This is a genomic window from Magnetovibrio sp. (assembly GCF_036568125.1).
Lineage (GTDB): Bacteria > Pseudomonadota > Alphaproteobacteria > Rhodospirillales > Magnetovibrionaceae > Magnetovibrio.
This window is the reverse complement of the sequence record NZ_DATCTF010000010.1, coordinates 56532-171874: the sequence shown is the minus strand read 5'-3', so window position 1 is coordinate 171874 and position 115343 is coordinate 56532. Positions and strand designations below refer to the sequence as shown.

At 57.8% G+C, this 115343-nt stretch carries 101 protein-coding genes, 1 tRNA gene and 1 other RNA gene (2 of these 103 cut by a window edge); 34 read left to right on the top strand and 69 right to left on the bottom strand.

The features are described 5' to 3' along the window. Positions 1 to 221: the 3' portion of a DMT family transporter gene (locus VIN96_RS05525; protein WP_331894516.1), read on the top strand. Its footprint begins 676 nt before the window's first position; 221 of the gene's 897 nt are visible here — the last part of the coding sequence; its start codon lies off the left edge, out of view; its stop codon occupies positions 219 to 221. Here the strand turns inward: VIN96_RS05525 and VIN96_RS05520 are convergent. From VIN96_RS05520 to VIN96_RS05460, 13 genes are all read right to left on the bottom strand, one after another. After that, positions 218 to 2044, bottom strand: coding sequence for an ABC-F family ATP-binding cassette domain-containing protein (locus tag VIN96_RS05520; RefSeq protein WP_331894515.1), 1827 nt, complete (start codon positions 2042 to 2044; stop codon positions 218 to 220). The genes VIN96_RS05525 and VIN96_RS05520 overlap by 4 nt on opposite strands. Before the next feature lie 39 nt (positions 2045 to 2083). After that, positions 2084 to 2542: a hydrogenase maturation protease gene (locus VIN96_RS05515; protein WP_331894513.1), complete on the bottom strand. Its 459-nt coding sequence runs from the start codon at positions 2540 to 2542 to the stop codon at positions 2084 to 2086. Continuing rightward, a complete protein-coding gene (locus tag VIN96_RS05510; RefSeq protein ID WP_331894512.1) occupies positions 2535 to 3833 on the bottom strand; it encodes a Ni/Fe hydrogenase subunit alpha in 1299 nt (432 codons plus the stop codon). Before VIN96_RS05510 ends, VIN96_RS05515 begins: the two co-directional genes overlap by 8 nt. Beyond that, positions 3826 to 4599: an oxidoreductase gene (locus VIN96_RS05505; RefSeq protein ID WP_331894511.1), complete on the bottom strand. Its 774-nt coding sequence runs from the start codon at positions 4597 to 4599 to the stop codon at positions 3826 to 3828. Before VIN96_RS05505 ends, VIN96_RS05510 begins: the two co-directional genes overlap by 8 nt. Further along, a complete protein-coding gene (locus VIN96_RS05500) occupies positions 4599 to 5438 on the bottom strand; it encodes an FAD/NAD(P)-binding protein (RefSeq protein ID WP_331894510.1) in 840 nt (279 codons plus the stop codon). The genes VIN96_RS05505 and VIN96_RS05500 overlap by 1 nt, the downstream gene beginning before the upstream one ends. Before the next feature lie 10 nt (positions 5439 to 5448). Then, the gene (locus tag VIN96_RS05495; protein WP_331894509.1) at positions 5449 to 5916 is read right to left on the bottom strand and encodes a cyclic nucleotide-binding domain-containing protein; all 468 of its coding nucleotides are present in this window, start codon (positions 5914 to 5916) and stop codon (positions 5449 to 5451) included. A gap of 13 nt (positions 5917 to 5929) precedes the next feature. Continuing rightward, positions 5930 to 7054, bottom strand: coding sequence for a 4Fe-4S dicluster domain-containing protein (locus VIN96_RS05490; RefSeq protein ID WP_331894508.1), 1125 nt, complete (start codon positions 7052 to 7054; stop codon positions 5930 to 5932). A 103-nt stretch (positions 7055 to 7157) separates the two neighbouring features. Then, positions 7158 to 9398: a Tex family protein gene (locus VIN96_RS05485; protein ID WP_414675601.1), complete on the bottom strand. Its 2241-nt coding sequence runs from the start codon at positions 9396 to 9398 to the stop codon at positions 7158 to 7160. Positions 9399 to 9550: 152 nt separating this feature from the next. Then, positions 9551 to 10363: an ion transporter gene (locus tag VIN96_RS05480; RefSeq protein WP_331894505.1), complete on the bottom strand. Its 813-nt coding sequence runs from the start codon at positions 10361 to 10363 to the stop codon at positions 9551 to 9553. A 118-nt stretch (positions 10364 to 10481) separates the two neighbouring features. Continuing rightward, the gene (locus VIN96_RS05475; protein ID WP_331894503.1) at positions 10482 to 11222 is read right to left on the bottom strand and encodes a hypothetical protein; all 741 of its coding nucleotides are present in this window, start codon (positions 11220 to 11222) and stop codon (positions 10482 to 10484) included. 34 nt (positions 11223 to 11256) lie between these two features. Then, complete coding sequence (locus tag VIN96_RS05470) at positions 11257 to 13275, bottom strand: adenylate/guanylate cyclase domain-containing protein (protein ID WP_331894502.1); 2019 nt, start codon at positions 13273 to 13275, stop codon at positions 11257 to 11259. Positions 13276 to 13320: 45 nt separating this feature from the next. Continuing rightward, positions 13321 to 15714 (bottom strand): caspase family protein, encoded by a 2394-nt coding sequence (locus tag VIN96_RS05465; protein ID WP_331894501.1) that lies wholly within the window; start codon positions 15712 to 15714, stop codon positions 13321 to 13323. A gap of 107 nt (positions 15715 to 15821) precedes the next feature. Beyond that, entirely contained in the window at positions 15822 to 16016 is a 195-nt protein-coding gene (locus VIN96_RS05460; RefSeq protein ID WP_331894499.1) for a hypothetical protein, read from the bottom strand. Positions 16017 to 16273: 257 nt separating this feature from the next. Here VIN96_RS05460 and VIN96_RS05455 point away from each other — a divergent pair, with 257 nt between their 5' ends. After that, positions 16274 to 18895, top strand: a complete 2622-nt coding sequence (locus tag VIN96_RS05455; protein ID WP_331894497.1) for a PAS domain S-box protein — start codon at positions 16274 to 16276, stop codon at positions 18893 to 18895. Positions 18896 to 18948: 53 nt separating this feature from the next. On the opposite strand, the gene VIN96_RS05450 is transcribed toward VIN96_RS05455, so the two are convergent. Then, entirely contained in the window at positions 18949 to 19098 is a 150-nt protein-coding gene (locus VIN96_RS05450) for a hypothetical protein (RefSeq protein ID WP_331894495.1), read from the bottom strand. Positions 19099 to 19684: 586 nt separating this feature from the next. On the opposite strand from VIN96_RS05450, the gene VIN96_RS05445 reads away from it, so the two are divergent. The 7 genes from VIN96_RS05445 to VIN96_RS16690 all read left to right on the top strand — a co-directional run bounded on the left by VIN96_RS05445 (position 19685) and on the right by VIN96_RS16690 (position 27699). After that, positions 19685 to 21265 (top strand): MBOAT family protein, encoded by a 1581-nt coding sequence (locus tag VIN96_RS05445; protein WP_331894494.1) that lies wholly within the window; start codon positions 19685 to 19687, stop codon positions 21263 to 21265. Positions 21266 to 21267: 2 nt separating this feature from the next. Beyond that, positions 21268 to 22374 carry a hypothetical protein gene (locus tag VIN96_RS05440; protein ID WP_331894492.1) on the top strand — a complete coding sequence of 369 codons (1107 nt, stop codon included), beginning with the start codon at positions 21268 to 21270 and terminating at the stop codon, positions 22372 to 22374. After that, a complete protein-coding gene (locus VIN96_RS05435; protein WP_331894491.1) occupies positions 22371 to 23552 on the top strand; it encodes a hypothetical protein in 1182 nt (393 codons plus the stop codon). The genes VIN96_RS05440 and VIN96_RS05435 overlap by 4 nt, the downstream gene beginning before the upstream one ends. Before the next feature lie 470 nt (positions 23553 to 24022). Next, on the top strand, positions 24023 to 24505 hold the full coding sequence (locus VIN96_RS05430; RefSeq protein ID WP_331894490.1) for a hypothetical protein: 483 nt from the start codon (positions 24023 to 24025) through the stop codon (positions 24503 to 24505). Positions 24506 to 24531: 26 nt separating this feature from the next. Further along, entirely contained in the window at positions 24532 to 25680 is a 1149-nt protein-coding gene (locus tag VIN96_RS05425; protein WP_331894488.1) for a hypothetical protein, read from the top strand. 233 nt (positions 25681 to 25913) lie between these two features. Continuing rightward, positions 25914 to 26063 (top strand): hypothetical protein, encoded by a 150-nt coding sequence (locus VIN96_RS05420; protein WP_331894486.1) that lies wholly within the window; start codon positions 25914 to 25916, stop codon positions 26061 to 26063. Further along, positions 25996 to 27699 carry a recombinase family protein gene (locus VIN96_RS16690; protein WP_414675600.1) on the top strand — a complete coding sequence of 568 codons (1704 nt, stop codon included), beginning with the start codon at positions 25996 to 25998 and terminating at the stop codon, positions 27697 to 27699. Before VIN96_RS05420 ends, VIN96_RS16690 begins: the two co-directional genes overlap by 68 nt. Here the strand turns inward: VIN96_RS16690 and VIN96_RS05405 are convergent. The 8 genes from VIN96_RS05405 to VIN96_RS05370 all read right to left on the bottom strand — a co-directional run bounded on the left by VIN96_RS05405 (position 27658) and on the right by VIN96_RS05370 (position 36451). Then, positions 27658 to 27733: transfer RNA gene (locus VIN96_RS05405), tRNA-Lys, on the bottom strand. The genes VIN96_RS16690 and VIN96_RS05405 overlap by 42 nt on opposite strands. Positions 27734 to 28057: 324 nt before the next feature. Then, positions 28058 to 28795 carry a hypothetical protein gene (locus VIN96_RS05400; protein ID WP_331894481.1) on the bottom strand — a complete coding sequence of 246 codons (738 nt, stop codon included), beginning with the start codon at positions 28793 to 28795 and terminating at the stop codon, positions 28058 to 28060. Between the two features lie 262 nt (positions 28796 to 29057). Then, positions 29058 to 30215, bottom strand: a complete 1158-nt coding sequence (gene rodA / locus VIN96_RS05395; RefSeq protein ID WP_331894479.1) for a rod shape-determining protein RodA — start codon at positions 30213 to 30215, stop codon at positions 29058 to 29060. 2 nt (positions 30216 to 30217) lie between these two features. Next, the gene (mrdA, locus tag VIN96_RS05390) at positions 30218 to 32110 is read right to left on the bottom strand and encodes a penicillin-binding protein 2 (protein ID WP_331894478.1); all 1893 of its coding nucleotides are present in this window, start codon (positions 32108 to 32110) and stop codon (positions 30218 to 30220) included. A gap of 16 nt (positions 32111 to 32126) precedes the next feature. Beyond that, on the bottom strand, positions 32127 to 32642 hold the full coding sequence (gene mreD, locus VIN96_RS05385; protein ID WP_331894476.1) for a rod shape-determining protein MreD: 516 nt from the start codon (positions 32640 to 32642) through the stop codon (positions 32127 to 32129). Then, complete coding sequence (gene mreC / locus VIN96_RS05380) at positions 32639 to 33487, bottom strand: rod shape-determining protein MreC (protein WP_331894475.1); 849 nt, start codon at positions 33485 to 33487, stop codon at positions 32639 to 32641. Before mreC ends, mreD begins: the two co-directional genes overlap by 4 nt. 174 nt (positions 33488 to 33661) lie before the next feature. After that, positions 33662 to 34702: a rod shape-determining protein gene (locus VIN96_RS05375; RefSeq protein WP_331894473.1), complete on the bottom strand. Its 1041-nt coding sequence runs from the start codon at positions 34700 to 34702 to the stop codon at positions 33662 to 33664. Positions 34703 to 34885: 183 nt separating this feature from the next. Further along, positions 34886 to 36451: a 2-isopropylmalate synthase gene (locus VIN96_RS05370; RefSeq protein WP_331894471.1), complete on the bottom strand. Its 1566-nt coding sequence runs from the start codon at positions 36449 to 36451 to the stop codon at positions 34886 to 34888. 469 nt (positions 36452 to 36920) lie between these two features. On the opposite strand from VIN96_RS05370, the gene VIN96_RS05365 reads away from it, so the two are divergent. The 3 genes from VIN96_RS05365 to VIN96_RS05355 all read left to right on the top strand — a co-directional run bounded on the left by VIN96_RS05365 (position 36921) and on the right by VIN96_RS05355 (position 39397). Next, on the top strand, positions 36921 to 38576 hold the full coding sequence (locus VIN96_RS05365; protein WP_331894469.1) for an ATP-binding protein: 1656 nt from the start codon (positions 36921 to 36923) through the stop codon (positions 38574 to 38576). A 79-nt stretch (positions 38577 to 38655) separates the two neighbouring features. Continuing rightward, positions 38656 to 39156, top strand: a complete 501-nt coding sequence (locus VIN96_RS05360) for a hypothetical protein (protein ID WP_331894468.1) — start codon at positions 38656 to 38658, stop codon at positions 39154 to 39156. Positions 39157 to 39166: 10 nt separating this feature from the next. Beyond that, positions 39167 to 39397 carry a hypothetical protein gene (locus VIN96_RS05355; protein WP_331894467.1) on the top strand — a complete coding sequence of 77 codons (231 nt, stop codon included), beginning with the start codon at positions 39167 to 39169 and terminating at the stop codon, positions 39395 to 39397. Here VIN96_RS05355 and VIN96_RS05350 read toward each other — a convergent pair. From VIN96_RS05350 to miaA, 7 genes are all read right to left on the bottom strand, one after another. Beyond that, positions 39394 to 41367 (bottom strand): FAD-dependent oxidoreductase, encoded by a 1974-nt coding sequence (locus VIN96_RS05350; RefSeq protein ID WP_331894466.1) that lies wholly within the window; start codon positions 41365 to 41367, stop codon positions 39394 to 39396. The two genes, VIN96_RS05355 and VIN96_RS05350, sit on opposite strands and share 4 nt — an antisense overlap. Before the next feature lie 114 nt (positions 41368 to 41481). Continuing rightward, complete coding sequence (gene sigJ, locus VIN96_RS05345) at positions 41482 to 42369, bottom strand: RNA polymerase sigma factor SigJ (RefSeq protein WP_331894465.1); 888 nt, start codon at positions 42367 to 42369, stop codon at positions 41482 to 41484. Between the two features lie 12 nt (positions 42370 to 42381). After that, on the bottom strand, positions 42382 to 42825 hold the full coding sequence (locus VIN96_RS05340) for a carboxymuconolactone decarboxylase family protein (RefSeq protein WP_331894463.1): 444 nt from the start codon (positions 42823 to 42825) through the stop codon (positions 42382 to 42384). A 148-nt stretch (positions 42826 to 42973) separates the two neighbouring features. Next, positions 42974 to 43993, bottom strand: coding sequence for a ketol-acid reductoisomerase (ilvC, locus tag VIN96_RS05335; protein ID WP_331894462.1), 1020 nt, complete (start codon positions 43991 to 43993; stop codon positions 42974 to 42976). A gap of 73 nt (positions 43994 to 44066) precedes the next feature. Next, a complete protein-coding gene (ilvN, locus tag VIN96_RS05330; RefSeq protein ID WP_331894461.1) occupies positions 44067 to 44618 on the bottom strand; it encodes an acetolactate synthase small subunit in 552 nt (183 codons plus the stop codon). Positions 44619 to 44642: 24 nt separating this feature from the next. Further along, positions 44643 to 46406: an acetolactate synthase 3 large subunit gene (locus VIN96_RS05325; protein ID WP_331894460.1), complete on the bottom strand. Its 1764-nt coding sequence runs from the start codon at positions 46404 to 46406 to the stop codon at positions 44643 to 44645. A gap of 179 nt (positions 46407 to 46585) precedes the next feature. Further along, positions 46586 to 47560 (bottom strand): tRNA (adenosine(37)-N6)-dimethylallyltransferase MiaA, encoded by a 975-nt coding sequence (miaA, locus tag VIN96_RS05320; protein ID WP_331894458.1) that lies wholly within the window; start codon positions 47558 to 47560, stop codon positions 46586 to 46588. On the opposite strand from miaA, the gene serB reads away from it, so the two are divergent. Together serB and VIN96_RS05310 are read left to right on the top strand one after the other, a co-directional pair. After that, on the top strand, positions 47559 to 48455 hold the full coding sequence (serB, locus tag VIN96_RS05315; RefSeq protein ID WP_331894456.1) for a phosphoserine phosphatase SerB: 897 nt from the start codon (positions 47559 to 47561) through the stop codon (positions 48453 to 48455). The two genes, miaA and serB, sit on opposite strands and share 2 nt — an antisense overlap. Before the next feature lie 94 nt (positions 48456 to 48549). Next, positions 48550 to 49593 carry a hypothetical protein gene (locus VIN96_RS05310; RefSeq protein ID WP_331894455.1) on the top strand — a complete coding sequence of 348 codons (1044 nt, stop codon included), beginning with the start codon at positions 48550 to 48552 and terminating at the stop codon, positions 49591 to 49593. 45 nt (positions 49594 to 49638) lie between these two features. Here VIN96_RS05310 and VIN96_RS05305 read toward each other — a convergent pair whose 3' ends face one another. After that, positions 49639 to 50358 (bottom strand): isoprenylcysteine carboxylmethyltransferase family protein, encoded by a 720-nt coding sequence (locus VIN96_RS05305; RefSeq protein ID WP_331894454.1) that lies wholly within the window; start codon positions 50356 to 50358, stop codon positions 49639 to 49641. 256 nt (positions 50359 to 50614) lie between these two features. Between VIN96_RS05305 and VIN96_RS05300 the strand changes: the two genes are divergently transcribed. From VIN96_RS05300 to VIN96_RS05290, 3 genes are all read left to right on the top strand, one after another. Then, the gene (locus VIN96_RS05300; protein WP_331894452.1) at positions 50615 to 51187 is read left to right on the top strand and encodes a transglutaminase-like domain-containing protein; all 573 of its coding nucleotides are present in this window, start codon (positions 50615 to 50617) and stop codon (positions 51185 to 51187) included. A 440-nt stretch (positions 51188 to 51627) separates the two neighbouring features. Further along, on the top strand, positions 51628 to 51882 hold the full coding sequence (locus tag VIN96_RS05295) for a hypothetical protein (RefSeq protein ID WP_331894450.1): 255 nt from the start codon (positions 51628 to 51630) through the stop codon (positions 51880 to 51882). Positions 51883 to 51891: 9 nt separating this feature from the next. Next, complete coding sequence (locus VIN96_RS05290; RefSeq protein WP_331894449.1) at positions 51892 to 52455, top strand: hypothetical protein; 564 nt, start codon at positions 51892 to 51894, stop codon at positions 52453 to 52455. A gap of 74 nt (positions 52456 to 52529) precedes the next feature. Here VIN96_RS05290 and VIN96_RS05285 read toward each other — a convergent pair whose 3' ends face one another. Beyond that, entirely contained in the window at positions 52530 to 53897 is a 1368-nt protein-coding gene (locus VIN96_RS05285; protein WP_331894448.1) for a TrpB-like pyridoxal phosphate-dependent enzyme, read from the bottom strand. A gap of 237 nt (positions 53898 to 54134) precedes the next feature. Here VIN96_RS05285 and VIN96_RS05280 point away from each other — a divergent pair, with 237 nt between their 5' ends. Then, positions 54135 to 55562 carry a diguanylate cyclase domain-containing protein gene (locus tag VIN96_RS05280; protein ID WP_331894446.1) on the top strand — a complete coding sequence of 476 codons (1428 nt, stop codon included), beginning with the start codon at positions 54135 to 54137 and terminating at the stop codon, positions 55560 to 55562. A 68-nt stretch (positions 55563 to 55630) separates the two neighbouring features. Here VIN96_RS05280 and VIN96_RS05275 read toward each other — a convergent pair whose 3' ends face one another. The 4 genes from VIN96_RS05275 to hflK all read right to left on the bottom strand — a co-directional run bounded on the left by VIN96_RS05275 (position 55631) and on the right by hflK (position 59574). Continuing rightward, positions 55631 to 57151: a DegQ family serine endoprotease gene (locus VIN96_RS05275; protein WP_331894445.1), complete on the bottom strand. Its 1521-nt coding sequence runs from the start codon at positions 57149 to 57151 to the stop codon at positions 55631 to 55633. 153 nt (positions 57152 to 57304) lie between these two features. Next, the gene (locus VIN96_RS05270) at positions 57305 to 57490 is read right to left on the bottom strand and encodes a DUF2065 domain-containing protein (RefSeq protein ID WP_331894444.1); all 186 of its coding nucleotides are present in this window, start codon (positions 57488 to 57490) and stop codon (positions 57305 to 57307) included. Between the two features lie 78 nt (positions 57491 to 57568). Further along, entirely contained in the window at positions 57569 to 58441 is an 873-nt protein-coding gene (locus VIN96_RS05265; protein WP_331894443.1) for a protease modulator HflC, read from the bottom strand. Next, positions 58438 to 59574, bottom strand: a complete 1137-nt coding sequence (hflK, locus tag VIN96_RS05260; RefSeq protein WP_331894442.1) for an FtsH protease activity modulator HflK — start codon at positions 59572 to 59574, stop codon at positions 58438 to 58440. Before hflK ends, VIN96_RS05265 begins: the two co-directional genes overlap by 4 nt. Positions 59575 to 59792: 218 nt before the next feature. On the opposite strand from hflK, the gene apbC reads away from it, so the two are divergent. Together apbC and VIN96_RS05250 are read left to right on the top strand one after the other, a co-directional pair. Next, positions 59793 to 60896, top strand: a complete 1104-nt coding sequence (gene apbC, locus VIN96_RS05255) for an iron-sulfur cluster carrier protein ApbC (protein ID WP_331894440.1) — start codon at positions 59793 to 59795, stop codon at positions 60894 to 60896. Between the two features lie 169 nt (positions 60897 to 61065). Continuing rightward, complete coding sequence (locus VIN96_RS05250) at positions 61066 to 62127, top strand: OmpA family protein (RefSeq protein ID WP_331894439.1); 1062 nt, start codon at positions 61066 to 61068, stop codon at positions 62125 to 62127. A gap of 94 nt (positions 62128 to 62221) precedes the next feature. Here the strand turns inward: VIN96_RS05250 and VIN96_RS05245 are convergent, their stop codons facing one another. Next, positions 62222 to 62695: a hypothetical protein gene (locus VIN96_RS05245; RefSeq protein ID WP_331894437.1), complete on the bottom strand. Its 474-nt coding sequence runs from the start codon at positions 62693 to 62695 to the stop codon at positions 62222 to 62224. Positions 62696 to 62995: 300 nt separating this feature from the next. Between VIN96_RS05245 and VIN96_RS05240 the strand changes: the two genes are divergently transcribed. Next, positions 62996 to 64108 carry an OmpA family protein gene (locus tag VIN96_RS05240; RefSeq protein ID WP_331894435.1) on the top strand — a complete coding sequence of 371 codons (1113 nt, stop codon included), beginning with the start codon at positions 62996 to 62998 and terminating at the stop codon, positions 64106 to 64108. A 42-nt stretch (positions 64109 to 64150) separates the two neighbouring features. Here VIN96_RS05240 and VIN96_RS05235 read toward each other — a convergent pair whose 3' ends face one another. After that, positions 64151 to 64858: a protein phosphatase CheZ gene (locus tag VIN96_RS05235; RefSeq protein ID WP_331894433.1), complete on the bottom strand. Its 708-nt coding sequence runs from the start codon at positions 64856 to 64858 to the stop codon at positions 64151 to 64153. A 157-nt stretch (positions 64859 to 65015) separates the two neighbouring features. Further along, positions 65016 to 66335 (bottom strand): FAD-dependent thymidylate synthase, encoded by a 1320-nt coding sequence (locus tag VIN96_RS05230; protein ID WP_331894431.1) that lies wholly within the window; start codon positions 66333 to 66335, stop codon positions 65016 to 65018. Positions 66336 to 66537: 202 nt separating this feature from the next. On the opposite strand from VIN96_RS05230, the gene ssrA reads away from it, so the two are divergent. From ssrA to VIN96_RS05200, 6 genes are all read left to right on the top strand, one after another. Then, positions 66538 to 66876, top strand: a transfer-messenger RNA (tmRNA) gene (gene ssrA, locus VIN96_RS05225). Positions 66877 to 66938: 62 nt separating this feature from the next. After that, positions 66939 to 67478, top strand: coding sequence for an SspB family protein (locus VIN96_RS05220; RefSeq protein ID WP_331894430.1), 540 nt, complete (start codon positions 66939 to 66941; stop codon positions 67476 to 67478). 95 nt (positions 67479 to 67573) lie between these two features. Next, on the top strand, positions 67574 to 69223 hold the full coding sequence (locus VIN96_RS05215) for a fumarate hydratase (protein ID WP_331894429.1): 1650 nt from the start codon (positions 67574 to 67576) through the stop codon (positions 69221 to 69223). After that, positions 69223 to 69864 carry an alpha/beta fold hydrolase gene (locus tag VIN96_RS05210; RefSeq protein ID WP_331894428.1) on the top strand — a complete coding sequence of 214 codons (642 nt, stop codon included), beginning with the start codon at positions 69223 to 69225 and terminating at the stop codon, positions 69862 to 69864. Before VIN96_RS05215 ends, VIN96_RS05210 begins: the two co-directional genes overlap by 1 nt. Before the next feature lie 2 nt (positions 69865 to 69866). Then, entirely contained in the window at positions 69867 to 70505 is a 639-nt protein-coding gene (locus tag VIN96_RS05205; RefSeq protein WP_331894426.1) for a LysE family translocator, read from the top strand. 11 nt (positions 70506 to 70516) lie between these two features. After that, positions 70517 to 70747 carry a ribbon-helix-helix domain-containing protein gene (locus VIN96_RS05200; protein WP_331894425.1) on the top strand — a complete coding sequence of 77 codons (231 nt, stop codon included), beginning with the start codon at positions 70517 to 70519 and terminating at the stop codon, positions 70745 to 70747. Between the two features lie 5 nt (positions 70748 to 70752). On the opposite strand, the gene VIN96_RS05195 is transcribed toward VIN96_RS05200, so the two are convergent. After that, positions 70753 to 74352, bottom strand: a complete 3600-nt coding sequence (locus VIN96_RS05195) for an AsmA family protein (RefSeq protein WP_331895367.1) — start codon at positions 74350 to 74352, stop codon at positions 70753 to 70755. A 216-nt stretch (positions 74353 to 74568) separates the two neighbouring features. After that, positions 74569 to 75375: a hypothetical protein gene (locus VIN96_RS05190; protein WP_331894423.1), complete on the bottom strand. Its 807-nt coding sequence runs from the start codon at positions 75373 to 75375 to the stop codon at positions 74569 to 74571. Between the two features lie 276 nt (positions 75376 to 75651). Between VIN96_RS05190 and VIN96_RS05185 the strand changes: the two genes are divergently transcribed. From VIN96_RS05185 to VIN96_RS05175, 3 genes are all read left to right on the top strand, one after another. Beyond that, positions 75652 to 76206 carry an RNA polymerase sigma factor gene (locus tag VIN96_RS05185; RefSeq protein WP_331894421.1) on the top strand — a complete coding sequence of 185 codons (555 nt, stop codon included), beginning with the start codon at positions 75652 to 75654 and terminating at the stop codon, positions 76204 to 76206. Then, positions 76203 to 76904: an RT0821/Lpp0805 family surface protein gene (locus tag VIN96_RS05180; protein ID WP_331894419.1), complete on the top strand. Its 702-nt coding sequence runs from the start codon at positions 76203 to 76205 to the stop codon at positions 76902 to 76904. The genes VIN96_RS05185 and VIN96_RS05180 overlap by 4 nt, the downstream gene beginning before the upstream one ends. Before the next feature lie 184 nt (positions 76905 to 77088). After that, positions 77089 to 78033, top strand: a complete 945-nt coding sequence (locus VIN96_RS05175) for a hypothetical protein (RefSeq protein WP_331894418.1) — start codon at positions 77089 to 77091, stop codon at positions 78031 to 78033. A 133-nt stretch (positions 78034 to 78166) separates the two neighbouring features. Here the strand turns inward: VIN96_RS05175 and ykgO are convergent, their stop codons facing one another. From ykgO to VIN96_RS05150, 5 genes are all read right to left on the bottom strand, one after another. Then, positions 78167 to 78292, bottom strand: a complete 126-nt coding sequence (gene ykgO / locus VIN96_RS05170; RefSeq protein ID WP_331894417.1) for a type B 50S ribosomal protein L36 — start codon at positions 78290 to 78292, stop codon at positions 78167 to 78169. Positions 78293 to 78461: 169 nt separating this feature from the next. Further along, positions 78462 to 79823: a PAS domain S-box protein gene (locus tag VIN96_RS05165; protein WP_331894416.1), complete on the bottom strand. Its 1362-nt coding sequence runs from the start codon at positions 79821 to 79823 to the stop codon at positions 78462 to 78464. 250 nt (positions 79824 to 80073) lie between these two features. Beyond that, entirely contained in the window at positions 80074 to 80583 is a 510-nt protein-coding gene (locus VIN96_RS05160; RefSeq protein WP_331894414.1) for a winged helix DNA-binding protein, read from the bottom strand. Next, positions 80580 to 84182 (bottom strand): hydantoinase B/oxoprolinase family protein, encoded by a 3603-nt coding sequence (locus VIN96_RS05155; protein WP_331894413.1) that lies wholly within the window; start codon positions 84180 to 84182, stop codon positions 80580 to 80582. The genes VIN96_RS05160 and VIN96_RS05155 overlap by 4 nt, the downstream gene beginning before the upstream one ends. A 106-nt stretch (positions 84183 to 84288) precedes the next feature. Continuing rightward, complete coding sequence (locus VIN96_RS05150) at positions 84289 to 85317, bottom strand: amino acid ABC transporter substrate-binding protein (protein WP_331894411.1); 1029 nt, start codon at positions 85315 to 85317, stop codon at positions 84289 to 84291. A gap of 127 nt (positions 85318 to 85444) precedes the next feature. Between VIN96_RS05150 and VIN96_RS05145 the strand changes: the two genes are divergently transcribed. Continuing rightward, positions 85445 to 87805 (top strand): ATP-binding protein, encoded by a 2361-nt coding sequence (locus tag VIN96_RS05145; RefSeq protein ID WP_331894409.1) that lies wholly within the window; start codon positions 85445 to 85447, stop codon positions 87803 to 87805. A gap of 40 nt (positions 87806 to 87845) precedes the next feature. On the opposite strand, the gene VIN96_RS05140 is transcribed toward VIN96_RS05145, so the two are convergent. From VIN96_RS05140 to VIN96_RS05100, 9 genes are all read right to left on the bottom strand, one after another. Continuing rightward, positions 87846 to 88481, bottom strand: a complete 636-nt coding sequence (locus tag VIN96_RS05140; protein WP_331894408.1) for a response regulator transcription factor — start codon at positions 88479 to 88481, stop codon at positions 87846 to 87848. A gap of 319 nt (positions 88482 to 88800) precedes the next feature. Beyond that, positions 88801 to 89145, bottom strand: coding sequence for a hypothetical protein (locus tag VIN96_RS05135; protein WP_331894407.1), 345 nt, complete (start codon positions 89143 to 89145; stop codon positions 88801 to 88803). Positions 89146 to 89258: 113 nt separating this feature from the next. After that, positions 89259 to 90404 carry an iron-containing alcohol dehydrogenase gene (locus VIN96_RS05130; RefSeq protein ID WP_331894406.1) on the bottom strand — a complete coding sequence of 382 codons (1146 nt, stop codon included), beginning with the start codon at positions 90402 to 90404 and terminating at the stop codon, positions 89259 to 89261. A gap of 5 nt (positions 90405 to 90409) precedes the next feature. Further along, positions 90410 to 91792, bottom strand: coding sequence for an aldehyde dehydrogenase family protein (locus tag VIN96_RS05125; RefSeq protein ID WP_331894405.1), 1383 nt, complete (start codon positions 91790 to 91792; stop codon positions 90410 to 90412). A gap of 28 nt (positions 91793 to 91820) precedes the next feature. Continuing rightward, positions 91821 to 93188, bottom strand: a complete 1368-nt coding sequence (locus VIN96_RS05120) for a glutamine synthetase family protein (RefSeq protein ID WP_331894404.1) — start codon at positions 93186 to 93188, stop codon at positions 91821 to 91823. 188 nt (positions 93189 to 93376) lie between these two features. Next, positions 93377 to 94420, bottom strand: a complete 1044-nt coding sequence (locus VIN96_RS05115; RefSeq protein ID WP_331894403.1) for a TRAP transporter substrate-binding protein — start codon at positions 94418 to 94420, stop codon at positions 93377 to 93379. A 67-nt stretch (positions 94421 to 94487) separates the two neighbouring features. Next, positions 94488 to 95810, bottom strand: a complete 1323-nt coding sequence (locus VIN96_RS05110; protein ID WP_331894402.1) for a TRAP transporter large permease — start codon at positions 95808 to 95810, stop codon at positions 94488 to 94490. Continuing rightward, the gene (locus VIN96_RS05105) at positions 95810 to 96313 is read right to left on the bottom strand and encodes a TRAP transporter small permease subunit (RefSeq protein ID WP_331894400.1); all 504 of its coding nucleotides are present in this window, start codon (positions 96311 to 96313) and stop codon (positions 95810 to 95812) included. The genes VIN96_RS05110 and VIN96_RS05105 overlap by 1 nt, the downstream gene beginning before the upstream one ends. Next, positions 96313 to 97140, bottom strand: coding sequence for an N-formylglutamate amidohydrolase (locus VIN96_RS05100; RefSeq protein WP_331894399.1), 828 nt, complete (start codon positions 97138 to 97140; stop codon positions 96313 to 96315). Before VIN96_RS05100 ends, VIN96_RS05105 begins: the two co-directional genes overlap by 1 nt. A 178-nt stretch (positions 97141 to 97318) precedes the next feature. On the opposite strand from VIN96_RS05100, the gene VIN96_RS05095 reads away from it, so the two are divergent. Then, complete coding sequence (locus tag VIN96_RS05095; protein ID WP_331894397.1) at positions 97319 to 98194, top strand: MurR/RpiR family transcriptional regulator; 876 nt, start codon at positions 97319 to 97321, stop codon at positions 98192 to 98194. On the opposite strand, the gene VIN96_RS05090 is transcribed toward VIN96_RS05095, so the two are convergent. From VIN96_RS05090 to dctP, 4 genes are all read right to left on the bottom strand, one after another. Beyond that, complete coding sequence (locus tag VIN96_RS05090) at positions 98191 to 99501, bottom strand: malonyl-CoA decarboxylase (RefSeq protein WP_331894395.1); 1311 nt, start codon at positions 99499 to 99501, stop codon at positions 98191 to 98193. The two genes, VIN96_RS05095 and VIN96_RS05090, sit on opposite strands and share 4 nt — an antisense overlap. 28 nt (positions 99502 to 99529) lie before the next feature. Then, on the bottom strand, positions 99530 to 100849 hold the full coding sequence (locus VIN96_RS05085) for a TRAP transporter large permease (RefSeq protein ID WP_331894393.1): 1320 nt from the start codon (positions 100847 to 100849) through the stop codon (positions 99530 to 99532). A gap of 2 nt (positions 100850 to 100851) precedes the next feature. Then, positions 100852 to 101379, bottom strand: a complete 528-nt coding sequence (locus VIN96_RS05080; RefSeq protein WP_331894391.1) for a TRAP transporter small permease — start codon at positions 101377 to 101379, stop codon at positions 100852 to 100854. A gap of 80 nt (positions 101380 to 101459) precedes the next feature. Further along, complete coding sequence (gene dctP / locus VIN96_RS05075; RefSeq protein WP_331894390.1) at positions 101460 to 102452, bottom strand: TRAP transporter substrate-binding protein DctP; 993 nt, start codon at positions 102450 to 102452, stop codon at positions 101460 to 101462. 326 nt (positions 102453 to 102778) lie between these two features. Between dctP and VIN96_RS05070 the strand changes: the two genes are divergently transcribed. Continuing rightward, complete coding sequence (locus VIN96_RS05070) at positions 102779 to 103447, top strand: GntR family transcriptional regulator (RefSeq protein ID WP_331894389.1); 669 nt, start codon at positions 102779 to 102781, stop codon at positions 103445 to 103447. Positions 103448 to 103473: 26 nt separating this feature from the next. Then, the gene (locus VIN96_RS05065; protein WP_331894387.1) at positions 103474 to 104985 is read left to right on the top strand and encodes a malonyl-CoA synthase; all 1512 of its coding nucleotides are present in this window, start codon (positions 103474 to 103476) and stop codon (positions 104983 to 104985) included. 14 nt (positions 104986 to 104999) lie between these two features. Here the strand turns inward: VIN96_RS05065 and VIN96_RS05060 are convergent, their stop codons facing one another. From VIN96_RS05060 to VIN96_RS05010, 11 genes are all read right to left on the bottom strand, one after another. Next, on the bottom strand, positions 105000 to 106379 hold the full coding sequence (locus VIN96_RS05060) for a PAS domain-containing sensor histidine kinase (protein ID WP_331894386.1): 1380 nt from the start codon (positions 106377 to 106379) through the stop codon (positions 105000 to 105002). Positions 106380 to 106399: 20 nt separating this feature from the next. Next, a complete protein-coding gene (locus VIN96_RS05055; protein WP_331894384.1) occupies positions 106400 to 107863 on the bottom strand; it encodes a sigma-54 dependent transcriptional regulator in 1464 nt (487 codons plus the stop codon). A gap of 19 nt (positions 107864 to 107882) precedes the next feature. After that, positions 107883 to 108959 carry a hydrogenase expression/formation protein HypE gene (hypE, locus tag VIN96_RS05050; RefSeq protein ID WP_331894382.1) on the bottom strand — a complete coding sequence of 359 codons (1077 nt, stop codon included), beginning with the start codon at positions 108957 to 108959 and terminating at the stop codon, positions 107883 to 107885. Further along, positions 108956 to 110101 (bottom strand): hydrogenase formation protein HypD, encoded by a 1146-nt coding sequence (hypD, locus tag VIN96_RS05045; RefSeq protein ID WP_331894380.1) that lies wholly within the window; start codon positions 110099 to 110101, stop codon positions 108956 to 108958. The genes hypE and hypD overlap by 4 nt, the downstream gene beginning before the upstream one ends. After that, positions 110098 to 110340 (bottom strand): HypC/HybG/HupF family hydrogenase formation chaperone, encoded by a 243-nt coding sequence (locus tag VIN96_RS05040; RefSeq protein ID WP_331894378.1) that lies wholly within the window; start codon positions 110338 to 110340, stop codon positions 110098 to 110100. The genes hypD and VIN96_RS05040 overlap by 4 nt, the downstream gene beginning before the upstream one ends. 14 nt (positions 110341 to 110354) lie before the next feature. Then, positions 110355 to 111317: a hydrogenase nickel incorporation protein HypB gene (gene hypB, locus VIN96_RS05035; protein WP_331894376.1), complete on the bottom strand. Its 963-nt coding sequence runs from the start codon at positions 111315 to 111317 to the stop codon at positions 110355 to 110357. A gap of 201 nt (positions 111318 to 111518) precedes the next feature. Further along, positions 111519 to 112970 carry a nickel-dependent hydrogenase large subunit gene (locus VIN96_RS05030; RefSeq protein ID WP_331894374.1) on the bottom strand — a complete coding sequence of 484 codons (1452 nt, stop codon included), beginning with the start codon at positions 112968 to 112970 and terminating at the stop codon, positions 111519 to 111521. 9 nt (positions 112971 to 112979) lie between these two features. Then, positions 112980 to 113978 (bottom strand): HupU protein, encoded by a 999-nt coding sequence (locus VIN96_RS05025; RefSeq protein ID WP_331894372.1) that lies wholly within the window; start codon positions 113976 to 113978, stop codon positions 112980 to 112982. 154 nt (positions 113979 to 114132) lie between these two features. Beyond that, entirely contained in the window at positions 114133 to 114354 is a 222-nt protein-coding gene (locus VIN96_RS05020) for a hypothetical protein (protein WP_331894370.1), read from the bottom strand. 3 nt (positions 114355 to 114357) lie between these two features. After that, on the bottom strand, positions 114358 to 115113 hold the full coding sequence (locus VIN96_RS05015; protein ID WP_331894368.1) for a [NiFe]-hydrogenase assembly chaperone HybE: 756 nt from the start codon (positions 115111 to 115113) through the stop codon (positions 114358 to 114360). Continuing rightward, a protein-coding gene (locus tag VIN96_RS05010; protein ID WP_331894366.1) for a hydrogenase expression/formation protein crosses the window boundary here: on the bottom strand, positions 115113 to 115343 show its 3' end. 609 nt of this gene lie beyond the right edge of the window; the window shows 231 of its 840 coding nt (coding positions 610-840); its start codon lies beyond the right edge, outside the window — the gene reads right to left on this strand; the stop codon is at positions 115113 to 115115. Before VIN96_RS05010 ends, VIN96_RS05015 begins: the two co-directional genes overlap by 1 nt.

Here is a 115343-nt window from a genome sequence, read left to right as displayed (position 1 = left end):
TGTTCACCACCTTGATCACGTTTTTCGTGTTTCAGTGGAGCACCATGGTCATCGGCCCGACCAAGGTATCGTCTTACACCTACGTGCAGCCGGTCTTGGTTCTGATCATCGGCTTGGTGCTGGGCCACGATGCGCCGCCCGCGCTGACCTATCCCGGATTGGTGCTGGTGTTAGGCGCCACCGTGGTGTTGCAGACGGCATCCGCCCGAACCAAGATTTAAGCGCCTTCTATCTCTTCGCGGAGCATTTCCAAGGTCAGCCACTGTTCCTCGGCGGCTTGCAGTTCGTTGGATTTGGCCTCCAACTCGGCGGCGGTTGTGTTGAACTTGGCCGGATCGTTGCTGTAGAGCTTGGGATCGTCCATCAGCGTCTGCAACTGCGCGATTTCCGTGCTGAGCTGTTCCATACGCCCAGGCAAGGTTTCCAGCGCGTACTTTTCCTTGTACGACAGTTTCGGCTTGCCCGATGTCTGTACGGGGGCGCTGGGCTTTTTCTCTTTGGGTGCTTTTTCTTCCGTTTTGGCGGCAGCGCGCGCACCCACGCCGAAACCGCGCTGCGTCACCATATCGCTATAACCGCCGGGGTATTCGCGCCACGCGCCCGCACCGGCGGTTTCGGTTTCGTTGACGATCACCGACGTCACCACCCGGTCCAAGAAATCGCGATCGTGGCTGATCAAGATCACCGTACCGTCGAAATCGGCCAGCATTTCCTGCAACAGATCCAGCGTTTCCAGATCCAAGTCGTTGGTCGGTTCGTCGAGCACCAGCAGGTTGGCCGTCTGCGTCATGGCGCGCGCCAGCATCAACCGTCCGCGTTCCCCCCCGGACAAGGCGTGCACCGGGGTATTGGCCTGTTCAGGCGCGAACAAGAAATCCTGCATGTAGCCCATGACGTGCTTTTGCTGACCGCCGACGGTGACGCTGTCGCCGCTCTGCCCGGTCAACACGTCGACCAACGACCAATCGGGATTGAGCGCGTCGCGCATCTGATCCAGGCTTGCCATTTCGATCTTGGTGCCCAAGGTTACGGTGCCGCTGTCGGGTTCTAGCTTGCCGATCAGCATGTTGAGCAGCGTGGTTTTGCCCGCACCGTTGGCCCCGACGATGCCCAGCCGGTCGCCGCGCAGCACGCGGGTGGAAAATCCTTTGACCACCACATTGTCGCCGTAGGATTTGGATATGTTGTCCGCTTCCAAAACTCGCTTTCCCGACGCGCCGCCTTGCGACACGGTCAGTTTGACGGTGCCCGTGATGGCACGTTGGTCGCGGCGTTCCTGACGCAATTGGTCGAGCGCGCGCAAACGCCCCATATTGCGTTTGCGCCGCGCCGTGACGCCGCGTTGTAGCCAGTGCAGTTCGCGCACGATCTTGCGGTCCAGCTTGTGACGGTCCAGTTCGATCTGTTCGATGGTTTCATCCCGCCACGCTTCGAAATGCGCGAACGACTTAGGCAGCTTGTGGGTCACGCCCTGATAGATCCACACGCTGGCTTGGGAGACGTTTTCCAAGAAGCGCCGATCGTGGCTGATCACCACCAACGCGGCGTTCATTGCATTGAGTTCGTTTTCCAGCCACTCGATCACGGCGAGGTCGAGGTGGTTGGTCGGTTCGTCCAACAACAAGATGTCGGGTTTGGCGGCCAGCGTGCGCGCCAGCGCAGCGCGGCGCTTTTCCCCGCCCGACAGCGTCGCGGGGTTTTCCTGACCGCTCAAGCCCAAATCGGTCAGCAACACCTGGGCGCGATACAGATCGTCGTGGGGGCCGAGACCGGCCTCTACGTACTCCAACGCGGTGTCGAAACCGCTCAAATCGGGCTCTTGGGGCAGGTAATTGACGGAAATACCGCTTTGCAGGACGCGTTCGCCTTTGTCCGGTTCGATCAAACCCGCGGCGATTTTCAGCAACGTCGATTTACCGCAGCCGTTGCGACCGACCAGGCACATGCGTTCGCCTTGCGCCACGGTCAAGTCGGCGCCTTCCAGCAACGGCGTGCCGCCGAAGGTCAAATGTATATCGCGCAGGGTGAGGAGTGGTGCGGCCATGCGCCGTATGTAGCGCGACGGCGGTTCGGGGGCAAGGCGTTAAGATAAGACCTCGGCAATATCGACCTTGATCTGGGCGACGGCGTTGTAAACCCCCTGCTCGACCCCCGGCGACAGCGGCGCGCCCAGGTCGAACCGCGCCCCTTCGATGCCATAGACGATCAATTCCCCCGGCAAGCGCCCCAAGGTGCGGGCCATTTCCACGGCTTCCGCGACGCCGAACTGATGGGTGGAATGGCGAAAGAAGTTGCGTGGCAATTCCTCGAAATTGGCTTCAAACCGGTGCAGCGTGCCCGGCGGTGCGCCCGACAACGCCGCATCGATGACGATCACCCGCCCCTGGCCCTGCCACATTTCCATCAATTCCGCCCCATCGCCGTCGAAGACGTAGGCCGGAATGTCGTCGGTGCGCAAACGGGCAACCACCGCCGCCGCCGCGCCATCGTCGCCACGCAGGGCGTTGCCGACGCCGATGATCCAGGGGGTGCGTTCAGTCACGTTTGATATTCAACCTCAAAAAATGGGTGGCGCAGGAAATACACGGATCGTAGTTGCGGATGGTCTGTTCGCAACGCCACTTCAGCTTTTCATCGCCCAACTTCATATTGCGCTCGACCACGCCGCGCAAGTCCAGCTCGATCTGTTTTTGGTTCTGCGCCGTCGGCGGGGTGATGGTGGCCTGTTCGATCAGGCCATCCGCGTCGATGCGATAGCGATGATAACAAATGCCGCGCGGCGCTTCGGTGCAGCCATGGCCGGTTCCCGCGCGCACCGTGAGTTTGACGCACGAGGCGTCGGGTTCTTCGTAGGACTGCGCGATGCGCAACGCCTCTTCGCAGGCATAGAGCGTTTCGATCATTCGCACCACGATGCTTTGAAACGGGTTGGCGCAGGTTTTACCCAAGCCTGCCTCTTTGGCTGTGGCCTTGGCGAACTTGGACAGTTGATCGAAGTTGTTGTTGTAACGCGCCAACGGCCCGACCAGATAGGCCGCGCCGTCCTTGGTCATGCCGTGCAGCGCGTTGGAATGGGCGACGTGCTCTTCCAGAAAATGATCTGGGAATTCCTGCACCGCGATGTCGAGGCCACGATTGGAAACGATCCGTCCATCCTGGATAGCGTATTCGTCCGCGTGTTTGAGCGACACGCAGGTGTAGTCGTATTCAAAGTCGGGAAATTCGAACCCGCCGAACGCCAGCGCCAATTCGCGCGAGGTCTCGATGGCCCATTTCAGCGGTTCGATCAATTCGCGCACGCGGGCTTTGCTCGGCACTTTATAAAAGCCGCCGACCTTGAGGTTGACCGGATGCACCGCGCGCCCGCCGACGACCTCCAAAATATCGTTGCCCAGCTTCTTGAGTTTGAGCGCCTTTTTCACCAATTCAGGGTTGGCCTTGGCGATTTGCAAAGCATCATCCAGCCCCAGAAAGTCCGGCGCGTGCAGCATCGCCGCGTGCAGCACGTGGCTTTCGATCCATTCGCCGCAATAGATCAAACGGCGCAAATCGCGCAGCGGCCCCGTGACCGTCACGCCCAAGGCGTCTTCCATGGCTTGGCTGGCGCCGAGCAGATAGGCGATCGGGCAGATGCCGCAGATCCGCGACGTGATGTCGGGGGCTTCGGAAAAATCGCGCCCGCGCAACAGCGCCTCGAAAAAGCGCGGCGGTTCGAAAATGCGAAACTTCAGGTCTTTGATTTGACCGCCCTTAATGTGTAGATCCAGCGCACCTTCGCCTTCCACCCGCGACAGCGTGTCGACCTTGATGATGCGCGAAGAGGTCTTAGTCATGGTTCAAGCTCTCCTTCGCGAACGGGGCGGCGGCGGCGTTGAAGGTGCGAAACAGGTCGCGGCGCTGCTTGGTGTCCAAACCCAGTTCCGCCAATTTTTCGGCCAGCGCATGGGTGTTGGGCATCTCTTTCGGGCCGAAGCAGCCATAGCACCCCCGATCGCATGCCGGACAGACGTTGCCGCAGCCCGCTTGCGTCACCGGCCCCAGGCAGGCTTGGCCCTTGGCCACCATCACGCACACCGTGCCCGCCAGTTTGCATTCGATGCACTGACTGTGATCTGGCACGTTGGGCTTGCGCCCCGCCAAAGTCGCGCCGAGAACTTCCAACAACTGATGTTTGTTGATCGGGCAGCCGCGCAGTTCCAAGTCCACCGGCACGTGGTCGGCGATGGCGGTGGATTTTTTCAAGGTCTCGATATATTCGGGATGGGCATAGACGGCGCGGATGAAATCATCAACGTCGGCGAAGTTCTTCAACGCCTGAATCCCGCCCGCCGTGGCGCACGCACCGATGGTGATGAGCATCTTCGATTGTTTGCGCACCTTGTGGATGCGCTTTTCCTCATCCGCCGTGGTGATCGATCCTTCGACCAACGATATATCGTAAGGACCTTTGACCTGGGCGCGGGTGGCTTCGAGGAAATAGGCGATCTCGACACTGTCCGCCACCGCCAACAGCTCGTCTTCGCAATCGAGCAGGCTCAATTGGCACCCATCGCACGACGAGAACTTCCATACCGCCAATTTCGGCTTTTTCATCGCCATCACAGCCCCCTCACCTGCATCAGGTTTTCGATGCGCGCATAGGGAAATACCGGACCGTCCTTACAGATAAAGTGGCCACCGAACTGGCAATGACCGCAATGGCCGATCGCGCACTTCATGTTGCGTTCCATGGACACGTAAATGTCGTCCTTGGCCACGCCCAGGTCGCTGAGTTCCTTGATGGTGAAGCGCATCATCAGTTCGGGGCCACAGATGAACACCTTGGCATGGTGCACATCGAAATTGGCGCGCCCGATCAGGCGCGTCACCACACCGACGTTGCCCGCCCAATCGCGACCAGCGTGATCGACGGTGACGTCCACGTATGTGTCCAATCGTCCCCGCCACATCTGCAGTTGCTTCATGTACAAGACGTCGGCGGGTGAACGCGCGCCATACAAAACGACAAAGCGTCCATACTTGGAGCGATTGGCGAGCACATGTTCGATGGCCGGACGCAACGGCGCGAGACCGATGCCGCCGGCGACGATCACCACGTCGTTGCCTTCTGCCTCGACCACCGGCCAGGCGCTGCCGAACGGACCGCGCACGCCGAGCTGCTCGCCCTTTTTCAACTTCGACAAGGCATCCGTGACCGCGCCCACGTTGCGCACGGTGTGCACCAGTTTTGACGGATCGGAAGGATCACCGCTGATGGAAATCGGCACCTCGCCCACACCGAACGCATAGAGCATGTTGAATTGACCGGGCTGAAAAACGAAGCCGTCAGTTGATGTGGGAGCAAGTTCGATGGTGAAGGTGTCCGCCAGTTCCTGGACGCGCTTGGCGACGGCGAACGGCACCGGTGTCATCGGATCGAGTTTGATCTGGGTGCTCATCTCGCCCCCTTCAGGACTTGCCGTACATATCTGTCAGTTGCTGGCGGGCGCTGTAGAGGCGCTTGGCCATCACCGGCACGAAACGGCTGTACAGCTCGAACCCCAGCGCGTTGTCTTTTTTGAGCTTCTTGCGCAGACAGGTGGCTTCCAAGCTGATGACACGGGTCAGCGTGACGGCGCGAATGTCGTACGCCCATTCATAGGGCGGCACCATCCACGACCAACCGAACACGTCGCCGTCATGCAGGGTTTCGATCACCAGACCGTCTTGGCCTTGAACATGAAATTCCAGCGCCACGGTACCGGAGCGAACGAAATAAAAACGTTCCGCCGGCTTGCCTTCGTGGGCGATGTAATCCCCCTCGTTGAAGCGCTCGTTGCGCGCGCATCCCGCCAAGGTCTTGCGCGAGGTTTCATCCATGCCTTTAAAGAACGGATGTTCCGCCAGCAGTTTATCGAGACCTTCCACCTTCACCATCGTAAGCGCTCCTTCAAGTCTTGTCGGCCATGGCGCGGACTTCGGCGGTGATGTCGATGCCGACCGGGCACCAGGTGATGCACCGTCCGCACCCGACGCACCCCGACACGCCGAACTGATCGTGCCAAGAGCTCAATTTATGGGTCATCCACTGACGATAGCGTTGCGCCCCGTCGCGACGGATTGCGCCGCCGTGGATGTAGCTGAAATCCAGAGTGAAACACGAATCCCACTGCCGCCAGCGTTCGGTCGTTTGACCGTCCAAGCTGGTGGAGTCGGACGTGGTGTTGCAAAAACAGGTCGGGCACACCAACGTACAGTTGGCGCAATCGAGGCAACGCTTGGCGATCTCTTGCCAGCGCGGGCTTTCCAGATTGTCCGTCAAGGTTTTCGCCGCGTCGGTCGGCATCTCCCGGCCCATGGACTTGGCGGCTTTGTTGACAGCCTTGGCTGCGGCCTTGAAATCCGCACCGGTCGCTTCACGGCCATCAAGGCGGGCGAGGATTTTTTCGCCTTGTGCGCTGCCCGCCTCGACCAAGAACGCGTGGCTGTCTTTGTTGCTCAGTTCCGTCAGCGCCAGATCATAGCCGTCTTTGACCTTGGGCCCCGTATTCATGGAGGTGCAAAAACACGTCCCCCCCGCGCGGCGGCAATTGAGGGCGACGATCAAGGCCTTGTCGCGGCGCGCCTTGTATCCGGTGGCGACGTGATCGCCTTCGATGAACACCTTGTCTTGAATTTGCATGGCGCTGAGTTCACACGCGCGCACGCCGATGAAGGCGTATTTGGGCGCATCGACCTCGGTTTGGACCTCAAAGCCTTTGGCGGTCTTTTGCGCCGTCCACAGCTTCTCTTTGGCGGGAAACAGATAGCGCTTCCATGTTTGTGCACCGTGAGTGAAATCGAAGTAAGCGGGCTTCTTGGCTTTGCTCAAACGATACGCGCCGGGTTGCTGGTCGTCGACCAACCCCAGGGGCAATTCGTCGGTAGAGGCGATCTCTTCCAACACCACGGCGCCGTCGCGCGCCTTGGGGCCGATGGTCGCGTAACCGCTTTTGCGCAACGCCTTGATCAGGCCGTCCAGCCCGCCGGCGTCGATGACGATTGCATGATTTCGGGGATTGCCCACCTTGCCCATTCGTCCCTGCCCTGCACATAACGCGCTAAAATTCTCATAGAATTATAAAGCACTTATGACAGTGGGTCGAAGACAATCGAACGTTTGACGCGAATGCCCGAGACTATTTTTGACGCGCGCGGGCAAATGCCTCGGCCAGCGCGCCGCCCGATGTGTCTGGGGCCTTGGGCGCTTTGACTTTGGCAGGTTTGCCGTGCGGCTTGGACGGCGCGTTCGATCGTGCCGGGGCGTCGCCATCTTGCGTTTTGGTGCGCATGGTCAGTGAAATGCGCTTGCGCGCCGCATCGACCTCTTGCACGCGGACCTTGACCACGTCGCCGGGTTTGACCACTTCGCGCGGATCCTTGACGAAGCGATCGGCCAGTTGCGACACGTGCACCAAGCCGTCTTGGTGCACGCCGATGTCGACGAACGCACCGAAATTGGCGACGTTGGTGACCACGCCTTCGAGCTGCATGCCGGGCTTTAGATCGCTGATCTTTTCCACCCCGTCCTTGAATTCGGCGGTCTTGAATTCCGGGCGCGGATCGCGGCCGGGTTTTTCCAGTTCTGCCAAGATGTCCTTGACCGTTGCGGGGCCGAAGTTTTCGTTGGCGAAGTCTTGCGGGTTGAGTGTGCGCAGGATCTTGGCATTGCCCATCAAATCGCCGAGGTCGATCTTGGTGGTCGCCAAGATGCGTTCAACCAAGGGATAGCTTTCCGGGTGCACCGCCGATCCGTCCAGCGGGTTGTCGCCGTTTTTGATCCGCAAGAAACCCGCGCATTGTTCGAACGCCTTGTCGCCCAGACGCGGCACCTTCATCAAATCCTTGCGGCTTTTGAACGCACCGTTGGCGTCGCGATACGCCACCACGTTGGCCGCCAAGCTGTCGCCCAGACCCGAAACTTGGGCCAGCAACGGCTGCGACGCGGTGTTCAAATCGACGCCGACGGCGTTGACGCAATCTTCCACCACCGCTTCCAACGCGCGGCTGAGGCGATGTTCGGACAGGTCGTGCTGATATTGACCGACACCGATGGCCTTGGGCTCGATCTTCACCAGTTCCGCCAACGGGTCCTGCAAGCGCCGCCCGATGGACACCGCACCGCGCAGCGACACGTCGATGTCGGGAAATTCCTGGGATGCGTAGGCGGACGCCGAATACACCGATGCGCCCGCTTCCGACACCATGATCTTCTTTAAATTCAAATCGGGATGGCGGTCGATCACCTCGGCGGCCAGCTTGTCGGTTTCGCGTGACGCCGTACCGTTGCCGATGGCGATCAGTTCGGCGTTGTGTTTTTTTGCCAGCACCGCAACGGTGGCGACGCTTTCGTCCCAACGCTTTTGCGGTTCGTGCGGATAGATCGTCGCGGTTTCCACCAATTTGCCGGTAGCGTCCACCACCGCGACCTTCACGCCGGTACGAAACCCGGGGTCGAGCCCGATGGTGGCGCGCTGTCCCGCAGGCGCGGCCAGCAACAGGTCACGCAGGTTTTGCGCGAACACGCGGATGGCTTCCTCTTCGGCGTCGCTCCACAGGCGTTGCATCAAATCAAGCTCGATGTGCAGGGCCATTTTCACCCGCCATGCCCAGCGCGCGGCCTCGATCAACCAGACATCGGCGGGGCGGCCCTCGTCGCGCAAGCCGAAATGCGCCGCGACGTGACTTTCGTACGGATGGGGATAGGGCGGCTGGTCGGGATCGCCGACCACCAAACTGGCGCGCAAGATCTCTTCCTTGCGGCCGCGGAAAATCGCCAAGGCGCGATGCGACGGCACCGATTTCAAAGCTTCATGATAGGCGAAGTAATCCGAAAACTTGGCCCCGTCCGCTTCCTTGCCTTCAATCACGCGCGAGGTCAGGTGGGCTTCGTCCCACATGGTGTCGCGCAAGCGCCCGACCAGTTCGGCATCTTCGGCAAAGCGTTCGATGAGAATTTGTTTGGCACCTTCCAAGGCCGCATCCACATCGGCGACATCGTCGTTGACGTAAGCCGCGGCCTCAACGCGCGGATCGAGCGTGGGGTTTTCCAACAAGCCCAGGGCCAACGGCTCCAATCCGGCCTCGCGGGCGATCTGCGCCTTGGTTCGACGTTTGGGCTTGAACGGCAGGTAGAGGTCTTCCAGGCGCGACTTGGTGTCGGCGGCGGCGATCTTGGCGCGTAGCGCGTCGTCCAGTTTACCTTGTTCGTCGATGCTTTTGAGGATCGCTTCGCGGCGTTCGTTCAATTCGCGCAGGTAGCGCAGGCGTTCTTCCAGGGTGCGCAGTTGCGCGTCGTCCAAGCCACCGGTCGCTTCCTTACGGTAGCGGGCGATGAACGGCACCGTGGCGCCGCCGTCCAACAGTTCGATGGTGTCCATGACCTGAGCGTCGCGGACGCCCAGTTCTTCGGCAATTTGATGCGCGATGGTGGTCACGAATGTCTCCTGGAAAAATCTCAAGTCGCCTTGCTGTTTAGGGCCTCACCCCAAGCGACGCAAGGCGCATCTGCAAGGCCGTGGCGAACCGGCGCTTATCCTTGCTTACGCAAGGCTCGGACCTCTTCGCGCAGGGCCCTGATCTCGGCCAGAATCGCATCCTCGCCCGCCAGTAGCTCCTTGTTTTCGGCATGCAGGACCTCTTGCTCGACGGTGTGCTGGGATTGCATGGCGTCGACGATGATGCCGATGAACAGGTTCACGATGGCGAACGTGGTGATCATGATGAACGGCACGAAGAACAGCCAGGCATAGGGATGGACCTCCATCACCGGGCGCACGATGCCCATCGACCAGCTTTCCAGGGTCATCACCTGGAACAGAGTGTAGAGCGACGCGCCTATGGTGCCGAACCAATCGGGGAAGGTTTCCCCAAAGAAATTGGTGGTCAGCACGGCGGCGACGTAAAAGACCAAAAAGATGATGGAAAACACGCTACCCATGCCCGGCAGCGCCGAAATCAGCGCCCCCACCACGCGTTTCATCGCCGGCACCACGGTCAGCAAGCGCAGCGCGCGCAAGATGCGCATGGCGCGCAGCACCGCCAACGGCCCGGATGCGGGCACCAGCGCGATCGCCACCACCAGAAAATCGAAGACGTTCCAGCCGTCCTTGAAGAACCGCAGTCCCCGGTGTGCCAGTTTGGCGGCGATTTCGACGCAAAACACACTCAACGCGAACACATCGAAGGCGAGCAGATAGGCGCCATACTTGGCGGTCAGAACACCCGACGTTTCCATGCCCAAGCTGATCGCGTTGAGCACGATAATCGCCATGATGAAATACTGAACGCGGGGATGATCGACGACGGCGCCGATGCGCGCACGCAGGGAAAGGGGGGCAGACATGCTTCAATCACTCATTCGACCGAGGAAAAAACGGACTTTCCCTCGCATATAGCACCGCCATCGCGAAACGCAATCCCGCCCGTGTCGATCCCGCCAATATTTGGAGCATTTGCGGTGCTTAGCGATTTTCGCGGCGAATGACCGACAACAGCATGCGCGCCTGTTCCATGCACTCCAACTCGCCGAGCGACACCAGCACGTTGAAGTCGCTGTCCAGGGGTGGGGTGAGTTGGCGCAAGGTCAGCAAGGTCTTGGAGTCCTTGCCTTCTTGAATAACCAAAAAACGCGCCCCTTCCGATACATCGAGAGCCGTGGGCCACGGTACCGACTGACCGGCGGCAGGCGCATCGATCACCTGTTCCTTACCTGTATCCAGGTTGATCAGGGTAATTTTGGCTCCGGTCTCGGTGCGATAGCGTTCCAAGGTGATGCCGGCCTTGTCGGCAAAACAGTAATTGCCCGTTTCCGACAGATTGAAGGCCATCGCCTGGGTCGCCGATTTGAGCGACGCGGCGCGGATCGCCCCGACGCTGCTGGTGTCTTCGTCGGCACTGCGGATCAAGCTGGCCAGCGCCTTCATCGAGCGCCCCGCCTGCCCGCCGGCTGCCGCGTTGGCTTGGTCTTGCGGCTTGCCTTGAAAGAAGCCCTTGAACTTCAAGGTTTGGCCAAACGCATTGATAAGCACCAGTTGCTTTTTGTCCGGGACGGTCAGATCCTGATCGCCCTGGATCTCGTCACCGGTTTTATAATCGGTCACGGAAGACATCAACACGACGTAACTGCTGTCACCCTTGGCAAAAGCCTGTCCACTGATGAGGACAGCCGTGGCGAGCAAACACATCATCACAAAATTGCGCATTGTCCCAGTCTCCCTATTCCCTTTACTCATGGCATTATTTGCTTTGGGCCACATACACCCCATCCCAATCGGCGGCGGGTGGATTGGCAGTCAGTTCGTCAATTCTCTTGCGATATAGAGCGTACAATTTATCCAGTTCGAAAGATGCGCCCAGTGTCTCGAGGTTTTGCAGGTGGTCCGCGGCGTCAGCAAAGCGCTGCCCGCGATATGCATCGATCATGGCGGCGTGCGCCGCAGCCAAGGCTTGAAACTCGTTCGTGTCCGCCACGCTGACATCGCCCAGCAAGGCAAAGATGCGCACACCCTTATTCTTGCCCACGACGCGAATGATGTCGATGTCCAACACCGCCAAGCTCGGCGATTTGGCGGCCGTATCCTCGCCGATCACGATGTCGACGCCATAGGTTTTCGACTGCCCCTCCAAGCGCGACGCGGTGTTGACCGTATCGCCCAGGGCCGAATAATCGAAACGCTGTTTGGAACCGATGTTGCCTGCGATGCAATCGCCTGTGTTGACCCCGACACCCATTCTCACCTTGATGAATTCGCGCCCTGCCTGCTGCGCTTCGCGTTCCAGTTCGTCGTTGAGTTGGTTCAACAGGCGCTTCAATTCCAGCGACGCAAGGCACGCGTTTAGGGCATGGTCGGGGTCGTTCAACGGTGCGTTCCAAAACGCCATGATGGCGTCACCCATGTATTTGTCCACGGTGCCTTTGTGATCGAGAATGGCGCCCGTCAAAGGGGTCAGAATGCGATTGAGCAACGACACCAATTCTTCCGGCGTCAGGCGTTCGGACAAGGTCGTGAAGCCGCGAATGTCACTGAACAGCAGGGTCATTTCCTTTTTTTCACCGCCCAGACGCAACGCGTCGGGATGTTCGACAAGTTCGCGCACCATGTCCGGCGAAAGGTAATGACTGAACGCATCGTGGATATAATCGGTCTGCTGCTTTTGCAGCCGCACCGCATAGCTGATCGCCATGGTCAGCGCGATGCCAAACGACAACGTCGGAGAAATGATCGGCAGCATCGCGGCGAAATGCATGAACGCCAACACCGCACCCACCCACGACACTGCAACGATACCGAGGCTGATGGCGATGCGGATGACCATTGGCGCCGAACTCAGCCCGATCACCACCGCCACCAACCCCAACACGGCGGCGATCGCAATTTCAAACGGCAAGGTCTCGATTTCGCGCCACTCGCCATCCAACAACTGGGCGAGAATGTGTGCTTGAATGATGACGCCCGGGGTGGTCCCCAGTGCCACGCCTTCGGTGGCGGCGAACGGGGTTCTATGGCGGTCGCCGAACGGCAAGTCGCCACCAATCATCACCACCTTGTCCTTGAACCAGGCGGGTGGCAAAAACGCCAAGGCGTGGATCGGGTACTGGGCGAACACCGGGGTGTTTTCGTCCGGCGGGCTGAGGTAGCGAATGCGAAAGCCTTCACGTGGCACGTCGTGACCAAGTCGCTGGGCGATCAGCGTGGCGAAGCTTTCGCGGTAATACCCGCCCTCTTCACGCCCGACGAAAGCGTTGCGCACCGTGCCGTCGACCGGGTCTTTGAACAGATTGGAATAGCCTGCGCTGACGTTTTCCAGATAGGACGATTGAAACGCGAATTGCGCCTCGCTCAATCCAGTTTTTTGATCCGTCCAGCCGGTGACCACGGGTACGGGATATTCTTCCAAAACGCGCTTGAGATGCGCGTCCTTGTCCGCTTCGGTCGGTTGATCGAACAAGATATCGAGCCCTACCGCCTTGACGCCGTAGTCTTTCAGACGTTCCAAAACCCCCGCCAGCATTTCCCGGTCAACCGGCGAACGGTATGGCAATTGCGAAAGCGTGTCTTCGGTGATGGCGAGGATGACAACCTCGTCATGGGGCTCGGCAATTGGGTTGAACAGTGCGAAGCGTACGTCCGACGCCCAGTTTTCAGCCACTGCAACGATATTCACGTAACGCGGCATGAGCAGGGCGAGCACCGTTGACAAGACGATGATCGCCCCTTGCATGGCGCGCACGGAAGAAGTCGGTTTTTGCCCCACGCCTTGGCTCCTAACGCATCGTGACGACCGTGTATGTCGGCGTCATCATACCTTGACCGCCAAGGGGAAGTCTGTGCCGCGCGAGCTGATCACCGGGAACTGCGGCGGATTGCCGTTCTGTTCGCTCAGTTCCGGCAGTTGGTCTTCGATGTAGCGGTTGATTTCGCGAATGCTGACGATGCCGTCGCTGCGCTTGCCTTCGTCGGCGGCGCCTTTCATGGCATCCAGCAACGTATAGGTAAATGCGCCATGACCCAATTGTTCGAATTCCACTGCAAACTGGTCCTTGGCGGCGGCGGCGATGATGTGCATGCCCGATGCCCGCGACAGCCGGCTCAGCGCCTTGCGTTCCTCGAACCCGCGGGTACGCGTCAACGCCGCGCCGGATTTGCAGGCGTCCATCAGCATGACGACCTTTTGCGCCGGAACTTCACTGATCCATTCTTCCAGCTCAAGCGATGTGATGCCCTTTTCGCGCACATGATCTTCACGTTCCGGATAGACCACGTCGTAAGGCATGAAGTACCACGTTTCGCCGATGGAATCACCGTGACCGGCAAGATACACCACCAACACATCATCGGGCGAAATGCCCTTCAAGCCCTCAAGCGTAGCCCGGATTCCCGGTTTGGTGGCCTGCTTGTCGAGCACCTTGTAGGTTTTGATGTCTTTGAACAACGAGCGCGGCTGGCTGGCGAAGAACTGCTCGATCCCCATCGCATCCGGCACGCCGTAATTCAAGGCCAATGCCGGGTTGCGATAGGCGTTGATGCCTATGGTTACGACATGCAGGGTGCTTTTACGCTCCGCGCCGCTATAGGCGACCTGAACCTTGGCCGGTTTGCTTTCGATCATGTCGCGGCTCAGCGCCACGGTGCGGAACTTATTGTCGCCCGGGGTGAGCTTGACCTCGAAGGTATGGCTGAAGGTTTCTTGATCCTCATCGTCGAGGACTTCTTTTGCGACCATGCGGTCATTGTGGAACAGGCGGACTTCTTTGATGCCGCCGCCCAAGTTACCGGCCTCTACAACCACCTCGTAACTTTCGCTGTCGGTCGTTGCGTTTTCTTCCGGATCGGCGATCGTCACGATCGGCGGGGTGCTGAACGCGACCGACAGTTTCGGCGCCTCAGTTTTCGCCGCGTTCACCGGTTCGACGCTTTGTCCTTCAAAGGCCATTGCCAAAACGGCAGGCTCATAATGACTTTCGCCGAATTGATCGAGTTCGAACGACAAATCCTGCGCGCCCCACTGCACTGCCGCCAGGGCATCGCCGTCACCGACGAACGCACCGCTGTCGCCGTCCACGGCGGCCCAGCCGTCGGTGGTCGTGACGACGCGGGTGGGTTGTTTCTTCTGCGCGACGTCAACGACGTTCATGATGCCGTCTTCAGCTACCGTGTGAACCACATTGTCGGCGCCGCCAAACGCCACTGCGCCGACATGCGCTTCGGCGCCTTTGGCGGTACTGGTGACTGCACTTTGTTTGAGATCGACCACGGTGATGCCGCCCTTGTCGTCACCGACCGCCAAGCGATCGCTCTTGGGATCAAGCGATGCGGACGTGACCGGCGCGTTGAGCTTAAGCTCTTTGGCCGCTGTTTTCTCGCCGGCTTTCCACGACTTCACCATGCCGTCGGCGCCTGCGGTCACGAACCCGTCGCCTGACGGGCTCTCTTCAATGAACGTCACGGCTTTGCCGTGGGCCGTGGCGATTTGTTGTTGCGCCTTGCCGGTCTTGGCGTCGGAGGCAACGATTTGTCCCTTCGCGTCACCGACCAAAACCTTGGTTTCATCCTTGGACAACGCCACCGCACCGATCGCAGCATTCGACGGCTTGGATTGCGAGATGACATTGCCGTTGGCTGCGTCCCATACGCGCACGCTGCCGTCGTCGTGTCCGGTGACCACGGTTTTGCCGGATGCGGAAACCGCAACGGCGGTCGCAGCCGTGGCATCGGCGCTCGACAACGACGTCATAACCTTACCGGTCGAACTGCTGACCACCTGGGCCTTGCCGTCGCGTCCCGCCGACACCGCCACACCGCCGTTTTCGGACATGCTGACGGCGTTCACGGGACCGTTGTGTAAATTCTCAAGCCGCTTGATCTGCCGACCTTCACGCAGATCCCAAAGCGTCAACGAACCGTCATCGTGACTGGTCACCATGCGCGAAGCCTCGCCCCCGCCTGCGGCGGCGGTGGCGGCATTGCCGACGGCGACCCCCGTCATCACGGCAACTTTTTCCGGCGCAACGGACATCGTCGCGCCGAGCACTTCGCGCACGTTGGCGCTGATGGCTTCGCTGATGGCGGATGACACGACACCGGTGATGATTTCGGAAACGCTGCCAAACACTTGCGCAAACGCCGTTTGCGACGCAACGGCTCCCACGGAAGCCAAAGCGGTGGTGGTCATAAATTGACGACGGCTTAACATGACGGGCCCCTTTTCATGAAATAGCTTAAATCAAAACGTACAGAGGGACGGCGCCTTCCCCGTGCGCCCCCTCGTGGATCCTCGCCGTTGACGGCCAAGAGCTTAAATTATTTTTCTTGGGTATCGACTTGTGCCGGTTCCGCGTTCGCCTGTACGGCATCTTGCACGGCGCCCGACGTAGCGTCGGAAACCACCGCGGCCGCGACACTCGACGTCTGCGAGGCGACGATCGCGCCGACGTTCTGCGCCATGGCCGGCGTCGCCAACACCACGGCAAACAAAGCTACGAGAAGTTTCTTCATTCAATTCACCTCCTGACAAAGTTTTCGTATTGGTCGTCCTATAATCTTACACCCTGCGCAAAATCTTTAAAAGTTTTCCCCTATCAGGCTGACAAACAATAAAGTTACCGACCGCAGCCATTTTCAATGCCTGAGAACTGATAAGACCAATTTGGTCAATTTTCGCATTATGCAAATTGCTGTGGTTTCACAAAATTTATTTTCATATCATATTGTTATCAATCCGCGTTATGCCGTGGATTTTGTGGATTTAAATTATGAACTTTGCTTCCCGAGCGGTACGCATCGTGAAATCGTTTCTCATCGCTCTATGGGTGATGAGCGCGACGGTTTACGCCTTGTCTGCAAATAACGTTGATGCCGATGATACGCAAAGCGCGAACATCTTAATGTTGAGTTCGTGGCACCCGGACATGCCGTGGCAAAAAGCGTTTGAGAACGGGATGGATGTTGGGTTCGCAGGGGCAACCAAGCAGTACAATATATTTTACGAGTACTTAGACGCTGGTAGATTTGGCGAAGGTGCACGCCTGCAAAGTTTTCATGATTACCTAATTGAAAAATATAAAGGTTCCGGAATAGATCTGGTCATATCCGAAAGCCGACCTGCGGCAAACTTCCTACTCTCTCGTCCAAACTTCATGCCAACGGCCAAGCGGCTTTTGGTCGATCCAGGCCTGGAGGTTCAAGGCAATCATATCATTTCCGTCAACGAAGACTTTGGAGGCGCAATCCGGGAAATGATATCCGTTTCAGCGCCTCGAAATGTTTATGTTGTGACGGACACATTGACCCCCAGCAACGAAAAACGGCTGGCGGGTTTCAAGACTGCCTTTACAAAGTTCGGAAGTGGCGCAGAGCCCCACTATTTGACCAACCTGCCAATGGCGGAATTACTCGATACGGTATCGAGCTTGCCGAAGAACAGTACGATTTTTTTCTTGTTGTTGTTTCAAGACGGTAGCGGTCGCCCGTACATCCCGTATGAAGCGGCACGCCTAATATCCGAACGTGCCAACGCGCCGGTCTTTACGCACTGGGGCACCCTAGTCGGCAGTGGCGTTTTAGGGGGCTACATATTATCCGGACAAAATGTCGGGATCATCGCATCCACTACCGCCCAGTCCCTTGCCCAAGGTGAAGAGCCTCGCGTCGATCCCAACACAGCCTTTCGCCGTGTCTACGATTGGCGCCAGATGGATCGATGGGGTATTGGCAAAAGTGCCGTTGATGGGGCCGATATCGTGTTTGCTCAGCCCTCCATAATCGAACAGTACAAATGGGAAATATTTACGACCCTCTTGGTGACGGTCGTGATGTTTATCCTCTCAGTGTCGTTGATTGTCATTAACCGCAAACGCCAACAGGCCCTTTTGGACTTAAAACGCGAGCGGCAAAGCCTGGAAGCCCGGGTAGCGGAAAGAACTGCGGAACTGCAAGAAAGCGAACGGCGCATCCGCAATTTCATGGATACGACACTTGATGCCGTGATCGTGATCGACGATCAGGGATTGATCCAGGAGTTCAACGCAGCAGCCGAACAAATTTTTGCTTACGGACGTGACGAAGTCATCGGCAAAACCATCAACACATTGATGCCCCAAGCGGATGCATATGTGCATGACGGATATCTCAAAAAATCGTACGCGACATCGCCCCGCCGAATGGCCGGTGGTCGCCGTGTTTTCGGCAAACGAAAAAACGGCTCCGAAATTCCCATCGAGGTGACCGTAGGGGCAACCATATTCAATGGCAGGCGGCATTTCGTCGGCGTCGTTCGGGACGTGACCGAGCGCAATCGAGGCGAAGAGATGCTGAAACAACAGACGGAACGATTGGTCAGCTCGCAGGAAATCGCCCGCGTCGGCTCCTGGGATTGGGACATTCTGACCGGTGACCTGCAATGGACCAATGAAACTTACAATATTTTCGGCCGCTCCAGCATGGACTTCGCTGCGACATATGAAAATTTCCTGGAATGCGTTCACCCCGAAGACCGCGAAACCGTGACCCACGCCATTCAAGATAGTGTGGACAATGATGCGCCGTATGACATCGATCACCGCATCGCCCTCCCCGACGGGGCCACCCTTTATGTGCAGCAACGTGGCAAGGTTTTCCGTGATGATAATGGGCGCGCCGTGCGCATGCTGGGCGTGGTCCACGACATCACCGAACGAAAAAGCCTGGAGATCGCAAAGTCCGAATTCGTTTCGACCGTGAGTCACGAGTTGCGCACGCCGCTCACTTCGATCAAAGGGGCTCTCGGGTTGGTCGTGTCCGGCGCCTTAGGCGACATTCCGCATAAAGCCCTAAGAATGGTTTCCATCGCCAACAACAATGCCGAGCGGTTGATCGCCTTAGTCAACGATATCTTGGACTTGGAAAAACTTCAATCCAACAAAATGGATATGCATTTTGAAGATCTGGACATTTCTGCACTGGTGATTGAAGGCGTTCAGGCCAACGAAGGCTTTTCGCTGGAAAACAAGGTTCTTTTCGAAATCATTGAGCCGCTGCCGAACGTAAAGGTGCATTGCGATAGAAATCGGATTTTGCAGGTGCTGACGAACCTGTTGTCGAACGCCGCTAAGTTTTCCCCGGAAGAGAGCGTGGTGCATATTTCGGTCGAAAACACTGACGGCTTCGCGTGTGTGAAGGTTGCGGACAAAGGGCCGGGCATTCCCGAAACGCATCGCGAGATCATTTTTGACCGGTTCACGCAAATTGATGCAACGGACTTCCGCAACAAAGGCGGATCGGGCCTGGGGCTGAGTATTTGCAAATCCATCATTGATTTGCACAATGGCGAAATCAGTTTCGATACGGCACCCGGTTCAGGCACAACGTTTTATTTTACGTTGCCGCACACCAAATAACCGCCCGCCTCCGCTTCTAATCGTCGCCCCCGAAGGGCAGCTCTAGCCCTGCCTCACCAGTACCGAAGGAGGCCTTGTGCAAGCTTGCCAAAGGCATCTTCCTCGATCATGCGTTCCATCGCTTCACGGACACGTTGAACGTTTTCAAGCAACGACGAAAGATCTTGCCGGCTATTCGCAAACGTAACCTTTTCTTGGCGCATGGTTCTCATCCTTACTGTGTTGCCACAACCATATCGTTTCGATTACGGGATGATTTGCAAGCGCTGTGCCATGCTCACAGAAGACCTTAATGCATTGATTTATAACAACCTGCTCCCCGCCTCTTCTTCTCGAAAGAGGCGGAGCGGTGCATATTGCACGCACTGAATTTGCAAAATCGGAAAATGGACAGGTTATGCCACCGTGATGGCGCGCAAGGCTAAAGGCCGACCTTAAGCATTTTCCAGATGTGGAATGCAGGGAGCAAGAAAGGCAAAACCCCCAGGGTTACCTGGGGGTTTTGATGGTGGGCCAACGAGGATAAAGATGGGCACTGGGTTTTGTTGCTTCATCTTGAGTGATTTCTGCATCAAACATCAGGCCTTCCCGGGGCACATACTCCGCTAAAGGGGGAACATCCCCAAACCACCGCTAGGTGTAGCGATTAAGACAATTTTATAAATGTTGCTTCAATTTTTATTGCCTCTATATCAAGCGTTCCACCAAAAAAAGAAGCGAAACCATTGGCCGTTATCATGAGATTGTGGCACTACTTTTAATAGTCCATCAATTTAGAAATGTTACAATATGCTTTTTAATTCTTATGTTTTCCTCTTTGCCTTTTTACCCCTGACCTACCTGGGGTGGCTGGCGATCAGTCGTATCAGCGGTAAAGCTGCGATCGCTTGGCTGGCTTTGGCTTCACTGGTTTATTACGGCTGGTCGAGTACAACCTTTTTGGCCATCTTTCTTTTTTCCTTCGCCGTCAATGCGGCATGCGTGGGCAGTCTTGATCGATTGAAGGACGGTCGATGGCGATGGATGATTTCTTTTGCCGGGATCACGTTCAACCTCACCATGATTGGCTATTTCAAATACAAAGATTTCTTCCTGACCGCATTCACGGGCGGCATGGAGCAAGATTTCAGTCTTTATAAAATCGCCCTGCCAATCGGCATTTCGTTCTACACATTCCAGCAAATCGCCTACATCGTCGATGCCTATCGCCGGGTCGTTACCGGGTATTCAGTGATCAATCACCTTTTGTTTATTTCCTTTTTTCCCCAATTGATCGCCGGGCCGATTGTCCATCATAAGGAAATGATGCCCCAGTTCGCGCGCCCGGAAATGCGCCGTAAAATGCTCAATTTAGGGATTGGCCTCAGCATATTCGCCGTTGGCCTGTTCAAGAAAACCGTCATTGCCGATGGTATCGCGCACTGGGCGGACCCGGCCTTCGCACAGGTTGCAGACGGTCACGTTCTGACCTTCGCCGAGGCCTGGATTGGCGCGTTGGCGTATTCGTTCCAACTCTATTTCGATTTCTCTGCCTATTCGGACATGGCGCTGGGACTCGCGCGCATGTTCGGGATTACTCTACCCTTGAACTTCAATTCCCCGTACAAAGCGAAAAACATCGTCGATTTCTGGCGGCGCTGGCATATGACACTGTCACGGTTTTTGCGCGACTACCTGTACTTTCCCTTAGGCGGAAACCGCAAAGGGGTGTCGCGTCGTTATGCCAACCTCATTACGGTAATGGTGATCGGCGGCCTATGGCATGGCGCGGGGTGGACCTTTGTGTTCTGGGGATTTCTGCACGGAATTTACCTAATGATTAACAACCTATGGCGCACGGCTATGACGGCACTTGGGTTATCATCAGTTTGCGATAAGCATCTTTACCGCTTGGCGGCATGGGCTATTACCTTTGTCGCTGTGGTCTCGGCCTGGGTTCCGTTTCGTGCCAGCAGCATTTCTTCCGCGTCGAACATGTTAAAATCCATGTATGGGCTTCAGGGTGGACCTGTCGGGGAGTCCGTCTGGTTACAGGTGGTGCAACTTAGAAACGGTATTGCAGGAATCTACGACATTATTTGGGTGGCGCTGTCGGGACAGTATTCACACGTTGATCGCTTTAACGCGGACCTCTCATACGATATGGGATTGGCGGCCCTACTCTATTGCGCCGCCATCGCGTTTTTCATGCCCAACACCTACGACCTCTTTTTCCGCTACTGCCCTGCCATCACCGAAAAGCGCCGACATGCCGCAGGGCGCGGCACAGCGCGGCTTACCCCCGCATGGGCCTTTGGCTTTGCAGCCATAATGCTGATTGCGGTGCTACAATTCCCTCGCGTTTCTCCATTTTTGTATTTCCAGTTTTAGGCATGGGTATGGAAAAACGATATCTTATAGCATTTCTGGGAGCATTTACCGTGTTGTCGGGGCTGGTATTGGCCGTGACCTTGGTTATCGACCCTTACGGCATATCCCCCTTTAAGGTCAATATCGAGGGTGTCAACGCTGCGCGCGTTGAACGTATGCGGCTGGACCGCATGATCAAGCCTCTCGATGTTTTAAACCGCAAACCCAAAACACTCTTTATCGGTACATCTCGCGTAAAGGAGGGCATTGATCCGGACAGTTTCACGGGAACGCGATTTGCTCCCGTCTATAATCTTGGAATTGATTTCTCCAGCCTTACGGAATCGGTTTCACTTTTGGAAACACTGCTGCCGCACAATCCTCAGGTTAAGTATGTTTTTCTAGAACTGAATTTTATCCATTTTTACGGCCCAGGGCCAGTGCGCGTTGCGACCAATACACGCGAATTAGTTTTGGATACTGCAACTGCCGCCTTTTCAACCGATGCCCTGATTGCCAGCATCAGCACGGCCCTCAAAAACAGTTTCTATTTCGGTCACGGTTATTGGCTAGAAGACAATGGCCTGGTTAACCTGCCGCCGATGACGATGATGGGCGACCTGGAGAACTTTTTTAATAGCGTGGTGTCTAAGGTCGGAAATTTAGAAATATCAACCGTTCAAATTGACTTTTCCGAACGTATATCCTCTATCTGCACCCGCCATAAGGTTCAGTGCGCCTACGTTATTTTACCCTATCAGCCGGTTGATCTCGCCCACCTCAAGCTTGGTGGCGGGTGGGAGGCGATTGAGCAGGTAAAACGGTTTTCCATGACCTATCTACCAACCTGGGATTTCACCCTCTACAACTCTATAACTAACGAACCACTGAAAGAGGGTATGTCTTACTGGATAGACGTCAACCATTTCACGCCAAAGGTTGGTGGGTATATTGCCAAAAGACTATTGGGGCAACGCGCGCCCGAAATCCCGGAAAACTTCGGGGTTCTGTTAAGCCCTGAAAATATCGAGACCACTCTATCCGATTGGCGAAAAGGCCGGGACCTCTGGCTCGCTGCAAACCCGGACTTGGTGAAACGCATCGAAGCGGGAATACGAAACAAGCAATGACCCGGATCACCCCCCCTCTTATTCTCGTCACGCTTCTGATCGGTGTTGCAGGCTACGCCCTCAATGCCATTCCCTTGCAGCCTCCGCATGCCGGGCCTGCCGAGTTTTATCACGATTGCCGCCTGGAACTGCAGGGGATGACCGGGCAAACACAGGGCCCTCAAGCCTGGTCTGTCTTTATGAACGGCCCCAGTAACAAGCAGCCGTTCATTGTTATTGACGAAGACAAGGACGTTAACATACCGGGCCAAAGCGTGTCGTGTAAGCTGGACATTCGTAAGGTGCCACAGCGCCCCTACGACGGAATCGACTGGCGTATGGGGCGAATATTTGGAGACTTCAAACCCTTCCAAGGTCGCCCTGTACGAATCACTGTCCCCCTAAAAGCGGACAAACCGATCACCTTCGACGCGGCGTCATTTTATCTATATGACGGGAAGCAGGCCAAAGAGGTTGCGATCAAAAAACTGGACACGGATTGGCAAGAATTCGTTGTTGAAGGATGGATTTCCCCGGATGCCACGTCATTCGAAGTCTGGTTGAGAACCTCCATTCATGGCGGCATCAGCACCACCGGAACGGTTCACTTAGGTACCGTGCGCGTCGAAGTGCTTTCCGACAATGAGGCCCCTCCGCGCCAACAGGCCAAGCCCAACCCGGTCCCGCCCGCGCCACAGCCCAAGTTGGCGTGCCCGGTCATATTGAACCGCTCACTACTCGACGCCACGTGGAGCACCAACATCAGCGACCCCAACGGCAATGCCCCAAAAATCGAAGCGCGGGCTCAAGACGGTACACCTCTCGGTCATCCCGGGGCGCTGTGTGTTTTCAAGATCGTGCAGTTGCAAGGTCACAATCCAACGGGCACGGATTGGCGTGTAGGCGTCAACATTCCAAAAGCGGCACTATCAGACAAGGAAGCCGCAAAAATTGCCATGATGCTGCGCGCCGACGATGACATTACGTTCGATACGGGTTCGGTTTATGTCTACGACGGCACTACCGTTGTAGCCACCCCCATGACTCACCTTGGCACTGAATGGAAACAGTTCAAGGTTAACCATACCTTTGGGGCCGATGCCGACCGCCTTGAAGTCTGGCTACGGCTGACGTTGCACGGCCATATCAGCCGGAAAACCAACATCTATCTTGGTGAAACGAGTGTCGATCTACAGTAACGGTAGAGCAATTTCATGCCTTAATCTGCGATTGTGCATACCGCAGCATTCGGCATGAGACACACACTGTATCCATTAAGAGCCCCCCGTGATTAGTAACACGGGGGGTTCAAAATACATGGTCCGCGATTCTCGCGATAATGTCGAGTGATCTCCGCCACCTCCTCCTCCTTTAGTTTATTAAGAGTTGGCTCCGAGAGGAGCCCAATGATTCATGAAGCGCATGCCGATCCCTCGGCATGGGCGTGGGCTGGGGTCAAGGCTGGCGCAGCCACCGCGAAGCGGCTTGGCCTTGATGCCAGAAGCCGCCCATGCCCCCCTTTTGCCGCGCTTCTTTAGCTAAGGGAATTTGGGGGCTGTATTTTATAAGACACACCTAAAAAACATCATTTGTCCTTTAGGCTTGCTATAAATTAACAAATGTCTTATAGATAATTGATTGGTTTATATTGACGCCTATAGGACATTCGATGACTGAACACCTTTTCAACGTTAAACGAGTCGCCCGCATCATCTGCCGCATCGATGATGACAAGGCCCTTGAACAGACGGTTCGCAAAATTCGGCATTGGACAAACTCGGATATTTTGTCGACCGTCGGCGAAAAAAATACCGGCACGGGTGTAAGCCGCATGTACGATGAAAACGCCGTTTATATCGCAGCACTGATGCTTGAGATAACTCGATACGGCATCACCGTCGATATGCTTGAAACTTTCGAAGAATGGATCAGCGAGTGTTGGGAAGAAACCGACGATTGGGAGGAAGCAAAATCCGGACAGCGCGAAGTCATCTTTCAATTGGGCTGGCAAGATAACGGCAGTGGTTTTTTTTGTCCTGTCCGTGATGACAAAGAGCTTTTCTGGAAACCCAATGGAGGTGCCGAAAGAGAGGCCTATACGAGTTCTATCGTCGTTAATGTAACGAACGTTTTTAAGCGCCTTAATTGGTAATTTTTTTGGCTGCAACAGGACAAAAGATGGCCTATCTGGAAGCCCAAAAGCAACAAGTCCAGGTGAACCGTCTTCCTCGTGCTTGGGGGCAAAACGGTCCTAATCAGACGCTGCCAAAACTTCTCTTGAGCGGATTGGATAGCTTGTATGTGTCCTTTTATCTCGACACAACAACGTGCACTATCGATTGGGATGAGTTGGCATACCAAAAAGAAAAGGCTGGGCGTGAACGCAACAAGGGTTTTGAAAAACTTGAACTCGGCACCGAACACCTTGCCCTTCAACCTTACGGTAAAAAACCGTATCGCTACGTTCTTTCAAATAAATTGTTCGAGGTTCGTTTAAGTGAAGGTCTTTCACCGTCTTGCCATGTGCAGTTTTTCAGCGAAGCCTTGTGGATCCATGGCTTTGAAGCCCTCACCACCCGCTTCAAGGCGTGGGCAGAATCCCTAAAACTCCATACCTTACAATCCGAAACCGTATCTCGCGCCGATTGGGCCTTTGATTACCATCTCCCCAACGCGGATTTTGCCCCAGATCACCTTGTCAGTCGCGCCACGAAGAAGGCGACGTGGGAAGAACACAATATCGTTCAAACCATCCAGTGCGGGACGGGCGAAACCGTCGTTCGCATCTATGACAAGGTTGCTGAAATTGAACAGCAAAGCGACAAGGCTTGGTTTCATGAACTGTGGGGGCAAAAGGACGACGTTTGGCGGGTTGAGTTTCAGGTGCGTGGCGAACGCCTCAAGCAAGGTGGAATTCGCACCCTGGAAGACCTAACCCATTTGCAAACGGATCTACTACGTGAACTGGCGACATCCCACACGACCCTGCGCCGCCCCAATGGCGACAGCAACCGTTCGCGCTGGCCTCTGCACCCTCTATGGGCTCAACTCACCAAAGACATCTTACAAGGCCCGCAAATGGGCCTCATGCGATCCTACGATGAAATGGTCGGAGTTGAATGGCGGTTAGATCGCAATGGTAAATCTGTTCATGGCTATCTCAAGAACATGGCGGCTCTGCTGCAAATCTTCCGCAAATGCAAAGAAACTTTGACGCTGGAAGAAACCATCACGGCAATGTCTGCAATCATCGAACGACACCACTCTGAGGAACTGTGGCGCTCGGATGTCGAACGCCGTGTGAAAGCGATTGAACTGGGACAATGACTGATCCACGCGAAATCATGAACGCTGTGAATCCACGGATCAACCGCATCCTAACGGCTGCGGAGATCGGTCTTGCCCCACATCAATTCCAGGCCTTTCGGAAATTGGTTCTGGAAGAATTTGGGCGCAATGGTCTCGCCCAAGACATCGATGACCTCTGTTACGGGGCATCCGGAAAGGTACGGCAAGGAAAGGGCCGGTAGCATCCTGGCATGAAAGGAGGTTTACGATGAGTGCCCAATTCTACCGCAACGGAAAGTAAGGTTTCTGATACATCGGTTTCCACGAATTGGCCGGATGAGTTACCGGTTGTGGATGCTGAGATGGACCTGTTCGAAGAGCATTTACTCGACATCCTCACCGCCATGTTTCAGCATGGTTGAGGTCTTAGGCTTGGAGGCATTGGTTATGGGTAAAAAAGCAGCTTTCTATTTGCGCGTTTCGACAACGCGCCAAGCGGAGAAGGATCTTTCCATCCCCGACCAACGCCGCCAAGCCGAAGAATACTGCCAACGCAAAGGCTGGGATATCACTGCGAAATTCGTTGAGCCCGGAGCGTCAGCTACGGATGACAAACGCCCCGCCTTCCAGCGCATGATTGATGAGGCATCGCTTCACCCTTCACCGTTTGATGTTGTGATCGTTCACAGCTTTTCCCGATTCTTTCGGGACGCCTACCAATTTGAGTTTTACCGCCGCAAACTGGCAAAGCATGGCGTGGAGGTTGTCTCGATCACGCAAGAACTTGGCGATGACCCCATGGACAATATGGTCCGCCAAATCCTCAACCTGTTTGATGAGTACCAGAGCAAAGAGACCGCCAAACACGTTTTGCGCTCAATGAAGGAAAATGCCCGTCAGGGGTATTGGAACGGTTCCCATCCCCCTTATGGATACAAGGCTGTTCCCGTCGAAGTTCGCGGTGGGATCACAAAAAAGAAACTTCAAATCGAAGAGAACGAAGCGGCGATTGTTCGCGACGTCTTCGCCCTGTGTCTCAAAGGCAAAGGCATTCGCGCCATAGCCCATACGCTGAATGGAAAAGGTCTTCGATATCGTAAGGGACGTAATTTTGGCGTCAGTTTGATCCACAAAATATTGACCCACACCACCTATATGGGTGTCCACCACTTCAACAAAACGGATAGCAAGACGCGCAAGGCCAAAGACCCTAGCGAGTGGGTAGCGTTCGACACGCCCGTCATCATCGCCAACGACACCTTTGAGCGCGTGCAAGACCTGCTTGCGAAACGCCGTCCCAGCAATACCCCGCCACGCATTGTGAATGGCCCGACGCTCCTTACTGGAATTGCCAAGTGCGGCACCTGTGGGGGCGGCATGACGCTCCGCACAGGCAAAGGAGGACGCTATCGCTACTACACCTGCAACACACGGGCAACGGAAGGTAAGACCGCCTGTGAGGGACGGAACATGCGTATGGAAAAACTGGATGAATTGGTCCTTGACCAACTCGAAAAGCACCTGTTCACCGAAGAACGCCTCGAGCTCATTATTGCGGAACTTCTTAAACGTACAGCAAATCAAACAGAGGACCTGCACCGGGAAGAAACACAGTTGCGCAAGAGTCTTCGAGAAACAGAAGCCAAGATAGACCGCATGTTGGACGCGATCGCCGAAGGGCTCGTTGGCAATACGGATGGCTTTAAACGCAAACTATCAGCCCTGGAGCAACAGCGAGATGAGTTGCTTCGTCAGGCGAGCTCAAAAAACCGTCGCCGAGATCTGCCAATTCAAAAGCTAACACCGGAAAATATTGAACAATTCGCAGAAGCAGCCCGCCAAAAGCTCCGTGATCCGGATAGCTCATTCCGGAAAGGCTATGTCGGTCTATTTGTAGAACGCATTGATGTTATGGACCAAGAAATCCGGATTTCCGGGCCAAATGCCGCAATTGCCGCCGAAGCCCTAAAGGCGACAAAGCCGGGCACCGATGGGGTGCCCAGCTTTGTTCCGAAATGGTGGGCGCACAAGGACTCGAACCTTGGACCCGCTGATTAAGAGTCAGCTGCTCTACCAACTGAGCTATGCGCCCATCGCATTGATTTAAAGTGCTTTTGACACTTACGGATAATCGCGGCTTACCCGTCGACCTGAAGTTTTCTGACGGTATACGCAGACAGGCTGAACGGTGCCGATGCCGATTTCCGGTTGGTGGGGATGATATAAAGTGGCCTCAGGATTGGCGCAACTTATTTTTCAACTTTATTGCGCCCTGCGGCCCCGTCCATCAGGCTTTTGAGGGGCTGACACCACAAGGCGGCAATGGCGGCTTCGGGCAGCGGACTGGTCGGCCTGGACGACCGACCAGTCAGACACCTGCTCACCGCTTCAAAAGCCGGTCTCATATGCGCGGAGGTTACGCATAGATCTTGGCCGCACCGATGGCGGCGGTGGGATCACCACCGGTTTGGTCGGCGAAACGATCCCGCAGCGAGCCACAAGACCCCTTCAAAATCCGCCCGACATTGGGCACCAAGTTCAATTTTTTCTCCAGGCTCGACAATGCGGTCTGGCCGAGACGGCTCGCATCGAGACACGTGGCGACTTCCGGGTTGAGCAGCTTCACGACATCGTAAGCGCCTGACATAAACGGCGACATGGGCATGCTCGTGTTCGCAATGCGCGCCAATTCCCTGCGGGTTTGCTCAACCGTCACGGCGTTGGAGCCGTAGGTCGGGATGTCGGTGTGCTCGATGTGCTTGATGATCAAGTTGTAGAAGGTGACCACGTTATCGATGGTTTGTTCTGTGGAGGTTTCCTGCTTCTTGTGCGGAAACAGAACATGTTCGCTCCAATAATCGAGAAAGCTCAGGTGGCTTTCGGAATGTTTGATCATTTCGTCACGCGTGACCAGACCTTCTTCCATCTGAAAAGCCATGCCCTCCTCTTCATTGAGAAAGTGAATGTAAAGATAAAGCGTTGCGACATCGAACATCTTGTCGACGCAACCCATTTTCTTTTCACAGAGGCTCTCGAGCCCACGTCGAAAAAGGATCACCAACATGGCGTGCTGCATGTCGTTGAAGCAGTTTTCAGACCGTAAAAACTCCGGCAATTCGCGAATGCCGAGCAAATCATCGACGGAATAATACATTTTCGTTTCCTCTTCAGAGATGCGTTTAAGGCCTTTCTGGCCCCCCTTTGTTTCGTATCCGGAACACATAAAAGCAAAGGGCATGCCAGACCGGCATGCCCTTTAATCAATTGATATGATTTGCTTTATTTTCTGAAGAGAGAGAAACAGACAGATCTAGCAATGCAAAATCGGCAGATCGACGCCGTGCAAAAACGAAATGCATCGCATTTTGCAAGCACTGAGCGGACGCGCAAACGGATGGACGTGCGACGAAGTGGCCTTAAAACTCGTCGCCGCTGTCGCGCCGTCCGATGGTCAGGTCTTGGTGGATGTGCACACACAGCAACAGCCCGAACCCGAACAGGATCGTCAGCATCGCCGTACCGCCGTACGACACCAACGGCAGCGGCACGCCGACCACCGGGATCAGGCCCATGACCATGGCGATGTTGATGAAAATGTAGAGGAAAAACGTCACCGTCACGCCGATCCCCACCAAGCGGCCGAAGTGGTTGCGCGACGACATCGCAATGACGAAGCCGTAGGCCAACAGCAAGACGTACAGCGCGATCAGCGTCAAACCGCCGACCAGGCCGAATTCCTCGGCCAGCATGGTGAAGATGAAGTCGGTTTGCTTTTCCGGCAGAAAGTTTAGGTGGCTTTGCGTGCCTTGCATGAACCCCTTGCCGAACATTCCGCCGGAGCCCAGCGCGATTTTCGACTGGATGATGTGATATCCAGACCCCAAGGTGTCCGATTCAGGGTTGAGAAAGGTCAAAATGCGCTGTTTTTGATAATCACGCAAAATCGTGAACCACGCCACCGGCGCACTGATCAGCCCCAACACGCCCGCGAGGATGAATTTCCACATACGCACGCCCGCGGCGAAGAAAATCGCCACGCTGGCCAGCAGCAACATCAAGGTGGTGCCCAAATCGGGCTGGCGAATGATCAGCACCGCCGGCACCGCGACCATGATCGCGGGCGGCAGCAGAAACATCGGACGGCCCACGTCTTCGATGCTGCCGCCGTGAAAATAGCGCGCCAACGCCAACACCATGGCGATCTTCATCAGTTCGGACGGTTGAATGTTAAAAAAGCCGAGGCTGATCCAGCGCTGCGCCCCCATGCCGACGAAGCCGGCCAGTTCAACCCCCAACAACAACACCAAAACCAGGACATAGAACGCATAGGCATAGCGCAGCCAAAAGCGGATGTCGGTCACGGCGATCACCACCATGCCCAACATGCCGACCCCGAAGCGCACCATTTGGCGCGACGCCCATGGGTCGAAATCGCCCCCCGCGGCGCTGTACAGCATGGCGAAGCCGATGGAAGCGGTTAGCGTCAACAAGATCACGAACAGCCAATGCAGATGCAGGAGCTTTTGCCCGATGCTCACCTTGGGCTGGGACAGCAGACCGTCGTGATACAGCATGATCAGACCTTGCCTCCCTTATCGGATGTGTTGGATTTGCGCGCTTCCTGACGCCCCGGCGTGGGGCGCAGCGCGGCCAGACGCTGGGTCTCGTGCAACACGTCTCGAGCGATCGGCGCGGCCGTCGACGAGCCGCCGCCACCGTGTTCGACCACCACCGACACCGCGAAACGCGGACTGTCCACCGGCGCGTAGCCGACGAACAGCGCATGGTCGCGCTCTTTCCACGGCAAATCTTCGTTTTTCAAAACCCCGGTTTCGCGTTCGGCCTTGGAGATGCGCCGCACCTGAACCGTGCCGGTCTTGCCCGCCATGCGCCACTGGGGTTCGGTAATGCGCGAACGGCGCGCGGTTCCGGTGGGCGAATTGACCACGTCATCCATGCCCTTGAGAACCACCGAAAGATGCTCCGGCGTGACCCCCAGCGAGACGGCCTCTTCGTCCGGATACGGTTCCAGTCCGGTTTCCGTAACCTTATCCATAGTCAAACGCGGCGTCACCGCGCGGCCGCCGTTGGCCAAGCGCGCGGTCATCACCGCCAATTGCAACGGCGTGGTGAGGATATAGCCCTGGCCGATCCCCGCGATCAACGTTTCACCGAGCTGCCAAGGCGATCCGATGGCACCGAGCTTCCATTTGTTGCTGGGCACCAGGCCGGGTTTTTCACCCGGCAGATCAAGCCCCAAACGATCGCCCAGGCCGAACCGGCGCGCCATCGCGGCGATGCGCTCGATCCCGGTGCGCCGTGCAACGTCGTAGAAGTAGACGTCGCACGAATGTTCGATCGCACCTTGCAGGTCCAACACCCCATGGCCGCCCTTCTTCCAACAATGGAATTCGGCGTTGCCGAGCTTGGTGGAACCGGCGCAGTTGATTTTCGTGTCCGCCGTGATCACACCCTTTTCCAACCCCGCCAATGCCACCACCGGCTTGAAGGTCGAGCCCGGCGCGTACTGTCCGACGATGGCTTTGTTGGTCAGCGGCGCCTTGGGGTTGCTGATCAGCGATTCCCATTCCGCCTGACTGAGACCGGTGTTGAACGAATTGGGGTCGAACGACGGCGAAGAGACCAGCGACAGGATCTCGCCGGTATGCACATCCACCACCACCACGGTGGCGCTTTCGTTGCCCAGACGCTCGGTAATGAAATGCTGCAATTCGGCATCGATGGTCAGGCGCACTTCGTTGCCCGGCTGACCCTCTTGGCGATTGAGTTCGCGGATCACGCGGCCCAAGGCGTTGACCTCGACCTGGGAACTGCCGCCAGAGCCACGCAAGGACAGATCGTAAATCTTTTCGACCCCGGCCTTGCCGATGCGAAAGCCGGGCAATTCCAGCAGTGGATCGCCGGTGAGGTCTTTTTCCGACACCGCCGCCACATAGCCCAGCACATGGGCTGTTTCCGCCCCCATGGCGTAATTGCGGCTTTGGCCAACGTCGATCAGCACGCCGGGCAGGTCGGGGGTGTTGACTTCAATGCGCGCCACCTCGGACCAGTCGAGGTTCTCGCGCACCGTGATGGGCACAAACGCGCGCTTGCGCTTGACCTCGCGAGCGATGCGGCGACGCTCGCCGCCGCTCAACGGCACGATCAGCGACAACAGGTCGAGCGTGCGCTCGACGTCGCCTGCTTGCTCGGGGATGATCACCACCCGGTAATTTTGTTGATTGTCCGCCATCGGTTTGCCGTGACGGTCGACGATGCGCCCCCGTGGCGGCGGCAACAGGCGGAAGTTGATGCGGTTTTCGTCCGCCAAGGTGACGTAACGTTCCGATTCCACCACCTGCAGGTAATACATCCGCCCGGCCAACACCGACAACAGCGCGGCTTGACCGCCCCCCAACATCAAGGCGCGGCGGGAAAAGAGTTTATGGCGCTCCGAATCCCTATGCATCGCGTATCGCGCTCCCTTACACCTGCGCCAAGACGGACTGCTGCCAGCGCACTTGCAGCCATGCCAATGCAGGGAACACGCCGACGGTTACCACGTACTGCACGAACGCGGCTTCCGGCGTGGAGAAGGCGGAAAAAAACAGTGCCGTCAAAAGCCACGTCAACACCGTCGCACCCGCCGCGACCATCGCAAAACCAAGCCACACGACCATGAAAGACCGGCCCATGAAAAACACCTGCTGGCTCATCACCGCCATGTGCACCAACACAAACACCACGGTGTTGACGCCGAACGGCATACCGCTCAGCGCGTCTTGCAACAACCCAGCGACGAACACCGCAATTGCTGGCAGAAGATCCGGTCGATATATGGCCCAGTGATAGACCGCCATCAAAGGCAACAGCGGCGCGACTTCGGCAAACCCGGGAATGTGCAGCGGCACTTGGCCTAAGATCACCAAAACCAAGGTCAGGAAGAACGGCGTAACGCCGCGCATAACCAGATCCAGACGTTGCCAGAACGTCAGATTCATTGCGAAACCCCCGCGCCTTCGGCGGCGGAGGATGAATCGAGAATGCCCTGTAAGCCGTAATCGACCACGCGCACGTATTCCAAACGATCGCGATGCACGTATGGCTTCACCGTCACGCTGCCCTCACCGGCATGCGAGACCACACCAACGGGAATGCCCGGCGGGAAAGCACCGCCATGACCAGATGTCACGATGCGGTCGCCAATGCTGACCTCCACACCTGGTGGCAAATGGATCAAACGCGGCCGGTCGGAGTTGTCGCCAGCCAGGATCGCCCGCGTGCGGGTGGCTTCGACCACAACCGGAATGCGTGAGTTCAAGTCGGTGATCAACAGCACGCGACTTGAACGCGCACCGACACCGTGAACCCGGCCCACCAGACCGTCGCCGGTGATCACCGCTTGGCCCTTGGCAACGTTGTCGCGCGCGCCGGCGCTGAGCAGTACGGAATGAACGAACGCCCCTCCGGAATCCGCGATCACGCGTCCCGAAATAAAACCGGGTTCAGCACCCGGTGCGAAATTGAGCAAGCCCTTGAGCTGTTGGTTTTCCGCCGACAGCTTGCGCGCCGCGGCTTGCCATTCGAGCAAGCGCTGGTTTTCCTCACGCAGCCGGGCATTTTCGGCCCGCACGGCGGAAAGCGCGGTCAGCTCGTCAATGGCGCGGTCCACCGACGCCACCGGGCGCGACAGCACGTCCAAAACCGGTGCGACGGCATCGGACACAGACGCGCGCACCCGTTCCATCACCAAAATATCGGCTTTGCCCAATAGCATCAACGCAAACGCCGCCAGGACCAGCCCCAGATAACCGACGCGGCCAGCCATCCCTTTTTCGGGATGCATCAGATGATGTCCAAGGTGTTGGCGGTTTTTCACCGCATGTCTTCCCTATTCATTGCCCCACGCCCACAACCCAGTATGGGCAAGACATAGTTAATATAGTTTATACGGCCTAAAAACAACAACACCCGTGCAAGAACTGCACGGGTGCCGGTAAAAGCGGAATGCGCATAACGCTTAGTACATAGTGGTCAAAACGTTGCGCAGTTTTTTCATTTCTTCCAGCGCGCGTCCGGTGCCCATAACCACGCATGACAACGGATCGTCAGCGATGGAAACCGGCAAGCCGGTGGCGTGGCGCAAAACGTGATCGATGTTGCCCAGCAAGCCGCCGCCACCGGTGAGCACGATGCCCTTGTCGACGATGTCCGCGGCCAGTTCCGGGGCGGTGTGTTCCAACGCCACCTTGACGGCCTCTATGATCGCGCCGACGGGCTCGGCCAGGCTTTCCGCAATTTGACGTTCGGAAATGACGATTTCCTTAGGCACGCCGTTCATCAGATCGCGGCCCTTGATGTCCATGGTGCGGCCTTCGCCGTCTTCGGGCGGGCAGGCACTGCCGATGGTTTCCTTGATGCGCGCCGCGGAAGCTTCACCCACCAGAAGGTTATGATTTCGGCGGATGTAAGCGATGATGGCTTCGTCCATCTTGTCGCCGCCAACGCGTACGGAACGCGCATAAACGATACCGCCCAACGACAGCACCGCAACTTCGGTCGTGCCGCCGCCGATGTCGACCACCATCGAACCGGTTGGTTCGGTCACCGGCAATCCGGCGCCAATTGCTGCGGCCATCGGTTCTTCGATCAAATAGACTTTACGCGCACCGGCGCTTTCGGCGCTTTCTTGGATGGCGCGGCGCTCAACGGCGGTGGATCCGGACGGCACGCAAACCACCACCATAGGGGCTGCGAAAGTACGACGGTTGTGCACTTTGCGGATGAAGTATTTGATCATCTGCTCGGCGACCTCGAAGTCAGCGATGACGCCGTCGCGCAGCGGGCGGATGGCGTGAATGTCGCCGGGCGTACGGCCCAACATCTGCTTGGCTTCGTTGCCGACGGCGAGAACTTGCTTCTTGCCCTTGAATTCAGTGATGGCCACCACGGAGGGCTCGTTGAGCACGATGCCCTTGCCCTTGACGTAAACAAGCGTGTTGGCGGTTCCAAGATCGATGGCCATGTCGGCCGACAGGAAGCCAAAAAGTTTCGAAAGCATTGGTTGTCAAACCCCGCGTATGTGCCGGTTCCCGCTTAGTCCCCCGAATAATCGCCTGAAACGCTGCCTGATGCGCGGCCGAAAAGCGGGTCGTTTTCGGAAACGTGATAGAAAGAGTGCCGGAGGAACGATAAGCGAATCGGCCCCGGCACTCTATTTATACTCAACCCCCGCCTAGGAAAGCTAGGCCGAAAGCGCAGAAGGGGCGGTTTTTTCACGCTTCAACAGCAACTTGTTCAAAGCGTTGATGTACGCTTTGGCGCTGGCCACCATGGTATCGGTGTCCGCCGCTTGGCCGTTGACCGTGCGCCCGTCTTCTTCCAGCCGTACCGTAACCTCGGCCTGGGCGTCTGTGCCCTGGGTCACAGCATGCACTTGATAGAGCTGCAACCGCGCCTCGTGGGGGAACAACGTCTTGATGGCGTTGAACGCCGCATCCACCGGGCCGTCACCCGTCGATTTGCAGGTTTTGACCTCACCGTCGATGGACATTTCCAACTCGGACTTGGGCGGCTGATGCTTGGTGCCGCACAAGATTTCCATGCTCACCAACTGGATACGGTCGTTGGCGCGCAGGACCTGATCGTCGATCAAGGCCATGATGTCTTCGTCGAACACATCCTTTTTCTTGTCGGCCAAGTCCTTGAAGCCCTTAAAGGCAACTTCGATGGCATTGTCGCCGATGTCGTAGCCCAAGTCCTTCAATTTTTCCTTGAAGGCATGGCGACCGGAATGCTTGCCCAAGACCAACTTCGATTCCGTCAGGCCCACTGATTCAGGGGTCATGATTTCGTAGGTTTCGGCGTTTTTCAGCATGCCGTCTTGGTGGATACCGCTTTCGTGCGCGAACGCATTTTTGCCGACGATGGCTTTGTTCGGCTGAACGGTGAAGCCGGTGACGGCGGAAACCAAACGCGACGCCTTCATAATGTCTTCGGTTACCACCCCGGTGTCGAACGGCATCAAGTCGTGGCGGGTTTTCAACGCCATGACGATTTCTTCCAACGCGGCGTTGCCGGCACGTTCGCCCAGGCCGTTGATGGTGCATTCGACCTGACGCGCACCCGCGCCCACGGCGGACAAAGAGTTCGCCACCGCCAACCCCAGGTCGTTGTGGCAATGAACCGAGAAAATCGCCTTGTCGGCGTTGGGCACGCGGTCGAACAACATATGAAACAACGCCGCGTATTCGTGCGGCATGGTGTAACCGACGGTGTCGGGGATGTTGATTGTGGTGGCCCCGGCATCGATGGCGGCTTCGACGCAACGACACAGAAAATCGTGCTCGGTACGGGTGCCGTCTTCGGCCGACCATTCGACGTCGTCGGTGAAGTTGCGGGCAAACGCCACGCTTTCCTTGACCTTTTCGAACACCTTGTCGGGCTCCATCTGCAACTTGTACTTCATATGCAGCGGGCTGGTGGAAATGAAGGTGTGAATGCGGTTGCGCGGCGCGGCCTTGATGGCCTCGGCACAGCGCTCGATGTCCATCTTGGTGGCGCGCGCCAAGCCGCACACGGTCGAATTCTTGACAATCTTGGCGATCTCGCTGACCGCCTCGAAATCGCCTTCGGATGCAATCGGGAAGCCGGCCTCGATCACATCGACGCCCATTTCTTCCAAAACGGTGGCGATGCGGATTTTTTCGTCCAGGTTCATCGATGCGCCGGGCGATTGTTCGCCATCACGCAAGGTGGTGTCGAAGATGACGACGCGGTTGCTGTCGCGATGGGTTTGCGGAGTACTCATGAATTTTGTCCTTCGGGTCAATTCTTAGGGTTTGCGCCGTTAATTTCGGTTAGGCGCATGATTATGATTTCCCCTAAACACCATCGGCATGAAACGAAGCCGCAGGCGTCAGGGGCACCTAAGAAGCAGGTTCCCGTTGAGGATCGACACGGAAAGGATCAGCGTGGACGACCGCAGATCAAACGCGCGCGAACGCGACCGCAAAGCGGTTACGTTCGACATTTCAAAGCTGGCGGCAGATGCCGTCATCAACTTACGCCCTTTTTCTGCATCCCGACACCATGCCGGAATTGGGATTTAACCCGGCCAACGGTCCGCCGTCAACAGGTTTCAGCACGCTAAATATAAGCTCCCACGGACTAAATCCCAACGAAAAACGCTGACATAGAACTGCAACACGATACTTCTAAAATTTTCCTTACTTTTTACAGCCCGCCGTGTGGAGCATCAACCATGGACCGGCAATGTCATGACTGAATTCAGTGACGTTCAGAATTTGCGGCGGCGCTACATCATCGCGTTCAGCACCATTGCCGTCCTGGTCACCGGGGCGTGGCTGGGCATGCGCATCATCGTCGACAAGCAGCACAATTTTTCCAAGCTGATCAGCATCGCCGGACAGCAAAGCGGTCTTTCTGAACGCATCGCGCATTTCGCGACGCAAATGGTCGCGGCCCGCGACAGCGAAGATTTCAATATCGCCAAGGCGCAACTGGGACGCGCCATCGCCAACATGGAAGCCGCCCACCGCACGTTGCTCAACGGCGACCCCGACGGTGAAATCCCCTATGTCACGACGCCGGTTTTGCAGACCATCTATTTCGACCCCAGCGTCGGACTGAACGGCGCCATCACCCGGTATCTCAGCCACGCGCGGGCCATCTACAGCACGCCCAGGGACAGCCTTGGCTGGAATTCGGCTTCATATGTCTTTGTCCTTCAGTACGGACCTTACGTGCTCGAAGCCATGTTTACTGCCGCCACCGACGAGTACGACATGGCCAGTCGCGAAGCCATCGAGTGGATCAAGCAACTGGAAACCGCATTGTGGCTCGGCGCCTTGGTGGTTCTCAGCATGGAAGTTTTGTTCATTTTCCACCCCCTGGAAAACCGTTTGCGTAAATCCCTGACGCGCCTGACGGACAGCAACGCCAAGCTGAAGATGAACCTCAATGCGGTCAAGACTGCCCGCCGCGAGGCGGAAACGGCGCGTGACAAGCTCGACCGCCTCAACCAGCACCTGGAAGAGCGAGTCGAAATGCGCACCCGTGAACTCAGCCGCGAGTTGGAACGTCACGAACGCACCGAGGCCCGGCTGCGGGCCTCTAAACGGGAACAGGAATGCGCCAATCGCGCCAAAAGCGACTTTCTCGCCAACATGAGCCACGAACTGCGCACGCCGCTGAACGCCATCATCGGGTTTTCCAACATTCTGCGCACAGACATGTTCGGCCCCTTGGCGAACGCCAAGCAAAAGGAATACATCGAAGACATCCACCATTCCGGCGAACACCTGTTGGAACTGATCAACGACATTCTCGACGTCTCGGCGCTGGAAGCGGGCAAGCTTAAACTGAACGAAGAGCCCTTGAACCTTTGTGCCGTGATCGATCTGACATGGCGCTTGGTCGGCACCCGCGCGGAAGATAAAGGCGTAGAACTGCGCCAAAACGTGCCTGATACGTTGGCCTGGCTGCACGCCGACGAGCGTCGCATCAAACAGATTTTGCTCAACCTGTTGACCAACGCCATCAAATTCACCCCCAGAGGCGGCACGGTAACACTCAATGCCAAGTGCAACGGCACCCGCACCATTTCATTGTCGGTCAGCGACACCGGCATCGGCATGGACGAACACGATGTGGCAAAGGCCATGTCTCAATTCGGCCAGGTGGACAACGTCTTTTCCCGGACCGAGGAAGGCACCGGTCTAGGCTTGCCGTTGACCAAGGGGCTGGTCGAATTGCATGACGGGCGCATGGAAATCGAAAGCGAAAAAGGCTGCGGCACCCGGATCACCGTGCACTTTCCCAAAGAACGCACCATCGATCCGATCGACGGCATGTCCTCAGAGTCTGCACTCGCCACCGCACCCAGTCCGGCCTTAAGCAAGGTCAGCGCCTGACCAAATCCACAAACAACCGTTGTGATTTCGTCCAGTTGCGCTACAAAAGACCCTGAACGTCGCAGGAAGGACCCCTGTCATGGATGAGCTTCTGACCAAAGCCTTTGAGGCTTTAAAGACCCTACCGGCCGAAGACCGCGAGCGCATTGCGTTCGAGATCCTCGAACGCGTCGAGGATAAAACCGAATGGGATCGCTTGATCGCATCGCCCGAAGCGCAGGCGTGGATGGAACGCTCGGCCAAAAAGGCGCTCAAGATTTATGACAAAATCGCAAAAAAAATGTCGATGAAGTTCGTCTCCCTCGGCCTCGACAATCTGCTGCGCGAAGGCACGTACTGGGAAACCTTCGACGATCTGCCCGAAGACGTGCGCAAACTCGCGGAAAAGAATTACCAGCTGTGGAAAGACAATCCGAAGAACGTCGGCTTGCGCTTCAAGCAAATCCATCCCAGCTTGCCGGTCTATTCGTTTCGCGTCGGCCTGAAACACCGCACCGTGGGCATAGAGACGCCGGATGGCAAAGTGGCATGGTTCTGGGTTGGCTCTTTCAACACCTTCAAATCCATGATCGAAGCATAGGGCGATAGGCGTGCGCAAAAAACTGAGCACCCTCGCCTTTGTCGCCGCGTCCACCGCGCTCGCCATTTATCTTTACACGGGATATGGCACCTTGGAGCCGTGCGGCATGCTGCGCGCCGAGGTGAAAATCCGCCTGATGGATGGGCGCATCGAAACCCTTGGCGACATCCCGAAGCTGATCGTCAACAACGACGATCAGCTGTGGTGCGCCAAGGAATTCGTCATCGCGCATTTGTCTTAAGTTTCGGCAAGCTCCCTCACCGCGCGCAGTCCCTGCACCACCCCGACATCCAACCAAGAATTCGCCCCCGCATCCGAATTTGCGATGGCGATGCGGCCATGACGCTGGCGCGCCGTGATGTGCGGGCCGTCTTCGATGGTCGCGCCTTTGTCGAACATGGTGAAATAGGTGTAGCTGTAGCCATGGGACCAGCGGTTGATGGAGAGACTTTCGATATCGCGCTTCGCATCAAAGCCGTAGGCACCGTACATGCCGTTCAGTTGCTCATGCACGGCGGTCTCGAACGTTTCGAACTCGGTAACGAAGATCTCGCCACGCCCTTCGCGGAACTGATCGCGCGGCTCCATGCCGCGTTCTTCGGGCACCGGCACGCGGATCAGCGTGATCGGCATCGGCTCGCCGGCATCCTCTGTCGCTTCATATCCGCCCATATTGACCGGATATTCGCACTGCATCAAATGATAGTAACTGGTCGGGCAATAGGCTGCGCCAACACCGGATTTTTTGATCGCCTGCCAGTTCTTCACCATCACGTTGGCAAAGATGTAGGGAATCTTGACGTTCATCGCCAAGGCCTCTTTCTGCTTGTCCGGCAGTTCGCGGCAGATGTGCGGAATGATCATGTTCCAACACGCCAAGATGACATTTTTGCCCCGGGCGCGATGCGGCTTGCCGTCACGAATATAGGTTACGGCAACCTGCTCGGCGGCATCCGCTGGGCCTTCGTGTTTGACTTCGATGGCGGTGGCATTGAGGCGAATGCGGGTATTGTTCTCTGCGTCGTCCAAAGCGCCGTAATCGAACCTGGCTTGCACCAAGGCTTCGGCATCCACGTCTTCTTCCACATCCGGAGCAAGCCCCGGAATCATGGCGCGCACGATGGTGCGGCAAAAGCCGGCGTTGCCGTCCGGGAAGTGATGCGCGTAACCAGGATCGCCCGGCTCGACATCCTTGATCATGCCGTATTTTTTGCCAATGTTAACAACGCCCGGCATCCCCGCACCGATGGCTTCGGACAACGACAGGCTATCCGCACCGACACCGTTCTCATCGGTCGGCAATTTACGTAAGAACTGGAACGTCGCCGGATCTTTGATGTGCCAGTAGTCTTTGAGAAATGTCTCATAGCCATAGGTGTCGTAGTTCGGGTCTTTTTCGTCGATCTCGGCGATCACGCTTTGCACGTTGGACTCGTTGTACAACATGACCAACTCTTTTTTGGCCGCATCCGGAAGGGGCGCGGCGTCGAACAACGCCTTGAAGTCTTTCGAACCCTCGCCAAGGCCCGGCATCACCGGGGCCATGCCGCCAAGATCCGCCGCCATCATGTGATCGCGGCCCCAGGTCGCGGCGTCGAGATACACGCCGCCGTTCAAGCCGTGGCGCTTGTACCAACTGTGATCGTAATATTGCGTTTCGAATTTATCGAGGTCGATGCCCAACTCATCAAGCAGGTCCCACATCTCTTTCGGCCAGTTGGCAATGTTGTCGAAGCCTTGCGACCCACCATAGGTCATACGCATCTTGCCCGCGCTTTCGAACTCGTTGCGCTTCGCATGACCGCCGAAATCGTCGTGATTGTCGAGCACCAGAACCTTGGCGTTACCTTCGTGATTTTGTTGGAAGAAGTATGCCGCCGCCAAACCGCTGGCGCCGCCGCCAACCACGATCAGGTCGTACTCTTCGCCGGTTTCCGTCACACCGCCCCAATCTTCGCGGCCTTCGCGCGCCAGTTCGTGGGCGCGCTCGAACGCACCCGGGTGCGAACCTCGCATGCCCGTCCACCGGGGTGGATAATAAGGCCCTGTGGTGGTCATTGGCGCAGCCTCAGCCTCGGCAGCCTGAGCCTCCGAGGCACGCAGGAACGCGTTCAACGCCGCCCCGCCCGTCATCAAGCCCCCCGTGAGCGCCCCGGTGCCGATCAATGTGCCGTTCAAAAAGTCCCGCCGTGTGATGCCTTTTTTGGACATGAAGCCCCTCTCCCCACAATGAGCCCATCGCTCTGGCAAAGACTGTAGGTACTCACCGAAGGAACGTCCATACGTAATGCGGCTAGGAGCATGATTGTCTTACAACAATTCGTGTTATGGACTGTCGATATGACGCAACTTATCGGGATTGCGCACGATGTCGATCCTTGCGCATTTGCCGTCTCTGCCCAGCGTCAGCGACAAGATGGCGTAAACGTGCTCGCCATCACGCAAGATAGCACCGGGGTTTGCGTTCACCGTGACTGTCTCTATCGTGAAATTGCGCCACGCCTTTTGCCACACGCCTGCCAAGAACTTCGCGACCGATTGCGGGGTGCGGATGACATTCATCGTGGCAATGACCTTGCCGCCACCATCGCCACGCAACTCGACATCGTCGGCCAGCAGTTTCGCGAGGCGTTGGGTCTCACCCGACCGCAATGCATCCATAAATGCGTCCAGCAATCCTTCACGCCGCTGCGGGTTTTCTGGCGCGTTTACGTTCTGGTCTTCCAGGCGTTTTTTGGCGCGTGAGACGATTTGCCTGCAAGTCGCTTCACTACGGCCCACCGCGAACGCCACGTCTTTGTAGGCGTAACCAAACACTTCGCGCAGTAGATAGGCCGCACGTTCCACCGGATTTAATCGCTCCAACAACAGCAAAAATGCCATCGTCAGGGATGAGGCCAGTTCCGCCTGTTCGCCGACGTCAAACGGCGCATCGCCGACCACCGGCTCCGGCAGCCATGTACCGACATATTCGACCCGGGTTTTATGTGCCGCACGCAGCATGTCGATGCAGCGCCGCGTACATGTCGTCACCAACCACGCTTGGGGGTTTTCGATGTCTGAAAGTTCGGCTGTTCGCCATTTTAAATAGACATCCTGTACCGCATCCTCGGCATCGGCGACCGAGCCCAACATGCGGTACGCGACGCCGCGCAAACGCGACCGGCAATGCTCGAACAATTCGGTTTTGCGATCTTGTTTGTGCGACGTCATCGGGCCTGTCCCTCAAAAACGTGCGTTGTGCGACGCGACCTGTAAACGATTCCAGGTGTTGATCATAACGATAACCGTACACAACGTAGCAATGTCTTCATCGCTGAAATGTTGTCTCAATTGATCGTGAAGGTCATCCAGGCTGACGCCATTGCCCAGCACCGTCAACGCTTCGGCCCATGCCAGCGCGGCCTTTTCCGCATCGGTGAACAGATTGACCTCTCGCCACACCACCAAATGGTCCAGGCGACGATCCGTTTCCCCGTCTTCGCGCGCTTCGCGGGTGTGCATTTCGACGCAGTATGCACAGCCGTTGATCTGCGACACCCGCAATTTCACCAAATGGCGCAGCATCGCATCAAGCCCGCTTTCACCAATCAAACCTTCAACTTTTTCAAAAGTGCCCATGACAACCGGCGCATGGGTCCGCAAATCGATACGGTCTTTGCTCAACATCGTCGTTCCTTTCCATTGTATGACCGAACGCAAACAGCGCGTTCTTAGTAAAAAGACGATTCAGCACATGTCGTTTGTGACAGAACGAACAAAAAAAGGGCGGAGCCATGTGGCTCCGCCCTTCTCGTATTTGTTCGAAAAAAGAAGCTTAGTTCTTTTCTTTGTCCACCAGCTTGTTGGCGCCGATCCACGGCATCATGGCGCGCAGGCGTTGGCCGACTTCTTCGATTTCGTGTTCGGCGTTGCGACGGCGGGTGGCCTTGAAGCTCGGCTGGCCGGCTTTGCATTCCAGCATCCAGTCGCGGGTGAAGCGGCCGGACTGAATGTCGTCGAGCACGCGCTTCATTTCCGCTTTGGTGTCCGGCGTGATGATGCGCGGACCGGTGACGTAGTCGCCGTATTCGGCCGTGTTGGAGATCGAATAGCGCATGTTGGCCATGCCGCCTTCGTACATCAGGTCGACGATCAGCTTCACTTCGTGCAAGCATTCGAAGTAAGCCATTTCCGGGGCGTAGCCCGCTTCGACCAGGGTTTCGAAGCCGTTCTTGATCAGCTCCATCAAGCCGCCGCACAACACGACCTGTTCGCCGAACAAATCGGTTTCGCATTCTTCCTTGAAGGTCGTCTCGATGACGCCGGAACGGCCGCCGCCGATAGCGGATGCGTAAGACAGCGCGACTTCCAGCGCGTTGCCGGTGGCGTTCTGGTGCACCGCGACCAGGCACGGCACGCCGCCGCCCTTGAGGTATTCGCCGCGAACGGTGTGGCCGGGGCCCTTGGGCGCGACCATGAACACGTCGAGATCCTTGCGCGGCTCGATCAGGTTGAAGTGCACGTTGAGGCCGTGGGCGAACACCAGGGCTGCGCCTTCTTTCATGTTGTCGTGCATGTCGGCGTAATAAATTTCGGCCTGCAGTTCGTCGGGCGTCAACATCATCATGACGTCGGCCCAAGCGGACGCTTCGGCGACGGTCATGCAGGTGAGGCCTTCGCCTTCGGCTTTCTTGCGCGTGGCGGAACCTTCGCGCAGCGCCACGACGACGTCGGTGACGCCGCTGTCGCGCATGTTCAAGACATGGGCGTGGCCCTGGGAGCCATAACCAACAACAGCGACTTTTTTACCTTTGATCAGGTTCACGTCGGCGTCACGATCGTAATAGACACGCATTTTCTTTTTCCTTCAGATCAAATCTGGAATGCCAATTTAAGCCAAGTTAAGCCCCAAAAAGGGACGATAAAGGTTAGTCCTGCCCAGCCATGCCTTCCGGCCCACGGGCAATCGCCACCACGCCTGTGCGGGACAAGTCCACCAGGCCCAGCGGCTTCATCAATTCAATGAAAGCGTCGAGCTTTTCGGTGTCGCCGACGATTTCAAAGACAAACGATTCCGTCGTCGCGTCCACCGGACGGGCGCGAAAGATATCGGCGATGCGCAACGCTTCGACGCGTTTTTCGCCGGTGCCGTCGACCTTGACCAAGGCCAGTTCGCGTTCGACCGAGGGACCTTCGATGGTCAAATCCGAAACGCTGTGCACCGGAACCAATCGGCCGAGCTGGGCCTTGATCTGTTCGATGATCATGGCCGTGCCCGAGGTCACGATGGTGATGCGAGACAAGCCTTGGCGGTGGCGGGTTTCGGCCACCGTCAGGCTTTCGATGTTGTAGCCGCGCCCTGCGAACAGGCCGATGACGCGTGCGAGCACGCCCGGCTCGTTGTCCACCAGGACCGAGATGGTGTGCGTGTGCACGTCTTCTTTAACGGGATTGTCGCCGTAGATGCTGGTCGTCGCCATGTCTTAAGTCTCCTCAACCCTGCCTTAAACCAGCACCATGCCGTCTTCGGAAATGGCGTTTTCGGTATCCACGTCCACGCCGAAGATCATTTCGTTGTGCGCCGCGCCCGACGGGATCATCGGGAAGCAGTTTTCTTCCTGCGCCACGGCGACGTCGCAAATGACCGAGTTGTCGGTTTCGATCATTTCCTTGATCACATCGTCCAGCTCGCTGGGCTTGGTCGCGCGCAAGCCGACCGCACCGAAACTTTCGGCCAGTTTGACGAAGTCCGGCAACGCGTCCATGTAGCTTTCCGAATAGCGCGAACCGTGCAGCAATTCCTGCCACTGACGCACCATGCCCATATACTGGTTGTTCAAGATGAACACCTTGACCGGCAAGCGGTACTGACGGATCGCCGCCATTTCCTGGATGTTCATCAGGATCGATGCTTCACCCGCGATATCGACCACCAAGGCGTCAGGGTGCGCCATCTGCACGCCCATCGCGGCGGGCAGACCGTAACCCATGGTGCCCAGGCCGCCGGACGTCATCCAGTGGTTCGGCTTTTCGAACTTGAAGTGCTGAGCCGCCCACATCTGGTGTTGGCCAACCTCGGTGGTGATGTAGACGTCCTTGCGCGACTTGGTCAGTTCATAAAGACGCTGGATCGCCAATTGCGGTTTGATGATCTTCGGGTCTTTTTGATACGCCAAGCAATCCTTGGCGCGCCAATCGTCGATCTGCTTCCACCAGTTCTTCAGCGCCTTTTGGTCGACCTTGGCCTGGCTGGTGCGCCACACCTTGATCATATCTTCCAAAACGTGCCCGACATCGCCGATGATCGGCACGTCGACCCGCACGCTCTTATTGATGGAGCTGGGATCGATGTCGATATGGATTTTTTTCGAGTTCGGGCTGAATGCGTTGAGACGCCCGGTGATGCGGTCGTCGAAACGCGCCCCGACGCAGATCATGACGTCGCAATCGTGCATCGCCATGTTGGCTTCATATGTACCGTGCATGCCCAGCATGCCCAGATACTGCTTGTCCGACGCCGGATACGCCCCCAACGCCATCAACGTCAGGGTGATGGGATAGCCGGTCAATTGGGTGAATTGAGCCAACAATTGCGACGCGCCGGGGCCGGAATTCACCACGCCGCCACCAGCATAGATGATCGGCTTTTTGGCTTTGGCCAACAGCTTGACCGCTTCTTTGATCGCGCCGGTGTCGCCCTTTACCTGCGGGGTATAGCTCTTGTGCTTGACCTTGGTCGGCGGGGTGTACATGCCCATGTCCATCAACACGTCCTTGGGCAGGTCGATGACCACCGGACCGGGACGGCCGGAACGCGCGACATAGAAGGCCTCGTGCATGATGCGCGGCAGGTCTTCGATGGATTTGACCAAGTAGTTGTGCTTGGTGCACGGACGCGTGATGCCGGTGGTGTCAGCTTCTTGGAACGCGTCGTTGCCGATCAGGTGCGTCGGCACCTGGCCGCACAAGCACACCAGCGGAATGGAATCGAGCATCGCATCCAACAGGCCGGTCACCGCGTTGGTCGCGCCGGGGCCCGACGTCACCAGCACGCAGCCGACCTTGCCGGTGGAACGCGCATAGCCTTCGGCCGCATGCACGGCGCCGCCTTCTTGGCGCACCAGCACGTGGCGAAGCTTGTTTTGCTTGAAAATTTCGTCGTAAATCGGAAGGACAGCGCCGCCGGGATAACCGAATACGACATCAACGCCTTGATCTTGCAAGGCTTTGATCACAATTGCGGAACCGTTCATTTCGACGTTTGCCATGATGTCCTCGTTGCCCTAAGACGGCGTCTGTTCTTCACAAAATCCAAATACGCGGCCTCGCTCACACATGAGACCGCACCAACGATAAAAAGGTGAAAGCTCTGCCCGAACGCAGATGGGCCGCCCCTTGGGTTTTCCCCCAGGGCGGGCCCAGCCGCAAGAGAAGGGAAACTAGACGTTCACGCCCGCCCGGTCAACAGAAAGTCGTGAACAAATGAAAAGATTTTTTGCTGAAAACTTTTCGAATATTGCGCAGGCAGGATATAAGCGTCCGGCAGTTGCGATCGCACCCAGGTTAACTGGCGCTTCGCGTAGTTGCGGCTGACCTTTTGCGCCTGAGAAATGGCTTGTTCCTTGCTCATTTCGCCTTTGAGAAACGCCATCAATTCCGGTACGCCCAACGCCTTCATCAGCGGCAATGCGGGATCGAGGTCTAGGTCCATCAAAGCCCGAACTTCGTCCAGCGTGCCCTCTTCCACCATGCGAGAAAACCGCGCATCGATGCCCCCATACAATACGTCGCGCGGGGGAACCACGGCGATGTGGGCAAAATTGACGTCGGGCAACGGCGCGATGCGCGGCAAATCCTGCCATTCGGACAGCGGCCTGCCGGTCGCTGTGGTCACTTCCCAAACCCGCAACAAGCGTTGGGTGTCGCCCACCGGCAGGCGCGCCGCGCTGACGGGATCGAGTTTTTCGACCTCCCCCCAAAACATTTGCGCCCCCAGTTCGGCATGCAAAGCGGTCGCCTGTTCGCGAAAGCGGGGCTCGATATCGGGAATCGGCGACAACCCCTCGACCAGACTTTTGAGATACATGCCGGTGCCGCCGACCAGCACCGGCAAGCGACCGGCGGCGAAACAGGCCTCGATTTCCGCCACCGCCATGGCGCACCAACGCCCGGCGGAGCACATTTCGCGCCCGGACAGCACGCCGAACAGGCGATGGGGAACGCGCTGCTCATCCTCGATCGAGGGACGCGCGGTGATGATCCGCAATTCCCTGTAGACCTGCATGGAATCTGCGTTTATCACGGTACCCGAAAAGTGCTCGGCGACATCCATCGCCATTGCCGACTTGCCGCTGGCGGTCGGCCCTGCGATGATCAAAGCCGAGCGCAGCCCCTTTTTCGGTATGGCCTCTTCAGTCGGCATGGACAACGTTCTCACCTTGATTACAAATTCCGCTGATGGCGCGTTGAGCGCCGATCAGGTGGAAGTGGCGCGCCGCGCGCTGGATGCTATCGGCGGGCAAAGTGCCGCCGCGGACTGGCTTTCGCCCCATGAAGCCGTGGACATCGCCTTCGACGGCGTCCACCCCAAGGATGCGGAGGCTGCCGTGCGCCAAGCGCTCGGTGACCGGCCTCTTGATGTGATCGCGCAAAGCGCGCTCCGGCGCAAGAAAAAGCTGATCATCGCGGATATGGACAGCACCATCGTCGAAGGCGAAACTCTCGACGAGTTGGCCGAGTTCGCCGGCCTGAAAGACCAGATCGCGGCCCTGACCAAGCGCGCCATGAACGGCGAAATCGGATTTGCCGAAGCGTTGCGCACCCGCGTCGCGATGCTCGAAGGGTTGAGCGAGAGCTTTTTGGAAGAAACCATGAACGGTGTGCACCTCAACCCCGGCGCCCGCGAGCTGATCGCCACCATGCGCGAAAACGGCGCGTTCACGGCGCTGATTTCCGGCGGATTTTCGTTCTTCACCGACCGCATCCGCGAACGGGTCGGCTTTCACATGTCGCTCGGCAACAAGTTGGAAATCGTCGACGGTCACCTCACCGGCCAGGTGATCCCGCCGGTGGTCGACAAAGACACCAAGCTGGAAATGCTCGTCGACATGGCCGCCCAGCAAGAACTGGGCATGACCGACACGTTTTCCATCGGCGACGGCGCCAACGACGTGCCGATGCTCATGGCCGCGGGCATGGGCGTGGCCTACCACGGCCATCCGGTGGCGCGCGAACACGCCCGCGCGCGGCTCGATCACGCCGACCTCAGCGGCGCGCTGTTCATTCAAGGCTATCGCCGCGACGAATTCGTCACGTAAGATAGACTGGCCGGTTGATGGTGGGTATTGATCTTCACACCCGTTGAGATACTCTATCTGTTCTAGAACACGACCAAGGCAACGGCCAGATCAGATGCAAAACGAGCCGACCGACGACGCGCCAGCCGAAGCCGGTGAAGAGCAATCCGGCGAGAACAAACCGCTGCCGTCCCAGGTCGCCTTCGCGCATCCGTTTTTTCATTCCATCGAACAAACCTCGTTTCGCACCCGCGAGGACACCGGCGAAGCGGTGATGATCACCGTGCTCGACCATCACGACGTGTCGTTGAAATTTTCCGGCATCAAGACCGAACTGAACCTCGAAGACGACAGCCCCGACGCCAAGATGCTCGACATCGTCGCCGAGGGTTTGAAGTTCGTGCGCGAACTGCGCATCGGCGACAAGGTGCCGAGCGAAATGACCAGCGGCCGCGCCTCGTGGGCCGTCACCGACGAACACCGCGCCATTGCCCACAACCGCGTGACCATGCAGTTGGTGTCGTGGATGTCGGGCGAGGAAATGCTGATCACCGATCCCGATCAATTGGCGCAAGTGGTCGACGACCCAAAAACCAAGGAAAAGATCAGCCAAGCGTTTTCCGCTGCCGCCAAGGCCTTGAACATCGAAGAAGAACGCCGCGAAGACGTGCTGGCCCTCATCGCCAACCTGGCCAACGAACTATCTTATATCGAAGCGCTGCGCGACGAGTTTCATGAAATTCTGCGCATTCGTAAAACGGTCCAAGGGCTGGAGAAGACCTACAAACACGAACACAGCGTGCTCGACACCGTCACCCCGCTGAAACGATTGTTGAAGATCGCCATCGACGGGTTCAGCAATTCTTTCGAACAATTGGACGCGCAGACCGGCGAAATCCTCTCCGCGCTGACCAACATTGCCCAGGTCAGCCGCTTCATCCGCCAAAACCGCGACGACCTGCACCGCCGCCTGTGGGCCTGGGAAGGCCTTATCGAAGAGTGGCGCACGCTGTCGTCCAATCGTTCCACCAAGGCCGAACGGCTATTGGCCGAGCTCTACCACTTCCTCGCCCAACGCTATCTGCCCCGTGACGAATGGGAACTCTATTCCAAGGCCGTGGACAAAACCAAAAAGCGTTCGACGGAAGTGGTGTGGTGAGGACACCAACGTGGCGACGCCAACAAATTGCAAGGGCGAGGCCCTTCAGTATATCCCCGGAATTAACCGATAGCGCACGCGATGCGCATAGTCTCGATAGCCCGGCAACTCTGCCTGTAGCGTCTGATCTTCCAGTGCGGTTCTGATCACCGTGATGATCAACGCCACCGTGGCCGCAATCAGTGCCCACATCGAGCCCAAGGCCAGAACAATGCCCAGCAGCGGCGGAATATTTCCGGCATAGCCCGGGTGCCGCACAAACCGGTATGGACCGCTGTCACACACCACATGCCCGCGATCCGTCTGAATGCGCACCACGCTGGAAAAAAAGCGGTTCTCTGCCAAGGCCCACGTGGCGAAAGCGTATCCGAACGAGATCAAGATCAAGCCGAGTAAGGTGAGCCATAACGGAAATTCGGGGGACCATCCATAGCGGTGATCCAGCCCTGCCACAATGACCGGTAAGTACCCCAAGCTCAGCGCCATCAGTGGGGCAAGCACTTTGTCCCAAGCTTTCGCGGTTTGGACATTGTCGATATTTTGCCGTTCGGCCATCAAGCCCGGATGCCGCTGTTCCGCCCAAATGCGCCCGCCTATGCCGGCGACAAAAATCAGCAGGGAATAGATCCACGCCTGCCACCAACCGACATCCCCTCCGCATAGCAATAAAGCCAGCGGGATAGAGAGATACACCACAACGACACCGCCCCATTGGCGCGGGGAGCCTCGTCGAACGGCTTTATGACGAACAGTCTTCGATGGCATGCCATTCCCCAAACCTACGCACCCCAAGCTTACGCAACGGGCTTAGACATTATATGGCCAAGCCGGTTATGTGGTAGGGCGTATGCCTGCTTCTGGCTAAAAACGGACATTCATGAATGCTCCCACAAACGTCTCCTTATGACCCAATGCAGACATCTATCCTCTCGCTTTTACTGCAGTTCTAAACTGTAGAAAACGCATCTGATTTCCATTATCGTTTTAGTCACTTGTGTTATGAAATGGGGGGGGAAGACAAATGACTAAAAACGTATGGGCATATATGACCCGGGCTACCCTTGCATTGGTGCTTACAGTAGCTTGGTGTGTCGGTTTTGCCGTCGCTGGTGACTACGAAAATACCGTATCCGGTTGGACCGACCACAAGGACGTGGCAGCGTGGCTGGAAAACAATTTTGTTTTCGACAAGAAGCGCCAGGGGATTATTCAAAAACGCCTTAAATCCCAGGGGCCATCTGGCTTACTGATTCGCGATCCGGAGACCCTTTTTAACGACAGCAAGGGCTACTGTGGCGATTCGGCCAACTTTGCACTCGATGCCCTGTCCCGCGTAGATCCAGAGTATAATCCTCGCTGGATATTCATCGAGAATTCCAAGCCTGGGGCAAATCACTGGGTCACCGGGTATACCGTTGAGGGCAAGCTTTATGTAATGGACTTTGGTACCGGTAAAAAATGGCAGGCCATTCAGGGGGTGCATGGACCTTACGGGTCCCTCGACGAATACGTGGCCTATCTCAAGTCTGTAAATATGAAGGGTTTCGGTGTCGCAGATGTACGATGGCGCGATATGCCCGGCACTGTGGACTGATCGATCGCTTGGAAGAAGACCTTGATGTCTGCGTTTGGCTAAAAACGGACATGGTCGCATGGATGTTCTTACGTCTGCTTACGGGTCGAAAGCAACCTCCTCCGGCGTGCCTATAGAAGTGCCCGAAGTGAGGGCGACCTTGTCGATTTCGTAAACACGTTCACCAACGCATAAGGAGCCGACGCATCAAGCGCCGGCTCCCTCATATACGGTTCAAGGTTTGGATTGTGCGGAACCACTCTACCGCGTCGAATGGGAACTCTATTCCAAGGCCGTGGACAAAACCAAAAAGCGTTCGACGGAAGTGGTGTGGTGAGTAATTTTTAGCATATGATTGGCACATCTTTTAGTGTATTATGCACAGATAATCACACGCATATTGGGTGGCTTGATTATAATTCTCTTCTCATGACGCATTATGGAAAAGAACAATGCGCGCCGTGTCCAAAATCGCTTTTGTCGCTTTAGTCAGCTTATCTCCTGCAACGCTCTATGCCGAAAGCGGCGCTACCTTAAAAACCGCCACATCCCCTTGCGCGGGACTCACCGGTGCCGATGCCGTTGTATGCGCCATCAGAGAATTGGAAAAAAAGACCTCTCCGATCATAAAAAACAATCCAACCATAGCTCCGCCAGCTCCACTCAAAATTCCCCCCCCCATGCAACAGGCGATTCCCGGTTTTAAAAACATGTGAGGCACGTTTATGGAATTCCTTGAAGTCAGTTTCATGGACATGCTTCTGTCCAAAGCCATCTATACCCCTGTTCTCGTGGCCGTTGTGATCGCGGGGATCGTTTCTGTGGTTACTTATTTTTGCCAGACATCAAGCGGGGAACAATCGTCCAGTATCTCAACAAAAATGCCGTACACAGCTTATTTCGCCGTCCTAGTGACCTTTGCCCTGTTGGGGGCCATCAGCGGTCAGATGACGGGACAAAGCCGCGACCCAGCGATCGGTGACGTTCTTCCCGGTATTTTGACCCTGATTGGCGGATTGTTCATGTATTTGATTAGTAAAAATGATGCCTTATTACAGCTGATAACGGCGAGCAGCATCACAACGTTGGTACTCTGCCTACTCATCGGAACGCAGTGGGGGGCGCAGCTGCGCTTAGAATACGAAACTAACGCTCGGTTGATTGCCGAAAGCGGCAGTACCGCCCTGAAAAAGGAAGAAGTTCAACACGCCGTGAATCTGCAAAAACTGTTGAACAAACAACAGCTCCTGACGTTCAGCGAACAACTTGGCATCGATCCGCCAAAGTAATGCCTAAGGAACGGGTACAACAAAACAAGGACCGATCAAAGATCGGTCCTTGTTTTGTTGAGGATAAGCTCTGTTTACTCCGCCGCAACGTCGGGCAGGCCTTCGAGGGATTTCGCCAGCATCGCCTCGTCGTAGGGTTCGTCGGTGAGTTTGCCGTCGAAGAAGTCGGTGTAGGCTTGCATGTCGAAGTAGCCGTGGCCGGACAGGTTGAACAAGATGGTCTTGCTCTCGCCGCTTTCCTTGCATTTGAGCGCTTCGTCGATGGCGGCTTTGACCGCGTGGGTGCTTTCGGGCGCAGGTACGATGCCTTCTGCCTTGGCGAAGGTCACGCCGGCGATAAAGCATTCGGTCTGGGCGTAGGCGCGGGCCTCCATCAAACCGAGCTCATAGGCGTGGCTGATCAGCGGCGCCATGCCGTGATAGCGCAAGCCGCCCGCGTGGATCGGCGACGGCACGAAGCTGGAGCCCAGCGTGTACATCTTCACCAACGGCGTCAGGCTGGCGGTGTCGCCGAAGTCGTAGGCGAACTTGCCGCGCGTCAGCGTCGGGCACGACGCCGGTTCGGCGGCGATGATACGGGTCTTTTTGCCTTCGCGCAGGTTGCGTCCGATGTAGGGGAACGCCAATCCGGCCAAGTTCGAACCGCCGCCCGCGCAACCGATGACGATGTCGGGATCGTCGCCCGCCATGTCCATCTGTTCCATCGCTTCCAGGCCGATGATGGTCTGGTGCAGCAAGACGTGGTTGAGCACGCTGCCCAACGCATATTTGGTATCGTCGCGTCCGGCGGCCATTTCGACGGCTTCGGAAATGGCGATGCCCAGCGACCCGGTGCTGTCGGGATGTTCGGCCAGCACCGCGCGCCCGGAATTGGTTTCATCGGACGGGCTCGCCACGCAGCGCGCACCGAAGGTCTGCATCAAGGCGCGGCGGTAAGGTTTTTGTTGATAGCTGACCTTGACCATGTAGACGTCGACTTCCAGGCCGAAGTACTGCCCGGCGTAAGCGATCGACGAGCCCCATTGCCCTGCCCCGGTTTCGGTGGTCAGGCGCTTGGTGCCTTCTTGCTTGTTGTAGAACGCCTGCGGCACGGCGGTGTTGGGCTTGTGGCTGCCGGTCGGGCTGACGCCTTCGTACTTGTAGTAAATCTTCGCCGGGGTGCCCAAGGCCTGTTCCAGCTTGCGGGCGCGAAACAACGGCGACGGACGCCATTGGCGATAGACGTCGCGCACCGGCTCGGGAATTTCGACTTCGCGTTCCTGGGTGACTTCCTGACCGATCAGCGCCATGGGAAACAGCGGCGCCAGATCGTCCGGACCGACAGGCTGGCCGGTACCGGGATGCAGCACGGCGGGCGGCGCTTCCGGCAGATCGGCCATCAGGTTGTACCAGCGCTTAGGCATGCGATCTTCGGTGAGCAGATATTTAATGCTGTCGGACATGAATTCCCCCTTCTATCAACATCATGGACCCTCTGGAGGGGCATTATCGACTTGTCCGGCGCAATTTTCCACTGCGGAAATAAGCCTCCACACGTGCATCATGGTTATGCGCTTGTTTCTGACAAATAAAGAGTGTAAAAAGCCGCCTTCCTTACCGAAACGCCTGGGGGCGGGCATTTTGTTTAAGGGAAATAAATAAAAAATACATCTGTGCTCATAATGGGATACCGCTGAGGCATGAACAACGCCCCTGATTTAAAGCCCGTGCGCGACGATCGCGGTACGGCGCGAAACATTTCTCGACCGACGAATATCTTGCAAGAGATGTCGCCCTTTGCGATGTCCGGCGTGTTGGATGCGTTGTCGGACATGGTGTGCGTGTGCATCGACGGCACAATTCGCCACGTCAACACCTCGGGCCTTGCCATTTTGGGCGCGAACAACACCGAGGACCTGATCGGCCGGTCCTTTCAAAGCCTGATCTGCGACGATTTCGCCACCACCATCGACAACATCATCGCGGTGATGGCCGACGAACCCGACGCCATGCCCATGCGCATCAAAGGCGTGAACGGAAAGCTGGTCAGTCTGCGTCTGAAAGTGGTGAGCGTGCCCGACCTGGGGGAAACCGCGCACATCGTGATGGGCGAAAACGTCACCCGCCAGGCTGAATTGACCGACGCGATCCACGAAAGCCAAGCACGGTTTCGTAAGTTGGTCGACAACGCCTTGGACCTCATCTGCGTGATGAACGACGGCCTGATCACCTACATCAACACCGCCGGCATGAAGATGCTCAAGGCCGCCTATAAGGACGAAGTCATCGGCCAACCGCTCGAAACGTTCCTGCACGACGATTATAAAGGCATCTTTTCCGGCGACATCCGCGAACTGGTGGCCGAAGACATGTTGATCCCGGTGCGTTTCGTCGACATCAGCCAAAACCAGATCGACGCGGAGGTCGGTATCTCCATCCTCGACAGTGGCCGGGGCAGCAATTTCATGATCGAGGCACGCGACATCACCGCGCACAATCGCGCCGTCACCGCGCTGCGCCAATCCATCGAGACCTTGGAACAGCGCGTCGAGGCCCGCACCCGCGCCCTGCAAGACGAAGTCACCGTCCGCCGCCAAGCCGAGGAGAAGCTACGTCACGTCGCCACCCACGACGGTCTCACCGACCTGCCGAACCGCTCCTTGATGCTTGATCGCCTGGACAAGGCCATCGCGCGGGCCAAACGCAACCAGACCAAATGCGCGGTGATGTTTCTGGATCTGGACGGTTTCAAACCCATCAACGACACTCTGGGTCATGACCAAGGCGATTTGGTGCTTCGTGAAGCCGCGATGCGCCTGAACGCGTGTATCCGCGACGCCGACACCGCCGCGCGTTTCGGCGGGGACGAGTTCGTTTTGGTGCTCAGCGATTTGACCAAAACTGAAGATGGCGCCATGGTCGCCGCCAAGGTTTTGCAGGCGTTGTCCGAACCGATCGAGCTCAACGGTCACAGCGTGCAGGTCGGCACCAGCATCGGCATCGCCCTTTACCCGGACCACGGACACAATGCCGAAACGGTCTTGAAACATGCCGACAACGCCATGTACGCCGTCAAGGGCGGCGGCAAGAACAACTACGCCTTCGCCCCGGCGCCAAACGAAATTTAAGAACGATCGGACAAACAAAAAGCCCCGCCGACAACGACGGGGCTTTTTGTTTGAAATGGAAAACCGCGTTACTGCAGTTTCACCGCGACGAAGCGGAAACCGGCTTGACCTTCGATCAACAGCAGCACCGAACGCTTGCCGTCTTTCTTGGCCGCCTTGACCACGCGCTCGGCGTCGGCGGGGGTTTTGACCTTTTCTTGATTCACTTCGGTCAAAAGATCACCAGCGCGAATGCCTTCTTCGTAGGCTTGACTGTCGGCGTCCACGTCCGTGATCACCAAGCTGTCGACACCGTCGGCGAGATCGAAGCGCTGCAGCACCTCCGCCGTCGGCAGCGATACCGTCAGGCCCAACTCGTTCAAGGCATGCTCGGCCGTTTTGCCCTTGGGTTGTTCATCCGCACTGGCCACGACTTCCTTGTCGTCGTCCAAGCGGCCGATCATCACGCTCAGGGTTTTGATTTTACCATCGCGCCAAACTTTCACGCTGACGGCTTTTTCCACCGGCGTCGAGGCCACGATGCGCGGCAACTTGCGCATTTCATTGACGTGCTTGCCGTCGAATTCCAAGATCACGTCACGCGCCTTGATGCCGGCTTTGGCCGCGGGTCCGTCTTCGATCACGCTGGCGACCAACGCGCCTTCGGCCTTTTTCAGCCCCAAGGTTTCGGCGATGGAGTCCGTGACCACTTGGATGTGCACGCCCAACCAGCCACGGCTCACTTGGCCGTATTGGATCAATTGTTCGATCACCACCTGAGCGGCGTTGGACGGAATGGCGAAGCCGATGCCGACGCTGCCCCCCGACGGCGAGAAGATGGCCGTGTTGATGCCGATGACCTCGCCTTGCATGTTGAACATGGGGCCGCCTGAATTACCGCGGTTGATTGACGCGTCAGTTTGAATGAAATCGTCGTAGGGACCGGCGTTGATATCGCGGCCACGCGCCGAAATGATACCCGCCGTCACCGTGCCGCCCAGGCCGAAGGGGTTGCCGATCGCCACAACCCAATCGCCGACGCGCGACGCCGTACTGTCGCCGAAGCCGACCGAGGGCAGCTTGCGGTCGGTGTGTACCTTCAAAACCGCCAAATCCGATTTGGCGTCGCGACCGACGATTTCGGCTTTCAGGCGGGTGTCGTCTTGCAAGATGACCGAAACTTCATCCGCGCCTTCGACAACGTGGTTGTTGGTCACGACATAGGCGTCGCCGTTCTTGCGGTAATCGATGATGAACCCGGAACCCAGCGACGTCGCCTTGCGCTTTTGCGGGTGCTGACCGCCGCCGCCGTTTTTGTCGAAGAAATCCTTGAAGAAATCTTCGAACGGCGATCCCGGCGGGAACTGCGGCATATCGGGCATGGAAGACTTGCCTTCGATCACCTGGGTGGTCGATACGTTGACCACCGCAGGCAGCAACTTATCGGCCAGATCGGCGAAACTTTCCGGCGCACCCTTGGCGTTCGCCGCCAGGGGCTGAAGCAGCAGCATCGCAGTCGCCAACACGGCGAGCATCAACGTCAATGAACGGTTGACCCCAGCAGGAGCCAAGGCATGGGAACGGTGTTTCATCATGTGGCTTTTCATCATGTGGCTTTTCATCATTTGAAATCGATCACGAGAGTTCGAGGGGAAAGCTGGGGGGACGTCCCGAAAGCTTACATCAACATATAGTGGGCAATTTGGGAAGAAGTATGGCGGAACCTCGTCTGCATTGCGACTTTTTTACCCGAACGCGCGCGCCTAACCCAAGGCTAGCCACACCAGCGCCAAGCCCAGTACGGCGGACACCACCGCGCTGATGCGAATGTGCATTTCGTCCATGCTCAACATCATCGCCATGGCGCGGCGCATGACGTCGGGAAACAAGGCGTAAAGCGCGCCTTCGATCACCAACACCAAACCAAAGGCCGCAAGCAGATTGTTCATATGGGCAGCTTCCTAAAAAGCGAGCGGCCCGCCCTCAATCAGGAACGGGCCGCCGCCATTGGTCTCTCAGCGTTCACTCTACTTTTTGCCGGTTTGATCACCGAAGTAGCGGAAGAAATCGCTATCGGGCGACAGCACCAAATTGGTGTCGCCACCGGCCAACGATTCACGATACGCCGTCATCGAACGGTAGAACGCAAAGAATTCCGGATCCTGGCTGTACGCCGCACCCAACAAGGTGTTGCGCGCCGCGTCGCCTTCACCGCGCAGAATTTGCGACTGACGTTGAGCTTCGGCGATGATCACGGTCTTTTTGCGATCGGCCTGGGACTCGATGGTCAATTTCGCCTTGCCGCCATCGGCGCGCAATTGGTTGGCTTCCTTGACACGTTCGGACCGCATACGGTTATAGACGTTCTGCGAAATTTCCGGCGGCAGATCGGTGCGGCCGATGCGGACGTCGACGATTTCGATGCCGTAGTCCTTGGTTTCCGCAGCCAGACGCGTTTGGATCTCGTTCATGATGTCGCCGCGTTTTTCCGACAGCAGTTCGCTGAGCGAGTTACGCGCCATCGAGTTACGCACGCTGGAATTCAGAATGCGCCCCACTTGGTCGCGAAACGCCGCTTCGGTGCGCAACGCCTGGAAGAACCGCAGCGGATCGGTGATGCGATAACGCGCGAACGCGTCCACATTGATGCGCTTTTGGTCCGACAAGATCACTTGGCCCGCAGGCGGGTCCAAATCCAAAACCCGATTGTCGTAGTAAACGACGTTCTGAATGAACGGGACTTTGACGTTCAGGCCCGGTTCGCGGATGACCTTTTTCGGGTTACCAAATTGCATGACCATGGCTTGTTCGGTCTGCGACACCGTGAACAATGCCGACGACCCTATGATGCCGACAGCCAAGACGAGAATGCCGAGAACGGCTGTGAATGTCTTGCTCATTTCTGGCCTCCCGACTTTTTCTGCAGTTCCGGCAATGCCAGGTAAGGCACCACGCCACCGCTGTTTTGATCCAAAATCACTTTATTGGAATTGGACATGATCTCTTGCATCGCTTCCAGATACAGGCGCTGGGTGGTGACGTCTTTCGCCACCTTGTAGCTTTCGTAGACCGACAGGAAACGCTTTGCTTCACCTTCGGCTTCCTTGGTGACCTGCTCTTTATAGGCTTCCGCCTGCTGGATCATCTTGGCCGCTTCACCTTCGGCGGTCGGGACGATCTTGTTGGCGTAAGCCTGGGCTTCGTTCTTCAAGCGATCCAAATCCTGACGCGCCGATTGCACGTCGTTGAACGCGTCGATGACCTGCGCGGGCGGATCGCCTTTCAGCAACTGCACCTGGATGACCGTGATACCGGAGTTGTATTTGTCGAGAATGTCCTGCAACAAGTTACGAGACTTATCCGCGACCAACTCACGATCGCTGGTCAGGGCTTTTTCCAAATCGGTCTGGCCGATGACTTCACGCATCGCGCTTTCGGCGGCCAGCTTCACGGTCACTTCCGGATCGCGAATGTTGAACAGATAGCGTCCCGCATCCTTGACCTTCCATTGCACCGTGAAATCCACATCGATGATGTTTTGGTCCTGAGTCAGCATCAAGCTTTCTTCAAGAACATCGCGCCCGACGCTTGCCGCACGGCCAAACGCCGCTGCCGTGTCGCCCGCAGCGCGGAAGCCGACGTCAATACGGCGTACCGCTTCGACGTTGGGCGTCAAAACCTTACCGATGGGGGCCGGGAAATACCAATGTAGGCCCGGTCCGGCATCTTGTTCGGGAACGTGCTTGCCAAACAGCATCACCACGCCCTGATGACCGGCGTCGACGCGAAACATGCCGCTGGCCAGCCACAACACCAACGCAGCTAGAACCGCCAACGCGATCGCGCGGCCCGATCCAAACCCGCCGGGCATGAAATTCTTGAAATTATCCTGCGAACGGCGCAGCATTTCTTCGATGTCGGGGGGCTGGTTCCCGCCACCGGTGGAACCACCACCGCCACCGCCCCAGGGTCCGCCGCCGTTACCGCCGCCAGAGCCCCATGGTCCGCCTCCACCTTGAGGTTTCCAAGCCATACGCTATGTTTCCTTCAGGTCCAATTTTCAACTGACATATACGAGGAAGATTTCGCCCGCACCGGTCAATTATATTTTGCTTTTCTAATACGACACCCTATATCAGGGTTCGTAACGCTTATAGGCTAGCCCGCCGGGCCGCGCAACGCCAACAGGGACATACGTAGCCGCGAGGCAACCTGAACAGGGATATCTGCTCGTTTTCGGAGATTTCAACCATGTCGCAGATTAATGAAGAAAAAATTCTCGAAACTCTCGCCACCATTAAGGACGGCGATCAAAATATTGTCGAAAAAGGTATGGTCCAAGGCCTTCAAGTCCAAGACGGCCATGTCATTTTCGCCATTGTTGTTCCGCCCTCGGTCGGCGCTTCCGCCGAACCGATCCGCAAGGAAGCCGAGGAAAAAGTCCATGCTTTGGACGGCGTGCTGTCAGCAACCGTCGTTCTGACCGCCGAAAACGAAGGCGGCCAAGCCGCAGCTTCCGGTCAAAAAGCCCCGCAGCCCAAAGAAGGGCCGCTGATGCCCGGCGTGAAGACGATCATCGCCGTTGCATCGGGCAAAGGCGGCGTGGGCAAATCCACCACCACCGTCAACCTGGCGCTGGCGATGCGCGACCAAGGCCTCAAAGTCGGCCTGCTCGACGCCGACATCTACGGCCCGTCGATGCCGCGCATGCTGGGCATCACCGGCGAGCCGAGCTCGTCCGACGGCCAACACCTCGACCCCATGGAAGGCCACGGCATCAAGTGCATGTCGATGGGCTTCTTGGTCGAAGAAGAAACCCCCGTCATTTGGCGCGGCCCGATGGCTCAGACCGCGTTGGTGCAGATGATGCGTGACGTGAACTGGGGCGATCTGGACGTGTTGATGATCGACATGCCGCCGGGCACCGGCGACGTGCAACTGACCATGGCGCAGCAGGTTCCGCTGACTGGTGCGGTGATCGTGTCCACCCCGCAAGACATTGCGCTGCTCGATGCACGCAAGGGCCTCAACATGTTCCGTCAGGTCGACGTACCGGTTTTGGGCATCGTCGAAAACATGAGCTACTTCAAATGCCCACACTGCGGCGAACGCACCGACGTGTTCAGCCATGGCGGCGCGAAGCAGGAAGCCGATCTGTTGCAGATGGATTTCTTGGGCGAAATTCCACTCGACATCACCATCCGCGAAACCTCCGACAGCGGCCATCCGATTGTCGACCACACCCCTGATGGCGAACACGCCAAGGCCTACAAGGCGATCGCCGAAGCCGTGTGGAACAAAGCTTGCGAAAAACTGGAAGCCAAAGCGGCGAAAATGCCGAAAATCGTCCAGTAACACCGCTTGCGATTCCCCCTTAAAAGGCGCTCCTTCGGGAGCGCCTTTTTTATGAATCCGTCACAAAAAATCCCTGTGAACTATAGAGAAACAAGCGTATTATGCCTTTTGCATATTCTCACGTGAGCAATCCGCTCGACTGTTGATGAAGTGTCAATCGGGAAAAATGATGTCCGTTTCTTACAAGTCCACCATCGCCTCGTTCGCCGTCGCCCTATTGGCGACAACATTCACGCCTGCACTCGCACAGGACGCCGGTCTTTATGTCAGCGGCGCTGTCGGTGTGGTCGGTGTTGAAAAAACCACCGTCAATGACACCGCCAGCCGCAAGGTGTCGTTTGACGACGGCCTCGCCGGTGCCGTAGCGCTGGGTTACGATTACGCCAGCCCCTGGCGCACGGAAGTCGAACTGGCGCGCCGCGCGGTGGGCTTGGACAAAGTTGCCGGCGCGAACGCAAGCGGCGATCTCAGCGCCACCAGCCTGATGGGCAACGTGCTTTACGATTTCGATGTCAGCAGCCGCTTCACGCCTTACTTAGGCGTCGGCGTCGGTGCCGGGCGGGTCAATTTCGACAACGCCTCGCCCTTCGGCGCGTCACCCATCGACGACACCGACACCGGACTGGCGATGCAAGCCATTGCGGGTGCCAGCTATGAGCTGCAAGACAATCTCGACCTGTTCGCCGATTACCGTTATTTCACCACCCGCAACCTCGACATGCGCACGGTGGCCGGTAACAGCGCCTCGTTCGATGTCGATGCCCATACCGTGATGGTTGGCCTGCGCTTCAGCTTTGGCGCACCCAAGGCCCCGGCGAAACCCGAACCTGTGGCGATGGTGCAACCCGAACCCGCGCCGGCTCCGGCGCCGATGCCCGAACCGGTGGCCGCGCCGCAACTGCCGCGCAACTACATCGTGTTCTTCGATTGGGATAAAACCGATATCACGCCGGAAGCCGCAGCGATTATCAAAACCGCCGCCGCCAACGCCAACCAAATGGGCCAAGTGCGCATGGTGCTGACCGGTCACGCCGACCGTTCCGGCCCTGCCGCCTACAACGTCAAACTGTCCAAGCGCCGCGGCGACGCCGTGCGGGCGCGATTTGAAGCCTTGGGCTTTGCCCCCGGCGAAATCGAAGTGATCGCCAAGGGCGAGACCGATCCGCTGGTGCCGACCGACGACGGGGTGCGCGAACCGCAAAACCGCCGTGTGGAAATCGTCTTGCCGTAAGCGCTCGCGCTTATGCAGACCTAAAAAGCCACGGCCTACCTGGGTCGTGGCTTTTTTATCGACTAGGTCGAAGAAGCAAGGGAATTGAAAGGCCTCAGTTCACGCCTTGAGGGGCCGCCGCGTCGCCTTCGGCGACATTGCGATCGGCAATTTCCACACAGGCTTTATAGCCATGCGCACCGGCGTGCGGATTGCTCCGTGCCATCTGGGCCAAGTCCTTGTCGGTGCTTTTCAGGGCGTTCAGGAACCTGGTCTCGGCTGCCTTGCAATAAGCTTCGGTTCCGCCGCTCAAGCTGTTTTGAGACGCCATGTTGGCCAAACGCGTCACGGTTCCATTGAGCTTTTGCGCGCCGACTTTCGCGCCGTAGGCGTTGGTGAAGAACGCGCGCAACTGCCCACCTTGTTTTTTGAGGTATGGCTTGAAGGTGGTGACGAAGGCGTTGTAGCTGGCCCGTTGACCGCATGTCAGTGCGGACACCATGAATTCGCTTTGCAGGACGCGCAGTTCCAACGCGGTACGTGCGGCCGTATCGGCGCACACCTCGGCCTTTGCCGATGCAGCTCCCAATCCAATACCCACAACGATGCTTGCGCAAATGATACTCTTGGCAAGCCCGCCCCTTTTGGTGCGTAAAGCCCGATAGATCATAAAAGCTCCCAACTTTGGGCTCATAATAAACACAAATACGGGAAAAATCTCGGGTTATTTGCTGTTGGTTTCACGCGCGCGCAGAACAGCCTCCATGCCCTTACGTCCCGGGGTTGCAAGCATCCCCGAAATCGGCGCGTCGCTTTAACAAAATATTCAAAATATCGCGCCACATTCGGTTCAGCATGCATCGGTTTTTCTGCCCATAAGAGCGCACACATGTCCCGAATCTTTCCCGCCGCCGCTGTTTTCACTGCCGCCTTGAGCACCACCTTGCTCGGCACACTTCCCGCGACGGCCGCTGATGGCCTATATGCCGGCGCGGGCCTCGGCCTCGTCAAAGGCCCCTCCACCACCGCCAGCGGCACCAGTGGCGGCACCGTCAAGTTCGACACCGGCAACATGGGCGTGGCGTTCATCGGCAGCGGCTTCCAAGGAGGCGACATCGCGTGGCGTGGCGAAGCGGAAATCTCCCGCCGGGCGCTGGATCTGTCTTCGGTCTCGGGAACCAGCGCACGCGGCGAGGTACTCGCCACCAGCCTGATGGGCAACGCCATTTATGATTTCGAAACCGTTGGCCCCGTGCGCCCCTACATCGGCGCGGGCGTGGGTTTGGCTAAGGTCGAGCTGAACGGCGCGGCGCCGTTTGGCGGATCGACCGTCAACGGTTCAGACACCACCGCGGCGCTTCAGCTGCTCGCCGGGTTAAGCTACAGCCTGAACGACCAAGTCGACCTGTTTACCGATTACCGCTATTTCGCCACGCGCAACGCCGATTTCACCACCGCCGCCGGAACGGCGACGTCGATGGACCTGTCGACCCACGGCGTGATGGCCGGGCTACGGTTCAATTTCGGCACGTCCACCGAACTGAGCAACGCCGAGCTAGGCGCTGGCGCACTGGGCAGCGAGATGCAGTCCATGACCACCGCCGCTGCCGGACCGTCCGAGGTGCAAACCTCGCAAGACGACCAGCTCGCCACCTTACCGCAGCACACCTTGCCCGACACCTACATGGTGCATTTTGTGCTGAACAAAGCCATCGTGACCGAGCAAGGTTTGGATATAATCGACCAAGCTGCGGCCAACGCCCGCGCTATGAGCGTCACGCGCTTGATCCTGACCGGCCATACGGACCGTTCGGGCGACGAAGGCTATAACGTCGACTTGTCGAAACGGCGCGCCGAAGCGGTCAAGGCCGCGTTCGTCGCCCGCGGCTTTGATGCCGATGAAATTTCCGTGAAAGCGAAGGGTGAAACGGCCCTGTTGGTGCCCACCGACGACGGAAAGTACGAGCCGAAGAACCGCCGCGTGGAAATCGTCCTGCCGTAACCACCGAACCGGCCCCCGACCAGCTCCCTCGGCCAGCCGATATCAATCGAACAAAGAATCGATGTCGTCTTGAGAAATGCCGGAACCCGCGAGTTGCGGTCCTTCGAGAAGCTTTTCGTCTTCGGAACGCAGATCCGCAGACAGTTCGATTCCTTCGAAATCTTCCTCGCCCCAGATGTTGATCATGGTGAGGATGCGCTCTTCCAAATAGTTGATGGTCTTGACCACCTTGCCGGTGCGCTGTCCGGTAATGTCTTGAAAGTTGCAGTTCTCGAAAATCTTGATGATCAGATCGTCGATGGCTCTGAGATGATCGTGTGAGGTCGTGTCCGTGACCCGTTCGCGAATGCTTTGTGCGTGTTCCTGAATGTCTTCAGCGGCGCCGAGAATGTTGTTGGTGGCGACTTCGGTCGCTTCGACGATCGCGCCCAATTCCATCGCGGCGGTGACGAACTTGTCTTCGTTTTCACCAGGTTTATGAATTGCGGCGATTTCCGCCTTGGTCTTGTCGATGGACGTCTTCAAATCGTGCAGTTGTCCGCGCAAAACCGACATTTCCGGGCTCGCCTCGTTGACGCCAGCCGCTTCTTGCACGTTCAAGCTTTCGATCATGCTCTTGACCTCGGCAATGGCTTTCAGCACCTCTTCGGTGTGGATAGCCGGCGCGGGAGCGTGATAGGCGGGAATGGTCTCACCGCGCTCCTTCATCAAGCGGCGTTCTGCGGAAAACAATTTCTTCTGGGAATTCACAGATATTTGCCCTTTCGCACGGATATGGACGCGTTACACCGCGTCTCACATTGCAGCTGTGTCGACGGAAATAAAATTGAACCCATCCGCTAAAAAACGCAATCCCCAATAAAAATTAGGGGTATATAGGAGCGTCATTTTGAACCGCCTTGAGGGCTCAAGCGTCCATCTGTTCGCGTTTGACAATGGTCTGCGTGCCGCGTTTGACATCGAATTTCGAAGCCTGCAGGTCGGTGTGCAGGGTCAGACGCGGGTGATGCTTGATCATCTCTGCGTGCATCCAGTGCATGACCTCGCGCAGTGTCGAATGCACCGTGTTTTGTGACCTCAATTCAATGACATAGATCATCTGCGGCAAACTGTAGACGGTCTGGCAACGCACCTTGGCGCCCAACGGGTAGAGATACTGCTTGTCTTCCGCACACGCATCCAGGGCCGCGATGGCAGCGTACTGTTCCGCGACCAAGGCCTCGGCCTGGGTGCGCAGATCGCCCGGCAGTTCGTCCAAGTACCACCCATGAAAGCCCCGCTCGCCGGTCAACAGCGGTATGCGGCAGATGCCGTTGCGATGGCGTTGCAAGTCGCGGTAGGAGCCGTAATCGAGGTCGAAGGTACAGGTGTACTGCCCGTAACCGTCCAGATAACGCGGCAAATTGGTGCGTTGCGGGCGACCTTCGATGACGTCGAGTTCCTTGGCTTCCAAAACCGCGTTGTCTACAGTGGTGGAAAAGCTCAAATCAGGCTGATCGGCGCCAAAGAAATCAGCATCGAGATAATTGGTCTTAAACGCCGTGCGCGCCAGATAGGCCTCGGTCTCGGGGTAGTCCTTGTGACCGAAGCTGCTGGGATAGCTCTTGCGCAGTTCCGCCAGACAGCCGTCGGCGATTTCACGCACTTCGGCCAGCGGATGGTGTCGCAGCAGATGCAGCTTGTCGGCGGCTTGGCGCAAATTGGTGGTCCACGCCAACTGCGAGGTGATGCCGGCGGGCAAGAACCCGCGCAAAATGTCGAAACTGCGCGCCTTGATGGCGTTTTGCCACACGCGCTCTTTCTCGCCCTCGCCGATCGGGAACTGAGTTTTGAGATAGGCTTCCAGCGGCTCCAACGCGCCGAGGTAGAAGTCCATCCACTTGTCCAAGATGGCTTTGCTGGCATCCGTGGCGATGGGATCGATGATCGGTTGCTTGGAAAAATCGATATAGCGTGTCGAACTTTCCTGGCCGCTGTAGAGCGGATTGTCCTGCACCGCCTTGCACGCCAGAATCGACAGGCCCTCGACGAACAGCGTGGTGGTGCCGCAATCGCCGATCGAGGCATGGCCATAGCCGACGTAATAGCTTTCCATGAACTTGGCCGAACCGCGTTCCTTGACCATTTCCAAGTGCTTGCGCGCACTTTCGTCCGAGCGCGAATACAGTGCTTGCAGCATGGCCGTGGCTTCCGGCCCTTGATCATCGACGATGAAGATGTCCGCCATCGGTTTGCGGTCCCCCGAACTGTGCCCCTAAGGTTGTGACGCTCGCGCGGCGCCCCCGATGGGATGAAATATCGAGGCAAGGTGCGATTCGAGCACCGCATCTTACCATAAATTTGCCATCCTCAACCGCCAGGCACACCATATATTGTGGAAAATTTTAAAAAGCTCATCGTTTTGTATTATTCGCCGTTTGCGCACAGCAGCCTTTGCAATCGCACGCAGGGCATCCTATATTTGTCGTGTCGGGCAACCGACTATGGCGATAAACGTTTTTCGGAATAAGCGTTTCGGACCCGGGGGCGGTACCCGGCGCCTCCACCAAATTTTCCGGCGAGCTTGAAGCTTCGGGCGCATCGGTAGGTATGGGGGCGAAACAGGATCGACGAGCGTGGTAAAGGTCTGACTTTCGCCCGGCATGGTACCACCGATATCGGGCTACTTTTACAAATGCCAACGATAATGACGTAGCATTTGCGGTTGCCGCTTAACAGCTAAGCAACCACGGGGTTCGGGGGGCACCTGGCAACAGAAGCCCCCCACTTAAAACACACCGCCGCTTGCGGCACGCCGAATTGAGCAGAACGTAGGAAGACGCAGGATCATATGACCGAAGATACACTTCGCTACGACATTTGGGTTGAGGAGGCGTTGCGTAGCGTCATCCAGAAAACGATCGCCCATGTCGCGGATCACGGCCTTCCCGGCGACCATCACTTTTACATTTCGTTCCTGACCCAAGACAGCGGCGTCCAAATTCCGGCGCGTCTGCGCGCTCAGCACCCCAACGACATGACCATCGTCCTGCAACACCAGTTCGAAAATCTGGCCGCGGGTGAAGATTCGTTTTCCATCACGCTCAGCTTCGGCGGCAAAAAGGAAGATCTCGTCATTCCTTACGCATCGGTGATTTCGTTCGCCGATCCGTCCGTGAACTTTGCCTTGCAGCTGAAAATGCTGCCGCTCGGCGACGACGACGAAGAATACGACGAGGACGACGTCGAGGATTACGACTCCCGTCATCTCGATTATTTCGAGGAAACGCGCAACCGCACCAACCAGGACGACCGCGAACGCGGCCTGACGGACGATGACGAGCCGAAAACCGGCGAAGTGATCACCCTGGACGCGTTTCGCAAAAAATAAGAATTCCATTCCCGTCAAATTGCATCTGGTTCCCTCTCGCGAGGCGCGTTACAAATTAAGTCCTTTTCAGCCTCCCCAGTTGAGAGACTTTTTCCATGAGCGAGCCTGCCTTCCACGAACTTTTCGCCTTCGGTCCCGATGAGACCGAATATCGTCTGCTGACCCGCGACCATGTGTCGACCCACAACGTCGCCGGGCGCACCATCTTGGAGATCGAGCCCGAGGGCTTGAGCCTGTTGGCCGCGACCGCGTTGCGCGACACCTCGCACCTGCTGCGCCCTGCGCATTTGAAGCAGTTGGCGGCCATTCTCGACGATCCCGAGGCCTCCGCCAACGACCGCTTCGTCGCCATGGAGCTGTTGAAAAACGCCAACATTTCGGCGGGCGGCGTGTTGCCCATGTGCCAAGACACCGGCACCGCCATCATCATGGGCAAAAAGGGCGAAAACGTCTGGACCGGCGGGCGCGACGAAGAAGCGCTGTCCGAAGGCGTGATGAAGGCTTACGCCGAAAACAATCTGCGCTACAGCCAAATGGCGCCGCTGTCGATGTTCAAGGAAGTCGGCACCGGCACCAACCTGCCCGCGCAGATCGACATCGGCGCGGTGCCCGGCGGCAGCTACAAGTTCATGTTCATGGCCAAGGGCGGCGGCTCGGCCAACAAGACCTTCCTGCATCAACAAACCGCGGCGTTGCTCAACCCCAAATCGATGGCCGAATTCCTGCGCACTCAGATCGCCACGCTGGGCACGGCGGCATGCCCGCCGTATCACCTGGCGGTTGTCATTGGCGGATTGTCGGCGGAACAAAACCTCAAGACCGTCAAAATGGCTTCGGCCCATTATCTCGACGGCCTGCCGACCCAGGGCAACGCCTACGGCCAAGCGTTCCGCGACCTGGACATGGAAGCCGAAATCCTCGCCATGACACAGAACCTCGGCATCGGCGCGCAATTCGGTGGTAAGTATTTCTGCCACGACGTGCGCGTCATCCGCCTGCCCCGCCACGGCGCGTCATGCCCGGTGGGCATCGGGGTGTCGTGCTCCGCCGACCGTCAAATCTTGGGCAAGATCACCGCCGACGGCATCTTCCTGGAAAAACTGGAAACCGATCCGGCCAAGTACATGCCCGATGCCGGCGCGGGCGCGCTGTCCGATACCGTGGTCGCCATCGACCTCAACCAGCCCATGGCCGACATCCGCGCCGAATTGAGCAAGCACCCGATCCGCACCCGCGTCAGCTTGACCGGCTCGCTGATCGTCGGGCGCGACCTGGCCCATGCCAAATTGAAAGAGCGTTTGGATGCCGGTCAGGGCTTGCCCGAATACATTAAAAACCATCCGGTCTATTACGCCGGTCCGGCGAAAACGCCCGAAGGCTATGCATCCGGCTCGTTCGGCCCGACCACCGCAGGGCGCATGGACAGCTACGTCGATCAGTTCCAAGAAGCGGGCGGGTCCATGGTGATGCTCGCCAAGGGTAACCGGTCCCAAGCCGTGACGGATGCGTGCAAAAAACACGGCGGCTTTTACCTGGGCTCCATCGGCGGCGCGGCGGCGGAACTGGCGTCGAAATCCATCAAGCATGTCGAATGCCTGGAATATCCCGAACTCGGCATGGAAGCGATCTGGAAGATCGAGGTCGAAAACTTCCCCGCCTTCATCATCGTCGACGACAAGGGCAACGATTTCTTCGAAGACATTAAGAAGAAGGGCAACGACATCAACGGCCAGGATTCCGGTTGATGACGCTTCCCGGTCTGCTCATCGACGGTCCCGACAATGCGCCCGTGACCATCGCCCTTGCCCATGGCGCGGGCGCGCCGATGGACAGTCCGTTCATGGTCGCGTTCGCCGATGGCTTGGCCCAACGCGGGCTGCGCTGTGTGCGGTTCGAGTTTCCCTACATGCATGAGCGTCGCGTGGACGGTAAGAAACGTCCCCCCAACCGTGCGCCGGTGTTATTGGAAACCTGGCGCGCCGTGATCGATGAATTGGGCCGTGAGAACCTGATCATCGGCGGCAAGTCGATGGGCGGACGGATGGCGTCGATGATCGCGCGCGAGTTGGAAGACGAAAATGCGCCGGTCAAGGGACTGGTATGCCTGGGATACCCGTTTCACCCGCCGGGCAAGCCGGAAAAGGCGCAAGGTCGCATGGCACACCTGTCGGATCTGAAGACCCCGACCTTGATCTTGCAAGGCACCCGCGACACCTTCGGCACCATCGAACAGGTCCCGGCCTTTTCGCTGTCGAACGCAATCCGCGTGCACTGGCTGGAAGATGGCGATCACGGTTTCAAGCCGCGCAAATCCTCGGGTCGCAGCGAAGCGCAAAACTGGGATGAGGCCATCGACGCCATGGCCGCGTTTGCGCGGGATTTATAACCATGGGCTTTCCCGTCGACCTCGCCACCTACGGCGCCTTTCTGCTCACCGCGTCCGCGATCGTTTTGACGCCGGGGCCGGACACCCTGATCATCTTGCGCTATTCCCTGAGTTCGGGGCGCAACGTCGGGCTGGCGACCGTGTTCGGCGTGCAGATGGGATTGGTCGGCCACACCCTGCTGGCGATCTTCGGCATTTCGGTCCTGATCGCATCCATCCCCGTGTTGTTCAAAACCGTGGCGTTGCTGGGCGCGGCCTACATCGCATGGATCGGCATCCAAAGCTTTCGCGAGCACGGCTTGCTGCACGTTGGCGCAACCGGCAAACCGCCGGTATCGGCGCGCAAAGCCTTTCGCGACGCGATGCTGTGCAATCTGCTCAACCCCAAAGTGATCTTGCTGTTCCTGGCGTTGTTTCCAAACTTCGTCGACAACACCCGCGACGACGTGCCTTATCAGCTGATCGCGTTGTCACTGGGCCTGATGACCATCAACACCCTGTGGCAGGCACCGATGGCGTTGGCCGCCGAAGCGGTGCGGCGGTGGCTGAAAAACGAACGCATCTATAAACTGATCACCCATTCGACCGGGATCTTGATGATCACGGTCGCGGCGCTGATGGTTTACGATAATTTGTTTTGAGGAGCAGCCGGATGGACGACGACCTTTCGCATCCCGACTATACCATGCGCAAGCATTCGGTGCTGCTGAACGGCCATCAGACCAGCGTGTCGTTGGAAGACGCGTTTTGGCATGGGCTGAACGCCATCGCCAAACGGCGCGGCATGTCGGTCAACAAACTGGTGACGGAACTCGACCACGCCCGCACCACCAATCTGTCGAGCACCATCCGCGTGTTCGTGCTCAGCCAGCTTAAGGACTGAGCCGCCTACAATCCCTTCATCAACTGCTTGATGATGTCTTCGGCCGACGGCTTGCCGGGTTTTTGCGTCGGGGCAGGCGCGCTGGAACCGCTTTGCGGCGGCGGCGGCAACAAGGTGCCGTCTTGCTGTTGCGGCTGAGTGGGCTGAACCGGCTGGCTCGGCTGAGGCGCGGGTTGTTGCGGGAGCTTCACCCCCGGCAAGGCTTTTTCGATCAAGCTCTTGAACGGGTCGAGCTTTTGCTGCGTTCCCCCCGTCGCACCCGTCGAGGCTTTGCCCACACCCAGGTCGATGCCGGGATTGTCCAACGCGCCGCGGACCGAGAACGGCACCTCTTGGCGGCCAATACGGCCCTTGGACAGCAAGCTGGTGAGAAGGTTCGGTTCCACCGTCATGTTGCCCGCGAAATCGATCCCCCAACCAGCAATGTCGACCTTGCCAGACCCACTGCCGTTGCCCATGGCGGAATTGAGCGTCATTTTTTTCGCGTCGGCAATGCCGTCTTGAATGTCGAACGCCAGCGCCAAATCGGCCAAGCCCTTGCCCTGCTTAGGCGCACCCAACGACAACTGGTTCATCGCCGCGACCAAACCGATCACCCCCGACAGCGCCGAACCTTTGCCGCCCTGTTTGACGTCGAGTTCATCGATGCTGAGATTGCCCCCGCCCGTCAACGAACTGACCATGTCCGCGGGGCTGAGCCCGGTGGCATTGAAACCCAGGTTCAAAGACAGCTTACCGGCTGCCAAATCCTTACCCGTCACCGCTTGCACCGCTTGTCCGACCTGCAACGCGTCGAGCTTGAGATCCGTCTCGATCGTCGGCGTACCGTTGGCGCGCACGACCGCCGAACCGCTGAGCGGCCCGCCGAACAGATTGCCGACGATCTTGTCGGCCCTCATCACGCCGTCGAGCACGGTGGCGTGAATATCGGCATTGCTCAGTTTGTACGTGCCGAAAGCGATCGCATCCGATTTCAACGTCAGTTCACCGTCGAGCAGATTAAGCGCGCCGAGATCGAAGCGATCGCGCGACCAGCGCTTATCCGCCCGCGACGTCGATTGCGCCACCTCGTCTTGAGCGAACGACGCCTTCACGATGTTGGGATTTTTCAGATACTTGGTCCACCGTGGCGCAGGCACCGCAGTCGATGCGGTCTTTTGCGCCTTGGGCAAGAAGCGGTCCAAAATCAGCGCGCCGGTTTGCAGGTTCGCGGTCACATGCGGTTTTGCGCCAGAGGTACGCGCGGTGATGTCACCGTTGATGGCGGTATCGCCGAGCGTGCTTTTCAATCCGGTGATCTTATGGGTTTTTCCATCGGTGTTCACGGTGGCGCTGAGATCCAACGCGCCGAGCGGCCCGGCGGGTTTGTAGCCGATGTCCAGCGCGTTCAACAATGCCACCATATCGCCGTGTTGGGCGGTGACAGCGCCGTTGTAACCGAACCCGATGGGCAACAACGAGAAGCTGCCCTTGGCGGTGAATTGACCTTTGAGCGCGTCGAGCTTGGCGTCGAAACGCGGCTTCAACAGCGAACCTTCCGCCGCGACGTTCAGCTCCACCGCCTTAAGGCCCGCCGGCACGCCGCTTGCGCCCAGGCTCACTGCCAGTGCGGCCGCGTCCTTTACCTTGGCGTTGAGCTTGACCTTGGACATTTCCGGGATCGCACCGAAACCGTTGAATGTGCCCGAAAGGTTCGCGTTGCCGCCTTGATAGTCGCCCAGCTTCAGGCTGCGCAGGTCCAGAGTTCCGGCATACAACGTGCCGTCGAGCAGCACGTTCTTGAACGTCTTTCCGCCCCGGGTCAACGCGCCGACACGAACCTTGAGGTTGGCGTCGAAATCGTTGAGCACCGACAGGCCCACCCAGGCCTGCGCAGCTTCTAACGCGCTGGGGCCTTCCGCTGCCTTTTTGCTGTCTGCGGGCGCTGCCGTCGCATTGCTGGGTTGAGACGCACCGGTGCCGTTGGTGGCTGTGCCGTTTGCGTTCATGTAGGTGTCGAGGTTGATGGTGTCCAAGGCCAAATCCGCGCCAAACGACAAACGCTTGCGCAATGCCAAGGTCACACCGCCGGTAAGCTTGGATTGATCGGCGGTGATCTGCAAGCCGCTGATCACCACCTGATCGGTATCGGCGAAGATTTTGCTTTTGTAGGTGACGCGCTTGACCCGCCCGGCGACGCCGTCCGGTAACTTCACGTCCAGCCAATTGGCAAATGTCGACGGATCGGCGCTGATGACTTCGACATCGCCTTCGAAACGCGGAATACCGTCTTTGGCGCGCACAAAACCGAACAGCGCCATATCCGTCACCCCGGGAGCCATGGTTTGTAATTGGCTCAATGCCAATTCACCGTCGGCGAGCTCGGCAGTCATGCGCACATCGCTGAACAGTCCGCCCTTAACCGTCACGGCGTCGACTGTGACCTGAACGGTACCACGCACGTCCTTGGGAAAGGCGAACGCCTGTGAAGCCCCGTCAGCCTTGGCGTTGCCGCCCGGCGGCGTGGGGGCCATGCTTGCACCAGACTGAATATCGGATGGTTCGCTGGGGGCACGTTGCGGCGATGTGCCGACCGCGTCCAACATGGCATCGACATCAATGCGCGCCGCTTGCAGCGTCACATCGAATTCCACACCGTCTTTGAGCGCAACCGTCACACCGCCGGTGGTGCGCGATTTGCCCAATTGCGCTTCCAACTCGCTCAAGGCCACGGATGAAGCCGAGGCAACGACGTCGCTGTCGAGGGCGAAATCTTGGCCGAGCAACGCCGGAGCCGTGCCCACCGCGCTCAGAGCATCGACGAGCTGGGCGAGGTTTTTACCCGATGCGGAAACCTTGCCTTTGAAATAGGGCTCAGCTTCCAATCCCAGCACCGCACCGGTGACTTGAACGCGCGCGCCACCCGGAGCATTGACAATCGCGTTCACGGGCACCGTGCGCTGTTCGATGATTTGGCCCAGCGAAACTTCGAACGCCAGCGGCACGCCTCTGACCCGCGCCTGCCCCTGGGCCTCGAACGGACCGTTGAGGGATCCCGCGCGCAACGTCGCGTCGATGTCTTCAATCCGCTCCACCGACCCCGTCGCAGCATCGCGGTAAATCAGTTGGCCGCCTGAAACCTCGAAATTGTCGAGACGAACGTCCAGACCGCCGCCTTGTTTCGTTTGCGCGCCATCGCGTGCGACTGGTGCGCTTTGCGGCGCTTCGGCTGACGGTGTGGCGCCGGTTTCGGGTTTGAATTCCAAGTTGGTACGGCCATCGGCGAATTTTTCGATGTTGATCACCGGGCTGAGCAAGCGGATGCGCTCCACCTGCACCTGGCCCGACAGCAGCGGCATCAGCGCGACGCGCACCTCGACCGCTTTCAGGCTCACCATTTCCGCGTTATCCGCATCAGCGGCGTTGGACAGGCTAACATTGTTGGCCGTCAAGGCCGGTGCGGGGAAAAAGCGAATCTCCAAATTGCCACCGATGGTCAGTTCGCGACCGGTGGCGGCACGGGCCTGGGTGGTGATTTCCCGCTTCAAGGCGTTTGAATCGATGAAACTCGGCCCAACGATCACTATTGCCCCAAGCAAGGCCATAACAACCGCAACACCAATCAAAATTTTCTTCGCCAAAGCAGGATCACTCTAATCAAAGGTGTGGAAAAAGCGACGGGCAGCCCCGCAGCATCGTCTAAAGAGTGTAGTCGCCCACGGCCTTTGAGGGCCATATAAAAACAGCAGAATCGGGTACGAATTTAACAAAAAACACCCCCGACCACAGGGCCGGGGGCATCTTTACGTTTAATCGCGCTTGAGCGTGTCGAAGGAGAGACCTTAAAGACCGCCCCCGGCTGCAGCGCCGCCTGTAGCAGCACCGCCCGTAGCAGTGCCGCCCGTAGCAGTGCCGCCCGTAGCAGCGCCACCCGTGGCAGCGCCCGCGCCGCCCCAATTGCCGACGAGTCCTGCTTCGGCAGCCGTGCCGATACCTGTCAAGCCGCCAAGCGCGTCAATCGGCGAACCGGCCCCTGGCGCGCCCGCTGCTCCACCGGTGCCCGTCAAACCGCCTGCACCTGCGGCACCTCCGGCACCAACACCACCTGCGGTGCCACCGCCAGCCGCGCCACCTCCGGCGCCCGTGCCGTCATCATCACCGCGGTCGTCACCCTTATCGTCGCCGATGTCATCGCCGACATCGTCGCCCTTATCGTCGCCAATATCTTCGCTGTCGTCGCCGCCGTCCTTGCCGCCGTCGTCGTCCCCACCATCATCTCCGCCGTCGTCGCCGCCGCCGTCGCCACCACTGTCGCCACCACCGTCGTCGCCGCCGTCGTCGCCACCATCGTCACCGCCGTCGTCACCACCATCGTCACCGCCGTCGTCGCCGCCATCACCACCACCGTCGCCACCACCGTCACCGCCGCCATCGCCATCGGCAAAGGCTTTGTTGAAGCCGAACGACAGGCCGTGATGGTCCATATGTACCGGGCTCATGGTGAAGGCCAAAACCAATGCGCTCACGGACGCCGCAAGCACCAACTTGCTCATGGCTGTTTTGATTGCAGCGCTGAAATCCCCACCAACACGTTTGTAATACGGCAGTCCGCGGTCTTCGGTATCCGCTTTGATCCATGCCTGTGCCATCGATAGGTATCCTTCCAAGTCGAAAATCTGAAGCGCCCATCGGCGTTCTTGCCCGGATAACGTCACAAAACGCCACTTTCATCCCATCATCCGAAAAAAAAGTGAAATATGCGAAAAAAATTAAGCCCCAGGGATGAAAAAGCCCCGCCCGTCGTTATCATCACAGAACACGCGCAGATGTGTAGACGGCAAACCTATCGCAACACAGACTTCTGCGCCTATACATACATAATGGCGGCTCGAAATTGGATTTGAACTGAAGTGGTTTTTTAGACCTTGAATGTACGGACACAACAAGAACTGGTTGCGATTTTGCCTCGCTTGAGGCGATTTGCCCTCGGTCTCACCCGTAACGGTACGGAAGCCGACGATCTTGTTCAAGCTGCTTGCGAAAAGGCTATTACCCGTATCGATCAATGGGAGCAAGGCACCCGCCTGGACAGTTGGATGTTTCGCATCATTCAAACCACCCACATCGACCAGATCCGCAGCCAGAAACGGCGCAGCGCGTATCTTGAAGTCATCGAGAACCAAGGCGAGCAATCCTTTGATGGAGAAAACGCCATGGAGGCCAACCTGACCTTGGATAACGTGCGCCGCGCCATTTACAACCTGCCCGAAGAGCAGCGTGCTGTGGTCATGTTGGTTTCGGTCGAAGGTCTGTCTTACAAAGAGGCATCCGACGTCTTGGAAATCCCCATGGGCACATTGACCAGCCGTCTTGTCCGCGCCCGAACCGCGCTGACCCGCATGATAGACAACCCTGGTGATGCCGACGGCGTCACTGCCGATAAACAAATCCCCCCTTTGGAACGAGGTGCACAGCCATGATGAACCTTGATGAAGGCACACTCATCGCTTACGTCGACGGTGAACTGGATTCCCAGACTGCCCGCGAAGTCGAAGCCAAATTGCGCGACGACCCACAAGCCCGAAAATTCGTCGAGCGCCTGCGTGAAATCGCCGCGTTGAGCCGGGTGGCGTTCAACGACACCCTGCACGAACCCGTGCCGCAACAGTTGCGCGACGCCATTACTGCGACCTTGGCACAAGCCCCTTCATCCCAAGGTGCGGCGACGGTCGATGGCAATGTGGTCGCTTTTCAACCGCGTCCGCCCGCACAGTGGCGCAAAGCCCTGCCGATTGCCGCCGCGTTCGCCGGCGTACTGCTGGGGCTGAGCGGTGGCATTCAGTATGCCGAAACCAATACGCAAAAGGCCATGCAGTTGGCGTCCATGTCCATGATGCACGATCAGGCCGCCATGGAAGCTGCGCTCAACAAAGCCCTTGAAGTCAACCTCAGCGGTAACGAGCTGGCGTGGCAAAACCCCGACAGCAATCGTTCGGCACGGTTCACCCCGGTGCGCACGTACCAAGACAAATCCGGCAAATACTGTCGCGAATATCGCAAGGATGTGACCACCACCGGGAAAACCGAAACCACATACGGGCTGGCGTGTCGCACCGACGAAGGAACCTGGAAAACCCGCTACTTGATTTTGGAAGATGGCGCTGGCAAATCGCTGTGATCGCAATCGCATGGTCGTAAAACGAAACACCGGAACCACCGTTCCGGTTTTTCGCTTCAATTCAGCTTGAATTCAGGCTGAATTGGTAGACTGGGTTAATTGCGAAACGGTGTGATTTGGATCACCGCCGGGCTGAGCGCAAAGAGTAATACTGCACCATTCTCAGAAGACACACAGGCTAGGTATGCTTCAGGCAAAAAATTTTAAGATAAGTTTTCTCAAATTTAGCCTTGTTGGTGCTTTGGGACTGAGCGCCAGCGCGTGCATTCCCGCCGCCACGCCACAATCGAAATACTTTTCCTCACAGGCCATATCCGATCCCAACCTGCCCTCGGCCCCGCTGCCCACGGTAAATCCCGGCGATAAGTTCTATTACACCAACGGATGGATGGAACAGGTCGTCAGCACGAACGGCGAGACGATCGATATGATCAACAAGGCCAAGCGCAAGCTGGTCAATTTCCGCAATTTCGCCATTCCAGCGCCTTACCTCGAAGGCTCGACTTCGGAATACTTCAAAGAAACCCGCGTACCGACCAATGCTATGTGGCCACTGCGCGTCGGCAACTCGGTGAGTTTTTCCACCGAAGGGCGCTCCGTCAGCAAGGCCACCAAACGAACCAGCCAGTTTTCCCAAAAATGGTCATGTGCGGTCGAGGGTGTGGAACGGGTGCGAGTTCTGGCCGGTGAATTCGACACCTTTCGCGTCAAATGCGAACGCCGCAGCTCGACCAACAAATGGTGGCAGTCCTATACGTGGTATTATGCGCCGTTGATCAACGCCTATGTGCTTCGACGGAGCTATCACAAAACCAACGGCGAAAGCGTGCGCGAACTCACCGCCGTACGCCCGTCCCTGACCGACGAACCGCAAAATGTCCGCGTCGGCATCATCCGCACTTGGCAGGATGCGTTGGAAAACGCACAAGGCGGTGAAATCCGCAGCTGGACGGACAAAAAGACAGGAACCTCGACCCAGGTCGAACCTTTGGCGACGTACCGCGCCAAAAGCGGCTTGTTCTGCCGCACTTACAAGCAATACCTGACCCGCCAGGGTAAAACGAGCATTTACGCGGGCGTGGCGTGTCGCACCGACAAACTGAAGTGGCGCACCCCGACGCGCGGCTAACCTCACCGTCAGCAGCTTTGCCGTGTATCCTCATAAACGAAGAAAACCGCGCCTACCCAATTTAGGGAAGGCGCGGTTTTCTTAAGCGGTCTACCAAAGGGCCGCACCAAGGTGCAGCCGCCCGAAATCGGGATCAGCCTTGGCGCGCTTTGAAACGCGGGTTGCGTTTGTTGATCACGTAGACGCGGCCTTTACGACGCACGACGACGCAGTTCTTGTCGCGGGTCTTCGCGGACTTAAGCGAGTTGCGAACCTTCATGGCGTCTATCCTCAAAAAACAAGCGGAGCCGACATGGCCCCTGTGGAGGCGGAAAATAAGGCGTGGGGCAGCACCTGTCAACCGATTAATGGTGGATTTTGGGGTTTCTTTCAGCTCACCAAGCCCGGCACCTTTTTGGCTGTCCCAGGGTTCCCTTCGGTCATTTCGTTCAAAGGCTCGCCGCGCGGTTTTGTGCCCGCATAACCGTGCGCTCGGGCGGAAAATGTACGGAAACCAAGGTTCCTTTGCCTTTTTCGCTTTCGATGCATAGCGCCCCGCCGTTCAAATGGACCATGCGGTCGACCAACGGCAGGCCGAGGCCGGTGCCTTCGTACTTGCGATTGAGGCCGGTATCGATTTGCTCGAAAGGCTTGAGCGCGCGCTGAATCTCTTCCGCATCCATTCCGATTCCCGTGTCGCGCACCTGCACCAAAATACCGCCATCCTCGGCGACGCAGGCATCCAGATCGACCGTCCCGCCATCGGGCGTGAACTTCACCGCATTGGACAACAGATTCAGCAAAATTTGCTTTACTCGGCGTTTGTCCGCACGCAATAAGGCTAAGTTCTTGGGAATGTTGTTGTGCAAGGTTATCTGATCGGACCGCACGAAATGGATTGGTGTCGAGGCGACCAGAGCCAGATCGATATCTTCATCGTTCAGTTCGAATTTATCCGCTTCGATCCGCGCCATATCCAAAATATCGTTGATCAGATCCAAAAGGTGCTGGGCGCTGTCTTGAATATCGCCAACGTATTCCTTGTATTTTGAATGGCCCAAGGGACCGAACATTTCACTTCGCGCCACCTCGGAAAAGCCGATGATGGCGTTCAAGGGCGTGCGCAGTTCGTGCGACATATTGGCCATAAATTCTGATTTGACCTGACTGGCATGCTCAGCCTGATTTTTTGCATCGATCAGTGTGCGTTCGCTCTGCTTGCGCTTGGTGATGTCGCGCACCACGCCGGTGTACATGCGTTGGCCGTCGATAATCAACTCGCTGATGGCCAAATCGATGGGAAATTCCGTGCCATCCTTTCGCCGCCCCATGACTTCACGACCGTAGCCGATGATGGAGGCGCGCCCCGTGTTGCCATAGGTCTCCATATAGCCGTCGTGCTGCCGAGACTGATCCGGGGGCATCAATATGTTGATGCTCTGGCCAATGGTCTCTGCAGCTGTATAACCGAAAATATTTTCTGCGGCTGGATTGAAAACCTGAATGATCCCACGATCATCCGTCGTCACGATACCATCGACCACCGCACTGAGGATTTGCGCCAAATGGCTTTCACTGCGTTGCCGGGCCGACTCGGCGGCCAGTTCGATTGCCTTTTGGCTGCGGGCATAAGGGCGGATCACACCGAAAAACAGCAGCGGCGAACTGAACACCGTCAGCAAAACGGCATCCATCAGCGCCTGGCGGCTAGGTGTCATCTGAAACGGCAACACCGTGAAACCAGCCATGATCAAAACCTCGATCACGAAGATCACAAGGCCGATACGTACGACAAGCGCTATGACGCCCATGTTGGTTCGCCACTCCTTTTGAGTTGCCCCCAGCAACCGCATGACGCAAGACACGCCCTAACAATAAGCCGTTACTTTGATATGACCAATAGCACGCTGATATCAATCAATATTTTCAGGTAATACACTCAAACATGCTCATATACGCATTACAATCGATACAAATGAGTGAATAACAGATTGCCCACAAACAAATCTTTTGGATAATACATTTATACTACACAAAATTGCTATATATAACAAAAAAAGATCAGAGTGATGCGGCGGCGCGCGCGGCCTGATCATAAAGACCAGACAAGGCCCGTAACCGTCCTGCAGTCTCTTCAATTGCGCCGGCCTCGAGTCCCAGGGCATCAAGCGCTTGCAACAAGCACGCCTCGCGAACTTCGGCATACGTAGCGCATGCTTCACGACCGGCTTTGGTGGCAGCGAAAAAACTCTCTTTGCCTCTGCGCAAACGCTTCACCAACCCCAGACGCACCAATTTCTTCAGTGCGTAGGTGACGGTATGCGTGTCTTCGACACCCAAAACAAAACAAATATCCGCCGCGCGCTTGTCGCGGTCGCGGTGATTGACCGAATGCAGAACCAAAACGTCCAAGTGGTTCAAATCCTTCAACCCCGCCGCCGCCATGCAGCGCACGGTCCAGCGTTGGAACGCGCCGCCCACGACGATTAAGCCGTATTCGAATTCGCTCAACCCCTCCGACCCAGGTTGGGCGAGGTGCGCGGATGAAACGATCGGTTTTCGCTTGCTCATGATGGATCTCCGTACCCGCCACCGCCCGGCGTTTCGATGACGAAAACGTCGCCGTCAGCAAGTTCGACAGCTGCTGTGGGGCCTAAGCTTTCGACCCGGCCATCCGCGCGCTCAACACGGTTCACTCCAACGTGCCCCGCGCCACCACCGTTCAGACCAAATGGCGCGATGCGGCGGTGATTGGACAAGATGCCCGCGCTCATCGCCGCCAAGAAGCGGATACGCCGCACCACACCATCGCCACCGGCATATGCCCCCGTGCCGCCTGAACCGCGACGAATGGAAAACTCGTCCACCCGCACCGGAAAACGCCACTCCAGAACCTCCGGGTCGGTCAGGCGCGAATTGGTCATGTGGGTTTGCACCGCACTTTGACCGTTGAAACCCGGCCCCGCGCCTGCACCGCCACAAATGGTTTCGTAGTATTGATAAGTCGCGTTGCCGAAGGTGAAATTGTTCATGGTGCCTTGCGACGCCGCCAACACGCCCAACGCCCCATACAGTGCATCGGTGACGCACTGGCTGGTTTCCACGTTGCCCGCCACCACCGCCGCAGGATAACGCGGATTGAGCATGCAGCCCTCGGGCGCAATGATCTCGATGGGTTTCAAGCACCCCGCATTGAGCGGGATGTCGTCATCGACCAAGGTGCGAAACACATAGAGCACCGCCGCCCGGCATACCGGAAACGGTGCGTTGAAGTTGGTGGGTTGTTGCTCCGAGGTACCGGTGAAATCAACCACCGCCTTGCGCGCCGTCTTGTCGATACGGATCGCCACCTGGATTTTCGCACCGTCATCCAGTTCATAGGTGTACGAACCATCGCTGAGCACGTCCAAAACCCGGCGCACGCTTTCCTCGGCGTTGTCTTGCACGTGGCCCATGTACGCGCGCACCACGTCGAGGCCAAAATGCCGTACCATGCGCGACAGTTCCGCAATGCCTTTTTCGTTGGCCGCGATCTGCGCACCGAGGTCGGCGATATTCTGATCGATATTGCGCGCGGGCCAAGGACCCGACGCCAACAAGGCGCGCACCTCGCTTTCCATGAACCGTCCCTGACTGACGATTTTAACGTTGTCGATTAGAACGCCTTCGTCTTCGACCGTTTGGGAATGCGGTGGCATCGACCCCGGCGTGATGCCGCCGATGTCGGCATGATGGCCGCGCGAGGCGACGTAAAACAACACCGCGTTGTTTTCGAACACCGGCGTTACCACGGTGACGTCGGGCAAGTGGGTGCCACCGTTGTAGGGGGCGTTGATGGCGAACACGTCGCCGGGTTTCATGCTCGAGCCTTGGGCGTCGATAACGCTTTTTACGCTTTCGCCCATGGAACCCAGATGTACCGGCATGTGCGGTGCGTTGGCGACCAGGTTGCCACCGCTATCAAACAGCGCACAGGAAAAATCCAAGCGTTCCTTGATGTTGACCGAATGGGCGGTGTTGGCCAGGGTCGCGCCCATTTGTTCGGCGATGGACATGAACAGGTTGTTGAAGATCTCCAACATCACCGGGTCGGCATCGGTGCCGACACTGACACCCTTGGGCCGTGGCACGAAACGCGTCAGCACAAGGTTGCCCTGGTCCGTGTAGGCGGCTTGCCAGCCCGGTTCCACCACCACCGTTGAATTGACGTCGCGCACGATCGCGGGACCTTTAAGCACGTCGCCCGGGCGCAAGCTGGCAATGTCCCACACCGGCGCATCGTGAGATGCACCGCCGGATGTCAATTGCACCGTGTCCAGCGGTTTCAATTCACCCATGCGCACGGACGGGATCCAGGCTTGATCGACTTCATCGCGGTCACGCCCCACGGCTTCGACCGCACAGGCCTCGACGATCAATCCACGCCCGGGCTGGACAAAGCCGAACCGGCGGAGGTGAGCATCCTCAAACGCGCGCATCACCTCGGCCAAGGGCGCGAAGGCGATCTCCAGGGCGGTGTCGGTCCCCGCATAGCGCAGCAGCACTTTTTCCCTCACCTCGATCCGCTCGGCGGCGATATCCTGAGCGATCAATTCGCCACGTGCCTCGCGACCCAAGTCGTTTAAAACCGTGCGCAAGGACGCAAAGGTATCGGCACTCAAGGTGCATTCCAAGGCGCGTTCGCGCATGGCGGTAAAATCCGCCAGCCCCATGCCATAGGCCGAGAGGATGCCTGCGTACGGGTGAATAAACACCGTCTCCATGCCCAAGGCGTCGGCTACCAAACAGGCGTGCTGTCCACCCGCACCGCCGAAACAATTAAGCGCGTAGGCGGTGATATCATAACCGCGCTCCACCGAGATTTTCTTGATCGCGTTGGCCATGTTTTCAACCGCGATGCTCAAGAAGCCTTCAGCGACCTGCTCGGGGCTCATCGCCTCGCCGGTGGCGCGCTCGATCTCCTTGCTCAAGGCCTCAAATCCGAGCCGCACCGCATCTGCGTCCAAGGGCTGATCAGCCGTCGCCCCGAATACATGAGGGAAATGCGCGGGTTGAATTTTACCCAGCATCACGTTGCAGTCGGTCACCGCCAGCGGTCCGCCACGGCGATAACACGCCGGACCGGGATTGGCGCCCGCGCTGTCGGGACCGACGCGAAAGCGTGCGCCATCGAAATGCAAGATCGAGCCGCCGCCCGCCGCCACGGTGTGAATGTGCATCATCGGCGCGCGCAACCGCACCCCCGCGACGTGGGTTTCGAACACGCGCTCGAACTGGCCGTCGAAATGGCTGACGTCGGTCGACGTGCCGCCCATGTCGAAGCCAATGACCTGATTGAAACCCGCGAGCCCGGCGGTCCGGGCCATGCCGACCACACCGCCCGCAGGACCGGACAAAATGCTGTCCTTGCCCTGAAACAGCCGCGCATCGGTCAAACCGCCGTTCGATTGCATGAACATCAACCGCGTGTCGGCGACCTTGGCGCTGACTTGATCGACATAACGGCGCAAAATCGGCGACAGGTACGCATCCACAACCGTGGTGTCGCCTCGCGACACCAGCTTCATCAGCGGACTGGTCTCAAAACTGGTGGAAATTTGCGTAAAGCCGACATCCTTGGCAATTTCGGCGGCGCGCCGTTCGTGCTGCGGATAGCGATATCCGTGCACGAATACAATCGCCAACGCGCGAACGCCCGCACTGAAGACCTCTTGCAACTGTTGGCGCAACGCCTGCTCATCCAACGCGGCGACCACCTTGCCATGGGCATCGATGCGTTCATGAGCTTCGATGACGCGTTCGTGCAACAGATCGGGCAGTTGGATGTCACGCGCGAACAAATCTGGCCGATTTTGATAGCCGATGCGCAGGGCGTCGGCAAAACCCCGCGTAATCACCAAGGCGGTGCGTTCGCCTTTACGTTCCAAAAGGGCATTGGTGGCGACCGTGGTGCCCATCTTGATGTGGCGAATGAGTTCGCCAGGGATGACGTCGCCGGGCGCGATATCCAGCAACCGGCGCACCCCTTCCACCGCCGCATCGGGGTATTGTTCTGGATTTTCGCTCAACAACTTGAGCGTCACCACACGCCCGTCGGGGCGACGCGCCGCCACATCGGTGAACGTGCCGCCACGATCGATCCAAAATTTCCAACCCGTCACATTGCTCATAGAAACAATTTATAGATAAATCGCCCACATGAGAAGCCCGCACCGACAAAAAGCCCGCCGTCATGCAACGGCGGGCTTTTTAGGTTTGATCGTTGCGACAATCGAGCTAGCGGATGGGCGGGGCGTACAGTAACCCGCCGTCGCGCCACAAATTGTTGAGCCCACGCGCCATCTTGAAGGGCGTTTTTATGCCCAAGTTACGTTCAAAGACATCGCCGTAATTTCCGACCTGCTTGATGATGCGATAGCCCCACTCGTCATCGAGACCGAAGCCTTGTCCGAGTCCCGGCTCTTCGCCCAACAAACGCCGAACTTCCGAAGACTCAGAGGCCGCCTTCATGTAGTCGACGTTATCCTTGGATACCCCCAACTCTTCCGCCGCGATCATCACCAGCGAAACCCACGCGACCAGATCACGCCACTGCACATCGTCGGCGCGCACCGCCGGAGCGAGCGGTTCTTTGCTGATCACTTCGGCAAAAACGATGAAATCGTCGCTATCTTCCAAGCGTCCCGCGTGGACGGCCGCGAGCGCGGAGCGGTCGTGGATCGCCATATCGCACCGGCTACCGAAAAAGGCCCGCCACATACCATCCATGGTTTTGATCGGCACCAACGTCCAAGGTAGCTTGTTCTTGGCGATAAAATCGGCAAGATTGGTGCGCGCCGTCGAGGTCGGCCCAATCGCACACACCCGAACGCCCTCAAGCGCCATGGCCTCTTTGAGCGATTTTGCACCAAGTTTGGCGTGGGCCATAAAACCTTGACCGTCATAAAAGTAAATACCGGGAAATTCGATATCGCGGGTGGTGTCACGAACGAACGTCCATGTAGAGCCTGCATGCAACACGTCGATTTCCCGCCCTTCCAGCGCATCCAGCCAATAATCATCGATGCCTATGGCCTTGGCGTCGCCAATCACCGCAGCGCCGATGGCGCGGCAGAAATCGATGTAAAAGCCCGCCCATTCACCATCGGATTTTTGCGAAGAGAACCCTGGCACACGATCCGTCACGCCGCATTCGATATAGCCACGATTTTTGACCGTCTCGATAGTCGAGGCCGCGCGGGCATTCTCCCCGTTCGTCAATACCAGCGCGCACGCCATCGCCATCAACAATATTGTCTGTTTCACTAATCCACTCCGCCTACCCGTTGTCCACTTTGCTCGTGTATACTGCGAAAACAAGAGAGTTTCCTATAAATTCCCGTACATATAAGTGATACTCTCCAAACGGATAGGGCTTCAAGGATCAAAGAACATGGACGCCATGGGCGCGCCGAACGCACCCCCCAATGATCAGAACGACCATTTCATTGCGAAGGCTCAATCCGCGATTTCGACCAAGCTCTTTTTGGCGCTCGGGTTCATCACCATAACGGCGATTGTCGCGGGCGTGGCGTCCATTGTCGCGCTCAACCGTTTCCAAGATAATTACGACATGCTGATCAATGCGGAGCTTCCGACCCTTGAAGACACCGCCCACATCAGCCAATTGTCCATCAGCGTCGCGGGCCGTGGCGCCAGCTTGATCATTTCGCCCACCACCTGGACCCGTGTCAACTTGATCGCCCAGGTCGAAGACGACGCCGCCTGGCTGGAAGAGATCGTCAACAGCATCTCTACCGAGGCGCTATCCGGAAATCGCAAACAGGAACTGCTCGATCTCAAAGAACAACTGTTCAGCACCTACAACACCCTTAACACTTTGACGGAAAATCGGATCGTCTATGCCGAACGGCTGTCGGAAATCGATCTGGAGATGATTCAGTTGCAAGAGGACTTGGTGTCGGTGCAATTCGGCACCAACCTGCCCGACGGCACCATCGCCCCATCCGGCCCCCTGCACCAATGGAATGAATCCATTCATTCGGTGATTTTCATGTTGATGACGGCCACCCGCCTCGAGCACAGCGCACCGCTAATCGATTTGGAAAAGCGCGCGACCCGCAAGCTCGACGATGTCCGCGGCCAATACGCCTATTTGCCCCATGAGGCCAAACTCGACGCCCAAGACACCCTGGAACGTCTGGACGCCATCACATTCGGCCGCACCGGGTTGTTTCACGTCAAAAAACTTGACCTCGACACCCTCAACCAAATTCAGGCCTCTTTGAGTTCCGCGCGCACCATTGCCGAACAATTCATTTCGGCTTCCAATCTTGCCACCCAGGACATCCGTGCCGCCATCACCAAAACCAACCGCGATACCAGCCGGTCAATGGACATCACCCTCCAAGCGATGATCGGATTCATTCTGGTATCCGCCCTGGTCGCCATCGCAACGTTCCTGTACGTCAGCCGCACGGTGTTGCGCCGCCTGGTGCAGCTGCGCGTTTCGATGCTGGCCCATGCCGAAGGCGAGTACATTAAAATCAATACCTCGGGCGACGACGAAATCACCGATATGGCGCGGTCCCTGCAATATCTGGTCGACACCTTGCACTCGCGCGAAGCGGGATTGGTGGAAGCGCGCGACGAAGCTGAAAAAGCGTCCGTCGCCAAGACGCGCTTTTTGGCCGCTGCCAGCCACGACCTGCGCCAACCCTTGCAAGCGCTGAATTTGTTCGTCTACGCCCTGGAAAGCAAGGAAACCGAGGCCGAAAAACGCGACATCATCAAGCTGATCCGCAATTCCCTGGACTCCTTGAAAGAGCTGCTCAACACCTTGCTGGACATTTCCAAGCTGGAAGCCAGCGTGGTGCAACCCGCGTTCAAGGATTTCGGCGTCGGCCCGATGATCGCACGCATCAAAAGCGAGCTGACCGCGGTCGCGTGGGCCAACGACTTGGAACTGCGCACTGTCGACAGTTCCGCTCACATCTATTCCGATCCTTCGCTTTTGGAAACGATCGTGCGTAATCTGGTCGATAACGCCATCAAGTACACCGAACGCGGTCGCGTCCTGATCGGTTGCCGCCGCCGCGACGGCCATCTGCGCATTGAAATTCGCGACACCGGTCCCGGCATCGCCAATGACAAGCTGGAACTGATCTTCCAAGATTTCTACCAAATCGACAACCAAGCGCGCCAACGTGCCCAAGGCCTGGGGCTTGGACTTTCAATCGTGCGGCGGATGTCGGATTTGCTGGGCTGTCGGATCGGTTGTTCGTCCAAACCGGGAAAAGGCTCCACGTTCTGGATCGATGTGCCGTTGTCGTCGATACAAGTCGATGAGGAAGAGGCTTTCTTCCCCACATCCATGGTCCACGGCGACGAACACATCGTCATCATCGAAGACGACGAGCAAGTGCTGTTGGGGCTGAAGTCGCTTTTGAACAATGCCGGGTATTCGACCCAGACGTTCCTTAGCGCGCACACCAATACCATTCGCGGCGCTTTTATCGGTGCCAGCCGCATTCCCGACTTGATCATTGCCGATTATCGTTTGGATGCGGAACTGACCGGCCGCGACGCCATCGACATGATTCGCAAAACCTTGGCCACCGACATCCCAGCCATCATCATCACGGGCGACACCGCGCCGGAACGTTTGCGCGAAGCGAAAAAGAGCGGCTTCCCCATCTTGCACAAGCCCGTCCAGCCCGAAGAACTGATGTCCAAAGTGCACAAGGTCTTGTCGCGAAAAAGCACCCCGGAACCGCCCCCTCCGAGTGCTTAAACGCACCATCGGTGACGGCAGGCACTTCAGATCTGCGAGATCAAGCCATGCTGAGGGTGGCGCGCGGGATCAGTCCCAAGCGCATCGCCGAATACGCCGCCTCGGTTCGGTTGGTGGCGTCGAGCGCGCTGATGATGGCCGAGATGTGGACGCGCACGGTGTTTTCGGAAATACCCAATTCGCGGGCAATTTCCTTGTTGGAGTTGCCTTGCGCCATGAACCGCAACACTTCCAACTGTCGCTGGGTCAAATTGGGCAATTCGGAATTGTCCCCGCGCGACGCATCGCCATAACCGGGTGGCAGGCAAATGCCGCCCGACAGCACCAAACGAAGCGAATTGAGCATCACGTCGCCGCTGGCCGATTTGGGAATGAAGCCCCGCGCGCCCAGTTCCATCGCACGCGACACCATGGCTTGATCTTCCATCGCCGATAAAATCACCACCGACAAATCCGGGTTCTTGGCGTTGATGGCGCTCAACGCTTCCAGGCCACTGCCTTCAGGCAAATCGAGGTCCATTAAAATCAAATCGATGTCGGGGGTGTTGCCGGCTAATTCGATGGCTTCGCGGCCCGTGCCGGCTTCCAGCAACTCGATACCGGCTTCCATTTGCTGCAGCACCAGGACCAGACCCGCACGGACAAGCTTATGATCGTCAACCAATAGGATTTTCATTGTATTCCCTTCGAACGAGCACAGAGCCGCAGCCGTCTCGACCGCCACACCACTCACCCCAAAATAAGGCTATGTCATTGCGTAAAAACAGATTCATTTTGAAACACAAAACAAACCACCTTTTAAATAATACAATTAGATTACCCGGTTCGTCTATCCGTGGAATGTACCATTTTTCCCCAATAGTTAGAATGTATTTGTGTGTGTTCATTGGCATGCGTCCCCATTCGCGTGTCAGTGACATCTCCATTTTGGAGAGCAAGGGGTTAAAATTTACGCCGGCGAGAGTTTCTCTCACCGGCGTCTTTTTTTGTGCTTCTCAATTGATCAATTTTTCGATGTGCACGGCATTGCCGTGGTGACGGTCGAACAGCGCTTGGCCCAACAGTTCGGCGTTGTCGGCGATACGCCCCGGTGGCGCAATGCGCATCATCCGGCGCAGCGCCCGGCGGTCGATATCACGCATCGCCACCCCCCGATTTTGCGCAATGGCGCAAATCGCATCGATCGAGACCTCGGCATGATCCCGGCGCAAAGCATCCACGGCCTCGAACCACCCCCGATAGACGGGATGGGTAAAATAATCGGCGCGCAAATCCTCTGGGGCAAGCCCGTGCAGAACGGACCAAATCACGGCTTTTTCTGGGCTTAAGGCGTTACACATGACTGAGTACATGGCTCGAATATGGTGAAAATACAAGGCCCGCGAGATAGAAACCGTATAAGGATTTCATCGCGCGGGCCTTGTCTGCTGAAGGGTGGGGAGGTCCTGGGGAACTAGATACAGGCTTCGAACAGGACCTTCGCGGCGTCCACCGTCAGCTCGACCGGGTTGCCGCCGGCACTGGGGTCTTCGACCGCCATTTGGGCCAAGTCGTCAATCCGGTCGGTCCCGACCCCCAACGCGCTCAGCTTGTCGGGCACGCCATGATCGGCGCGGGTTTGCAAGACGAAATCGTAAAACCCATCGAAACCGCCGTCGATGCCCATATAGGCGGCGGCGGCGGCGATGCGCTCGTCGATGGCGGGGCGGTTGAATTTCAACACCGCTGGCATCACCACGGCGTTGGTCATGCCGTGATGGGTGTTGTAGACCGCGCCCACCGGGTGCGACATGGCGTGCATCGCGCCGAGGCCTTTTTGGAACGCCGTGGCGCCCATCGCCGCGGCAGCCATCATGTGACCACGTGCTTCGATGTCGTTCGGGTTGGCGTAGACCTTGGGCAGGTTTTCCTTCACCAAACGCATGCCTTCCAGGGCGATACCCTGGCTCATGGGATGGTAGAACGGCGAGCTGTAAGCTTCCAGACAGTGAATGAACGCATCCAAGCCTGTGCCCACGGTGATCACCTGAGGCATGCCGACGGTCAGTTCCGGATCGCATATGACGATGGACGGCATGATTTTCGGGTGGAAGATGATCTTCTTCACGTGGGTTTCGGAATTGGTGATGATGCCGGCGCGGCCCACTTCGGAACCGGTGCCCGCCGTGGTCGGAACCGCGATGATCGGCGCGATGGCGTCCACATCGGCGCGTGTCCACCAGTCGCCGACGTCTTCAAAGTCCCAAACGGGGCGGGTTTGCTTGGCTTGGAAAGCGATCACTTTGCCCAAGTCCAAACCCGATCCACCGCCGAACGCAATCACGCCATCGTGGTCACCGTCGTTGTACGCTTTGACGCCAGCGGCCAGATTGATTTCGCTGGGGTTGGGATCGACGTCGGCAAACAAGGCGCGCCCCAGGCCCGCCTGATCCAAAAGATCGAGCGTGCCTTGGGTGATCGCCATGTTGGCGAGGCCTTTGTCGGTGACCAACAGCGGGCGCTTCATGCCCACGGCGGCGCACGCATCGGCGATTTCCTTAATCCGCCCCGCGCCAAAACGGATCGGGGTCGGGTAGTTCCAGTTAGCGGTGAGAGACATGGCCGTTAAGCTTTCTTCAGGTGATACGATTTGGGACGGGTCAAGTTGTGGTACCCGATGATCGACAGCGCGCCGCCGCGCCCGGTGCCTTTGCATCCGGTCCAGCACAGGCCCGGATCGACGTAGTCGGCGCGGTTCATGAACACCGTGCCGGTCTGCAACCGCGCGCCGATGGCGGCGGCGCGGGCGGCGTCCTGGGTCCACAACGACGCGGTAAGGCCGAATTCGCTGTCGTTCATCAGACGGATCGCTTCCTCGTCATCCTTGACCTTCATGATGCCGACCACCGGACCGAAGGTTTCGTCGCGCATCACGCGCATGTCGTGGGTGACGTTGGTGAGGATCTGCGGCGCCAGATACGCCCCGCCGTCGTCGGCGGGAAACAGCGCCGGGTCGATCAAAGGCGTCGCGCCCGCGGCGACGGCCTCGGAAACCTGGGCACGCGCTTCGTCGGCGAAACGCTTGTGCGCCATCGGACCGATGGTGGTGTTTTCATCCAGCGGATTGCCGAGCTTATAGCCCGACACGATCGCCACGGCTTTTTCGACAAACGCGTCGTACAGGGATTCGACCACGTAAATGCGTTCGATCCCGCAGCAGCACTGCCCGGAATTGAACATCGCGCCGTCGATCAAAGTGTCGACTGCCGCGTCCAGGTTGGCGTCGTCCATCACGTAACCGGGGTCCTTGCCGCCAAGTTCAAGGCCGACGCCGGTGAAGGTCCCTGCAGCCGCGCGTTCGATGGACTGGCCACCGCCGACGGAGCCCGTGAAGTTGACGAAGTCGAAGCTGCCCGAAGCGATCAAAGACGAGGTGGTGTCGTGATCGAGGAACACGTTTTGGAACACATCGCCAGGCACGCCGGCTTCGTTGAAGGCGCGTACCATGCGCTCGCCCACCAGCAACGTCTGGCTGGCGTGCTTGATGATCACGGTGTTGCCCGCGATCAGGGCGGGCGCGACGGTGTTGATCGCCGTCATGTACGGATAGTTCCACGGCGCGATGACAAACACGATGCCGTGCGGTTCGCGCACGATGCGGCGTTCGAATGCTTCGCTGTTTTCGACGATGATTGGCGCCAGCGCCTCTTCGGCGATCTCAGCCATGTAGGTGCCGCGCTCGTTCACGCCCCTGAACTCGCCGCCGTAACGCACCGGACGGCCCATCATATGGGCCAGTTCAGGCACCACTTCGTCGTTCATTTCACCGAGGCGCTCAAGCCCGGCACGCACCAAGGCGATGCGTTCCGACATCGGGCGCGCGGCCCATGCGGGTTGCGCGGCGCGCGACTTGGCGACGATGGCGGCGGCATCTTCGGCGGAAGCACACGGACGCGTGGCGAAAACCGACCCGTCCACGGGGGAGATACATTCGATCATTTTTGTCATGGTTTTTTCTCTTAAAGAAGTAAAGCTCTTAGGCTCTTTCAAAGCCGCGTCGGACTTCCCAGTCGGTGACGCGGCGGTCTTGTTCATATTGTTCCCAGCGTCCGGCATGGACGTAGTGATCGATCACATCGTCGCCCATGGCGGCGCGGAGCATCTTGGAGTTGTCCAGCTCCGTGATGGCGTCGCGCAGGGTTTTGGGAATTTCGCGCGCGCCTTCGCCGTGGTAAGCGTCGCCCTTGAATTCCGGCTCCAACTCGCGTTTGTTTTCCAAGCCGTCGATGCCCGCCGCCAGCAGCGCGGCCATCGCCAAATAAGGATTCAGGTCGGCGCCGCCAACCCGGCATTCCACGCGCACCGCCTTGGAATGTGCGCCGCAAATGCGATAGCCCGCGGTGCGATTGTCCATCGACCAGATCGCCTTGGTCGGCGCAAAGGTGCCTTCCATGAAGCGTTTGTAGGAATTGATGTAAGGAGCCAGGAAATAGGTGATTTCGCTGGCGTGATGCAACAGTCCCGCCAAGTAGTGGCGCATCAGATCCGACATGCCGTGTTCGGCGTCGGCATCGAAGAACAGCGGTTCGCCATCCAAGCTCCACAACGACTGGTGAATGTGCGACGAGTTGCCGGCGTGATCGTAGCTCCATTTCGCCATGAAGCTGATGGAACGCCCCTTGGCCCAGGCGATTTCCTTGCAGCCGTTTTTAATGATCGAGTGACGATCGCCCATCGCCAGGGCATCGGCGTAGCGCACGTTGATTTCTTCCTGGCCGGCACACGCCTCGCCTTTGGAATTTTCCACCGGAATGTCGGCGCCATTCAATCCGTTGCGGATCGCGCGCATGACGTCTTCTTCCTTGGTGGTTTGGAAGATGTGGTAATCTTCGTTATAGCCGCTGATCGGCGTCAGTCCGACATGACCTTTTTCCAAGGCTTCCTCATAGCTTTCCTTGAACAAGAAGAATTCCAACTCGGTCGCCATGAAGGCCTTCATGCCCATCGCTTCCAAACGCGCGATTTGCTTTTTCAAGATGGCGCGTGGCGAATGAGGAATGGGTTCGTGAGTTTGATGGTCGAGCACGTCGCAAATCACCAGCGCGGTGCCTTCCAACCACGGAATGCGGCGCATGGTGTCGAGGTCCGGCTTCAAAGCGTAATCGCCGTAGCCCGCTTCCCAGCTGGTCGATTTGTAGCCGGCGACGGTTTCCATTTCCATGTCGGTGGCAAGCAGATAGTTGCAGCTGTGGGTTTCTTCCCAGCCGCTGTCGATGAAAAAGTCCACATGCATGCGCTTGCCCATCAAGCGCCCTTGCATATCGACCATGACGGCGAGAACCGTATCGATTTCACCCGCCTGGGCGGCCTGTTTCAGCTCATCAAAAGTCAACTTGCCTGCCATCTTCATCACCTAGTTGGTTCAAAACGAAAAAACAAATGGTCGTGGATATTGTGAAAGTATCAAAACAATTTGGGTAGCGCTTTTGTCAACCGAATCCCCCCCCGGGACAGAGCCCAGGGGGGTATCCGAGCGGCGAGGCCCAGAGGGTAAAAACGAACCTCGCCGCACAGCTTTCGACCTTGACGAAATCAGCCGTAACGATACGGACGACCGGCTTTGGTCATGTCTGCGTTGTACTTCTTGATGATCTCGACCACCTTGGCCTTGGTTTCCGACTCGGCGGCGATTTCATCCCAGAACTTCACTGCTGCGGCTTCGACTGTGGCCCATTCGGCATCGGGAATGGTGGTCAGCTTCATGTCCTTGCCGTGGACGCGCAAGGATGCTTCGCCGCCCCAGTACCACCACTGGCGATAGTAGTGAGAGCTATCCATGGTCAGCTTGAGCAGCTCTTTGAGATGATCGGGCAGCTCGTTGTAGCGATCCATGTTGGCGAAGAACGAACCCGCCCATGCGCCGGAGATGTTGTTGGTGAGGAAGTAGTCCGTCACCTTCGCCCAACCCACGGTGTAATCTTCGGTGATGCCGGACCACGCGATGCCGTCCAATTCGCCGGTCTGCATGGCGACTTCGACGTCTTCCCACGGCAGGTTGACCGGAACAACGCCGAACTGGGCCATGAAGCGACCGGCGGTCGGGAACGTGAACACCCGCTTGCCCTTCAGGTCGGCCAAGCTGTTGATCGGGTCCTTGGTGGCGAAGTGACACGGATCCCAAGAACCGGCGGACAGGTGCTTGACGCCGACTTTCGAATATTCCGCATCCCAGATTTCGTTCAAGCCGTACTGGTTGAACAACACCGGAACGTCCAGCGAATAGCGGCTGGCGAACGGGAAGTAGCCGCCGAACACAGTGACTTCGGTCGGCGACGCCATGGAATCGTCGTCCGATTGCACCGCATCGATGGTGCCCTTTTGCATGGCGCGGAACAGTTCGCCCGTCGGCACCAACTGATCGGCGAAATACAGTTCGATCTGCATTTCATCGCCGGCGATCTTGTTGAAACTGTCGATGGCCGGTTTGATGACGTGTTCGGCCAATGCCGGACCTGCATAGGTCTGCATGCGCCATTTGATGGTGGATTTCGCATGCACCGCCGGTGCAGCCAACGAAGCGGCGCCCGCAATACCGGCAGCCCCCGCACCCTTCAATAACTTACGCCTTGTAATCATAGTCCTCTCCTTAACCTCCTAAGTGTTTGCTCAGTACTCAAACGACGAAAACAGATTCCCCAATCCTTTATCTCGCGTAGACATATTGCGGCAGCCACAGAGCGATCTCTGGGAAGGCCATAATCAAGGCCAGCGCAACCAACATCACCAAAACGAACGGCAGAATAGAGCCATAGATATCGCGCAGGCTGATTTCCGGCGGTGCCATGGCGCGCATCAAAAACAGGTTGTAGCCAAAAGGCGGCGTCATGTAGGCGATCTGCGTGGTGATGGTGTAAAGCACCCCGTACCAGATCAGGTCGAAGCCCAGCGCACCGACCAGCGGCACATACAGCGGCGCGACGATCACCAGCATGGCGGTATCGTCCAGGAACGTGCCCATCACCAGGAACGACAACTGCATCAAGATCAAAATGACCCACGGGTTGAGGTGCAGTTGGTCGGTGAACAGATTTTCGATTGCCTTGACCGCGCCCAATCCGTCAAACACCGCGCCGAACGCCATCGCCGCCAAAATGATCCACATGAACATGCACGACACCGCCAGGGTCTGACGCAAGGACGTCTCCAGCACCGTTTTGCTCATGCGCCCTTTCAGCACCGCCGCGACAAACGCCGCCAGCGCGCCGATCGCGGAACTTTCAACCAACGAGGTCCAACCGTTGACGAACGGCACCATCATCGCGGCGAAAATGCCGATCGGCAAAATGCCCGCGCGCAGCAGCCGCAGCTTTTCCGCCATCGGCACATTGCGTTCTTCCTTGGGCAGCGCCGGGCCAAGTTCGGGTTGCAACTTGCAACGGATGGCAATGTAGATGATGAATAGCGTCGCCATCATCAGGCCGGGCAGCACCCCGGCCAGCCACAGCTGCCCCACCGGCTGACGGGCAATCATGGCGTACAGCACCAGCACCACCGACGGCGGCACCAAAATGCCCAGCGACGAGCCCGCCTGAATGACCCCGGTGACCATCTTCTTGTCGTAGCCACGGCGCAACAGTTCCGGCAGCGCGATCGTCGCGCCGATGGCCATGCCCGCCACGGACAGGCCGTTCATGGCCGAGATCAAAACCATCAAGGCAATGGTGCCTATGGCCAAGCCGCCGTTGAGCGGCCCCATCCAGACATGAAACATCTTGTACAGATCGTCGGCGATTTTCGATTCCGAGAGCACATAGCCCATGAAAATGAACATCGGCAGGGTCAGCAGCGGATACCATTTCATCAGTTTCATGGCCGCCGAAAACGGCAAGTCAGATCCACCAACGCCCCACAGCGCCAACGCGGCCACCGCCGCGACGCCACCGATCGCGGCGAACACGCGCTGACCGGTCATCATCATCATCATCATCGATGAGAACATCAAAAGGGCGATCATCTCATAGGACATCAGAGGTCTTCCCCTTTGATACGCGCAATGTCTTTGAACAGTTCGGAAATCGCCTGCAGCAGCATCATGAAGATGCCAATGCACATGACGACCTTGATCGGCCACAACTGCGGCCGCCACGCGGTCGGGCTACGCTCATTGTATTCGAACGAATAGGTGGTGCTGTCGATCGCGCCGTACAGCAGCACGCCGAGGTAAAAAATCAGGAAGAGCACGGTGAACGCGTCGAACCAGGCCTTTTTCTTCGCCGACCAGTTGGCGTACAGCAGATCCATGCGCACGTTGGCGCCCAACTGCATCGAATACGGTCCGCCGAGGATGTAGTACGCCACCAGCAAGAACTGAGCGATTTCTAGTGTCCACAACGACGGCACGAAAAACGTCTTGGAGATCGACGACCACAGCAACACGCCGAACATGATGAACAGGCTGTACATCATCACCCGACCAATGCGGTAGTTCACCGCATCGACGACGCGCACATATTTTGCGGCAAACCCCATCACGATGCCTCCTCGCGTGTCGGTTCGACATCCAGGTTCGCCAGCGCGCCCCGGATGTATCCTTCCAAACGCATCGCCATGGCGTGCTGCGCATCCCCATCGGCGATCAGGTCGTTGCGGATTTCGATCATCACGTTCAGCAAGCCGCGTGGTATGGCGTGTTCGGCCAACGTGTACGTCACGCCATCCTTGGGACCGTAAGGCTGATTGATCAGCGCCGTCAATTCGCCCTCAGCTGCGGTGATGCGCAAAATCTCGTCGGCCAAGCGCGCGTCGGAATCGTGCAAAATGCCCAAATCGAGGGTCCGCCGCGTGCCGTGATAGACCGGGGTGAAGGAATGAATGGTGATAAACGCCGGGTGCCTGCCCAAACGCACCGCGTCTTCGAGAACCTTCGTCAAAGCGTTGCGGTAAGGCAGGTAAAATCGTTCCGCCCGCGCCAAACGATCACTGTCGCTGAGGCCGATGTTGCCTGGAATTTCATAAATTTCGCTTTTTTGAGGCACCGCGCTTTCCGCCTTGGACGGACGATTGCAGTCATAAACCAGGCGAGAAACGCCCGGACCAACCAGTGGTGCATCGAAAGCAGCGGAAAGTTCTTTGGCGACGGCCCAGGCGCCGGGATCCCACGCAACGTGGCTTTTCAAGGCCTCGGCATCGAGCCCTAGGTCCGCGAATTCATTGGGGACAAAACGTGACGCGTGCTCGCACACAAACACGATCGCGCCCTTGCCATCAGGATTGACCAACTGAACGATGCCACCAGCATCGTTCGCGGTACGATCTTCGCCCCCGTCGCTCTGATTGGAATGAGCACTTTCCTGCATTGTCAAAGGCTGCTCCCGTACCCCGCCCCCAAATTTATGAAGGTATCTTTTCAGAAATGCCGACACTGTCAAGTATATTTCTGAAACGATTGCTTCTAAAAAAACTTTTGTGGTGAAGATTCTTCATTCATGCTTAGTATGGAAAACGCCAAATCAATTCAGGGAGACACAAACGGCCATGGGAACCGCCCAAGACCTGACCGTTGCGGAACGCATTCGCAGCCAGTTTGACGACCTCACCCGGGCGGAGCGCCAGTTGGCCAATGCGCTGCTTGAGAATTATCCGGTTTCCGGTTTGGGCAGCATTACCACCATTGCCGAAGCGTCCGAAGTCTCGACCCCCACCGTCGTGCGCATGGCCAAGAAGCTTGGCTTCAGCGGCTTTCCCGAATTGCAGGCCGCGCTGCGCACCGAGGTGGAAGCGACCATTTCCAACCCCATCACTAAGCACAACCGCTGGACAGAAAACGCCCCGGACACCCACATTCTCAACCGCTTCGCCGATGCGGTGATGGAGAACCTGGGCAGGACCTTGCGTCAAATCGATCCGGGTGAATTCGACGCGGTGGCGAAGCTGTTGGCCGACAAAGATCGAGCGGTTCATGTCGTTGGCGGGCGTCTGACGCGCTCTTTGGCGGATTATTTTTTCACCCACATGCAGGTGATCCGCGACCGGCTCACCCTCGTCGCGTCCAATTCCAACACTTGGCCGCACTATGTGTTGAACATGCAGCCCGGCGACGTGCTGGTGGCTTTCGACATTCGCCGTTATGAACGCGATATCTTGCGTTTGGCGGAAATGGCCACGGCCAAAGGCGTGATACTGGTGCTGTTCACCGATCAATGGGGCTCGCCGGCGTCGAAGCTGGCCACCCACAGTTTTCATTCGCGTATCGAAGCGCCGTCGGCGTGGGATTCGTCCGTCGTCACCTTGTTCATTCTCGAAGCGGTGATCGCCGCCGTTCAGAACGAAAATTGGAGTGAGACCGAAGATCGCATGAAAACCTTGGAAGAGCTGTTCGACACCACCAAGCTGTTTCGCAAGTTCATCTAGTTCGACACAGGCTTGAGATCGTCCGCTTGTTCCAGCAGCACTTCGACCTGCTTGGAATGCACCACCGCGCCGCTGTTGACATAGGCTTCGTGGTTGCTTTCGATCTTTGCCAGATCGTACTTGTAATTGACCAGCAAAGTCGCCGATTCCTCAACGCCCTTGGCCGACACGTCGCCCAGCCAATTGATCCGTTCCAACCGTGCGCCGTTGCCCAGATGGAACCGGGCGACGCTGTCGAGCGGCCGACCGCGACTTTTTTCCGTGACCAAATATACCGCGCACAAGCTGCTTAATGTCTGCCCCATCGCTTCGATTGCATCCGCATCGGCAATCCAATCGGGCTTTTTCAACGCTTCAAGCTGCGGCAAATCTGCGTGGTTCTTATTCAGCCAATCGCGGAACCCCGGCACCGGCGACAAGGTCGAAAACGTGGTCAAGTTGCGCAATTCCTTACGCAGTTCCGACACCACCTGCTTGATCAGGAAGTTGCCGAACGACACCCCGCGCAAGCCTTTTTGGCAATTGCTGATGGAATAGAAAATCGCCGTGTCGGCCTTTTTCGGCGCGATCCGTTCGGCGGTGTCGTCCAGCAGCGCCTGCACCGAACCGGCCAGGCCTTGAACCAACGCCACCTCGACGAAGATCAGCGGCTCGTCAGGAAGGGCTGGATGGAAAAAGGCATAACATCGCCGGTCGCTGTCCAAGCGACGGCGCAAATCGTCCCAGTCGCGGATTTCGTGCACGGCTTCGTATTGGATCAACTTCTCCAGCACGTTGGCAGGGGTGCTCCAATCGATGCGCCGCAACTCCAAAAATCCGCGGTTGAACCAGCTCGCCAAGAGATGGGCAAAATCGGTGTCCACCGGCGTCAAATGCGGGTGGCTCTTCAACAGCTTCAACAGGTCTTCGCGAATGTTGATCACCGTGCGGGTGCCGTTCGGCGCCATATTCATCGCGCGTACGACCCTTTGGCGGCGCGATTCCGCCGCCTGCGCCACCGCCTGGGCGGAGGCCGGATCGGGATTTTTCTGATACGTGGCAATCGCCGCATTCAGCGCGTCGCTGTCTACATCGAAATCGTTGAGCAGCATCTCGAAAAAAACCAGTTTTTCGGCATCATCGAAACCGCGATAGAGATCGACCACCGCGCACGCCAACGCGGTGCCCAGCGCCTCTCCCTTTTGCGTGATCAGATCCGAACACAGCGTGACCATATCTGCGGACTTGGCGTCGCGGCCCAACCGTCCGTCCAACAGTTCCCGTCCTGCGTCCGCGATGGAGCTGAGAAACGTCCTGAAAAAAGTCACGTCGATGTCATCCTTCGCCGATAGCAACCTAACCGATCGCAGGGCCCATCAACTTATTGGGCAACCACGTCGCGATCTCGGGGAACAGACACAAAATCAATATCCCCACCACCATGCACAGCATGAACGGCAATGCGCCTTTCAAAATGGTCGGCAAGCCAACGTTCGGCACGATCCCGTTGATCACATATAGATTTAGCCCGACCGGCGGGGTGATCAAGCCGATCTCCATGTTGATGGTAAAAATAACCGCGAACCAATACGGATCGAAGCCCGCCAACGTGATGATCGGCAGTAAGATCGGTGCGGTCATCAAGATTACCGCCACCGGCGGCAGGAAGAACCCCGCCACCAACAAGAACAGATTGACGCACGCCAGCAAAACCCACTTGTTGACCGACAACTCGGCGATGGTGTGCGCCACCGACTGGGTGACGAACAGCGACGACAAGGTAAAGCTGAACAACGCCGACGCACCGATGATCATCAAGATCATCACGCTTTCGCGCATGGAATCGGACACGATCGCCCAAATCTTGGACGGCTGCCAAACCTTATAGATCACCGCCACCAGCAGCAGGCAGAATGCCGCGCCGACGCCCGCGGCTTCGGACGGCGTGGCGACGCCGCCGTACAGCACATACAAAACGCCCACGATGATCAGCAAGAACGGCAGCACCCGGGGCAGCACCTCGAACTTCGCCCGCCATCCGGCAACATGGCTTTGCTCACCAAAGCGATAGCCCGAACGCCACGCGGTATACAGCGCCCAAGCCATAAACAAAACCGTCAGCATCAAACCCGGCAATAGCCCTGCCAGAAACAAGCGCCCGATCGACGTTTCCGTGGCGATGCCATAAACGATCATGGTGATCGACGGCGGAATCAAAATGCCCAGCGTGCCGCCCGCGGCGATGGAGCCCGTCGCCAAACCGTCGGGATAGCCGCGCTTTTGCATTTCGGGGATGCCCATCTTGCCGATGGCGGCGCACGTCGCGGGCGAAGAGCCGCTCAGCGCGGCAAAGATCGAACACGCGCCAAGGTTGGAAATGATCAACCCGCCCGGCACCCGCGACAACCAGCGGTCCAACGCTTCGTACAAATCCTTGCCCGCCGGCGATGACGCCACGGCCGCGCCCATGACGATGAACATGGGAATCGATACCAGGGCGAATTCATTCAGCCCTGCAAAAAACGTATCGGCAATGCCTTCGAGGGAATCCCAGCCTTCGAACGCGACCAAAAAACCGATGGCGACAAGGCCCAGGCCGAACGCCACGGGAATACCGGTGGCGAGCACCACAATCGTCACCACCGCGACCAACAGACCGATGATTAACGGATCCATGATCATTCCCCTTCGAATTCAGAATGTGTGGCGGCGGCGAACGGCATTTGCTGGCCTGTCAGCAGCGCAATGATGTCGGCGACGTATTGCAAAGCCAAAAGCCCACACCCGATGGGAATGGATATATAAGGTATCCAAAGCGGCAGTTCCCACACCGTTTCGGTTTTCCAGTTGCCGTCGAGCGCATCATAAAACAGTTCAAAACCCGTCCACGCCAAAACACCTGCGAACACCAAACCGCCAACGCAAGCCACCAGCGCCAACACCACGCGTGCGCGATGCGGCAAGTAATGGGGCAACAGATCGACGTTGACGTGACCTTTAAGCAGCAGCACGTAAGGGCTGCCGATCAACGTCGCGGCGACCAGTGCGAAGGTCACATAGTCCGTCTGCCACACCGTGGAGGCATTGAGAAAGTAGCGCCACACCACCATTTGACACACCACCAAAATGGCGGAAGTCACCAACAGCGACGCGACCACGCCGCAAACATGCGACACGAAGCAGATCGATTTCGTGAAAGCTTTCACGGCCAACGCTCCTGAATAGAAAAACTGCCGGCACTTGCCTCAGACGATGCAAGTGCCGACAGAGATGACAGCACCGATGATCACTCGACGGCGAGCGCTTTGTCCAACAAAGCCTTGCCACCGGGCACGCTCTTGGCGAACTCGGCGTAGGAGGTCTCGTTCGCGATTTTGCGCCAGGCGTCTGCCTGCTCAGCCGTCATGGAGACAACTTCGACACCGGCCTTGGAGAACGTATCGACCATCTTTTGATCGATTTCTTCGGCAGCCTTGGCGAAGAAGTCTTCCGCTTTTTGACCGGCGGCCATAAGGGCGGCCTGTTGGTCTTTGTTCAGTTTGCTGAAGGTCTTTTTCGACATCAAGATCGGCTCGTACATGAACCACAGAGCATGTGCGCCCGGCTCGGTCAGACATTTGACCTGTTCGTAAATGCGATACGAAACGAAGCTGCCGGAACTGGTGTTGGCCGCATCCAAAACGCCGGTTTGCATGGCGGTGTAGATTTCCGAGCTGGGCATGGACGCAATCGACGCGCCTGCGCCGACCAGCATCTGTTCAAACGCCTTGCCCGCCGCACGGGTCACTTGGCCCTTCATGGTATCGGGGCCGAGAATGCAGCTTTTCTTCGACGCGAAACCGCCCGCGAGCCACGTGTCGGACAACACCACGACGCCGGCCTTGTCGATGATGCTTTTGATGTCGGCCATGAACGGTGAATCGTTCAGGCGCGCGGCGTGAGCGTGGTTTTTCACCAATCCCGGCATCAACGTCGCGTCGAATTCAGGATGACGGCTGGCCGCATAGGACAGCGGAAATGCGGTGATGTCCAATTGTCCCTTAGTCAACGGCGCCCACTGTTCTTTGGGCTTATACAATGATTTCGACGGATAGATTTTAACGTCGAGACCGACATTGGCCTTGGCGACTTCGTCGGCGATGATCTGCACCATCTGGTGTCGAACGTCGGACGTGTTCCATTGGTGCGATGCTTTCAGCGTTTCCGCCCCGGCGCTTCCGGCCGTGGCGACGAAGGCAAAGGCAGCCGCCCCGGCCATGATGTTCTTATAGAAGGTCATTTGAGTTAGCTCCCCTGACGCTTTTCCCTGTTGGATTCTTTATGTTTGCAAGCAGTTTCCCCTCATGTTTTCGCCCCCAAAGCGCCATAAAACGAAGCAGATTGGGGACGAAAACGAGGAGGAGGTCTGCGTATTCGGCACAAAGCCTAGAACCCGATTGGATGCCTGTCAAACCAAATTGTATACAATTTCATGTTTCCCGGATGCGATATTGCTTGTAGTGTATTGCACGCAATGAACTACAATCAGCCCCGACCGGCCCTTAAACATCTGGACGCAGACGCGCCGTTGCACCATCAAAAGGTTCGGATCAGGGGGGAGAGACGATGTCGAGCAAACGCGCCAGCACGCTAAAGGAAACCTTGGAACAAGAGATCGTCACCGGTCAGCTTGCCCCCGGCACGCGTCTGGAAGAGATGGGCCTGGCGGATCGATTCGGCGTGTCGCGCACGCCGGTGCGCGAAGCGCTCAACCAATTGGCCTCCATCGGCTTGGTCGAAATGCGCCCCCGTCGCGGGGCGGTGGTCGCATCCTTCGGCCTTAAGCAAATGATGGAGATGTTCGAAGTCATGGCCGAATTGGAAGGCATGTGCGGACAACTCGCCGCCCGACGCATGAGCGGCGACGACCGTCAAAAGCTGAAAGACTGCCACGAGCAAGCCCGTAGCTTTGCCGAAACCGAAGATCACGACGGCTATTACGACGCCAACGTCTGCTTTCACGAAGCCATCTACCACGGCAGTCGCAACACGTTCTTGGCCGACCAGACCCGCCAACTGCGCAACCGCCTGGCCCCCTATCGCCGTTTACAATTGCGTCAACGCCAACGTCTGGCGGAATCGTTTAGCGAACACGGCGAAATTCTCGACGCCATTTTGGCCGGCGATGAAGCACGCGCCAAACAACTGCTCAGCGAGCACGTGACCGTGCAAAGCGGATCGTTCACCGACTTTATCGCCACGCTGCCGACCGACCTGGTTCGCTCCAGCGCTTAAACACCCATAATCAAAGATATTCGAGCATGACAAACGCCAACCTCTACGCCCTATTTCAAAAGCATTTCCCCACCGATCCCGACGCCCCCGCGCTGGTCAGCCCCGGCGGTGCGACGATCACGTACGCCGATCTAAACGCCATGTCGGCGGGCTATGCGGGGCTGCTGGCGAGCCTGGGCGTTGGCAAGGGCGAGCGCGTTGCCGTGCAGGTCGACAAATCGCCTCAAGCCGTGGCGCTCTATCTCGGATGCCTGCGCATCGGCGCGATTTATTTGCCACTCAACACCGCCTACACCGCCGCCGAAGTGGCCTATTTTGTCGGCGATGCCGAACCGGCCTTGCTGGTGTGCCGCCCGCAGTCGGAACAGGCGCTGCGCGACGTGGTCGCCGGTCCCAACGCACCACATGTGCGCACGCTCGATGAAAACGGCCAAGGATCGCTGAATACAGACGGTGTCCAACCAATCCATGACGTCGTCGACGTGACCGGCGACGACTTGGCCGCGATCTTGTACACGTCGGGCACCACCGGGAGGTCCAAGGGCGCGATGCTCAGCCATGACAACTTGGCCTCCAACGCCCTCGCTCTACATAAAATGTGGGGTTGGCGCGACGGCGACGTGTTGATCCACGCGCTGCCGATTTTTCACGTCCACGGCCTGTTCGTCGCGATCCATTGCGCGCTGATCAACGGTTCGAAAATGTGGTTCCTGCCCAAATTCGACGCCGATCAGGTGATTGAGCTGATGCCGCAATCCACCGTTCTGATGGGCGTACCGACGTTCTACACCCGATTGGTCGATCACCCCGGCCTGACCCGCGAGGCCGCCACCAACATGCGCCTGTTCGTCGCCGGGTCCGCACCGTTGCTGGCGGAAACATTTGGTGCATTCGAAACCAAAACAGGGCACCGCATCTTGGAACGGTACGGCATGACGGAAACCGGCATGATCACGTCCAACCCGTTGGACGGCGAGCGCCTGCCCGCCACGGTCGGCTATCCGCTGCCCGGCGTCCAGGTGCGCATCGCCGACGAGGACGGCAAAATTCTTGAAGCGGAAGAAATCGGGGTTCTGGAAGTCAAAGGCCCCAACGTCTTTAAAGGCTACTGGCGCATGGCGGAAAAAACCGCGTCTGAATTTCGCGCTGACGGCTGGTTCATCACCGGCGACGTGGCAAAGATGGCTGGGGATGGGCGCGTGTCCATCGTCGGGCGCGCCAAGGACATGATCATTTCCGGCGGCTACAACGTTTATCCCAAGGAAATTGAAACCGCCATCGACGCGTTGGACGGCGTCAAGGAAAGCGCCGTAATCGGCGTGCCGCATCCCGACTTCGGCGAAGCGGTGGTCGCGGTGATCGTCACCGAACAAGGCGCCACCATCGACGAGGCCCAAGTGCAGGCTGCGATCAAGAGCGATTTGGCGCGTTTCAAGCATCCCAAAAAGGTCTTCGTTGTCGAGGAACTACCGCGCAACACCATGGGCAAGGTGCAAAAGAACGTGCTGCGCGAGAGTTACAAGAGCACCTTTGCATAAATTGCCTACGTGCCTTAAGTGGCGACCGGCAAGCTCATGGTCAAAGTGGTGCCGCGGCCTGGCTCGCTTTCGATGCTCAACGTCCCGTCGTGGTCGTGAACCAGGTCGTAACTGATCCATAGCCCCAACCCGGTCCCCTCGCCAACCCCCTTGGTGGTGAAAAAAGGGTCGAAGACGTTGGGCAAATCGTTCGCGCTGATCCCACAGCCATTGTCCGATACGCTCATCACCGCATAGCCGTTTTCCTGACGCACCAAGATCTTGACGTTCGGCTCGGCCACGTCGGCCACCGCGTCCAAGGCATTGTCCACAAGATTGACGACCACCTGATGGATGCGTCCGGCGTGGCCGACGACCTCTAACGACTGCGGTACGTCCAGCTTCACCTCGACCGGCTGCGGAGCTGAGCGCTTCACCCAACTGACCCCAGTTTGCACGATTTTCACCAAATCGAACGGCTCCGTCAGCTCCGCACCGTTGAACGACAGACGGCGCAAGTTCTTAACGATATCGCGAACTCGGTCCGCGCCTTCCAGGGTGCCTTCGACCAACGGGTCGAGGTCTTCGAGAATGCGGTCGATTTTCAGTTCGCGGCGCAGCTTTTGCTGCTGCGCCCAATCGCCACCGCCTTCATTTACGGCCTCAAAATACGTTTTCAGGCGCGCTTTATATTTGTCCAGACTATGAATATTGCCGTTGATGAAACTGATGGGGTTGTTGAGCTCGTGCGCCACGCCCGCGACCAAACGCCCCAGACTGGCAAGCTTTTCCGACTGCACCAATCGCTGCTGCGCGCGCACCAAGTCGGCGTGAGCCTTGTTGAGCGCTTGGTAGGCCCGGCGCAACTCCCCCATGGGGCGGCCGATGATGACGATGCCGACTGGGCGGCCTTGATGGTCGATGCGCACCGACGCGTTCATCGACACCGGATCCGTGCCCATCTCGTCGAGACGCGATTTCAAGCGCACTTCGCAGTAAGCCGTCCCATTGGGCGACCGTGACGCGCCGATGTTTTCGAACCGGCAACTGCCCGGATCGACCACCAGATCGACCAACTTCTTGCCCACCAAGTCTTGCGCTGTAAACCCGGTCAAGTCTTCGGTGGCGCGGTTGATTTGTTCGACGTACTGATCGCGGTCGCAGACGATGAGAATTTCCGACATCGAACTGATGACGCTGTCGATGAACTGGTGGGTTTCTTCCAGCTCGGTGTTTTTGCGTTCCAAATCGATGTCATATTGGATCAGGTCTGAATAGACCTCTTCCATCTTGGCGATCACCTCGACCCATGCGGTCTCTTGCAAACCGGTGAGGCCCAATTCGCCAAAGTCGCCCAGGGCGCTGCCGAGGCGGTCTTCTGCGCGGGTGGATTTTGGATCGTGTGAACTGGCCATATCGGCAATCCTAATCCCGCTCAATTGGGCCGGGCGAGGTCATAGCGCTGCAGCTTGCTGCGCAAACCGACACGCGACAGGCCGACCTCTTCGGCGATGCGCGAAATGTTGCCCTTGTGGCGCGCCAATGCGGCGCTGAGAATCTGACGCTCCAACATTTCCACCTGTTCACGCAGGCCGATCCCAGGAATCGGTTTCCAGTCCAGATCCAGTTCCACCATTTTGTCCAACATGGCTTCCAACGGTGCGCTTGAGGTCATGCGTTCGGACAACGCCTCTACCCCAAGGACCGGGCCGTCGGCCAGGGCCACCATGCGCTGGATTTCATTTTGCATCTCGCGCACGTTTCCGGGCCAAGGATGATGTTGAAAAGCGCTCATCACTTCGGGGGCAAACCGTTGCGCCGGACTGTCGAATTGACGCGCGATGGATTTAAGCGCGTTTTCCGCCAACAACGGAATGTCTACCGGACGCTCCCGCAACGGCGGCAAATTGATGGGAAACGCCGATAAGCGGTAATAGAGGTCTTCGCGAAAGCGCTTGGCGCGGATTTCCTTTTCCAAAACCCGATTGGTCGCTGTGATGACGCGCACATCGACCTTGCGCATGCGTTGCGAGCCCAACGGGCGAAACTCCCCATCTTGCAGGACGCGCAACAATTTGACCTGAAACGCGGGCGAGGTCTCGCCGATTTCGTCCAAGAAGATGGTTCCGCCATCGGCCTTTTCGAACAAGCCGATGCGATCCTCGTAGGCCCCCGTATAGGCCCCTTTCTTACAGCCGAACAGTTCGCTTTCGAGCAACTCGTCGGGCAGTGCGCCGCAGTTTTCGGCGACGAACGATTTGTCGGCGCGCCCGGAATTGTAGTGGATTGCGCGCGCCAAAATCTCCTTGCCGGTACCGCTTTCGCCGGTGATCAAAACCGAGATATCCACCACCGCACCCTTTGCCGCCAAATCCAACACGCCTCGCATGGGACTGTTGGGGGCGTGAATGATGTTGGAAAAATCAAAGCACTTTTTCAGCCGTGTTTTGCTTTCGCGCAGACGCTTTTCGACGAACGCGGCGGACTGTTTGATTTCCAAGGCCGCATTGGCATTGTCTTGTTGCAAGTCCACCAGTTGGATGGCGTCACGCACGGTTTCCAGCAATTCACCCGGGTCCCACGGTTTGGTGATGTAGCGATAGATACCCGCCGTGTTGAGCCCGGCGATGATGTCTTCGGAGTCCGTATAGCCGGAAATGATCATGCGCACGGCGTCGGGCCACTTTTCGCGCGCTTGGGTAAGGAACGCCACCCCGGTCATGCCCGGCATGCGCTGATCGCACAAAATCAAATGCACCGATTCGCTTTGCAGAATGGTTTCGGCATCTTCGGCACTGCTGGCGCACAGAACCTGATAGTCGTCTTCCAAAACCCGCCTGAGCGTTTCTTGGGAACGAACCTCGTCGTCGATGACCAAAATGATCGGTTGCTGCGTCATGCTTAGACCCCACCCCGTCCTAGCAGATACGCGGCAGTTGTTCGCCCGCCAGCCAGTCGACCATGCGGGTGCCGCCCAGTCCCGTCTTCATGCGCACGAAGCAGCGTGCGTCTTGCAACACCTCGCCGACAATGGCGGCGTCTTTTCCTTTGGGGTGGGCCTGCATCGCCGCCAGCAGCGCGTCGGCTTTCTCCGCGGGACAGATGGCGATGAGTTTGCCTTCGTTGGCGACATAGAGCGGATCGAGGCCCAACAGTTCGCACGCGCTTTTGACTTCCGGGCGCACCGGGATGGCGCTTTCGTGCAATTCGATGCCAACGCCCGACTGGTGGGCTATTTCGTTCAGCGTCGCCGCCAATCCGCCACGGGTCGGATCGCGCAGCACATGGATGTCAGGCACCGCGTCGATCATCGCGCCGACCAAATCGCCAAGCGACTGACTATCGGATTCGATCGCGGTGGTGAAGCTCAGGTTTTCGCGTTTGCTCATCACCGCCACGCCGTGATCGCCGAGCGTGCCGTTGACCAAGATCTTGTCGCCGGGTTGGGCCAGATCACCGCAGATCTCGATGCCGTCTCGCGCCACGCCGACGCCGGCGGTATTGATGAAGATGCCGTCGCCATGGCCGCGTTCGACCACCTTGGTATCGCCGGTGACGATGCTGACCCCGGCTTCCTTCGCGGCCTCGGCCATGGATTTGACGATCTCAGCCAGATCGGAAAGCGGGAAGCCTTCTTCGATGATGAAGCCCGCGGTCAGGTAATAGGGCTTGGCCCCGGCCATCGAAATGTCGTTGACGGTGCCGTGCACGGCCAGCGAGCCGATGTTGCCGCCGGGAAAAAACAGCGGCGAGATGACGAAGCTGTCGGTGCTCATCACCACCCGGCCGGGCGGCAAACGGAACATCGCCGCGTCATGTTCACGGTTGAGAAGTTCGTTGTTGAATTCACCAACGAACAAATCTTCGATCAACTGCGCCATGGCGCGGCCGCCCGCGCCATGGCTCATATCGACGCGACCGTTTTTCAGATCCAAGGGACGCCCACCGGGCTTGTTACCCCGTGGTTTTTGGGGTGGGTTTTGAGGGGCGTTCATGCGCTTTCCTCCAACTCAAGTTCGGTGCGGAATCGTCCGTAGGTCCAGTGCGCGGCGCACGCGCCCTCACTTGAGACCATGCACGCGCCCATCGGATTGTCGGGCGTGCACGAGGTGCCGAACAACGCACAATCCACCGGGTTTTTTTCGCCGCGCAAAATCGGCCCGCATTCGCACAGCTTGTTTTCCTTCGGGCTCGGCACCTCGACGCGAAAGCGCAGCTCAGCATTGAACTCAGAAAACTCGGACCGGATCTTCAGCGCGCTCAGCGGCACCGAGCCGAGGCCGCGCCAGGAAAATTCATCGCGCACCTCGAACACTTCATCGACCAAGGCCTGGGCCTTGACGTTGCCTTCAGGCGTCACCGCACGGGCGTATTCGTTTTCCACATCTGCGCGCCCATCATTGGCTTGGCGGATCAATTGCAAGATCGATTGCATCACGTCCAGAGGCTCGAACCCGGCGATGACCACGGGTTTTTTGTAATCCGTGGTGAACTCTTCATAAGGTTGGGTGCCGATCACCGCGCTGACGTGGGCGGGGCCGACGAAGCCGTCCAGCACCACGTTTGGCGCCCCCTCGGGCGTGTGCGCACCCAAAATCGCGCGCATCGCCGCCGGAGTCAGAACGTGATTGCAATAGACCGAAAAATTCTTTAGCCCCAGCTTTTGCGCCTGCTTGATGGCGACGGCGGTCGGCGGCGTGGTGGTTTCGAATCCGATGGCGAAAAACACCACTTCGCGTTCGGGATTGTCCTGGGCGATCTTCAGCGCGTCCATGGTCGAATAGACCATCCGCACATCCGCGCCCTTTGACCGGGCCTTGATCAGGCTTTCGTACTTGGTGCCCGGCACCCGCATCAGATCGGCATAGGTGCACAAGATCACATCGTGTTGGGTGGCCAGCGCCACCGCTTCGTCGACGCGGCCCACCGGCAACACACACACCGGACAGCCGGGGCCGTGGATCATCTTGACGTTATTGGGCAAAAGGTCCTCGACACCGTACCGCGCCAAGGCATGCGTGTGACCGCCGCAAAATTCCATGAACTTATAAATGCGCTCCGGTTCGGCCTCGGCCTTGATGGCGGCGGACAGGCCCTTAGCCAGTTCGGCGTCGCGAAATTCTTCGACGTACTTCATGCCACCGCCCCTTCCGCCAACGCGGCAGCGCCCATTTCGGCGAACAGCTTCAAAGTTTTTTGCGCCTCGTCGGGGTCCAGCTTGGCCAGCGCATAGCCGACATGCAAGATGACGTAATCGCCCAGTTCGACGCCATCGAGCAAGTCGAGCGAGGCTTCCTTGATCACGCCTTCCAATTCGACCTCGGCCATACCGTCATCACGAAGAGCGACCACTTTTGCCGGAATTGCATGACACATTGGTTTGTTCCTTTTTAAGCGGTCTTTTTCGCGGCGCTGACGGCGGCCCTGCGGTTTTCGATCCAGTCGTACCAATCCTGCAGCCCCTCGCCGGTCAACGCGGACAACTGCACGACTTCGATGTCCGGATTGATCCGCCGGGCGTATTCAATGCACTTTTCGACGCTGAACGGGACGTAGGGCAGCAGATCGGATTTGTTGAGGATCATCAGATCCGAAGCGTGGAACATATCGGGGTACTTGAGCGGTTTGTCCTCCCCCTCGGTCACCGACAAAATCACCACCTTGGCCGCTTCGCCCAAATCGAACGCGGCGGGACAAACCAAGTTGCCGACATTTTCGATGAACAGCACACCACCGCTTTCCAAGCCCGCACCCTGCCCACTCAGGCTATCGACGGCGCGCCCAACCATGTGCGCGTCCAAATGGCAACCTTTGCCGGTGTTGACCTGCACCGCAGGTACGCCTGCATCGCGGATCCGGTCTGCGTCCAGCGCGGTCTGCTGGTCGCCCTCGACCACCGCGACGGGCATGGTTTTCAGTAGATCGGCGGCGGACCGCGCCAGCAGCGTGGTCTTTCCCGACCCCGGCGACGACACCAGATTCAACGCCAACACGCCCATGTCGACAAAACGCGCACGATTATGCGATGCGAGATGATCGTTCTTGCCCAAGATATCTTGTTCGATCTGGACGATGCGCGCTTGGCTTATGCCTGGCACATGTGCGCCGCCGATGCCCTTGCCATAGTGCAGATCGCCCGCTGCATCGACGTGTTCGTGGCTGTGATCATGACTGTGGTCGTGATGCTGATCGTGATCGTGATGCTGATGATCGTGCCCATGATCATGGAGATGATCGTGGTCGTGATGAGGATGGTGATGATCGTTGTGGTCGTGGGTGTGGTTGGGGCTGTGGGCATTGCGCTCCCCCTCGACCTTCACATCGTCTTTACCGCATCCACAAACCGTACACATGGCTTTCCTCCCTGGAACCGCGCACCTTAAACGGCGCGCCTTATTGTGTACCTTTTGGCAATATCCATGCCACAGACAAAACGCCAAGACTTAAAAAAAGACCACCTGAAATCAGGCGCTTACGCGCTGCCCCTCTTCGTCGAACTGTAAAGTTTATATCCGATATGAAAACATACTTTCCATCATTTGGGCAGTGAATTTTTAGTGAACCGTACACACCATGCACGGATCGAACGAGCGCACCACGTGTTGCACCGATGCCGGGGTTGGCTCGTCATCGTCCACCGGCGTGTTTTGCAAAGCAAACTCCAACGGACCGGGTTGACCGTGCTTGTCACGCGGTGAGAAGTTCCACGTGGTGGGAGCGATAATCTGGTAGTGCTGAATCAAGCCATTTTCCACCCGCAGCCAATGGCCGAGACTGCCGCGCGCAGCTTCCACCAAGCCGACGCCGATGCCGCTGGTTTGATCCGCCCCCCCGGTTTCGACACACACCGACGCATGGGCTTGCAAACGTGCCGCCCAATCTTCCATGGCCAGCACGATGCGCGCGCTTTCCAACAGTCTGGCGATGACCCGCGCAAACACATTGGCCGGACCCTTTCCGATCAAATCGCGAATCAACGGCTGATCTGCGATAAGTTGGCGCGCCACTGCGCCGACTTCGACCGGGCGTCCCTCAACCCGTGGGGCTTTGCACCAAGTGTAAGCGTCGACGCGATCCGCGTAAGGCAAGGTTTCACCATCAAGCGGATGCGCCACGTCACCCATCAGCCATGCATGGCTGGGGTCTTCACTGAACACATTGGGATCCAGCGCTAGTGGCGCGCCGCCATCCATGATCCCAGGGGCGAACAGTGCACCGCCCTCGCCGTGATAGGCGCCGAAGCTCATGAACCGATCGTAACCCAGACCAAGGTTTTCCAAGCTCAAATCCCTTGCCACGGCACCGAATAGACCAAAGTCGCCCGCTGCCGCCAGCGACGCCTCGATGGCGTCGTCCAGCGCAGGGCGCCGATCCAGTTCGACGATGCGTTCCAACGTTGTGCCAAAAACCGTGTTTTGTAAAAAGTCCCGCACGTCGGCGAGGATCGAACGCAGATGCATCAGCTCTCCGTCGTCGGGCGCATGGGTCAAGCCGCCTGGCTGCACGGCCAAGGTGTGCGGCCATTTACCCGCCAAGATGCCGGTCACATGCAACAACCGCGCACGCGCAACCAGCCACGCCTGCGCCCCCAAGCCCGTCTTCGCGGCAAAGCGGCGCTCGACCTCGGCGAACCACGGCTTGTTGGAATAGACCGGGCGGGCGAAGTCGGGCATGAAAAAAAGATAAAAATGCGTCAGGTGATCGGCGAGGTTTTCCGCGCCGTGAATTAGGTTGATGCCCAACTGGCCATTGGGGGCGGGCTTGATGGCAAATGCGTCGGCCAGCGCCGCAACCGTCGCCACCGATTGCGATACCGAGCAAATGCCGCAGATCCGCGGGGTGATGGAAATGGCGTCCAGCGCCGGCCGGCCCAATAAAATTTGTTCAAATCCGCGATACAAGGACGCATTGACGCGGGCTTCGCGCACAACGCCACCGTCGATGTCCAGGGTGATTTCCAGATCGCCTTCGACGCGGTTGAAAGGACCGATGATGCGTCTCGTCATGCGCTCCCCTTAGCTTTCGTTTTCACGAGCAGGCGGAACCACCACATGGTCGGATGCTGCATTGTTCAGCACCCGTTTGGGCGTGGCTGATTTCGACAGCGCCGCCAAAGCCATGAACCACGCCTTGGGCATATCAACCGGCAGCCCTACGGGAATGCCCGCACGCTTGGACGTTTCCTGAAAACTGCCTTTCGGCGTCTCAAATCCCGGCGAGGTGCACGCGATGCATGGGAATCCCGCGTCGGGGCACCCACCCTTAGCGCCGTTCCACGAACGCAGATTGCAATCGCCCACCGCCTGGGTCGCCTTGCACCCCATATTTTCCATCATGCAGCCCAATTGAGAAAACTGCGAGGCGCTGGCCTTAAACTCGTAATACTCGTTCCGTGAACAGCCGTGATGGGCCAAATGGTCGGCGAAAAAGCGCGGCCGCGCACGTACGTCCAGCCGTTCACGCGTCAACCGTCCGGCAGCCAGCAAGCTCAGCGTTTCAGTGATCCAATCGGGATGCGGCGCACAGCCCGCGACGTTGATCACCGGCATTCCTTCCTTGGACACGAATTCACGCCCCAACAAGCCGCCCGCCGCGTCGCCTTCGTATTGCAGGCCGCAAGCGTCTGTGGGATTGCCGCCCGCCATCGGCAACCCGCCAAACGCCGAACATGTACCGACCGCGATCACGTAGCGCGCCTGCTGAGCCAGATCTTTGATCCACGCGGCCATCGACCGCTCTGTCCCCGGCATCATTTGAAATTTACCGCTACCGTGGGGGCCGCGCAAAACCGACCCCTCGACGCACAACGCATCGACCACAACCTTGCCATCGAGCACGTTTTGTAAGATCGCAACGGCTTCTTGTCCGCTCTCCAAACTCAAAGCCGGATGCCACAGCACGTTGACGTCAAATGGCTTCAACGCCGCAAGCATGCCGCGGTCTTGCGCCGTCAGCGCCGCCATGGTGCAGCCGCCGCAGCTACCCGCCTGAAGCCAGAGAATATTGAACGTCACGGTTTTGCCCTTCGTTATGGCTCAAAACTGTAACCGCCCCTGCGTCCAAAAGAAAGAGACCGGATTGCAGCTGGGATCACCGCATCCGGTCCAAGTTGGGCGTTGTGACAGATAACACCGAGAGTTAAGAGCAGTGGATGGGTATCAAAAAGCCTCAGCCCATACCGTTTGCGGCGCGGGCTTTTTTAAACACGACATAACCGGCCCCCAGACACACGGCCACGGCGAGCGCGATGAGGTGGTCAGCCTGGGTCAATTGATGGATCACCCAGGCGCCGGCACCGCCGTCCAAGGCTGCGGGTTCGTGTGCAAAGGCGGAGGGCGTAATCAATGCCAAGCCGCAAGCGACATATGCGGCGAATAAGGTGCGCTTCATAGGTTAGGTCTCCTCTGATGATGGGATGCGCCGTCCACGCAGCAACTCGCGACGACTGATGGGTTGTTGTGTCTTGGGTGTCGTTGCCTCTGGTTCGGCGACCGCGCTCAACAACGGCGTTCCGCGATCATCGTCGCTCGGGTCGGCTTCGATCATCATCAGACGCATCACCTCTTCACCGATCAGACGCGCGGTGTCTTGATCCTGCACGTCGCCGACCGGCGACATCAACGAACACGACTGGATAAAGCCAAAGTCCTCCAAGTCGCCGTGAACGAAGTCGTAGCGCCCAGCGGGAAATACGTACTGCACCTTGTCGCCGTGACGGTACACGGACCAGTCGGTGTCGGCCCCTGGCACCAACACCAAGTTGATGAACCACGGAGAAATGATGACGCCGAGGCGGTCGCCGTGCCAATCGCAAAAGCCCACAGCTTCGACCTGCAAGGCGTCGTTGCGAAACGGCAGATCCTGCATGCGTTCGAGATCAATGCGACGATAAATGGCGACGATGCGCGCAATATCGTCTTCAGCGTCCGCATGCTGACGCTCGCCGCTCAGCGGCATAAACGACGACATCTTCGCGTCGCAGGTCGGGCACTGCCAATGGGCGGGCAAATCGTGAAACGCCACCCCGGGTTCGATTTGCCACACATCATCACCGACAGCGGGGTCATAAACATACCAGCACACGCCGCATTCCATGCGTCCCGGCGCGGTTTCGTTGTCTTCAGCAAGGATTGGCGCGGTCGACGTCATTACAAATATGCCTCGATGATTTCCAAAATCCGTTCAGCGCTATCGTGAAAATCTTCTTTGGATGCCCGGACAACAGCCGGAATGTCGCCGATTTCCAAGGTATCCAAGATGATCTTGTCCATGGAATTGAAATACTGCACCGACCACACATGCGGCCATCGCGTCGAGCACACCCGGCATGCACCGTAACCGGTCGACACCAGATCAATATGCCCCGCACCCAAGGTGTC

Excerpts from the sequence above, each read along its gene's own strand:
- hypD (WP_331894380.1), bottom strand. The coding sequence starts at position 110,101 with ATGAAGTACGTCGAAGAATTTCGCGACGCCGAACTGGCTAAGGGCCTG.
- VIN96_RS05140 (WP_331894408.1), bottom strand. The coding sequence starts at position 88,481 with ATGAAAATCCTATTGGTTGACGATCATAAGCTTGTCCGTGCGGGTCTG.
- VIN96_RS05520 (WP_331894515.1), bottom strand. The coding sequence starts at position 2,044 with ATGGCCGCACCACTCCTCACCCTGCGCGATATACATTTGACCTTCGGC.
- VIN96_RS05500 (WP_331894510.1), bottom strand. The coding sequence starts at position 5,438 with ATGAGCACCCAGATCAAACTCGATCCGATGACACCGGTGCCGTTCGCC.
- ykgO (WP_331894417.1), bottom strand. The coding sequence starts at position 78,292 with ATGAAGGTTCGCAACTCGCTTAAGTCCGCGAAGACCCGCGACAAGAAC.
- VIN96_RS05210 (WP_331894428.1), top strand. The coding sequence starts at position 69,223 with ATGACGCTTCCCGGTCTGCTCATCGACGGTCCCGACAATGCGCCCGTG.
- VIN96_RS05040 (WP_331894378.1), bottom strand. The coding sequence starts at position 110,340 with ATGTGTCATGCAATTCCGGCAAAAGTGGTCGCTCTTCGTGATGACGGT.
- VIN96_RS16690 (WP_414675600.1), top strand. The coding sequence starts at position 25,996 with ATGCTGAGATGGACCTGTTCGAAGAGCATTTACTCGACATCCTCACCG.
- VIN96_RS05175 (WP_331894418.1), top strand. The coding sequence starts at position 77,089 with ATGCTTCAGGCAAAAAATTTTAAGATAAGTTTTCTCAAATTTAGCCTT.
- VIN96_RS05020 (WP_331894370.1), bottom strand. The coding sequence starts at position 114,354 with ATGAAGCGCACCTTATTCGCCGCATATGTCGCTTGCGGCTTGGCATTG.
- VIN96_RS05455 (WP_331894497.1), top strand. The coding sequence starts at position 16,274 with ATGAACTTTGCTTCCCGAGCGGTACGCATCGTGAAATCGTTTCTCATC.
- VIN96_RS05325 (WP_331894460.1), bottom strand. The coding sequence starts at position 46,406 with ATGGCAAACGTCGAAATGAACGGTTCCGCAATTGTGATCAAAGCCTTG.
- miaA (WP_331894458.1), bottom strand. The coding sequence starts at position 47,560 with ATGCCGACTGAAGAGGCCATACCGAAAAAGGGGCTGCGCTCGGCTTTG.
- hypE (WP_331894382.1), bottom strand. The coding sequence starts at position 108,959 with ATGAACGCCCCTCAAAACCCACCCCAAAAACCACGGGGTAACAAGCCC.
- VIN96_RS05165 (WP_331894416.1), bottom strand. The coding sequence starts at position 79,823 with ATGGGCGTCATAGCGCTTGTCGTACGTATCGGCCTTGTGATCTTCGTG.
- VIN96_RS05125 (WP_331894405.1), bottom strand. The coding sequence starts at position 91,792 with ATGACAAAAATGATCGAATGTATCTCCCCCGTGGACGGGTCGGTTTTC.
- dctP (WP_331894390.1), bottom strand. The coding sequence starts at position 102,452 with ATGACCTTCTATAAGAACATCATGGCCGGGGCGGCTGCCTTTGCCTTC.
- hypB (WP_331894376.1), bottom strand. The coding sequence starts at position 111,317 with ATGTGTACGGTTTGTGGATGCGGTAAAGACGATGTGAAGGTCGAGGGG.
- VIN96_RS05120 (WP_331894404.1), bottom strand. The coding sequence starts at position 93,188 with ATGGCAGGCAAGTTGACTTTTGATGAGCTGAAACAGGCCGCCCAGGCG.
- VIN96_RS05015 (WP_331894368.1), bottom strand. The coding sequence starts at position 115,113 with ATGACGTCGACCGCGCCAATCCTTGCTGAAGACAACGAAACCGCGCCG.
- VIN96_RS05490 (WP_331894508.1), bottom strand. The coding sequence starts at position 7,054 with ATGGGCAAGGTGGGCAATCCCCGAAATCATGCAATCGTCATCGACGCC.
- VIN96_RS05375 (WP_331894473.1), bottom strand. The coding sequence starts at position 34,702 with ATGCTTTCGAAACTTTTTGGCTTCCTGTCGGCCGACATGGCCATCGAT.
- VIN96_RS05480 (WP_331894505.1), bottom strand. The coding sequence starts at position 10,363 with ATGTCTGCCCCCCTTTCCCTGCGTGCGCGCATCGGCGCCGTCGTCGAT.
- VIN96_RS05445 (WP_331894494.1), top strand. The coding sequence starts at position 19,685 with ATGCTTTTTAATTCTTATGTTTTCCTCTTTGCCTTTTTACCCCTGACC.
- VIN96_RS05105 (WP_331894400.1), bottom strand. The coding sequence starts at position 96,313 with ATGGGGTTTGCCGCAAAATATGTGCGCGTCGTCGATGCGGTGAACTAC.
- VIN96_RS05270 (WP_331894444.1), bottom strand. The coding sequence starts at position 57,490 with ATGAACAATCTGCTTGCGGCCTTTGGTTTGGTGTTGGTGATCGAAGGC.
- apbC (WP_331894440.1), top strand. The coding sequence starts at position 59,793 with ATGTCGCAGATTAATGAAGAAAAAATTCTCGAAACTCTCGCCACCATT.
- VIN96_RS05070 (WP_331894389.1), top strand. The coding sequence starts at position 102,779 with ATGTCGAGCAAACGCGCCAGCACGCTAAAGGAAACCTTGGAACAAGAG.
- VIN96_RS05160 (WP_331894414.1), bottom strand. The coding sequence starts at position 80,583 with ATGAGCAAGCGAAAACCGATCGTTTCATCCGCGCACCTCGCCCAACCT.
- VIN96_RS05370 (WP_331894471.1), bottom strand. The coding sequence starts at position 36,451 with ATGAGTACTCCGCAAACCCATCGCGACAGCAACCGCGTCGTCATCTTC.
- VIN96_RS05510 (WP_331894512.1), bottom strand. The coding sequence starts at position 3,833 with ATGACTAAGACCTCTTCGCGCATCATCAAGGTCGACACGCTGTCGCGG.
- VIN96_RS05365 (WP_331894469.1), top strand. The coding sequence starts at position 36,921 with ATGACTGAATTCAGTGACGTTCAGAATTTGCGGCGGCGCTACATCATC.
- VIN96_RS05310 (WP_331894455.1), top strand. The coding sequence starts at position 48,550 with ATGCAAAACGAGCCGACCGACGACGCGCCAGCCGAAGCCGGTGAAGAG.
- VIN96_RS05200 (WP_331894425.1), top strand. The coding sequence starts at position 70,517 with ATGGACGACGACCTTTCGCATCCCGACTATACCATGCGCAAGCATTCG.
- ilvC (WP_331894462.1), bottom strand. The coding sequence starts at position 43,993 with ATGCGTGTCTATTACGATCGTGACGCCGACGTGAACCTGATCAAAGGT.
- mreD (WP_331894476.1), bottom strand. The coding sequence starts at position 32,642 with ATGAATCTGACGTTCTGGCAACGTCTGGATCTGGTTATGCGCGGCGTT.
- VIN96_RS05250 (WP_331894439.1), top strand. The coding sequence starts at position 61,066 with ATGTCCGTTTCTTACAAGTCCACCATCGCCTCGTTCGCCGTCGCCCTA.
- VIN96_RS05145 (WP_331894409.1), top strand. The coding sequence starts at position 85,445 with ATGGACGCCATGGGCGCGCCGAACGCACCCCCCAATGATCAGAACGAC.
- VIN96_RS05135 (WP_331894407.1), bottom strand. The coding sequence starts at position 89,145 with ATGTGTAACGCCTTAAGCCCAGAAAAAGCCGTGATTTGGTCCGTTCTG.
- VIN96_RS05485 (WP_414675601.1), bottom strand. The coding sequence starts at position 9,398 with ATGGACACCATCGAACTGTTGGACGGCGGCGCCACGGTGCCGTTCATC.
- VIN96_RS05280 (WP_331894446.1), top strand. The coding sequence starts at position 54,135 with ATGAACAACGCCCCTGATTTAAAGCCCGTGCGCGACGATCGCGGTACG.
- VIN96_RS05505 (WP_331894511.1), bottom strand. The coding sequence starts at position 4,599 with ATGGCGATGAAAAAGCCGAAATTGGCGGTATGGAAGTTCTCGTCGTGC.
- mrdA (WP_331894478.1), bottom strand. The coding sequence starts at position 32,110 with ATGCATAGGGATTCGGAGCGCCATAAACTCTTTTCCCGCCGCGCCTTG.
- VIN96_RS05095 (WP_331894397.1), top strand. The coding sequence starts at position 97,319 with ATGGGAACCGCCCAAGACCTGACCGTTGCGGAACGCATTCGCAGCCAG.
- VIN96_RS05060 (WP_331894386.1), bottom strand. The coding sequence starts at position 106,379 with ATGGCCAGTTCACACGATCCAAAATCCACCCGCGCAGAAGACCGCCTC.
- VIN96_RS05155 (WP_331894413.1), bottom strand. The coding sequence starts at position 84,182 with ATGAGCAATGTGACGGGTTGGAAATTTTGGATCGATCGTGGCGGCACG.
- VIN96_RS05265 (WP_331894443.1), bottom strand. The coding sequence starts at position 58,441 with ATGAGCAAGACATTCACAGCCGTTCTCGGCATTCTCGTCTTGGCTGTC.
- VIN96_RS05305 (WP_331894454.1), bottom strand. The coding sequence starts at position 50,358 with ATGCCATCGAAGACTGTTCGTCATAAAGCCGTTCGACGAGGCTCCCCG.
- VIN96_RS05460 (WP_331894499.1), bottom strand. The coding sequence starts at position 16,016 with ATGAAGAAACTTCTCGTAGCTTTGTTTGCCGTGGTGTTGGCGACGCCG.
- VIN96_RS05065 (WP_331894387.1), top strand. The coding sequence starts at position 103,474 with ATGACAAACGCCAACCTCTACGCCCTATTTCAAAAGCATTTCCCCACC.
- VIN96_RS05115 (WP_331894403.1), bottom strand. The coding sequence starts at position 94,420 with ATGATTACAAGGCGTAAGTTATTGAAGGGTGCGGGGGCTGCCGGTATT.
- VIN96_RS05340 (WP_331894463.1), bottom strand. The coding sequence starts at position 42,825 with ATGTTGAGCAAAGACCGTATCGATTTGCGGACCCATGCGCCGGTTGTC.
- VIN96_RS05190 (WP_331894423.1), bottom strand. The coding sequence starts at position 75,375 with ATGGCACAGGCATGGATCAAAGCGGATACCGAAGACCGCGGACTGCCG.
- VIN96_RS05240 (WP_331894435.1), top strand. The coding sequence starts at position 62,996 with ATGTCCCGAATCTTTCCCGCCGCCGCTGTTTTCACTGCCGCCTTGAGC.
- serB (WP_331894456.1), top strand. The coding sequence starts at position 47,559 with ATGGACAACGTTCTCACCTTGATTACAAATTCCGCTGATGGCGCGTTG.
- VIN96_RS05465 (WP_331894501.1), bottom strand. The coding sequence starts at position 15,714 with ATGTTAAGCCGTCGTCAATTTATGACCACCACCGCTTTGGCTTCCGTG.
- VIN96_RS05275 (WP_331894445.1), bottom strand. The coding sequence starts at position 57,151 with ATGATGAAAAGCCACATGATGAAACACCGTTCCCATGCCTTGGCTCCT.
- VIN96_RS05440 (WP_331894492.1), top strand. The coding sequence starts at position 21,268 with ATGGGTATGGAAAAACGATATCTTATAGCATTTCTGGGAGCATTTACC.
- VIN96_RS05400 (WP_331894481.1), bottom strand. The coding sequence starts at position 28,795 with ATGTATTATTCCGTCGATGATTTGCTCGGCATTCGCGAATTGCCGGAG.
- VIN96_RS05285 (WP_331894448.1), bottom strand. The coding sequence starts at position 53,897 with ATGTCCGACAGCATTAAATATCTGCTCACCGAAGATCGCATGCCTAAG.
- VIN96_RS05450 (WP_331894495.1), bottom strand. The coding sequence starts at position 19,098 with ATGCGCCAAGAAAAGGTTACGTTTGCGAATAGCCGGCAAGATCTTTCG.
- VIN96_RS05230 (WP_331894431.1), bottom strand. The coding sequence starts at position 66,335 with ATGGCGGACATCTTCATCGTCGATGATCAAGGGCCGGAAGCCACGGCC.
- ilvN (WP_331894461.1), bottom strand. The coding sequence starts at position 44,618 with ATGGCGACGACCAGCATCTACGGCGACAATCCCGTTAAAGAAGACGTG.
- VIN96_RS05475 (WP_331894503.1), bottom strand. The coding sequence starts at position 11,222 with ATGCGCAATTTTGTGATGATGTGTTTGCTCGCCACGGCTGTCCTCATC.
- hflK (WP_331894442.1), bottom strand. The coding sequence starts at position 59,574 with ATGGCTTGGAAACCTCAAGGTGGAGGCGGACCATGGGGCTCTGGCGGC.
- VIN96_RS05360 (WP_331894468.1), top strand. The coding sequence starts at position 38,656 with ATGGATGAGCTTCTGACCAAAGCCTTTGAGGCTTTAAAGACCCTACCG.
- VIN96_RS05180 (WP_331894419.1), top strand. The coding sequence starts at position 76,203 with ATGATGAACCTTGATGAAGGCACACTCATCGCTTACGTCGACGGTGAA.
- VIN96_RS05100 (WP_331894399.1), bottom strand. The coding sequence starts at position 97,140 with ATGCAGGAAAGTGCTCATTCCAATCAGAGCGACGGGGGCGAAGATCGT.
- VIN96_RS05430 (WP_331894490.1), top strand. The coding sequence starts at position 24,023 with ATGACTGAACACCTTTTCAACGTTAAACGAGTCGCCCGCATCATCTGC.
- VIN96_RS05495 (WP_331894509.1), bottom strand. The coding sequence starts at position 5,916 with ATGGTGAAGGTGGAAGGTCTCGATAAACTGCTGGCGGAACATCCGTTC.
- VIN96_RS05425 (WP_331894488.1), top strand. The coding sequence starts at position 24,532 with ATGGCCTATCTGGAAGCCCAAAAGCAACAAGTCCAGGTGAACCGTCTT.
- VIN96_RS05130 (WP_331894406.1), bottom strand. The coding sequence starts at position 90,404 with ATGTCTCTCACCGCTAACTGGAACTACCCGACCCCGATCCGTTTTGGC.
- VIN96_RS05435 (WP_331894491.1), top strand. The coding sequence starts at position 22,371 with ATGACCCGGATCACCCCCCCTCTTATTCTCGTCACGCTTCTGATCGGT.
- VIN96_RS05215 (WP_331894429.1), top strand. The coding sequence starts at position 67,574 with ATGAGCGAGCCTGCCTTCCACGAACTTTTCGCCTTCGGTCCCGATGAG.
- VIN96_RS05300 (WP_331894452.1), top strand. The coding sequence starts at position 50,615 with ATGACTAAAAACGTATGGGCATATATGACCCGGGCTACCCTTGCATTG.
- VIN96_RS05055 (WP_331894384.1), bottom strand. The coding sequence starts at position 107,863 with ATGACGCAGCAACCGATCATTTTGGTCATCGACGACGAGGTTCGTTCC.
- VIN96_RS05110 (WP_331894402.1), bottom strand. The coding sequence starts at position 95,810 with ATGTCCTATGAGATGATCGCCCTTTTGATGTTCTCATCGATGATGATG.
- VIN96_RS05030 (WP_331894374.1), bottom strand. The coding sequence starts at position 112,970 with ATGACGAGACGCATCATCGGTCCTTTCAACCGCGTCGAAGGCGATCTG.
- VIN96_RS05085 (WP_331894393.1), bottom strand. The coding sequence starts at position 100,849 with ATGGATCCGTTAATCATCGGTCTGTTGGTCGCGGTGGTGACGATTGTG.
- VIN96_RS05205 (WP_331894426.1), top strand. The coding sequence starts at position 69,867 with ATGGGCTTTCCCGTCGACCTCGCCACCTACGGCGCCTTTCTGCTCACC.
- VIN96_RS05290 (WP_331894449.1), top strand. The coding sequence starts at position 51,892 with ATGGAATTCCTTGAAGTCAGTTTCATGGACATGCTTCTGTCCAAAGCC.
- VIN96_RS05350 (WP_331894466.1), bottom strand. The coding sequence starts at position 41,367 with ATGTCCAAAAAAGGCATCACACGGCGGGACTTTTTGAACGGCACATTG.
- VIN96_RS05220 (WP_331894430.1), top strand. The coding sequence starts at position 66,939 with ATGACCGAAGATACACTTCGCTACGACATTTGGGTTGAGGAGGCGTTG.
- rodA (WP_331894479.1), bottom strand. The coding sequence starts at position 30,215 with ATGCTGTATCACGACGGTCTGCTGTCCCAGCCCAAGGTGAGCATCGGG.
- sigJ (WP_331894465.1), bottom strand. The coding sequence starts at position 42,369 with ATGACGTCGCACAAACAAGATCGCAAAACCGAATTGTTCGAGCATTGC.
- mreC (WP_331894475.1), bottom strand. The coding sequence starts at position 33,487 with ATGCATCCCGAAAAAGGGATGGCTGGCCGCGTCGGTTATCTGGGGCTG.